Origin of the sequence: Paenibacillus senegalensis JC66 (genome assembly GCF_000285515.1) — a bacterium.
GTDB lineage: Bacteria > Bacillota > Bacilli > Paenibacillales > NBRC-103111 > Paenibacillus_L > Paenibacillus_L senegalensis.
Genome location: NZ_HE610962.1, coordinates 103,766 through 201,029, shown reverse-complemented (window position 1 = coordinate 201,029; position 97,264 = coordinate 103,766). Strand labels below are relative to the sequence as shown.

At 49.4% G+C, this 97,264-nt stretch carries 74 protein-coding genes and 1 pseudogene; 40 read left to right on the top strand and 35 right to left on the bottom strand.

Annotated elements, in window-relative coordinates; translation table 11 throughout:
* Positions 1-182 precede the first annotated feature (182 nt).
* Entirely contained in the window at positions 183-7,952 is a 7,770-nt protein-coding gene (locus PSHG_RS28615) for an S-layer homology domain-containing protein (RefSeq protein ID WP_010277772.1), read from the top strand.
* 304 nt (positions 7,953-8,256) lie between these two features.
* Here the strand turns inward: PSHG_RS28615 and PSHG_RS21850 are convergent, their stop codons facing one another.
* The 3 genes from PSHG_RS21850 to PSHG_RS21840 form a co-directional block, all read right to left on the bottom strand.
* The gene (locus PSHG_RS21850; RefSeq protein WP_052310088.1) at positions 8,257-8,697 is read right to left on the bottom strand and encodes a hypothetical protein; all 441 of its coding nucleotides are present in this window, start codon (positions 8,695-8,697) and stop codon (positions 8,257-8,259) included.
* Positions 8,698-8,802: 105 nt separating this feature from the next.
* Positions 8,803-10,635: an ABC transporter ATP-binding protein gene (locus PSHG_RS21845; protein ID WP_010277767.1), complete on the bottom strand. Its 1,833-nt coding sequence runs from the start codon at positions 10,633-10,635 to the stop codon at positions 8,803-8,805.
* A 60-nt stretch (positions 10,636-10,695) separates the two neighbouring features.
* A complete protein-coding gene (locus PSHG_RS21840; protein WP_010277765.1) occupies positions 10,696-11,223 on the bottom strand; it encodes a hypothetical protein in 528 nt (175 codons plus the stop codon).
* A 181-nt stretch (positions 11,224-11,404) separates the two neighbouring features.
* Here PSHG_RS21840 and PSHG_RS21835 point away from each other — a divergent pair, with 181 nt between their 5' ends.
* Both PSHG_RS21835 and PSHG_RS21830 read left to right on the top strand, forming a co-directional pair.
* The gene (locus PSHG_RS21835; protein WP_010277761.1) at positions 11,405-13,696 is read left to right on the top strand and encodes an ATP-binding protein; all 2,292 of its coding nucleotides are present in this window, start codon (positions 11,405-11,407) and stop codon (positions 13,694-13,696) included.
* A complete protein-coding gene (locus PSHG_RS21830) occupies positions 13,650-14,417 on the top strand; it encodes a response regulator transcription factor (RefSeq protein ID WP_010277759.1) in 768 nt (255 codons plus the stop codon). Before PSHG_RS21835 ends, PSHG_RS21830 begins: the two co-directional genes overlap by 47 nt.
* A gap of 95 nt (positions 14,418-14,512) precedes the next feature.
* Here the strand turns inward: PSHG_RS21830 and PSHG_RS21825 are convergent, their stop codons facing one another.
* Together PSHG_RS21825 and PSHG_RS32030 are read right to left on the bottom strand one after the other, a co-directional pair.
* Complete coding sequence (locus tag PSHG_RS21825; protein ID WP_010277755.1) at positions 14,513-15,415, bottom strand: sugar phosphate isomerase/epimerase family protein; 903 nt, start codon at positions 15,413-15,415, stop codon at positions 14,513-14,515.
* A gap of 110 nt (positions 15,416-15,525) precedes the next feature.
* The gene (locus tag PSHG_RS32030; protein WP_222860751.1) at positions 15,526-15,603 is read right to left on the bottom strand and encodes an OapA N-terminal domain-containing protein; all 78 of its coding nucleotides are present in this window, start codon (positions 15,601-15,603) and stop codon (positions 15,526-15,528) included.
* A 259-nt stretch (positions 15,604-15,862) separates the two neighbouring features.
* On the opposite strand from PSHG_RS32030, the gene PSHG_RS28610 reads away from it, so the two are divergent.
* The 9 genes from PSHG_RS28610 (at position 15,863) to PSHG_RS21775 (ending at position 27,308) form a co-directional block, all read left to right on the top strand.
* Positions 15,863-16,792, top strand: coding sequence for a Gfo/Idh/MocA family protein (locus tag PSHG_RS28610; protein WP_010277751.1), 930 nt, complete (start codon positions 15,863-15,865; stop codon positions 16,790-16,792).
* 153 nt (positions 16,793-16,945) lie between these two features.
* Entirely contained in the window at positions 16,946-17,755 is an 810-nt protein-coding gene (locus PSHG_RS21815; RefSeq protein WP_010277749.1) for a PP2C family serine/threonine-protein phosphatase, read from the top strand.
* A gap of 120 nt (positions 17,756-17,875) precedes the next feature.
* Positions 17,876-18,106 (top strand): hypothetical protein, encoded by a 231-nt coding sequence (locus tag PSHG_RS21810; protein ID WP_010277746.1) that lies wholly within the window; start codon positions 17,876-17,878, stop codon positions 18,104-18,106.
* Complete coding sequence (locus PSHG_RS21805; RefSeq protein ID WP_162137299.1) at positions 18,064-18,399, top strand: hypothetical protein; 336 nt, start codon at positions 18,064-18,066, stop codon at positions 18,397-18,399. The genes PSHG_RS21810 and PSHG_RS21805 overlap by 43 nt, the downstream gene beginning before the upstream one ends.
* A 576-nt stretch (positions 18,400-18,975) precedes the next feature.
* Positions 18,976-21,330, top strand: a complete 2,355-nt coding sequence (locus PSHG_RS21800) for an AraC family transcriptional regulator (RefSeq protein ID WP_157213487.1) — start codon at positions 18,976-18,978, stop codon at positions 21,328-21,330.
* Positions 21,331-21,721: 391 nt separating this feature from the next.
* Positions 21,722-22,696 (top strand): ABC transporter permease, encoded by a 975-nt coding sequence (locus tag PSHG_RS21795; RefSeq protein WP_010277738.1) that lies wholly within the window; start codon positions 21,722-21,724, stop codon positions 22,694-22,696.
* A gap of 14 nt (positions 22,697-22,710) precedes the next feature.
* Entirely contained in the window at positions 22,711-23,595 is an 885-nt protein-coding gene (locus PSHG_RS21790; protein ID WP_010277734.1) for a carbohydrate ABC transporter permease, read from the top strand.
* A gap of 214 nt (positions 23,596-23,809) precedes the next feature.
* Positions 23,810-25,330 (top strand): ABC transporter substrate-binding protein, encoded by a 1,521-nt coding sequence (locus tag PSHG_RS21785; RefSeq protein ID WP_010277730.1) that lies wholly within the window; start codon positions 23,810-23,812, stop codon positions 25,328-25,330.
* Positions 25,331-26,513: 1,183 nt separating this feature from the next.
* Positions 26,514-27,308, top strand: coding sequence for a MerR family transcriptional regulator (locus PSHG_RS21775; protein WP_010277724.1), 795 nt, complete (start codon positions 26,514-26,516; stop codon positions 27,306-27,308).
* 427 nt (positions 27,309-27,735) lie between these two features.
* Here the strand turns inward: PSHG_RS21775 and PSHG_RS21770 are convergent, their stop codons facing one another.
* Both PSHG_RS21770 and PSHG_RS21765 read right to left on the bottom strand, forming a co-directional pair.
* Positions 27,736-29,751 (bottom strand): ABC transporter ATP-binding protein, encoded by a 2,016-nt coding sequence (locus PSHG_RS21770; RefSeq protein WP_010277722.1) that lies wholly within the window; start codon positions 29,749-29,751, stop codon positions 27,736-27,738.
* Positions 29,748-31,547, bottom strand: a complete 1,800-nt coding sequence (locus PSHG_RS21765) for an ABC transporter ATP-binding protein (protein ID WP_010277719.1) — start codon at positions 31,545-31,547, stop codon at positions 29,748-29,750. The genes PSHG_RS21770 and PSHG_RS21765 overlap by 4 nt, the downstream gene beginning before the upstream one ends.
* A 312-nt stretch (positions 31,548-31,859) precedes the next feature.
* On the opposite strand from PSHG_RS21765, the gene PSHG_RS21760 reads away from it, so the two are divergent.
* Positions 31,860-32,390 carry a hypothetical protein gene (locus PSHG_RS21760; RefSeq protein ID WP_010277718.1) on the top strand — a complete coding sequence of 177 codons (531 nt, stop codon included), beginning with the start codon at positions 31,860-31,862 and terminating at the stop codon, positions 32,388-32,390.
* A 365-nt stretch (positions 32,391-32,755) separates the two neighbouring features.
* Here PSHG_RS21760 and PSHG_RS21755 read toward each other — a convergent pair whose 3' ends face one another.
* The 13 genes from PSHG_RS21755 to PSHG_RS21700 form a co-directional block, all read right to left on the bottom strand.
* Entirely contained in the window at positions 32,756-33,097 is a 342-nt protein-coding gene (locus PSHG_RS21755) for a hypothetical protein (protein WP_010277717.1), read from the bottom strand.
* Between the two features lie 146 nt (positions 33,098-33,243).
* Positions 33,244-34,212 (bottom strand): nitroreductase family protein, encoded by a 969-nt coding sequence (locus PSHG_RS21750; RefSeq protein ID WP_010277714.1) that lies wholly within the window; start codon positions 34,210-34,212, stop codon positions 33,244-33,246.
* Positions 34,213-34,794, bottom strand: a complete 582-nt coding sequence (locus tag PSHG_RS21745; RefSeq protein WP_010277710.1) for a GNAT family N-acetyltransferase — start codon at positions 34,792-34,794, stop codon at positions 34,213-34,215.
* Positions 34,787-35,824 carry a M14 family metallopeptidase gene (locus PSHG_RS21740; protein ID WP_010277706.1) on the bottom strand — a complete coding sequence of 346 codons (1,038 nt, stop codon included), beginning with the start codon at positions 35,822-35,824 and terminating at the stop codon, positions 34,787-34,789. The genes PSHG_RS21745 and PSHG_RS21740 overlap by 8 nt, the downstream gene beginning before the upstream one ends.
* 5 nt (positions 35,825-35,829) lie before the next feature.
* Complete coding sequence (gene purB, locus PSHG_RS21735) at positions 35,830-37,209, bottom strand: adenylosuccinate lyase (protein WP_010277703.1); 1,380 nt, start codon at positions 37,207-37,209, stop codon at positions 35,830-35,832.
* A gap of 114 nt (positions 37,210-37,323) precedes the next feature.
* On the bottom strand, positions 37,324-38,499 hold the full coding sequence (locus PSHG_RS21730) for an amidohydrolase (RefSeq protein ID WP_010277698.1): 1,176 nt from the start codon (positions 38,497-38,499) through the stop codon (positions 37,324-37,326).
* A 199-nt stretch (positions 38,500-38,698) separates the two neighbouring features.
* The gene (locus PSHG_RS21725; RefSeq protein WP_010277695.1) at positions 38,699-39,031 is read right to left on the bottom strand and encodes a 2Fe-2S iron-sulfur cluster-binding protein; all 333 of its coding nucleotides are present in this window, start codon (positions 39,029-39,031) and stop codon (positions 38,699-38,701) included.
* On the bottom strand, positions 39,028-41,031 hold the full coding sequence (locus PSHG_RS21720) for an L-aspartate oxidase (protein ID WP_010277691.1): 2,004 nt from the start codon (positions 41,029-41,031) through the stop codon (positions 39,028-39,030). The genes PSHG_RS21725 and PSHG_RS21720 overlap by 4 nt, the downstream gene beginning before the upstream one ends.
* A 62-nt stretch (positions 41,032-41,093) precedes the next feature.
* Entirely contained in the window at positions 41,094-42,596 is a 1,503-nt protein-coding gene (locus PSHG_RS21715; protein WP_010277689.1) for a tripartite tricarboxylate transporter permease, read from the bottom strand.
* 51 nt (positions 42,597-42,647) lie between these two features.
* Complete coding sequence (locus PSHG_RS21710; protein WP_010277686.1) at positions 42,648-43,202, bottom strand: tripartite tricarboxylate transporter TctB family protein; 555 nt, start codon at positions 43,200-43,202, stop codon at positions 42,648-42,650.
* 5 nt (positions 43,203-43,207) lie between these two features.
* Positions 43,208-44,263 (bottom strand): tripartite tricarboxylate transporter substrate binding protein, encoded by a 1,056-nt coding sequence (locus PSHG_RS21705; RefSeq protein WP_010277683.1) that lies wholly within the window; start codon positions 44,261-44,263, stop codon positions 43,208-43,210.
* 173 nt (positions 44,264-44,436) lie between these two features.
* Positions 44,437-44,571 (bottom strand): hypothetical protein, encoded by a 135-nt coding sequence (locus PSHG_RS31775; protein ID WP_262362390.1) that lies wholly within the window; start codon positions 44,569-44,571, stop codon positions 44,437-44,439.
* 174 nt (positions 44,572-44,745) lie between these two features.
* On the bottom strand, positions 44,746-45,438 hold the full coding sequence (locus PSHG_RS21700) for a DUF1361 domain-containing protein (RefSeq protein ID WP_010277680.1): 693 nt from the start codon (positions 45,436-45,438) through the stop codon (positions 44,746-44,748).
* Positions 45,439-45,773: 335 nt separating this feature from the next.
* Between PSHG_RS21700 and PSHG_RS32025 the strand changes: the two are divergent.
* The 5 genes and pseudogenes from PSHG_RS32025 to PSHG_RS21680 all read left to right on the top strand — a co-directional run.
* A pseudogene (locus PSHG_RS32025) lies at positions 45,774-45,950 on the top strand (pentapeptide repeat-containing protein); the annotation flags it as partial.
* Between the two features lie 147 nt (positions 45,951-46,097).
* Complete coding sequence (locus PSHG_RS21695; RefSeq protein WP_148497827.1) at positions 46,098-47,201, top strand: DUF5643 domain-containing protein; 1,104 nt, start codon at positions 46,098-46,100, stop codon at positions 47,199-47,201.
* A 188-nt stretch (positions 47,202-47,389) separates the two neighbouring features.
* On the top strand, positions 47,390-47,560 hold the full coding sequence (locus PSHG_RS21690; RefSeq protein ID WP_157213486.1) for a hypothetical protein: 171 nt from the start codon (positions 47,390-47,392) through the stop codon (positions 47,558-47,560).
* A 152-nt stretch (positions 47,561-47,712) separates the two neighbouring features.
* Complete coding sequence (locus tag PSHG_RS21685) at positions 47,713-48,693, top strand: Gfo/Idh/MocA family protein (protein WP_010277675.1); 981 nt, start codon at positions 47,713-47,715, stop codon at positions 48,691-48,693.
* A gap of 322 nt (positions 48,694-49,015) precedes the next feature.
* Positions 49,016-49,744 (top strand): NAD-dependent protein deacylase, encoded by a 729-nt coding sequence (locus PSHG_RS21680; RefSeq protein WP_010277673.1) that lies wholly within the window; start codon positions 49,016-49,018, stop codon positions 49,742-49,744.
* 784 nt (positions 49,745-50,528) lie between these two features.
* Here PSHG_RS21680 and PSHG_RS21675 read toward each other — a convergent pair.
* Both PSHG_RS21675 and PSHG_RS21670 read right to left on the bottom strand, forming a co-directional pair.
* On the bottom strand, positions 50,529-52,145 hold the full coding sequence (locus PSHG_RS21675; protein ID WP_010277672.1) for a hypothetical protein: 1,617 nt from the start codon (positions 52,143-52,145) through the stop codon (positions 50,529-50,531).
* Positions 52,138-52,848: an ABC transporter ATP-binding protein gene (locus tag PSHG_RS21670; RefSeq protein WP_010277669.1), complete on the bottom strand. Its 711-nt coding sequence runs from the start codon at positions 52,846-52,848 to the stop codon at positions 52,138-52,140. The genes PSHG_RS21675 and PSHG_RS21670 overlap by 8 nt, the downstream gene beginning before the upstream one ends.
* Before the next feature lie 288 nt (positions 52,849-53,136).
* Between PSHG_RS21670 and PSHG_RS21665 the strand changes: the two genes are divergently transcribed.
* Complete coding sequence (locus PSHG_RS21665; protein ID WP_010277665.1) at positions 53,137-54,012, top strand: radical SAM/SPASM domain-containing protein; 876 nt, start codon at positions 53,137-53,139, stop codon at positions 54,010-54,012.
* 196 nt (positions 54,013-54,208) lie between these two features.
* Here the strand turns inward: PSHG_RS21665 and PSHG_RS21660 are convergent, their stop codons facing one another.
* Positions 54,209-55,006, bottom strand: coding sequence for a sugar phosphate isomerase/epimerase family protein (locus PSHG_RS21660; RefSeq protein ID WP_010277662.1), 798 nt, complete (start codon positions 55,004-55,006; stop codon positions 54,209-54,211).
* A 518-nt stretch (positions 55,007-55,524) separates the two neighbouring features.
* On the opposite strand from PSHG_RS21660, the gene PSHG_RS21655 reads away from it, so the two are divergent.
* The 4 genes from PSHG_RS21655 (at position 55,525) to PSHG_RS21640 (ending at position 58,861) form a co-directional block, all read left to right on the top strand.
* Complete coding sequence (locus PSHG_RS21655; protein ID WP_010277658.1) at positions 55,525-56,889, top strand: MFS transporter; 1,365 nt, start codon at positions 55,525-55,527, stop codon at positions 56,887-56,889.
* Positions 56,890-57,050: 161 nt separating this feature from the next.
* Positions 57,051-57,374, top strand: coding sequence for an MGMT family protein (locus tag PSHG_RS21650; protein WP_010277654.1), 324 nt, complete (start codon positions 57,051-57,053; stop codon positions 57,372-57,374).
* A gap of 42 nt (positions 57,375-57,416) precedes the next feature.
* Positions 57,417-57,854, top strand: coding sequence for an RrF2 family transcriptional regulator (locus tag PSHG_RS21645; RefSeq protein WP_010277650.1), 438 nt, complete (start codon positions 57,417-57,419; stop codon positions 57,852-57,854).
* Between the two features lie 353 nt (positions 57,855-58,207).
* Positions 58,208-58,861 (top strand): nitroreductase family protein, encoded by a 654-nt coding sequence (locus PSHG_RS21640; protein WP_010277645.1) that lies wholly within the window; start codon positions 58,208-58,210, stop codon positions 58,859-58,861.
* Positions 58,862-58,967: 106 nt separating this feature from the next.
* Here PSHG_RS21640 and PSHG_RS21635 read toward each other — a convergent pair whose 3' ends face one another.
* From PSHG_RS21635 to PSHG_RS21610, 6 genes are all read right to left on the bottom strand, one after another.
* On the bottom strand, positions 58,968-59,834 hold the full coding sequence (locus PSHG_RS21635; RefSeq protein WP_010277642.1) for a 1,4-dihydroxy-6-naphthoate synthase: 867 nt from the start codon (positions 59,832-59,834) through the stop codon (positions 58,968-58,970).
* Positions 59,834-60,601, bottom strand: a complete 768-nt coding sequence (locus tag PSHG_RS21630; protein WP_010277638.1) for a futalosine hydrolase — start codon at positions 60,599-60,601, stop codon at positions 59,834-59,836. The genes PSHG_RS21635 and PSHG_RS21630 overlap by 1 nt, the downstream gene beginning before the upstream one ends.
* Positions 60,602-60,819: 218 nt before the next feature.
* The gene (locus tag PSHG_RS28605) at positions 60,820-61,515 is read right to left on the bottom strand and encodes a class I SAM-dependent methyltransferase (protein ID WP_010277635.1); all 696 of its coding nucleotides are present in this window, start codon (positions 61,513-61,515) and stop codon (positions 60,820-60,822) included.
* Between the two features lie 183 nt (positions 61,516-61,698).
* Entirely contained in the window at positions 61,699-62,073 is a 375-nt protein-coding gene (locus tag PSHG_RS21620) for a VOC family protein (protein WP_010277632.1), read from the bottom strand.
* A 95-nt stretch (positions 62,074-62,168) separates the two neighbouring features.
* Positions 62,169-62,741 carry a hypothetical protein gene (locus PSHG_RS21615; protein WP_010277629.1) on the bottom strand — a complete coding sequence of 191 codons (573 nt, stop codon included), beginning with the start codon at positions 62,739-62,741 and terminating at the stop codon, positions 62,169-62,171.
* A gap of 483 nt (positions 62,742-63,224) precedes the next feature.
* Positions 63,225-63,995: an AraC family transcriptional regulator gene (locus tag PSHG_RS21610; protein WP_010277625.1), complete on the bottom strand. Its 771-nt coding sequence runs from the start codon at positions 63,993-63,995 to the stop codon at positions 63,225-63,227.
* 381 nt (positions 63,996-64,376) lie between these two features.
* On the opposite strand from PSHG_RS21610, the gene PSHG_RS21605 reads away from it, so the two are divergent.
* The 7 genes from PSHG_RS21605 (at position 64,377) to PSHG_RS21575 (ending at position 76,216) form a co-directional block, all read left to right on the top strand.
* Positions 64,377-66,638, top strand: a complete 2,262-nt coding sequence (locus PSHG_RS21605; RefSeq protein ID WP_328285603.1) for an FAD-dependent oxidoreductase — start codon at positions 64,377-64,379, stop codon at positions 66,636-66,638.
* 672 nt (positions 66,639-67,310) lie between these two features.
* Positions 67,311-67,856 carry an NADPH-dependent FMN reductase gene (gene ssuE, locus PSHG_RS21600; RefSeq protein ID WP_026021538.1) on the top strand — a complete coding sequence of 182 codons (546 nt, stop codon included), beginning with the start codon at positions 67,311-67,313 and terminating at the stop codon, positions 67,854-67,856.
* A gap of 407 nt (positions 67,857-68,263) precedes the next feature.
* The gene (locus PSHG_RS21595) at positions 68,264-70,552 is read left to right on the top strand and encodes a helix-turn-helix domain-containing protein (protein WP_010277613.1); all 2,289 of its coding nucleotides are present in this window, start codon (positions 68,264-68,266) and stop codon (positions 70,550-70,552) included.
* A 379-nt stretch (positions 70,553-70,931) separates the two neighbouring features.
* Positions 70,932-71,894: an ABC transporter permease gene (locus tag PSHG_RS21590; protein WP_010277610.1), complete on the top strand. Its 963-nt coding sequence runs from the start codon at positions 70,932-70,934 to the stop codon at positions 71,892-71,894.
* Positions 71,895-71,906: 12 nt separating this feature from the next.
* Positions 71,907-72,776, top strand: a complete 870-nt coding sequence (locus PSHG_RS21585; RefSeq protein ID WP_010277606.1) for a carbohydrate ABC transporter permease — start codon at positions 71,907-71,909, stop codon at positions 72,774-72,776.
* Between the two features lie 111 nt (positions 72,777-72,887).
* Positions 72,888-74,501, top strand: coding sequence for an extracellular solute-binding protein (locus PSHG_RS21580; protein ID WP_026021537.1), 1,614 nt, complete (start codon positions 72,888-72,890; stop codon positions 74,499-74,501).
* A 17-nt stretch (positions 74,502-74,518) separates the two neighbouring features.
* The gene (locus PSHG_RS21575; RefSeq protein WP_157213485.1) at positions 74,519-76,216 is read left to right on the top strand and encodes a DUF4855 domain-containing protein; all 1,698 of its coding nucleotides are present in this window, start codon (positions 74,519-74,521) and stop codon (positions 76,214-76,216) included.
* 273 nt (positions 76,217-76,489) lie between these two features.
* On the opposite strand, the gene PSHG_RS28600 is transcribed toward PSHG_RS21575, so the two are convergent.
* Both PSHG_RS28600 and PSHG_RS21560 read right to left on the bottom strand, forming a co-directional pair.
* Positions 76,490-77,893, bottom strand: a complete 1,404-nt coding sequence (locus PSHG_RS28600; protein ID WP_010277595.1) for a M56 family metallopeptidase — start codon at positions 77,891-77,893, stop codon at positions 76,490-76,492.
* Positions 77,877-78,269, bottom strand: a complete 393-nt coding sequence (locus tag PSHG_RS21560; protein ID WP_010277591.1) for a BlaI/MecI/CopY family transcriptional regulator — start codon at positions 78,267-78,269, stop codon at positions 77,877-77,879. Before PSHG_RS21560 ends, PSHG_RS28600 begins: the two co-directional genes overlap by 17 nt.
* 858 nt (positions 78,270-79,127) lie before the next feature.
* Here PSHG_RS21560 and PSHG_RS21550 point away from each other — a divergent pair.
* The 9 genes from PSHG_RS21550 (at position 79,128) to gtfA (ending at position 88,565) form a co-directional block, all read left to right on the top strand.
* Positions 79,128-80,105 carry a LacI family DNA-binding transcriptional regulator gene (locus PSHG_RS21550; RefSeq protein WP_010277587.1) on the top strand — a complete coding sequence of 326 codons (978 nt, stop codon included), beginning with the start codon at positions 79,128-79,130 and terminating at the stop codon, positions 80,103-80,105.
* A gap of 64 nt (positions 80,106-80,169) precedes the next feature.
* On the top strand, positions 80,170-80,874 hold the full coding sequence (locus tag PSHG_RS21545; protein WP_010277582.1) for a tyrosine-protein phosphatase: 705 nt from the start codon (positions 80,170-80,172) through the stop codon (positions 80,872-80,874).
* Positions 80,875-81,221: 347 nt separating this feature from the next.
* Positions 81,222-82,532, top strand: coding sequence for an ABC transporter substrate-binding protein (locus PSHG_RS21540; protein ID WP_010277577.1), 1,311 nt, complete (start codon positions 81,222-81,224; stop codon positions 82,530-82,532).
* A gap of 89 nt (positions 82,533-82,621) precedes the next feature.
* Entirely contained in the window at positions 82,622-83,521 is a 900-nt protein-coding gene (locus PSHG_RS21535) for a carbohydrate ABC transporter permease (protein ID WP_010277575.1), read from the top strand.
* Positions 83,522-83,525: 4 nt separating this feature from the next.
* A complete protein-coding gene (locus tag PSHG_RS21530) occupies positions 83,526-84,380 on the top strand; it encodes a carbohydrate ABC transporter permease (RefSeq protein ID WP_010277571.1) in 855 nt (284 codons plus the stop codon).
* A gap of 53 nt (positions 84,381-84,433) precedes the next feature.
* Positions 84,434-85,270: an MBL fold metallo-hydrolase gene (locus tag PSHG_RS21525; RefSeq protein ID WP_010277567.1), complete on the top strand. Its 837-nt coding sequence runs from the start codon at positions 84,434-84,436 to the stop codon at positions 85,268-85,270.
* A gap of 21 nt (positions 85,271-85,291) precedes the next feature.
* Positions 85,292-86,005 (top strand): metallophosphoesterase family protein, encoded by a 714-nt coding sequence (locus tag PSHG_RS21520; RefSeq protein ID WP_010277563.1) that lies wholly within the window; start codon positions 85,292-85,294, stop codon positions 86,003-86,005.
* Positions 86,006-86,126: 121 nt separating this feature from the next.
* Positions 86,127-87,083, top strand: a complete 957-nt coding sequence (locus tag PSHG_RS21515) for a carbohydrate kinase family protein (protein ID WP_010277559.1) — start codon at positions 86,127-86,129, stop codon at positions 87,081-87,083.
* A 12-nt stretch (positions 87,084-87,095) separates the two neighbouring features.
* The gene (gene gtfA, locus PSHG_RS21510) at positions 87,096-88,565 is read left to right on the top strand and encodes a sucrose phosphorylase (protein ID WP_010277556.1); all 1,470 of its coding nucleotides are present in this window, start codon (positions 87,096-87,098) and stop codon (positions 88,563-88,565) included.
* Between the two features lie 96 nt (positions 88,566-88,661).
* On the opposite strand, the gene PSHG_RS29610 is transcribed toward gtfA, so the two are convergent.
* The 4 genes from PSHG_RS29610 to PSHG_RS21490 form a co-directional block, all read right to left on the bottom strand.
* The gene (locus PSHG_RS29610) at positions 88,662-89,915 is read right to left on the bottom strand and encodes a copper amine oxidase N-terminal domain-containing protein (RefSeq protein WP_010277554.1); all 1,254 of its coding nucleotides are present in this window, start codon (positions 89,913-89,915) and stop codon (positions 88,662-88,664) included.
* Positions 89,916-90,205: 290 nt separating this feature from the next.
* Positions 90,206-91,174 (bottom strand): cation diffusion facilitator family transporter, encoded by a 969-nt coding sequence (locus tag PSHG_RS21500; RefSeq protein WP_010277552.1) that lies wholly within the window; start codon positions 91,172-91,174, stop codon positions 90,206-90,208.
* 723 nt (positions 91,175-91,897) lie between these two features.
* Positions 91,898-92,911 (bottom strand): SGNH/GDSL hydrolase family protein, encoded by a 1,014-nt coding sequence (locus PSHG_RS21495; RefSeq protein ID WP_010277550.1) that lies wholly within the window; start codon positions 92,909-92,911, stop codon positions 91,898-91,900.
* 662 nt (positions 92,912-93,573) lie between these two features.
* Positions 93,574-95,040 carry a catalase gene (locus PSHG_RS21490; RefSeq protein ID WP_010277546.1) on the bottom strand — a complete coding sequence of 489 codons (1,467 nt, stop codon included), beginning with the start codon at positions 95,038-95,040 and terminating at the stop codon, positions 93,574-93,576.
* 987 nt (positions 95,041-96,027) lie between these two features.
* On the opposite strand from PSHG_RS21490, the gene PSHG_RS21485 reads away from it, so the two are divergent.
* Positions 96,028-97,155, top strand: coding sequence for a DUF4236 domain-containing protein (locus PSHG_RS21485; RefSeq protein ID WP_081505223.1), 1,128 nt, complete (start codon positions 96,028-96,030; stop codon positions 97,153-97,155).
* Positions 97,156-97,264 lie beyond the last annotated feature (109 nt).

Genomic DNA, 97,264 nt, shown 5'->3' with positions numbered 1-97,264 from the left:
ATGGGGACCATGTTGTCCCATTTGCACCAAGCTAATTTATAATTATTGGTAAATTAGAACATAAGTCCCAGAAAAGGTTGAACCTTCTGAAGCTTATGAAGCTGTACGCTTTCCGGTACAATTATTAAATTGGAAAAAGTTACATCGATTTATATCATTAAAAGAGTGGAGGGAATTAGGTTTTGCTGAAAAAAGCATGCATTCTTTTACTGTCTCTGCTGTTAATGCTTCCCACCTTTTTGGGCGAGGGAATGACGGCTGCGCTTGCGGCTGCCGGACAAGATCAGGATGAAAAGGCTATGCCGTTTAGAGATGAGATTCCAGGATGGGCGGTGGAAGAGGTTGTTGCATTATGGGAGCAGGGGATCATTCAAGGGTACCCCGATGATACGTTCGGCGCCAATCGTGACGTGACTCGTGCTGAATGGTTGGTGTGGCTAAACCGTATCGTTTCATCAGCTTCCATAGATGAGAGTGGGAACGAGCCCGTTTTTAGTGATGTACATAATCAGTGGTTTGCTAGAGAGGTTTATTGGGGGGTAAGGCAAGGGCTCGTTTCCGGCTATGAAGATGGGACTTTTCGTCCTGATCAGCCAATTACCCGACAAGAAGCAGCCGCTATGCTAAATCGGATGCTTGCTTATGACTTTAAGGGAGAATCCCGTTACGTTGATCATCTACAGCTGCCAGATTGGGCGGTTGATCATATTTACAGTTTATTTGAAGCCGGAATCATGAATGGCTATCCTGATGGCACGTTTGCCGGCGAACGTTTATTGACCCGCGCAGAATCCGCAGTTATGCTGCACCGGTCAGTGAAGAAAACGAACGGACTTATTCATTTTTACTCTTTTAATTCCGAAAATTTACCGCTCCCGGATGCTGTTGTATGGATCTATCCAAAAGGGAAAAAAGCTCCGGTATCTATAGGTAAAACCGATGCTAAAGGCTTGTGGCCGGTATCGCTGCCTGCGGGCGAATATGATGTCATTTTAAGCAAGGACAACCAGGTGGGGTATGAGAGAATTAAAATTGACTCCGTTCCACCTGCATTTCAGCAAATCCGAATTCAGTCAGCAGAAGCAGGTACCGTTTCTGGACAAGTTTTATATGAAGAAGATGATAAGCCGGCTTCTGGCGTCATTGTATCTTTGCAGAGCAATCCGGCTTTTTTGACTCGTACTGATGAGGAGGGAAAATGGCGGATACCCCTACTTCCAGATCGGGATTATCAAATGTCACTGCTGGAGCATGATTCATTTCAGTCAGTATTCTATCGTTCCACGTTGTCCGTTGCAGATCTATTGTTGAAAGATTGGAGCCAGCTTCAAACTCTTGCTCTACTGGATGAGGAAAGTCGGCAGGAATGCGACTGCAGATTGACAACGCTTGAGGAAAGCTACGTCTCGCCAGCAGCAGGAAAGCATAACAACCTTGGAATTCAATACCTGTCTAAAAAAGAGGACGGAACCAGACCGGTCAACCCTGGCTCCGGTTATTCCGGTGGGGGCAATGGTGGAGGACCGTCGCAGCCTGGCAATCCTGGAGAACCTGGAGAGCCTGGAGAACCTGGAGAACCCGGAGAACCCGGAGAGCCTGGAGAACCCGGAGAGCCTGGAGAACCTGGAGAACCCGGAGAGCCCGGAGAACCTGGAGAGCCTGGAGAACCCGGAGAACCTGGAGAACCTGGAGAACCCGGAGAACCCGGAGAGCCCGGGGAGCCCGGAGACCGTGAGCCGCCAGCAGTCCCGACAGGGCTGACCGCTGTTCCTGGAGATAGCGAAATCGCTTTAACCTGGACGGCCAATACGGAAGCGGATCTTGAAGGTTACTATATATATCTGTCAGAGGATGAGGGGGGGGCCTGGACACAAATAACGCTTGTTGGCGGGAGCACGTCTTATACTATTCACAACTTGGTTAATGGTATCCCTTACCGAATAGCGCTTTCCGCCTATGATCGCACAGGAAATGAATCGGCGCGCTCCAATGTGGTGCAGGCTGCCCCCGTGCCGATTTCCGAAATACCGCTGCCACCGGATCCTGCTGCCGTTGCACCCGAACTTCCTGTAACGGGAACTCCGCCATTCGTTGACTCTATAGATTTTATCTATAGGGGAGAGAATCCAATTCAGCAGGATGTGGACTTAGAATTTATTCGCAAAGACTATGCTGCTGTCGTACGCGGAAAAGTAATGGATCGGGAAGGACGGCCGATGTCTGGTGTGACCATCAGTGTATTGGACGAGGAGCGGTATGGCTATACGCTCAGCCGGAGAGATGGATTTTTTGATATGGTCATCAACGGGCAGGGGACTGTTACTCTCCAATACGAGAAAGAGAATCATCTTCCTGTGCAAAGGAAAGTAAATGTTCTTCCCAAAGAATTTATTAATGCCCCGGATGTTGCTTTAATTACATTGGATGATCGAGTGACTAAGATTGATCTGGATAACAGCAGTGATTGGCAGGTAGCTCAGGGCAGTGTTGTGACGGATGCGGACGGCTCCCGCCAGGCTACAGTTATCATACCGGGCAACACCACTGCAGAGATGATTATGTCCGATGGCAGCAGGCAGCCGCTGCCGGAGATGAATTTCCGCGCAACCGAGTATACGGTGGGAGAAAACGGCTATGAGGCTATGCCGGGGGAGCTGCCCTCGCTGGTTGGCTACACGTATGCGGTAGAGCTTTCAGCGGATGAAGCTTTGCAGGCAAATGCGGCTGAGGTCAGATTTAATCAGCCTTTATATCTGTACGTAGACAACTTTATTAATTTCCCTGTAGGTGAAATAGTACCTATTGGTTATTATGACAGGCAGCAGGCAGCCTGGATACCATCGGACAACGGTGTCGTTATAGGCATCGTGGATATCGTAAACGGCCAGGCGGCAGTGGATACGGATGGAGACGGTCTTGCCGATTCGCCGGAACGACTGTTGGAACTGGGCTTTGATAACGAAGAATTGGCGCGTCTGGCTGAGCTGTATGAGCCTGGAACCTCACTGTGGCGTTCACCGATAGAGCATTTTACACCGTGGGACTGCAACTGGCCGTATGGACCACCGGAAGGCGCTCAACCACCGCCTGATAAGGGGCCGGAGGACCAGCGTCCCGATGCAGAGGACTCCTGTAATCAGCAGGGCTCGATCATTGGCTGTCAGGATCAAAGTCTCAGCCAAGTAATCGGACTGCCGGGAATGGGCGGTTTAAGCCTTCATTATTCAAGCAAACGCGCTCCGGGCTATAAGGACCCCAGCATATTGGACATCCCGGTTACGGATGCTGATGTCCCTGAGCTGGTACAAGAAGTGGTTCTAACCGTCGAAATTGCCGGACAAAAGCATGTGCAAACGTTCGACCCTGCTCCTAATTTAAGTTATGCCTTTGAATGGGACGGCCTGGATGTTTACGGGCGTGCGGTTAACGGTAAGGCACTTTATAAAATTACGATCGGTTACAAGTATCCGATGCAATACTATTCTTCACCGGAAGGTTTTGCGCGAAGTTTTGGTCAGTTTAGCAGACAGCGTGGGGTAGCGGTTGGCGCGATCCGCAACATACCGGATGTCACAATTAATCGCACCTGGACAGGATATTTGCAAAGTCAGCAAAATGTTTATTCCGAACTGGGGGTCGCCGGTTGGAGTCTGAATCTGCATCATACTCTGGATCAAATGACACAGGATGTTTATACGGGAGACGGCAGGGAATTAAAGTCTTTCAGCAATGAATATGATCTGGAGATTTTCTCCCCGCGTGAAGGGTTTCCTCATGGCGTAGTGAGTGTGGATGTACACCAAAATGGCTATCTATACTTTTCTGGTGGAATAACCATAAACAACCGGATGGAGCAAAGAATATTTACGATGAGCCCTGAAGGAAATATAGAAGTATTGGCCGAAATGCCTTTTTACAATTTCAACACTTCGCTTTCAGAACTTAAAGTTGGTCCGGATGGATCGGTTTATGTAGCCATTACCAGGGCAGCCCGTACACAGATTTACCGATTGCCTTCAGGATCTGATCAATGGGAGCATATCGCCGGAGCAGCCAGCGATGGGGTCCCTCGGGAAGATGGCGCACTCGCAGTGGACATTAGTATCGGTTACATTGGTGACATGGATATTGCGGGAGATGGAACAGTCTATTTTCTTGTTTATCAAACCTTATACAGAATTGGAAGAGACGGCCGGCTGGGGAATCTAGGCGGGGGGCTGGCCATCCCGGGTGTTGCAGAAGGCGAGGCCACCCCGACAAATATAGGAAGGGTCGATAATTTTAGGATTGCTCCGGATGGCAGTTTATACCTCTATACTTATGGCACATGGCTGCGAAAGCTGACTCCGGAAGGCAGATTGGAACTGGTTTTCCGATTTAATTTTCAAGATCAACGCTATCCTGCGCTCTCAAATGGCATGCATGTTAACGAAAATCCGCGATTTAGTTCCGTAGTTTTTGAAATGGACGATTATGGTAATTTCTACCTAGTTAACCGAAGTGTGACTCCAAACGAATTATATATGCTCACACCAAGAGGAATTTTTTATAATATATCGGAAAAACATTTGACGGACTATCGATTTAATGAGAATAATTTTCGTGCAGTATCCAGCACAGGTACAATTTATGTTCAGGATTTTGGTACATCAACACCAATTAACCCAGAGGAATATATTCTCTTGAGTTTGAACCCTCATACGAATCTCGGACAATCCCGTTATGGAAATCTGATTCCTGACAATCAGGAGCAATTACTATATGAATTCGAGAGCAGCAGAGGATTGCATCAAGCGACTTACCATTCCGTCACAGGAGATTTGCTATACTCCTTCGATTATGACGATGTGGGAAGATGGATTCATCTTGAGGACAGATTCGGCCATGAGGTCAATCTTGAAAGAGATGAACATGGAGTGCCTCAAGCAATCGTATCCTCGAATGGTACCCGCATAGGCTTGACGGTTAATGAGCATGGCGAATTAATCGAGCTCTTCCAGCCGGACGGTGGAAAGTACATTATGGAATACGGGGAGAACGGATTGCTGACCAGAATGACTGGCCCGGGAGGCTACGACAGCATCTATGAATATAATGACCGGGGCCTGCTGATTGCAGCTGAGAATTCCAGCGGGCTAAAACAAACGTTAGATCGGCAGTGGCTGGATAACGGCTATGAGGTTACCCATACTTTGTTCGATACGGGAGCCTATACTTACCGGGTGACCCGTGATGGGCAAGGGCTTCTTTACAAGAGAAATACAGATCCGAACGGGGCTGTGATCGAGTCGTGGACACGCAGAGATGGCAGCCAGACGATTGAATATCCGGATGGTTCGACACTGGTTAAAGAGTTCGGAGAAGATCCCAGATTCGGCATGCCCGCCCCGGTATTAAGCCGCTTCAGTCATACGACGGCTGAAGGCAATGTGACAGAGGTGCGAGAGGTGCGGGAAGCAGTCATGCCTGACTCTTCCGATCCTCTGCATCTTTCGCAATATACGGTAACCTATACGGTTAATGGTGCTGTTACCACAGTCCAATATGATAAAGATTCAAGAACTTATACCGAAACGAGCGGGGAAGGCCAGGTGACCACTTATCGCCTGGATGAGAAAAGCAGAGTTATAGAACAGCAGGAAACAGGGCTTGCTCCCTTGCGTTTCAGCTATGATGAACAGGGCCGTTTAAGCCAGTTGGCTCAAGGGGATCAGGAGCTCAATTATGTTTACGACGACAGGACGGGCACGCTTTCTGTGGCGGATGCTGCCGGCTTCAGCAAACAATTCACTTACGATCAAACTGGAAGATTTACATCCATCGTGCAGCCGGAAGGCAGCACCTACCACAAGCAATTCAATGGATCCGGCCAAATGACAGGTCTGATTATGCCAGACGGCAGCGAGTATAAGATCGAACAGGATGCTTACGGCCGAATGACGCGTTTTGCGCCTGCTGGGAGTTTAGAGGCCGTAGTTAGGAACTTCTCGCCAGATGGCAACTTAAGCAGGGTAACATTGCCTGGTTCCCGAATGATAAACTGGGATTATGATGAGGGTGGCAGATTAACGGCTATGAACGACACTTTTATCCAGCGTCATTTTGAGTATGGGGATAGCACGGAAAGGATCAGCCGGGCTATTAGCATTCATGATCAAAAGGTGCAGAACCTTGATTTCACTTATCATGGAGGCAACCTTGCTTCTATGATTTGGAGCGGAGAAGTCAATGGAGAGGCTTTCTATGAATACGATTCAGCGTCTAACCTGGAATCTATTCATATGGTAGCTCCCGCGCTTCCTTCTTCCGGAAATCCTGAAGAGAGAGGAAGGGCGGAAGGGTATAGAGGTGAGTCTGTAACGGAGTCCGTATATGCAGATCGCTGGCACCATGGAACAGGGCAAAATGGGGTCGAAGCCGTGACCGGCTCCGTGCATGACAGCGTATACGTCGGGAATGTTCAGCTGCACTCAAGCGAATTAACCTATCAAATTGATCTGCAATGGAATAAAGATAGGCAAATGGTGCAATTCGGTCCGTTCATCTATGACCGAAGCGCCCCTGGCGGGAGAGCAGCTTCAATAGGAGATGGCCAATGGGAAGCCGATATCACCTATGATGAGATAGGACGCCGTGAAAAAGTGGTGTATTCATTGCAGGGTGATCCTATGTATACAGAAACATATCAATATAATGCAAGAGGATTGCTCGAACAAATTACAAGAGCTGCTCCTGAAGAAACTTCCCTTATCACCTATCGATATGATGGCAACGGACAGATTGAGGAAGTTAGCTATTACAACAACTCGAATTTGGAGCGGACGGAGATTTATAGCTACGACCAGAATCGTAACCGTACAAGTAAGAAGATCAACCAGGATGCACCAATAATAGCTCAGTATGGTGCTAATGACCGGCTTGAAATGCTGGGAGGCGCTGTATATCAATTTGATGCGGCTGGCTATTTGACTCAGCGGGATTCCTCGACGTTTGTGTATGGTGATCACGGGGAACTGCTGCAGGCACAAGTGGATGGGGGAGAAATCACCTTTGGGTATGATGCATTAGGACGCAGAATATTAAGAGAAGATAACGCGGTGCAGGCACAGTACATGTATAGTAATCCATTAATGCCTTTGCTGCCTACAGTAGAGATGTTGTCTACAGGCGAATCCACCGTGTATCTGTACGATGACAATGGATTGCTGTTGGCCCTGGAACGTAATGGCAAACGCTATTATGTCATTACAGATGGGACGGGGACCCCGCAGCGGGTGGTGGATGAAACGGGCAAAGTCGTTAAACAGATGCAGTATGATGCGTACGGTGTGAAGCTCTATGACTCCAACCCGGAATTCCATTTATTAATAGGCTTTGCCGGAGGAATGGAGGATCAGGCCACGGGTTTAATCCGCTTCGGACTCAGGGACTATGATCCGCAATCCGGGCGCTGGACAGCTATAGATCCAATGCTTTATGACAGCAATCAAGGGAACCTCTACACTTATGTGAATAACAATCCGGTTCAATTCCGCGATCCTTGCGGTTTAATGTGCGTAGGAGCCAGCGCTTATGCAGGAGCGGGTGGAGGGGTCCAATTATGCTTTACCTCCGATGGCATGTCGGTTTGTGGGGAACTGGGGTTTGGTGCGGGTGCCGGCTTGGAAGTGAATCCGTTTCAAGATTTGGCGGATAATGGTTTTGCCGTGCAAGCCAGTGTGGAAGCAGGAATCGGTCCCGCATCGATAGAGTGGGGATACGAGCTGGCCAATATTAATGACTGCTTCTCGCCAAGCAAGATTGGGGGAGCTAATCTCGGACCTCTATCATTTGATTTTACCGATCCTGCTAATACGGGCCTTCAGACATTTGAGGCCGATCAGCTTGTGAATCCAAAGGCCGGTGCGCAAGCCAAACTGGCAGGAAGGGTTTGCGGACAATGGAACTGGTGATGATCAATCGTCGTTGCCTCTAGCAATACAAAGTAAAACAAGCAAGGACAGGACCGCTAGGGTTCTGTTCTTGCTTGTTTAATGTTATTTCAAAACGACAAAACAGCCGAGAGAAAGTCCCGACTGTTTTACCTGATCATGCCAATCATGAGTCCTGAAGTTTTAGTTGGCCTTAGCCGGAATGATGACGCGGCTGGCTTCGCTCTCCTTAAGCTTTTGCAAGAAGGAAATTTTAGTGCCGTTTTTTTTATCAAATGAAGGTCTAGCTGGATACATGGATATTCACCTCCTTTCATGTGTTCGTCTATATACGCAAATATTTCATCAGCTGTCCAATATCTTGAATGTATCGATTTTCTTCTATATTTCGTTGGCTGCTCTGTCTGACACCGGAACGCTTGGCAAATTTGCTGTACAATCGGTTAAGGTAACGGTGATCGGCCAGGGCATAGAATTGGACCTGCTTGACCTCTGGGTTTTCCTCCAGGATATGTTGGAGGATGCTTCGAAATCCTTCATAAAATACTCTTGATTTCCGGTAGTCTGAAGCCAGGATAGCAGTCTCAATCGTGAGCAGCATCTCGCCTGAATCCGGCTGCTTGCCGTATTGGTATTGGATAAAGGCAATTAGTTCTCCCAAGTCATTCTCAACCAGCATAATTAGCGTGTCCGGCAGTGTCTGGATAAGATGCAGCAGGGCTTCATCCAGCATGTAATCCTCATTAAGCTCTTTGCTGTTGTTCAAATAAAATCTCGTGAACCGCGCGTAATCAGCATCTTGTATACAGCGCCTGACCTGTATCCGAGCTATAACGGCCACCTCCTTTAGAGTAAGCTGCCTCTCTCAGGCTCAGCGTACTGCTTTACTCGCATTTGCTTGTTCCATTTGCTGGCTCCACATGGAAGCGTACAGCCCGTTATTCTTAAGCAATTCCAAATGGCTTCCGCTCTCGGAGATTCGTCCGGCCTTTAATACAAAAATTTGGTCGGCCCCGGCAATGGTAGACAACCGGTGGGATACGATGATGATCGTATGCCGTCCTGTTAACTTCCGGATGGTACTGGTGACTGCAGCTTCCGATATTGGATCGAGCGATGCGGTGATTTCATCGAGCAGCAGCAGGGGCGGCTTCCTCAACAAGGCACGTGCTAACGCGATCCTCTGTTTTTGGCCGCCGGATAAATTGCTGCCAGCCTCTTCTACTAACGTTTCATAGCCTTGCGGGAGCCGGGTGATGAACTCGTGAATATCGGCTTGCTGCGCCGCTTCTATTACTTCGTCGAGGGTTGCTTCCGGCTTGCCGAGCTTCAAATTGTACAGCAGTGTGCCGCGGAAGAGATAGCTCTCTTGAAACACAACGCCGACGCTCTGCCGCATCGCTTCCCCATCGATCCGGCTGAACTCTACCTGGTCCAGAGTAAGACTTCCGCTTTGCTGCTGGAGCAGGCCGAGCAGCATATGCAGAATCGTGCTTTTGCCGGAGCCGCTCGGACCGACAAAGGCAGCCATTGTACCGGCCGGAATGGTGAAGGTGAGGCCATCCAGCACAGGCTCACCGGGATGATAGCTGAACCGAAGCTTATCTGCCTTAAGAAAAGGCGGCTGAGTAAGTACGACTGCCTGGCCGGCTCTATTGTTTGCTGTTTCAGTAACATTTTCCACAAACCCCTCCCGGTTGAGTTCGCCAACTGTGACCGGTATGGCATCCTCTGTTTTTCCGAGTACAGACTGTTTATCATCCAACAGCTTAGACAACCGCTCCAAGCTTACCTGGGCATTTGCAAAGGAGGGCAGGATAGCGGTCAAATTGTACACCGAATTCCCCATAGAAGTGTAAATCGTAAAAAATGCGACTAATGCTCCAAGAGTGATGCTGCCGTTAAGCGCAAGATAAGAGCCAAAGCCAATGATTGTAAAGTTGACGGCCAATAAGCTGACGATAGGCAGGCGGTCGAACGCTGCGGACACTTTATTTTTACGGTACTGGCTGATAAAAAGCGAGGACAGTCTTTCCTCGAATCTGGATATGAAAGATTTTTGCAGACTGAACCCCTGAATGACATTGCGCCCCTCCAGGCTTTCCTGCACATCTCCTGCCATCTTATCCAAGCCATTGCGGTAATCGGCAAAAGCGGCACGTGCCCGGCTGCCAAGCAGATAAGGCGCCAGATAGATGATGCTGGCTCCCGCCATTATAACGAGTGCCATGCCCCACTGCAGAGTGAACAATACAGCAGTGCTGATCACGATGATAACCAAAGATTGCAGCCCTATGGTCAGAATAGAGATCATGGCTGCATCAACAGCAGGCAAATCAACCGTAAAACGGGTCACGATTTCGTTATTGGCGCCGGAAGCACTAGAGCGGGTATCCAGCCGCTGGATTCGTTTAAATAATTGGAGGCGAATCTTCTGCTGCGCCATAGCGCTTATTTTTGCCAAGATCCGGTCGCTAAGCCAGCCACAGCTCACACCTAAAGTTCCGGCAATGCCGAGAACTGCCAGTATGAGCCAAAAAGCATGGATATTATTCGGTTCAATGGCTTCGTCAATCATAAATTTAAAGCTTAGCGGAGCTAGGGCTAGAACGATAATTTCAATCAGGGCGGAGAGAAGAAAGGCAGTAAACCGCCAGCCGCTTGGACGGAGGAAGCCGGCAAATTGACGAATAACACCCCACATGGTGACACCTTCCTTGCTGTCTTCAAACTAACAGGTTTTCGTCGTTAAAGCCCATCCACTCTAGAAAAAGGGGCGTTTCTTGAACCTGTCCAGATAAGTCTTTAACTCATCTAAAGAGACACGATATTCATCAATACGGGATAATGATCCAGCTGAGTTATCTACAATCCGAGTCGCAAATTTAGAAAACAGTTTACGGTAATCCTGCCGGTCTGGAGCCCAAAACCGGAGTTCTTCTACAGCTGTTTCCTGCACAGCCAAGTGTTCCAGCAAAAACTGCAGGCCCTGAACGAACAAGCCTGTACGGCGATGGGCTTTGGTAATATAAACGGATTGAATTTGGATGATTTGTTCATCTTCGTAGTCTCGCTCACCAGTCCCATGAATGTAACCGAACGCCCCTGCCAATTGATCGTCTTCATCAAAAGCCAAAATGGCCTCTTTGCCCATCAGCATAGGGCTGGCTATATAGCTGAGAGCTTCAGGAAATGGATAGGGCAGTCCCAAATCGGTATAGTGCTCAAGTATAAAATCCATATAGGTATTATGGTACATATAAGTTGAACAGACAGAAAAATAATAGTTCATGCGGTCTAGTCTCCTCAACATTCCCGGTAGTCACTTTCCAGCTTTAATCTTATCAAGCCTAGTTTAAGTTTTGTTTAAGTTTGCAAAATTAACTTAGGTAATCTTACCTAGGTTAGCCATGGGTCTGTTATAATGAACGAAAGGTAACGGGTAGACGGGCTTAGGAGGCGGATGGAAGGCTTTGTTGATAAATTCTAAAAATCCTGTAGAGCAGCGGACATCCGGGTTTGGAAAATGGGCGCTGTATGCTCTGCTTTTTATAATAATTGTGGTATGGGTTCCCCTGCCTGCTTTTGCTGCACGTTTAGGGGATGATAAGTCGCCGCTTTTACGTGATGAGGCCTCACCGGAAAACGAAGCAGCATGGTTAGATAAAGCGAATCAAGGCGAGCTGGATCTGTCAACGTGGCTGCATGAAGGCAAACAGACAGCAGCTGCTTTAGACGGAGAATGGGAGTTTTATTGGAACAAATTGTTGGAGCCTGAAGACTTCCAGAATTCAAGGCTCCACGATTCAGGGAATATTCTTCCCGAGCCGCAGATGGTTCCTGTGCCTAGTCCTTGGACGGATTATATAGCCAAAGAATCTGGAGAAGCGCTGCCGAACGAAGGCTATGCCACTTTTCGTCTTCGTGTGTACCTTTCGGAGACGCTCACCCAAAACCTGCAGACGCTGGGAATCTACCCGAAAAGCATCGCATCCAGCTACCGGATATGGATTAATGGAAGCGATAAGGGCGGCAACGGCATAGTAGGTCAAGATCGTGCCAGTGAGGAACCGGGGAGTTACCCCAAGACGATCTATTTCGAGCCGCAGGCGGGATGGAATGAGATTATTATCCAGGTGTCCAACTTCTCTCAGAGAAATGCGGGTATCTGGCAATCCGTAGAGTTTGGCACGGCCGAGGCGATTTCATGGCTTCGTGTCGCGCGAGTTTCCGCGCAGGTTTTTATTGTAGGTATTTTTTTCGTAATGGGTCTGTATTACTTATTGGTTTATTTTAATCGGAGGCAGGAGCTATCCGCCTTATTTTTCGGTTTGCTTTGTCTTTCTGTAGGCATCCGCACAATTGTGCTAGGGGAATCGACAGCGCTGTTCCTGCTGCCCGGATTGCCCTGGGAGTGGGTGGTAAAGACCGAGTATCTTTCAATTAGCATGACAGCACTGACGTTGCTTTTGTTTGTACATCGGGAGTACCCGCAGGAGTCTTTTAGTTTGGCTCCACGCGTAGGAGTGACGGTTATTCTGGGGTGCATGAGCCTCATCTTGGCTCTTCCGGCCTATGTATACACTTATTATTTAACTAGTTTCATATGGGGCGTACTGCTTCCTGTGCTTCTGTACTGCACTTACATCTATGGGCTATCGGCGCTTCGGCGGCGCAAGGGTTCGTTCACCAATGCGATCGGATTTTTGTTTTTCACGGTGTTCGCTTTAAATGATATGTTGTTTTACAGCGGGTTCTTGTCTACGGATGATTTGCTCTCGATCGGTTTGTTTGCGTTTTTGTTAACGCAAGCTCTCAACTTATCGGCACGTTTTTCACGGGCAATGCTGGAAACAGAGAGGCTGACAGCCGAGCTGCAGGAGAGCAACCGCTCATTGGAGTGTACTGTGGAGGAGCGCACCTCTTCACTAAGGGAAAGCAATGAGAAGCTGCAAAAAGCGTACGAACGTATGGAAGACATGGAGCAATTCCGGCTTCGCCTTCTATCCAACATTTCGCATGAGTTAAAAACACCGATCACATCGATCAAAGGCTTTGCCAAGGCATTACGGGATGCGATTATTACTTCCGAAGCCCCTAAATATGCGAATCGAATCTATGAGCGGAGCCTGCTCCTGGAGCGGCTTATTCATGATTTGATAGAGCTGACCAAACTTGAAACCAAGCAAGCGCAATTTCATATGATGGAGGCTCGGCCGAAGGCTTTTTTCAAAGATTTGTTTGTCAAGTATGAGTGGGAGCTGCAGGAAATAGGGATACACAGTGAGCTGGTGCTGCCGCAAGAAGAGAATACCGATAAAAAATATATAGTCCTTATAGATAGAATTCGCATCGAGCAGGTGCTGGCTAATCTGGTGTCGAATGCCATACGGCATACTCCGTCCGGAGGAAAAATCAGTCTAATTTTACGGTTGGAGGAGCCAGGGGAAACTGCCGTCAACAGTGGCCGGGCGATCATTACGGTTAGAGATACGGGAACAGGAATTGAACCTCAAATGCATAAGATTATTTTTGAACGGTTTGGCCAGGCCATCCAGCCTCTAGGGACAGATCACCAAGGAACGGGCCTCGGTCTTGCCATTTGCAAGGAAATTGTCCATTATCACAACGGTGAAATTTGGGTGAACAGTGAACCGGGTGCAGGCAGCGAATTCAGCTTTTATCTCCCGATGGATAGAAAAGGAAGTGATGACACCGATGTTTTCCCAAGCGCTCAAACAAAACCAGGACATCCTGATTATTGAAGATGATGAGGATATTGCTGATTTAATCTCCATTTATTTGCGCAGTCAAACCTATTCAACGAGAACAGCCCCGACTCTGATGGCGGCTTCCCAAATGTGGGCAGAAAGCAAGCCTGATTTAATTATTTGCGACATTATGCTGCCTGATGGCCAAGGAACAGAGTGGGTTCAGGCGATCCGGCAAGAAAGTATGGTTCCCATCATTTTTCTGAGCAGTCTTAGCGAGAGAGAGGACATTATTCGGGGGTTGGAGCTGGGTGGTGATGATTACATTACTAAGCCATTCGACCCGGATATTATGGTGGCCCGGGTTAAGGCCCGGCTGCGTAATACCCAGTCTCCGTCTCAAAGGCAGCAGCAGGCTCAACCCGGAGCTAGGCGAGGAGCTCCAACAGGTAAAAAAAGCGGAGTATGGAGCGACGGTCGTCTTGAGCTTTCCTTTGAGGGCTGGGAGGTTATGTTGGGTGGACAGGCGGTGACTTTATCTACAAAGGAACGACAGCTGTTGTTCTTCTTGGCTTCGCACCCGGGGCAGGTGTTCAGTGTAGAACAACTCTATGAACAAATTTGGGGCATGGATGGCTGGAGCGACCAGCGAACGGTGATGGTCCACATTAGCAACCTGAGACGGAAAATTGAGGATGCAAGCGGCTCACATCGTTATATTGCCACAGTCCGTGGGATCGGCTACAAATTCCAGCCTTCTACGAAAGTTCTTTAAGAAGGAAGCTGCCCGACCCGGTTGAATCGGGGAACGGACAGCTTCCTGGATTAAAGCTTGGCTAAAAGGGCGGAACCAGTTATAAAGTGAACCGATTATAAAGTGCCTTTTGCGTGTTCCCCACGGACAATAGACAGACAGTAGTTGCCGATCTCCACGCCTGTTTTGGCTACGGTATCTCTAAGCTGATCCGGAAGGAAGGTGAACTCTTTGTGAGCCTCATAAGTAAAATCCCCTTCATAACCGATCTCAGCCAGCACCGGCAGCACCTTATGCCAATCGACGGTTCCGTGGAAAGGATACATATGATAATCATCACTTCCGTCATTGTCATTGACATGGGTAGCCTTCAGACGTTTGCCGAGAGTTCGCAGGGCTACCGTTTGGTCTTTGTAGAGGAAGTTGCCATGGCCGAAATCCCAGCACGCTCCCACTTTAGAATCCTGGTAATCATCGATCAGCGCGACGAGCTCGCCGGCATGAGCGGAGAAGCGTCTTTTCGTACGGGGCCCTTCAATCATATTTTCAAAAGCGATTCCGACATTGTGCTTAATTGCAAGCTCGACCACCCAATCATGCATTTCATGGTTGGCCTTCAAGTTGGCCTCAACATCAAACAAAGTCGCTTCCTTTTCCTCAATTGGATGCAGGACTGCCCATTTTACGCCAAGAATGGAGCTCGCGATAATGGAGCGCCTCATCATTTCACGATAATTGTCCTGCATTTCCGGCTTCAGCTCCGAGTCCTTGGTTCCGATAAAAACGGGGTGGGACTGGGTGAACTCCACTCCCAGCTTTTCCGCTTGTTCCCGGACACCCTCAATGAGTTCCTGCCAATTATCTTTAGCGAGATCGGTTCTTCCCCCCAAAGCTTGGCAAAAATGAATATCCAGCACGCGGTAACCGGCGTCGAAGCATCTTTGCACCGATTCCTTGTATGGGATATAGCCTCCTTCCGGGATTACTCCAAAAATATGAGTCGTTGTCGATAAACGCATCTTATTCATCCTCCCGCAAAATCATTTGTCCAGCATTCCATTCTCCTAAAATTATCGAAACCATTGTCAATACTGGAATAAAATCAGTGCCAAAAGTCAACAAAACAAAGTCACGTTAATGGTACACCTAACCCCAGCATGTGTCTATGAGCCGGAGGCAGTTTTTGAAAAAACGTCTGCTTTACCATAAAGGAGGAGCCATCTGTTGTAATTTTGGCGAATCCAATCTATAGGCAATTACCAGGGAATTGTTGTAAAGTAATAGTATAGGATGTTAGAGGGAGTTCTAGAATTTGGTAAAGGATTCATAGAAAATATTGAAATACTAGGGGTATTTTAGGTGAATACCAGAGTGAAAATGGCGGGACAGGGAAAACAGGGATAGAGAAAAGTTTTCGGAAGCAGCAGACCATCCTGAAATCGTGTATAGAAAGGGGAAGATCAGCTATGAATTTTGCTTTAATCGGCTGCGGTAATATGGCGGACATTTATGCTAAGAAGATTTTCAGCTCCGACACGATGCGGCTGGCCGCCGTTTTTCACAGAGAGCAGGAGAAAGCGGAACGGTTTGCCCGGCCCTATGAAGCTAAAGCGTATTCGAACTACCAGGAAATGCTTGGAAATCCTGAGGTTGAGGCTGTAATTGTAACCGTTCCCACTTTTCTTCATAAAGAATTCGTATTGGAAGCTGCACGCCATAAAAAGCACGTGCTCTGTGAAAAGCCGCTGGCCTTGAATTCATCGGATGCCAGGGAGATGAGTCGAGCCTGTGAGGAAAATGGGGTTCGCTTATATGTGGCCCAGGTTGTCCGCTTTTTTCCGGAATATGCAGCTATCCGCCAGGCCGTGAGCAAAGGACAAGTCGGACAGCCCAGATACGTTCGGGCTAAGCGTCTGACGCATAACCCGTCTGTGGGAAGCTGGTACGCAGATACGACCAAAAGCGGCGGTGTCGTGCTCGACCTGATGATTCATGATCTCGATTTTCTCCAGTGGACCTTCGGTCCGGCAAAGCTGAGAGAGGCACGGCAAACCAAAAACGATAAGCTGCACCATGTTGTAGTGGAGCTGGAGCTCCGGAATGGGCTGCGGGCAGAAGTGGAAAGCATGTGGGGCTATACGGGACCTTTTACTACGTCTATTGTCGTTTCCGGGGCTAAGGGGGAGCTTCGCCATGACAGCACCTCGGGCTCAGAAGGAGAGGAAGGCGTAGAGGTGCCTGAATTCCATGAAGGGGAAGACCCTTACCTCCAGCAGATTGAGCACTTCAAGCAGGGCGTGGAACAGCAGCAGCCGTTTATTGTCGATCCAGAGGAAGTTATCCAAACGATGGAGCTTGTCGAGCGTGTAACTACTTTTTTGCAGACTCGCTCGTAAAACGTTTATAGGCAAAATACTGCTGTAAAGAGCAACCGCAAGGCAAGAGCATAACTAAAACCGCGTAGAAAATCTCGTGCTTGACCAGAGGCGGTTTATATTAAAACCACCAGGATAAGCTGTTTTCAGCAGAGAGGGGGAAGTCGAAGTCGCATGAAGCTCGATGTTGTCTCTTTTAGAAGCCCTAATAAATCGAAAATTGAAGACGCTTACGCTATTAACTCTAACTACAAAGTGATGGCTGTCTTTGATGGAGTTACCCCGCTACCAACAGCCCCGCCGCCTGATAGTAATGGGGACAATGGAGCAAGGAAAGCCTCCCGGCTGTTTAAAGCACATTTTGAGCTGGACCTTGTCTCTATCGATTTGGTCGCTGAGCTTACAACAGCCAATGAGCAGCTGAGGCAATTAATGCTGGCGGAAAAAATAGACTTGACGCACAAGCAGCATCTGTACTCCACCTGCGCTGCCGTAGTGTGCATAGAGCAGCAGCTTCTCCGCTATGCGCAGCTAGGCGACTGCATGATTCTTACGCTAAACCGGCAGGACGAAGTGCGCGTATTGACCCGCAATCAGGTGAAGGGAATCAACCAGCGGGCCGTAGAGAAGAGGGAGCGTGATCGGAATCAGGGCCTTTCAGTAGCTGAAGAAACGTTTTATGCTGATTCCATCGAAACGGCTTCCTACTGTCGTCATATGGCTAACACGCCAGAAGGCTATGGAGTAGCTAACGGTCAGCCTGAAATGACTGCGTATATCGAATCAGGCGAGATTCCCTTAACTGGAATCAAGGCTGTGCTGCTAATCACGGATGGCTTGTTCCACCCTGATTTAGAATTGGAGGATGTCATTCGTCGGGTTGAGCGCCGGGGTCTTGCTGCTTATGCTGACGAATTGGATCAATTGGAAGCTGAGCGTGGACTGCATCGGGATGACCGGACGGGCATTTTTATCCGTTTTTAATTTTGGTGGACGGTAGCAATCAAAACTGTTGCCAAGCTCAAATAAAAAGCGCTGGTTCCGGGCCAATATGCCAGGGACATGCGCTTTTTAGCAAATATGGCATTAGGTGCGGCCTTTTACATGGCGCATCCATTTGATCAGACGTATACGTTTTTGACCCCGTACCAGTGGAGGGGCTTTACTGGAATTGAGGTCTGGAACGGGACCTGGCATGGCCTGGATCAGGGAGTAAACGAGCAGGGCTTCCGTTTCTGGGATGAAATTAATATCCGTGGCGGGCCCAGCCGGGAAGCTCAGGTACGGGGCCTTTGGCAGGCAGCGGATTTGCTTTCTCCAATCCGATATGGGTAGAAATGGATGCTAACGAGGAGTCCAATGCTGCTGCTGTAGAGCAGCTGGAATATGGCAATGGCAGCATGGGCCAGGTAGTTTCGGCCTTTGGTATTCCTATATTGGAGATAAACAGTGAACAATTTGATCTTAACGGGCTAACGGTTCAAGTAAGCGATGGAGCCAGCGTGACGGATATGCAATGGACTGAGTTGTTTCCAGGCGATCCAACCAAAGGACTGCTGCAGATTACGGTAACAGCGGAGAATGGCTTGGAGAGAACTTACACCTGCCGGACCCGGCTAGTTTTTTAGAAGAATTTAGAGGAATTTGGAAGAATAAACGGCTCCAGTCCGGCTCAGTCTTCCTCAATCTTTCCAATGCAGAGGTTAATCCATACGTGCTATGCAGAGATTAAGCGATAAGTTGCTATAATGAAGGGGTTGTCCAGTAATTCAGTGAAAACTGATGCTTGGACAACCTTTTGTTGCAGATGGCTGTAAGTTAGGAGGAGCCTATTCATTCACCTTATACCTATTTCAGCATTTTGCATAAATCCCAGCGGAGCTTCAATCAAACAAGATATAGATCAAAACGGTTTTACTTTGTCTATATCTTGTTACCGCATGTGGATGAAATCGAATTATGCAAAATGCTCATTTAGTAGTTTACGCAGTTAAAATATCTTCCCGGTAATGTCAGGAATATGGTACACTGCATTAAGAAATCCTGCTCAAAGCATGGCAGGAGCCCTTAAATTATGTCTGCGCGCTTGAGAGATTCAAAAATGTCGCTTGAGAGATTCAAAAAGCGTTGTACTGGCGCCTAATTGTTCAGGGGAGACAATCTCCCTGAGATGCCCAATGAAAACCACCGCGGAGGGAATGACCGTGAACTTCATTCGTATGTACAAGTCCCGCAAGTACTTGCGCCGGATATTAATAGCTGTACTCACGTTTCCTTTTGTGCTTGTGACCATATTCTCTCTAACTTTATATATGAAATCCCGGGATACGGCGCTGAACATCCAGTCCGAAGCCGACAGGAAGATTATGGCACAAATCAATTACAATATTAAATCCATGAATGAAATGGTAGAGACACTGGCCAAATCCGTTTATTTGGATACGGATATGGTCTCTTTATTGTACGGACAGGATGAAAATATTTTCGAGCTGCCTTCCAAAATGCTGAGACTGGAAAAGCTGGTTTCATCCACTTCCTTTATGCACTCGATTATTATCTACAATGCGAATACTGGTAAATACTATTCAACTGATTCTCTGTTTCAGCAAAATGCTAACGGAGAGAGAGAACGGCTGGATCAGTTCCTGCATACCCGTGATTCGGTGCGGCGTCTCCAGCTTATCCCGATCAGCTATGAGGATTCGGGGATAGACGGGGAAAAGGCCAGCATTGATTTGTTCGGTTACTTAATGTATGGCTCCGAGCAGTCTCCAGCCGAACATTCCTCCAGTATGGTTATCCTGGCTGTAAAGCCGGAGTGGTTGTTTGACAATTTGCAGATGCTGAACGAGCTTAGCGGCTACGGAGAGAGCAGCATTGTCATTGTCAATGACGAAGGGGAATTTTATACCCGTCACGAGCTTCTTCCTGCCATTGATCCGGATGAGCTGGGGGAGGCGTTGTTTGCCGATCCGGCCCCCGGCTTCGGACAATTCGTTTACACGGTTAAGGACAGTCCCCACCTCGTCAATTACATGAAAACCGACTTATATGGCTGGTCCATTGTCAGCATACGCCCTTATGAGGCTGTGCTGGGCAGCATCTATCAAATGCGTGGGCATTTTGTGCTGATCACCGTTCTGTTTTTGCTGTTATCTCTTGTCGCGGCATTCCCGGTATCGCGCAGGCTCTATGGACCTTTGGAAAATATTTTGAAGCAGTTAAAGCAGGTTCCATCGTCTGCCTTAGCCGGAATGCGTACGGGAGACCAGGACGAAATGAAGTATTTATCCCAGCTCCATACTCATGTTTTCCGCAAAATGGATGAGTATGAACGGGACAGAGACGCCAAGCGCTCTATAGTAATCAACTATCAACTGAGAAAGCTGATCCTGGACAGCACAGCTGAGAACGAGCAAACCTTTCGCCAATGGATAGAGGATGGGCAGCTTAGAATTGCCGACACAGGGCCTTACCTGATTATCGTCCTGAAAATCGATGACTATCAGCAATTTTTGCAGCTGTCCCCGACGGATAAAAGGCTGCTGTCCTTTGCGACGGGCAATATATCTGAAGAGTTGCTGCTCCAGCTTGTTCCGGTTGAGTTCGTAGATATGAAGAATGACCAGTTCACTTTGATAGTGAGCGGGGCTGGGCTGGAGTCTGAATTAATGGATAAGCTTATTCCGGTACTGCACAATATTCAAGGAACCTTGAACCAATTATATGGTTTATCCTTGACTGTGGCTGTAAGCCAGCCTGCGGCTGATTATAGGGAATGGACGTCACGATATGGCGAAGCCCTTCGCAGCCTTGCATACCGGATGGTTTTTGGCAAGCGGGCGATCATTACTCCAGAGCGGATCAAGGAGAAGGAAAGAAACGATACCTTCCCGAATACGGTTGAACTGGAGAAGAGGTTGAAGGAAAATCTGAAATCGATGCAAATGCAAGCTCTTGCAGCGGATTTGGACGAGCTTGTTGGCCAGGCATCCAGCTCGAATATGGATAATATCCAGCACTGGATTCTTCATCTGCTTGTAGTTATCCGGGGCACGGTTATGGAAATCAACCATAACCGGCTGCTGCCTGTCGATCTCGATTGGCAGGACAGCTACCGGCGGGTGCTTGAGGCAGAGACGCTGGAGGAGGTGCGGGAGCAGTTCATGGACATGTTCACCAAGCTTGGAGAACAGCGGAATTGTTCAGGTGAAGAAAAGAAGGACGCGCTCGTAGAGACGATCCGTGAATTGATTGATGCCCATTATATGGACATGGACCTCAGCCTGCAAAGCATCTCCGCCATGCTCAAGATGTCATCCGCTTATGTCGGGAGGCTGTTTAAAGCCAATACATCAATTACCGTTACGGAGTATATCCATAACGTCCGGCTTGATAAGGCGCTGGAGCTGCTGGAGGAGAAGGACTACAGCATTAATGAAGTGATGGAGAAGGTTGGCTACCGGACACAAAGTCATTTTTTCAAGCTGTTCAAAAACAAGCACGGAACCACACCGCGCGAATACCGGTTGAAGAAGAGCCTATTGGCTCAAGAGTAAAGCTGCGAGTCCAGAGTAAAGCCGGCGACTCCAGAATATTAGAGGAATAACGAGAGGGCCTTTCGGAATATACCGGATGGCCTTTCTTTGTTACGTGTATTGCGTTTATGTGGTGTCCGAACGCCGTTATGCTGTCGAACCTGGCGCCGGGAGCGGCATGCGAAAAAAAACTTGAAATACCAGGCTTCAGACCCAATAATGTAGCGTTTCAGCAGTAAAGTACAAAATGAGGAGTCGCCATCTGAACAGAAGTACAATCTTTACAGTTTCGCTTTTTTCAGCACCCCCCTATAGTTGCCTTGAAGAGCGGTGTATCCCGGACGACAATAGTTTTCCTCGCCGCCTTCTTAAAGAGAAACCGAAAAACTGCAATAGGACTTGGGGTGACATTATGGACAAATCATCAGGCGGAACGCCGCAAGCGGTCCCGTCGCTTTCCCGGCCCCGCGGCAAGCTGGCTCGCGAATGGGAGCAGTTCAAAAGAAACAAAGAACTGTTTTTTCTATCCCTGCCGGGAATTTTGATTAAGCTTGTGATCAACTATTTGCCGCTTATCGGCCTGATCGTTGCTTTTAAAAACTATCGTTTTGATCTCGGGATTTTTGGCAGCGAATGGAACGGCCTGACCAATTTCAAATTTTTCTTCTCCTCGGAGGCAGCCTTTACCATTACTCGAAATACCGTGCTTTATAATCTCGGCTTCATCATTCTTACCACCACGGCTGCGTTGATTCTCGCTGTGCTGATGAACGAGGTGTCCGGCCGGTTTGTGAAGGTTTACCAGACAGCGTTGTTCTTTCCTTATTTCTTATCCTGGGTCGTTGTCGGTTACGTTACTCTGGCTTTTCTGGAGCATGAAAAAGGGTTCCTGTACCACCTCTTCTTAGCATTCGGATGGGATCCGGTTAATTGGTACATGGAAGCTGACAAGTGGCCGTTTATTCTGAATGGAGTTCAATTATGGAAGGCAGTGGGCTTCTCCGCTCTGATCTATTATGCGGGCATTGTCGGTATTAATCCCAGCTACTATGAGGCAGCGAAAATCGATGGAGCTTCCAAGCTTCAGATGGTTTTGCGCATCACTTTGCCGCTTCTAACGCCGCTTATCATCATTTTATTTATCATTGCGGTTGGCGGGATGTTCCGGGCGGATTTCGGATTGTTCTATTTCATACCGAACAATTCCAGTTTCCTGTATACGACAACGGACGTAATTGATACTTATGTTTACCGTTCGCTGCGTGATTTGGGCAATGTCGGAATGAGCGCTGCCGTCGGTCTGTACCAGTCCATCGTCGGATTTATTCTCGTGCTGACAACCAACTATATTATTAAAAAAATCAACAGTGAAAATGCATTGTGGTAGAGGGGGGCTCATGAATGTCAAATGACAACCCGAAATGGGCACAAGGGGTCATTCATTCCTTTTTTATAATGGTTACCTTGTGTATGGTCGTGCCGCTCCTGCTCGTTATTTCTATTTCCTTCTCGGACGAGGAAACGCTGATACGCGGAGGCTACAAGCTGTTTCCCGAGCAGTTCAGCTTAACGGCCTATGAAACGGTTTTTCAATATCCGGGTCAGCTTCTGAGAGCTTACGGAGTGACGATTTTCGTCACCGTGGCAGGGACGATTACCGGTTTGCTGCTCACCGCGATGATCGGTTATACGATTTCCCGCCGGGATTATCGCTACCGTAAAATTACAACCTTCTACATTTTCTTTACGATGCTGTTTAGCGGCGGCCTGGTTCCGTTCTATATTATGATGACCAAATATTTGCAGCTGAAGGATACGATATGGGTGCTGATCATACCGTATTTGCTCAACCCGTTCTATGTCATGATTATGAAGGGTTTTATGGACAAGATGCCGCTTGAAGTTATTGAATCGGCTAAAATTGACGGGGCGAACGAGTGGAAAATCTTCTTCCGTATCATTCTCCCTCTGGCTACTCCGGCGCTGGCTACCGTAGGACTTTTTATCGGCTTTACCTATTGGAACGACTGGTGGCTTGGGCTATTGTTTATTGATAACGAAAAGCTGGTGCCGCTGCAGCTGCTGCTGTATCGAACCATGAATTCCATTGAGTTTTTTGCGATGAATGCCCAGTATATTAGCGGCAATATTGATCTTTCCCAGTTCCCGAGCTTGTCCACCCGGATGGCGTTGGCGATTCTGGGAGCCGGTCCGATGCTGTTTGTGTTCCCGTTCTGTCAAAAATATTTCGTCAAAGGGATGACCGTCGGATCGCTGAAAGAGTAGCTTTATGAGATCTGGTTCCTGAACCGTGCGGAATTTGTGCAAAATGGAGTGGAATCCGAGTTAAGGAGGTGATGGCCGGTAGCGGATTTCGCTGGCAAGCTTTATTGTTCCGAACGGTGAAAAGGATATACCTTAAAGCATCTCGCATAGTCCCTTCCTTGTGGAAGCGCGGATTATGTAAACCACTCACCTATTAAAAAGGAGGCCATAAACAATGTCTAAGAGAAATAAATGGACATCAGGGTTAACCTTGCTTCTTTCCTCGGCTCTCGTGTTGAGCGCATGCGGTGGAGGCAAGCAGGAGGGAGGAACTTCCGGAGCGGGTTCCGAATCGTCGGACGATGAATTGAAACCGGTTGAATTGAGCTGGTATTATCCCCAATGGAGCACCCAGCCTGATTTGCAGTCCGTAGAGGATGCCGTGAATAAAATCACCAAGGAAAAAATCAATGCGACCATCAAAATGAACCCTATCGATGGCGGGAGCTATTCGCAAAAGCTGAACACCATGGTAGCTTCGAATGAAAAATTCGATATCGCCTGGACATCGTTCTGGAGCTTTGACTACGCGCAGAACGCCCGCAAGGGAGCTTTTGCTGAGCTGGATGATGCTATGCTGGACAAGTATGCGCCGAATTTAAGAGAGATTCTGCCTGATGTAGTATGGCAAGCCTTGAAGGTGGATGGCAAAACTTACGGCATACTTAACTATCAGACGATAACGAACCGGGAAGGATTTTTGATTCAAAAGAAATATGTCGACAAGTACGGCATTGATCCGGAAGCTATTAAAGAAGTGAAGGACATGGAGCCGTTTTACGAGAAAATCAAAGCAGACGAGCCGGATACGATTCCATTCTCGATGACTCGCGGCGGCAAATTTACCGGAATGAAGATCTCCTTTAATAACATGGAGCTTATTTCCAATCACGCCCTCATTGGCATATATCGTGACGATGCCGAGCTTCGGGTGGTGGATGTTGCGACTACTCCGGAGTATAAAGAATACCTTGACCTGATGCACAGCTGGTATAAAAAAGGCCTGATCAATCAGGATGCCCCGATGCTGAAGAGCGATAAAGAAAACTTGAAGGTTGGCAAAGTTGCTTCCTTCTTCCATAACGTATTGAAGCCGGGAAGAGAGCAGGAGGAGAAAACCTCCTTCGGCGGCAACGATGTAGTGGCCATTCCTATAACGGATCCGTTCGTTGGCACGGATACGATTATCCAGTCCATGCAGGCAATCAGCAAAACTTCAGAGAACCCGGAAAGAGCTCTCATGTTCCTCGATCTGTTGAATTCGGATCCGGAGCTGCTGAACCTTGTTGCATTTGGAATCGAGGATAAACATTATACGAAAATAGGCGACAATACGGTTAGAACAATCCCGGACGGCGGCTATGATCCTAACCAAACTTGGGTTTTTGGCAACGGGTTTATTTCATACCTGAGAGAGGGGCAGGAGCAGGAGATTCGCGACCAAACCCTGGAGGAAAATGAATCCGCCGACTCGTCCCCGATTCTCGGATTCGCCTTCGACCCTGAGCTGGTATTAACGGAGATCGCTAATATTCAAGCTGTGGGCGATCAATACGGGCCGCCTCTAAACACGGGAGCAGTCGATCCGGATGAAAAGCTGGAGGAATTCATTACGAAGCGCAAAACCGCCGGCATTGACAAAATCGTAGAGGAAGCCCAACGGCAACTCGACGAATGGATAAAGCTTAAACAGTAGGGAGCCAGCCGCTGTGGTGCAGGTTGTGCAAACCTGGTGCAGCGAGGAGCGTAGCTGTGGTGCAGGTTGTGCAATCCCGGTGCAGCGAGGAGTGTGGCTGTGGTGCAGGTTGAGCAATCCCGGTGCAGCGAGGAGCGTAGCTGTGGTGCAGGTTGAGCAATCCCGGTGCAGCGATGAGAGTAGCTGTGGTGCGGGTTGTGCAATCCCGGAGCAGCGAGGAGCGAAGCTGTGCTGCAGGTTGTGCAAACCTGGTGCAGCGAGGAGTGTAGCTGTGGTGCAGGTTGTGCAATCCCGGTGCAGCGAGGAGTGTGGCTGTGGTGCATATCCTCGGCGCAGCTTCAAGGTTTATTTGTTTAACCGCAGATGGTCTTCTGGGCATCTGCGGTTTTTTCTGTTTCTGTTCATTCATACCAGAACGCCAACCCCAAAATCCCGCCCCCAAACCTCTCGCAGGGTGTGCGGAGGCGAAATGTATGCGGAAACAGTCATGCCATTGAATTCTCAGGCACAACTCCCGAGATTTGTACGAAAACAGTCATGTCTTCTCCAGTTCTGGCACAACTCCGGCATGAAAATAGCCAAGGCTGGCAAGGTTCGCGGGCTGCGAGGGCTTGTTGCCTGCATTTTGTACGAAATGTCGTACAATTACATGGGGTTGAAGGGCGATTACCGGAGATTTGTATGAAACGTCATACAAATACAGGGGACTGAAGGGCAATTACCCAAGATTTGTATGACAAATCGTACAAATACAGGGGATTGAAGTGTGATTACCCAGGATTTGTATGACAAATCGTACAAATGCAAGGGCTTTAAGCTATTAAGCAGCTCCAGCCAGTGTTTCAGACGAAATTTCGTAGCAAGTTATGTGATTAAGGCTGATTACCCCCGATTACCCAAGATTCATCATGCGGGGCGGGGCGTGGCAGCGAGTGCCGAGGCGAAATGAGTGCAGAAACCCGCATAGAAACACCGCCGCAGCGAGTGCCGAGGCGAAATGAATGCGGAAACCCGCATAGAAACGCCGCCGCAGCGAGTGCCGAGGCGAAATGTATGCGGAAACCCGCATAGAAATGCCCACGCATGAAAGCCAGCGGCATAAAATCTTCCTGCAAATTCCGGCTTGAACCCTCCGTTACGTCCTATGCTACACTCGATTTATCAGCAGATGGAGGGATGAAATATGAAGCAGGAACCTACCTTTACTATTGGTGAATTTGGGCGGAAAGCACGGATTACGGTAAGAACTCTCCGTTTTTACGAAGAAATTGGTTTGTTGAAGGCAAGCAAGCAAAACGAATCCGGGCATCGATTGTACGGAATGTCGGAGTTAGCGAAGCTGCAGCAGATTCAAGCTTTAAAATTTTTAGGTTACCCCTTGCAGGAAATCAAAAGCTTGCTGGATGATGAAGAAGACTCTTTAACTCAATTAGAAAAATCACTGCCATGGCAGCAAAAGCTGCTGGAAGAGAAAAAGGAGCAGATCAACCGGGCGATTGAGGCAATCGAGCGTGTCCAGCGTTTAATGAAAGAAGGTCAACCAGTCACTTGGACCGTGCTAAGCTCGCTGCTTTTTCAAATGGAGCATGAAGAGGATCAGAAAGAATGGATACAGGAATATTTTTCTGAAGAGATAGCAGAGCAATTCTTTGCCTTATCCAAGGAGCAGCGGGAGCAGATGGATTTGGAGATGCTGGAGATACTGTCTAATGTAAAAGAGCTGATGAAGCGGGGAGTATCACCGGACACTCCGGAAGCTTTTAAAGTATTGGAAAGGTTGACGGAGCTGAGCGTTAGAAATGTAGAAAATAAAGAAGAGTTTGCGGACCAGTTAGAGAAAATGATGGAATCCGAGGACGTGGATCTCTCCGGTTTTCAGTTTCCTACTTTATTCACTTCGGAGGAGGAAAAGTATCTGCTGGATATTGGAGAAGCGATGGAGGCTCATTACCAAGAATATGAGGGTGAGGAAGACTGAGCGGGAGCTTCTTGGGTTGGTGGCAGCTCTGTGCCTAACCATATTGTGTAAAAGGTAGCTCAAGATGTGTTTGCCACCGTCCCGCGCCCTGCGGTATCTCCCAGCATGGTGCACAAGCGTAGGAACATTGCAATAAAAAACCCGAATACAATTCGTCTGAAATGAGTAGTACATGGCGGACTGTATTCGGGTTTAAACGTACATAAATTCCAATATTAAGCCCAAAACGAGGGTAGAGGTGAAAATGTAAACAATTTACGAAATTTCGTCAACGATGCACTAAACCCCAACGATGCACTAAACCCCAACGATGCACTAAACCCCAACGATGCACTAAACCCCAACGATGCACTAAACCCCAACATGTACTAAACTCCAACGATGTACTAACTTCAATCATGTACTGCCTGGGTGAGTACTACTAGTACTAACTCACTGCATACCATTGGGCTTGTGCTTTGAACATAGCGGCATATGTGCCTTTTCGGGCGATCAATTCATCGTGACTGCCGCTTTCCACGATTCGTCCCTGATCCATGACGATGATCCGGTCAGCCATCTTGGCGGAGCCTAGGCGATGGGTAACAAGTATCGCTGTCTGGCCTTTGGCGATTTCCGCAAACTGCTGATAGATGCGGTATTCCTCGAGCGGGTCAATCGCTGCCGTCGGCTCATCGAGAACGATCAGGCTGTGATTGCGGTATAATCCGCGTGCTATTGCTACACGCTGCCATTGGCCGCCGGACAGGTCGATCCCGTCAAATTCGCGAGAAAGCATTGTATCAAGCCCTTGAGGAAATGGCCCTTTCTCCAAGGTCAGCTCCGCTTGAGCCGCCGCTTGACGAAGCCTCGCCTCGCCGTCTTCGCCGCCCGCTGCTGCAACTTCGTTAGCGCCGTGGCCGTTGCTCGCCGTTGCACCGCTCGCTTTGCCGGCGCCGTCTTCGCCGCCCGCTGCTGCAACTTCGTTAGCGCCGCGGCTGTTGCTCACCGTTGCACCGCTCGCCTCGCCTGCGCCGTCTTCGCCGCCCGCTGCCGCAACTTCGCTGGCCCCGCTGCTGTTGCTCGCCGTTGAGCCGCTCGGCTTGCCGGCGCCGTCTTCGCCGCTGCCGCTGATGCGGATATTATCCGCCAGCGTCATCTGATAACGCTGGTAGTCTTGAAAGACGGCGGACATGCCGCGGTAGATGGAGGATGGCGAAATCTCCTTTGTACTCACGCCATCGAGAGCGACGTCTCCTTCGGTTGGCAGATACAAGCCGGTCAACACCTGTACCAGTGTCGATTTGCCGGCCCCGTTCTCTCCGACAATCGCAATCGTTTCCCCCTTGCGGATAGTCAGAGAGATGTCGGACAATGCATTCCGCTCCGCACCGGGATAGCGGAAGGAGACTTGGTCAGCAACGATTCCGCGCCCTGGATCAATCTCGCGGTCTTCTCCGCCACGCTCCGGAAGATCAAAGAAGCGGATAAAATTGCGAATGCTGCCGATATTGCGGGACAAGCTGCCGAAATGCTGAGAGACAATTTCCTGCATAACCGTGAACATAACGCCAATCGAGGCCAGCACCGCAGCGAACGCTCCAATCGTAATCACTCCACCCATCAGGGAGGTAAAGAGCAGGTACAGAACACCCATGTAGCCTGCTAAAGTGATCAGTTTCATCGCCAGCTCCATCATACCGGTGCGGAATTCGGCCTCCCATTTTTTCTTGCCAAACAAGGACAGGGCGCTCAGATATAAATCCTTGAAAAAATGAACCGCGCCGAGAAGCCGTGTCTCCTTGAAGTAAATCCGGTCCCCAATGCAGGATTCATAATACTCAAATTCACGGCGCAGGGGCGCGGAATGATCCTCCAATCTGGTAAACACCCGGCTCCGTAAATATTGATTAAACACTACCGGAACGAAGATAAGGACCAGGGAAAACGCAAGAACAGGCTCCAGCGTATACAAGTAAATTCCCAGGAACAAAAAATACGGCGTATAAAAGCACAGCAGACCAACGGACACAGAGATCAGAATAAAGCTGTTGTTCATCCCTTCCTTTGCTTTATTAATCTGATCAAGCAGCTCGGTGCTCTCGTAAGCGACAGGATCGATGCGGGAAGCTTTATTATGAATGCGGGCAGAGAGCGAGCCGGTGGCCTTATCTATAAATACCTTTGCCAAAAAATTAAACGTTCCGTTCAGTACTTCGGTGCCGATAAAAACAGCCCCCAGCAGCGCACCCATCCACAAGGCGGAAGTAATCGCCCCGGCCCCGATGCTTACGGCCAGATTCATTTCATCAAAAAACAATTGAAAAGCCCACGTCTGGGCGGCCATGCTTACCCCGAACAGGATGCCTAAGCCAATCATGACTAGTAAAAGCGCCGGAGAGGCTGAATACATCATAGGAAACAAAACGGTGAGCAGCCGAAAAGGCCCTGCTTGCTGCTTCATTGGTACCAACTCCTTTGCTTTTCATACATTTGTGCGTATACTCCGCCGAGTTCCATTAATTCCTTATGGGTGCCTTGCTCCAGCAAGCGTCCTTCACCGATAACGAGGATTTCATCCGCGAGCTTGGTGGAGCCGAGACGGTGGCTGATCATGAGCGAGGTCGTGCCTTGGCTTACGGCTTCAAATTCCTCATATAAGCGGCTTTCGCTAATAGGATCAAGGGCCGCTGTCGGCTCATCAAGAATGCGCACTGGAGCTGGGTTAAACACCGCACGGGCCATGGCGACCCGCTGCCATTCACCGCCGGATAAATCGGAGCTGTTCGATTTGATTTTGCCCAGCGCCGTATCTATTCCGCTAGCCAAACGCTCCGCGACGGCGGATAATCCGGTTTGCTCCACAGCAGCCTGTAAGCGAGTGGCGAATGCGGGCTCCATTTTATCAGCAGTTAAATCGCCCAAAGCAATGTTTTCCTTGAGTGTGATAGAATATTTGGCGAAATCCTGGTAGACCATGGAATAAAACGCTTTTAGCTCGCTGTAGCCGTATTCGGATAATTCCCGTCCGTTTAACAGGATTTCTCCTTCATAGCTGGAATAAAGACCGGTCATCAGCTTTGTTATCGTTGTTTTTCCGGCGCCGTTAATCCCTACTACAGCATAATGCTTACCCGCTTCCAAGCGAAAAGATAAACCTTGCAAAGTGGGCTGATCAGCCCCTGGATATGTAAAGTGAACATTGCGAAATTCCAGTGACTCAAAGACCGGCCGGTCGGCAGCCGGCTCATGATCTGCCCCTCGCGTTTCGTCCATCTTGGAGAACTGTGTCAAATCAACCATATACTCCGCATCACGAGCCATTTCATCGGCTAACCTTGTCAAGCCCCAAGACATAATCGAGACCAGATTAAAAATCGAGCTTGATAGTGAAATAAACATCCCGATACTCAAGCTTCCGGATACAGCGGGCGGGATGAGAAGGAAGACAATGATGGTGGAGAGTAAGGCGGTAATGATGCTTCCGCTCTTCATTTTCATGTACCATTTCATCTCTGTGCGAAGCTGAATTTTTCGCGCCGTTTCATACTGCTCATGCCACACCTGGTTAATGGCGCCGCTGTATTGAAAGATCGCGCGCTCGTTGACGGCGTCTCGTCCCATAAGCACTTTGGACAGATATTCGTGCCGGCGCTGGTACTTGGACGCTTCACGCGAAGCTTGGTAGTTGGCTTTTCCGCTCTTCATTGCGAGGTAGAACAGCGGCACCGAGATGGTCGTAATGACGAGTGCGGCCCACCACACCTGAGCAACCAGAATGGCGAGGATCCCGACTATGCGAAGAATCAAAGAAGCCGCATTGAGCACTCTGCTGAAAGCCAGCATGAGCTGATTTTCCGGATTTTTAGATACCCGGGAAATCATATCCCAGGACCCGGAATTTTCAATGTGCTGGTAAGCCAGCTTGGAGCGCTTGCTCAAAATAGCGGTACGGAATTGTTCACGCAGCGCCGTTTCCAGCCTTACCTTGACGAATTGGATGAGCTGCCCGGATACCCAAGAAAGAGCAATGAGCCCAGCAATCGCCCCGATAGGCCAATAGATTTCCCGGATAACAGCTTGGCCTTGAAATACAGCGACAGCCGTATCAATAAAGTAAGCGGTTGCGATGATTTGCAAGCTGGGCACGAGCCCGGCAAGCACCTTTTCCAGAACCATTAAAAAAGTCAGCCAGGGGGCGCATTGAAACGAGAGCTTAACGGAATCGAGAAGCTTGTAGGTTTTGGCTTCCAATTTCACGGGCAATTCTCCTTTTATCTATTAGATGTTATTCAAGCTAATACTGATCAGATAGAGATTCAAGCACATATTGATAACCGTGTTTTACTTTGCAAGGTTTACTTGCAGATGGTGAAGCGATAAGTTATTAATGCTTTTACATCAGTATTTTGCATAAATCCCAGCCGCTTATTTAATCAAACAAGATATGGATTAAAACCATAATACGGTAAGGGTCATGTGTTGGTTTCACCGCAAATTGGTACTATAGAACTAGTTTATCTAAAAAAAGGAAAATGAGAAAGTCGATTTTATGTCCATTAATTTTTTACAATGGCTGCTTTAGGGCTGCCTGTCGTGCTGATGCTCGTGGAGCTGAAAGGAATAGGAATGCACTCGGTTCATCTGCGTTATGAGGACCTGTATCGCTCATCCGGGGGAAGCATCGTCTTCGGGCTTTGTTTGGCAGGGTTTTCTCTCTGGTTTGTAAAAAATGTGTATGCGGGATATTGGGGAAGCAAAAGCATCTTTACTTATTTGACCCTCCCGGTCAGACGCGAAGCGTATTTTTTCGCCAAGCTATCGGCGTTTATGCTCAGTGTGCTGCTGCTCATCACCGCCCAGCTTGCGGGGGCCTGGTTGGGGTATTACCTGGTCGCCGGACACATAGAAAGAGTAAGCGGGGAAGAGTTTGTCGTGGCCAACGGACTTTTTCTGGCATTTATCCGTTCTGAGTTTTTTCGCTTATTGCTGCCTGTGAGCGATGGCGGGCTGCTGTTTTCTGCAAGCCTGTGGCTGGGGCTGGTTACGGGAATCTATTATTCGCTGCTTTGTGAACGAAGCCGCAACAGCGTTAAACAGTGAGAAGAAGGCAGCGGCGACAAAGCTGGCTGCTAGGACAGCAAAGGGACAAAGCGGGGCGGGGCGTTTGCTAGGTGCAAGGCGATACAGGTTGTTGGCCATTGCAGTCCGCCACAGGCCTTGTGGGCTGTTCGCTTTCACGCGTCGCGAATTTGCAGCTGTCCTTGCTAGCTGTCCTTGCCAGCTGTCCGCAGCTCAGCCTCGTTCCGCTGCCGATTCTAGCGCTCGCCATCCTCTTCAAGCCGTCATTCGCAGCCCTATTTCACTGCTATTTCGTGACCCGGCTGGGGAATATTGAGGCTAAGTTTGGACCAATAGCGGAGAATATGAGGCTGAATTGGACCGATAATGTTAACTATTTAGAGCTGTCAGCTAATGCGTTCACGGCGAAACCGGAGCAATACAGAAGTAAGGGAAAAGAATAAAAAGCTAATCCCTACCGCTAGCCATACTTTTTCACGGGTAAGGATACAGATGCTTGCTATAGCAGTAATTCCTGCACCATTAAAAATAATAAGCCTCAGCGCAATGCTGCGTACAAACCGCCCAAGCCCGTAAAGCAGCAGGCTTATCGCCAGATTTAAAAGATACATTGGAGGGGCGAGAGCCGCCAGAAAAACCGTTAGCAACAAAGACAGGACGGTAGCGTTAAAGACTATTTCTTTTTTCAACGAATTGGAGCTTAACTGGTCGGTCGTCGCTCTTTCCATAAAAACTTCCTTTAAATCTAACAACCGGATTGGTTTCCGGCTGTATGTGATTTTGTCGGCGAAAAATCTGTAACGCTAAAGCAATAAACTCTATCGTTATCGTTTAACATACTGCTGCCCCGAGCGAACTCACCGGAGCAAAGATTTTACTCGAGAACAAAGCCTATCTCCTTTAAAAATACAGCCAGATCCCGGCGCATATCATTCCCCCGGGCCATCCTTCTAGCAGTATGCTCTGACCAGCCGTATGGCGCAGTATCCTGTTCAGGATCCGGAGTCAGGCCTGGAATGTGAATTTTTCTGCCCTTATAAATATCCGTCTTCTGCATGACAGCATCATAAGCAGCGATACCTTCAGCTCGAGTTGTAGTGCTATATTTTTCCTCGTGTACAACGACGGATTGAGGCAACCTTGGCTTTACCTCGTTTTTGCTGGACGGGTAGCCTACAGCCAAGCCTATTGTGGCGAACACGCCGTCGGGAAGCTCAAGGAACTTGGCCACATCTCTGGCATGATTGCGGATCGCACCGACCATACAGCAGCCAAGTCCCATGCTTTCTGCGGCAAGGGCTGCGTTTTGACAAGCTAACGCGCTGTCGATAACGGAGATAAGCAGCAGCTCCAAGTAATTCGAACCGAAGGGATAGCCTTTTTGTTCCGTTACCCATTTATGCCGGGAGCTATCAGCACAAAAAGCGATAAACAAGGGAGCCTGTCCGATAAATCGCTGATTGTCACACAGCTCCTGCATTTTTTGCTTGCGCTCCGGGTCGCGGATGATTACTGCGCTCCACGATTGAAAGTTGGACGAGGTGGAGGCGCTTTGCGCAGCAGCCATCATCATTTCAACGGTGCCTTCGGGAAGCTGGCGCTCCGAGTCGAAGGAGCGGACGGACACATGGCGCGTGATTTGATCAATGACCGGTGTCCGCAAAGCTTCAAAAACTCGAAGACCGTCTACGGAGAAACGGTCTTTAACGGTTGTTTCCGTTTGGTCATTTGTCTGTGCCTGGTCACTCACCTGTGCTACGTCATTCGCCTGGGCTTGGGCATTTGCCTCTGATTTGGAAGGGGCCGGCCGATTGTCCAGCTGTTGGTCAAGTTCGCGCGGCATTTAGTTTTCCTCCTCTGACGGTCCGGTATGGAGCAGATCTTTTTTCATATATACGGTCGTATGCCCGCGGCCCAAGTCCTTGGTGCCCATAATCTTATAGCCGCGGCGCTCATACATTTGCACAAGCCAGGGGTGGGACTCTGCCGTCCCTAGAGAGACAGACGGACATTTCAAAGTGTCCCTTACGAAAACTTCCTCGCACCAGCTCATCGTCTCACGTCCAATGCCCTTCCGTCCGATATCCGGATCTGTGGCGAACCACCAAAGATGAGGCACACCGAAAGGACCTGGCTGCGGTCCCCATGGCATGCGTGCGGTAATTGTGGCAATAACCCGGCCGTTCTCTTCGCGGATCAGACAGATGTGATCGCGAATGTTTTTTTCCACCAGAGCCAGGTCAGCGTTAGCGGCAGCAAAATTAATGCCGAGTTCGCGAATCGGCTGATAAGCCCGCAGCGTCAGATCCAGTACGGCTGGCGCGTCTGCTGCTGTAGCTTGGCGGTATTCGCCCAGCTGAATAGCAGTGCGGTTCAGGGATGGGGTATTTCCTGGATTAGTAGTTCCGGAGCTTTCGTTATTCATCGATGTCTTCCTCCTGTTCCCAAGCCAATCCGACAAAAGCTACCCGATCTCCTGTATCGACAGGCGGGTTCTGACGGCTGGCAATGATGTACATATCTTCATCAGCAATAATTTCCTGGACGGTGCCGAACATATCGACGATGCGGCATACCCGTTCGCCGGCGCGCACCACGGTGCCCGGGGCCGCTCCATCGATGCACAGACCGCCGTGGTCTGTATAGAGAAAGCGGCGCCGGGTGATCGTTCTCGGCGCTGTATACGGTGCGGGGTCAGGGGCTTCCGGCCACATCTCTAGATCGTGCAGAACGGCAAGGAAGCCGCGCTCGCTGAAGGAGACAATTTCCGGCTGCAGAACGCCTCCCCAACCGAGCTCAGCCATAAATGCCGGAATGCCGTGAATCTGACACTGCACATCTAGAAAGCCGGACACATTGCCGGGCAGTTCATTCAAGGAGCCGCCCAGATCAACGCGGCAGTGAGCGGTAGCGCCGAATGCCCGGGCCATTCGTTCCGCCTGATCGCTGATTTCGCTACTGGCGGCGGGAATCCTTTTGAACACCGTATAAGGCAGAGCCTGAAAGTGAGTGCCTAACGTATGGCAATCAATCAGGTGGGTAGCCATTTCCTTAATGCGCTCGAATAGAAGATGCGCCAACCGCTGGGACAAGGTCCCGTTGGGATCGCCGGGAAACTGCATATCGAGATCCAGGCTGTCCTGCGGCGTATTTTTTTGCCGTGCTTGGAAAGCCAGCGGATTGGATATCGGAGTAGCGATAATCGCACCGGACAGCTTCTCCGGCTCGAGCGCCGGCAATAGATTGCGGATAGCCATCGGTCCGTTCAGCTCATCCCCGTGCACGGCGCCATTCAGCCACAGGCGGGGGCCGGGCTTGGCTCCGTTAACGATTAGCACCGGCATCAGCACAGGGCCGCGGTGGGATAGCTCGGCCACTTTTACCATACCCGTCACAAATTGACCCGGTTCTGCCTTTAACTCGCCCCATACGAGGGTCCGATTGTCGTAAGTCATTACGTTTATTCCTCCTCGTCCCGTTCAAGCCAGCCGGAGGCGTGGGCTGCTTCCAGCACCCGATCGACAGTTTCCGGTGCGCTGCCCAGATAAGTAGCCGGATTCATCAAATCCTCGAGCTCCTGTTCAGTTACCTTTTCCCGAACACGCTCATCATTCAGCAGCACCTCACGGAAAGGTATGTTTTGCTCAGTGGCCTGCATCGACAATTCATAAACGACTTCATGCGCGGTTTGTTTGCCGAGCTTTTTCGCCAGTGAGAACATCACTCTTTCCGATAAAAGCAGGCCTCCCAGCAGATTAAGATTGCGCATCATTTTGTCGGGCTTGACGATCAAGCCTTTTAAGATCGCCTGGGCGGAAGCGAGCTGTGAGGAGAGATAGATACAGCTTTCCGGCAGCGCAATCCATTCTCCGCGCCAGGACATGGCATCACGCTCATGCTCCACGATCATCGCCTCCTGGGCAAGAGAGGCGTTATAGCGGATCGGCTTGTTCAAGCTGGCGAGCCCTTCCAAAGCAGCGGGATTACGCTTGTGCGGCATGGTGGTCGAACCGATCTTGCCCGCGGTGAATGGCTCCTCCACCTCGTCGATCTCGGTACGCATCAAATTGTAAAATTCATTTGCCATTTTGGCTAATGTAGAGCTGATCATCCCAAGCAGGCCTGCGTATTCAGCAGATCGATCTCGTGAGGAATGCCAGCAAATATTAGGGCTGTTAAGGCCCAGGCGCTGCATGGTCCGGCGCTCCACCTCGGGACCAAGCGGCCCGAATGAGGCATGGGTTCCTACCCCGCCCCCCAACACACCGGTAAACACACGGGCTTCCGCTTCGCGCAGGCGGTCAAGATGACGGATGACTTCATCCAAAATAACGGCAATCTTGAAGCCAAAGGTTGTCGGCAGCCCCTGCATGCCGTGGGAACGACCGGCCATCGGGGTGTCCCGATGCTCCCGGGCGAGGCGTGCCAGCTCCCGGGCGACACCGCGCAGACCGCGAACAATGAGGCTGTGAGCTTCTTTAAGCTGCAGCATCATACCCGTGTCTACAATATCCTGGGTGGTGGCTCCGAAGTGAACCCATTCGCCGTGCTCCGGGCCGCTAAGCTTTTGCAAGGCTTTCAGGGTAGGCATTAACGAATGCTTGACTACGAGTACCTCGTCGGCGATAGCCTGCACGTCTAACAGCTCAACCTTGGCATGGCTGGCGATAGCTTCCGCCGCTTCTTTCGGAATTAAACCGACTTCCGCTTCGGCTAGTGCAAGGGCCGCTTCCACATCCAGATGTTTTTGCAGGCGGTTTTCATCCGACCAGATTTCTCTCATTTCAGCGGTTCCGAACAAATTTTTTAGCATAATCATATCGATTACGTGTGAAGGCATGGCAATGCTTCCCCCTTAAGTGCAAGTAATTATAAAAAGTAACGCGGCATACAGCAGACGCGGTTACCCAGGCAATAGGTAAATGCGTGCAGCCTCGAGCCGGATTCCAGCTTATTACTTCATTTGTACAGAAGCGAGAGCAAGCACAGCTGCTTCTGCGAACAGTGCGGCGCTGACAGCCAGTGCGTCCTCGTGCAGGGTGAATTTCGGATGGTGCCACTCTTCCGTACCCGATGTTCCCATCCAGATAAAGCATCCGGGGACTTTTTCTTGGTACAGCGAAAAGTCTTCTCCGCCCATCGTCGGCGCGGCTTCGACTACATTCAGCCCTTGGGCTAAAGCGGCCGATCTCATGATTTCCGTCATCTCGGAATGATTATTCACGGCAGGAATGCACGGAATCCATTTGAGCTCCGCTGCTGCGCCATAGCCCTGGGCAACGCCTTCCGCGATTCTTTGCATGAGTGCAGGAATTCGTTCTCTCGTCTCTGGCTGGAAGGTGCGCACGGTTCCTTCAAGTATGGCGCTGTCCGGTATAACATTCCAGGTGGATCCGGCTTCCAGTCTGCAGACGCTCACTACAGCGGAGTCGAGCGGACTGACATTGCGGCTGACCAGGGACTGCAGCGCGGTAACAATGGCAGAGCTTACGACAACAGGGTCAATGGCGCTGTCAGGAATGGCGGCATGCCCGCCTTTGCCGCTTACGCTGATTTCGAAGCGGTCAACACTTGCCATTAAAGGACCGCTGCGCAGCCCGATGGTGCCTACGGGAAGCTCGGGTTTATTATGCATGCCCAGCACGGCATCGACACCGTTTAGGGCTCCGGCGGCAATCAGCTCTGCTGCGCCAACCGCTCTTTCTTCAGCCGGCTGGAACAGCAGGCGGATTTTGCCCTTGAGCTGCGGCGCCTGTTTTTGCAGCAGCGCAGCGGCGCCGATGATCGAAGCCGTATGAAAATCATGACCGCACGCATGCATCTTGCCGGGGATAGTGGAGGAAAAGGGGAGCCCGGTTTCCTCTTTGACCGGGAGGGCGTCGATATCGGCGCGCAGAGCAATGGTCGGTCCAGGCATAGCCCCCTCGATCTCGGCGACTACACCGGTTTTAAGCCCGAGCTCCAGAATGCGTATACCGTCGATTTCTTCCAGCCACCCGCGAATGCGGCGGGTAGTTTCGAATTCCTCCTGGGATAGCTCAGGATGCTGATGCAGCTCGCGGCGAATCTCCACAAGCTTTGGCTGTAATCGGCCGGCTTCTTCTCGAAAAGTGGACGCAGTGATCGTCATGGTACCATTCTCCTTTATCTGTTGAAATCGGGATGACCGGTGGGTGGTGATAATCAACGGCCAAATGTCAAGCAGCGTCTGCTCGTTACAACCTCTTTAATGAACTAACTGAGCTGTAAAGGACAAAGCCTGAAAATGAGATTGTTTATATGGAAAACTCAAAAACTGAAATGGAATTACCAAAAATAAAAAACAGGAGCTACGCGGGATCCTCCGGCCAAAAGTCCTTGGTCGTCGGCATCGCCGGCTCGAGCACAAGCACGTTATCGTCCCCGGGGACAAGCGTGCGGCAGGACAAGCTGTTGCGTCCGTTCAGCTTCACTAGGCAGCTTCCGCAAAATCCGCGCTTGCAGGCATGATCATAAAAGGCAAACGAGCCGTCTATTTCATCCGCTACCGTTCTCATCAGATCGAGGACGGTCATTCCTTCGCGGTATTTCACTTCATAAGTTTGCATGTGATAGTCAGTCTTATCTGGCTCTTTGCGGGCCAGCTGGCAAGTAATGATGCGCGGTGCCTTTTCCTGGCTCATGACGGGGAACCGCCCTCCTTCCCGTGGCGCAGCCCTCGGATGCGGATCGCGCTGTCAAGCTGCGCAAGCTCCGCGAGCTCCACGATCTCCGCAAGCTCAGACCCCCCCGCAACTTCCGCAAGCTCCGAAACCTTGGCAATTTCCGCAAGTTCGGCAACCTCCGCTAGAGCACGCTTCTTCCCGACTGGGGAAGCGCCGTCTGGCGCCGCTGCAGGCGCTGCGTCAATAACCGGCTCCGGACAGGCACCCGGGCAGTCAGGCGCTTCTTCCTGCGCCTTATCCTGGGCCTTATAGGCAAGCGCATGGGCGGCTGCTTCGTGCGCCATTAGCCGCCGCGTGCTTCCCCGCCCGGAAGCTTCGAGGCGGACGGTCAGGCTGCACGCCCACGCCTCGCTCCGCTCCGGGAAGTCGAGCCGCACATGCGCGCCTCGCGTCTCGCGACGAGCCAGCGCAGCATTAGCGACACACCAAGCGGTGTCGATCATGTTGCGCAGCTCCAGCGCCTTGGCGAGATCGCGGTTGTATGCGAGCGCCGTATCGCGCGCCGCGAAGCGCTCGCGAGCCTCTGCGCGCAGCTCGCCGAGCCGCTTCACCGCAAGCGAGAGACCCGCGGCGGTGCGCGTCGCGCCTACATGCTGCTGCATCAGCGACTGGACCTCGGCCCAACCCGCTTGCGGCGGGTCGCCTTGTCCAGAGCGTTCCAGCAGCTTGCGCGCCGGCTCGAGCGCGGCTTCCTCGGCGGCGCGAGCTTGCCCGGCTGCCGGCTGCAGCGGGTGCGCCAGGGCGTAGGCGGCGGCGCGGCTGCCGGCGATCGCTCCGAACACTTGGTTTTCGGAGAGGGCATTGCCGGCCAGCCGGTTGGCGCCGTGGATGCCGCCCGCACATTCACCCGCGGCAAACAAGCCGGGCAGGGTTGTCGCGGTATCGGGAGAGATGCGCAAACCGCCCATGAAATAATGGGCGCCTGGCGCTACTTCCCGCTCCTGCGCGTCGGCCGGCAGGCCGGTGTCCTGCAGCAAGCGCTGCTGCATTTGCGGGAAATCATCCGGGTTCATGCCGCGCGTGCTGATCCACAACCCGCCGTTATCCGTTCCGTTGCCGGCGGCGATTTCCTGTGACATGATGTTGGACAGCACATCGCGGGTGGCTTCCCGCAGAGGACCAACTCCATACCGGTCCCAAAAATCCTCGCCGTGCCGGTTCAGCAGTCTGGCCCCCTTAGGGATCAGGATACCGGAATTAAACATCAGGCCCCTTGCTCCCGGGGGGGAAACCAGGACAGAAGGATAGTGCTGGACGAATTCCATGTCGACCAGCTCTGCTCCTGCTCTAAGAGCAATAGCGTAGCCGTCGCCGGTAGCCTCGAACGGGTTGGTGTTTAATTCATAAATTTGACTTCCTCCGCCTGTGGCCATAATGACGGAAGGAGCTTCGTAAATTCGCAATTCGCCTGTTGGCAGATGCAGGGCGCAGGCACCCCGCACCTGGCCCTGAGCGACAATCAGATCCGTGACGAGTGTGAAGGAATGGATAGGGATGGAGGCCTGTTTTACCGCTTTAAGCAGTGCCCGGATGATTTCCCTTCCGACCACATTTTTGACGTGAACGGCCCGAGAATACGTATGGCCGGCCAGCCAACCAAGGTGAGGCTTGGGGCTGCCGGCTTCATCAGGATCAAAATTCACTCCGAGCTTTTGGGCATAGGCTACCGCATGTCCGGCTTGTTCAGCGAGGACCCGGACAAGCCGTGGGTCGCTGATTCCTTCGCCGGATCGCATAATATCCTCGGCAAACACCTGCGGGCTGTCACCGGGAACGGGATCTGGCAGCACGGCGCAGAAGGAGTAGTGTGCGGATAACGTTCCGCCAGAGCGATGCGCTTCTCCCTTGGACAGCACAACAGGCCTGGCGCCTTGCTCGGCAGCTGCGAGGGCGGCTCTCAGGCCGGCTCCTCCGCTGCCAATAATAATAACGTCATACCTTTCCCTCGTAATGTTCACGAGAAAATCAGCCCCTTTTTCTCGTAGTCATAGTGATTTAAGTTATTAGACATTCTTGCAGCTTAAGCAGTCTTCCTGCCCATAATAGCCCGCTGCGCCTTTCTAAGAAGCGGCCAGAAGGTAACCAGCAAGCCTATGGCCAGCAGCGTTCCCGAAATAGGACGTGTAAAAAAGGATAGCATATTGCCCTGAAACATCAAGGCCGACTGGTTAAGCGTGTTTTCCAGGATAGGTCCGAGAATGATGCCGAGAATAAGCGGGGACGGCTCCATTTTTGCTTTGCGCAGCATGTACCCGATAACTCCGAATACCATAAGGACAACGACATCAAACATATTGTTATTAACCGAATAAGCGCCAATAATACAAAACATCATAACCAAAGGCATCAACACATTTACGGACATATGTGTGACCTTCGCCCACATGCCAACTAGCGGCAGGTTAAGAACTAGCAGCATAACATTACCAATATACATGCTGGCAATAACCGCCCAGAACAAGGTCGGATGCTCGTTCATCATCAAAGGCCCGGGAGTAACGCCGTGAATCATAAAGGCACTGAGCAAAATGGCGGGCAGCGGAGAGAAAGGAACGCCAAGCGAAAGCAGGGGAACCAATGTCCCTGTGCTTGCACCGTTGTTGGCAGCTTCCGGGGCAGCCACTCCTTCTATCGCCCCTTTACCGAATTCTTCAGGGCGTTTGGAGAGGCTTTTCTCCATTTTATAGGCAGCATACGTGCTGATAATAGACGAAGGTCCGGGAATAAGACCCATCAAGAAACCAAGAAAGCCTCCGCGCATAACAGCGGGGGTGCTGCGTTTAATGTCTTCCTTGGTTGGCATCAGATTGCGCAGCCGCAAATCGGCTTTTATCGGTTTTTTATAGCTTGCTTCCATTGCATTCAACACTTCAGACATCCCATACAACCCCATAATGATTGGAATAAAGTCAAGTCCATCGATCAGATGGGGGGAATTGAAGGTCAATCTGAGCGTACCGCTTGCCTGGTCAATCCCGATCAAGGATAGGACGACTCCCACGGAAATCATCAAATAGCTGCGGACGATCGAGGTGTCCGACATCCGTGAAAGCACGAGCAGGCCAACGAGGACAATGGCAAAATATTCGGGCGGACCGAAACGAATAGCCGCACCAGCCAAAGTAGGCGCCAGAAAAGTAAGTAAAATGATGCCGATCGTGCCGGCTACAAATGAAGCAAGAGCCGCTATGGCCAAAGCAGGGCCGGCACGGCCTTTCTGCGCAAGCTTGTATCCGTCTATACAGGTGACTACCGATGAGGCTTCACCGGGAATGTTCACAAGAATGGACGTTGTCGATCCACCGTACATTCCTCCGAAATATATACCGGCTATCAAAATCAAACCGGCTGTAGGTTCCATCATCAGGGTGACGGGCAATAGCATGGAGATGGCACCGACCGGACCTAGTCCGGGGAGAACGCCGACAAGCGTCCCGAGAGCGACCCCCAGCAAACATATCAATAAATTGCCTATAGAAAAGGCGGAGGCCACTCCAGCCAGTATATCTTCAAAACCGCTCATTTCAACAGCTAACCTCCTATTCCTTCCCAGTAGTTAATTAAGTAGAGCCGTTCAGAACCAGAGGCCGTCTGGCAAGGGGATACCCATCCATTTTTCGAAGACTAGCCAGGTCACCAGAGCGGTGCCTATACCTAACCACAATATTTTCCACCTGCGCAATCCCAGCAGAAAACCGGCAGCAGCCACACAAACCGCTGAAGCCAATGTGTATCCTAACAAATAAGTCAAAACGACAAAAAGCGCAAACACGCCAGTCATAGCAGCAACACCCTTAAGGTTAAAGGTGTCGTCATCATTCTCAGCTTCTTCAGCAGCTTTGACGGCTTCGGCGGCGTTGAGATTATCTATAGATTCGGCAGACGTTACCGTTTTGGCGGGAGGGGTCTGCTCCAAATTCTTATTTTTAAAGCGTTCCCAAAACAACGAGATAAGCAAAATCAAGCTGAGCAAAGTTAACAGGCTGCCAAAAATAATCGGGAAAAAACCCGGGCGGAGATTACTGATCGAGCCAAAGGGTAAGCCTCGGGACTGCCACAGAGTGAGCAGTCCCAAGATTAAGGTCAGTGTACCCGTAATCATCCGCGTGCGGAAAACTAATGGGGTCATCTTCATTATTCCACCATACCTAGCCGCTTATAGAGCTCGCCGGTCACTTCGTACCAGGCGTCTACTTCTTCACGGGCCTCGGCTCCGTTCTTGTAGCTGAGCTGGTAACCGGCTTGCTCCATTAACTGCTTGAAGCGGTCGCTTTCGTATACTTCTTTAGTTAGTTCATCAATTCTCGCTACAATTTCCTCAGGTGTGTCATTAGGGACGATAATAAAGTGACTGGCTCCTCCGGTCGTGATTGGAACTCCCATCTCTTCCGGGGTAGGGACATCGGGAAGGGCGTCGATACGCTCATCCGTCATTACAGCCAGGGCTCTAAGGTCACCGGACTTCAATTGGCCCTGCACCTCGGGGAGGTTCATCAAAGCCGACTCCACATGGCCGCCTAACACGGCCGGAAGCAGTGGACCGCTGCCTTGGAAAGGGACGTGATTCAGCTCGATTTCTCCGCCTTCCTCCAGGATATGGGCCGTTAATGCAACAACGGTACCTTCACCGGGATTGCCAATAGTCAGCTCTCCCGGTCTGGATTTGGCTGCTTCAACGAAATCCGTCAGCGTCTCAAGCGGAGAGCTGCTTGGAACAACAAGTACAGTCGTCATTTCACCGACTTTGTTAACGATCGTGAAGTCATCCTTGGTGTATTGAGCCGGGGTAATATGAAGCGATGAGGACATATGCCCCGTTGCCGCCCACAGCCAAGTGTATCCGTCAGGCTTGGATTTGACGAGATCATAGTTGCCGATCGTACCTGAACCGCCGCCTTTATTCACCACAGTAATCCGCTCATCAATAATCTCTTCTTGCGCGGCAGCATCCACAAAAGCGCGGGCCAAAATATCCGATACACCGCCGGCATTAAATGGTACAATCATTTGGATAGGCTTCGTTGGAAAGTCAGGAGCAGGGCTGGAGGCTTCATTACCGCCAGAGCCGCCGTTTCCGCCCGAATTATTTCCACCGCCAGCCTGTCCGCCGCCATTATTCGCACAGGCTGCTAAAAGCCCGATAATCAGCATAAAGACAAAGATTTTGGATAAATGCTTAATGTTTTTCATGATTGCATGTTCCCCCTGTACAAGATTGACTGTCCGCAAGTCCTGTCTTTCAATTCATACATCTCTGATCGGATTTATCCGAATGATATTAATAGTATTGCAATTCCAGGAGACTGTCAATATCCATCCATGATCTTTTTAGACAAAAATCGACTTTTTCCGCTTTGCCTGTTTTAATCGATCGTTTTGTAGTTATTATGGCAAAATGCGGCTTGCTGATACATAATCTCTCGCCACGCGCCGGGTGTTTGCTGCATGACCGTTTTCACACCGCGCGCAGCTCCCGGCACGCCGGTGTTTCGCCACATGACGCCGGTCGCTTGACTACATGACGCAGCGGTCGCTGACCACATGACCGGCGATCGCTTGTCCACATGACGCGGATGGTCGCTCGACCACATGACGCAGAGGTCGCTTGTCCACATAACGCGGCGGTCGCTCGATCAGATGATCGATTGAGCCAGGTGCAGTCTTATCCGCTTTCACCTGTTTTGTTTTGGCGGATCGTGACTATCTGTTGCTGTAAGACCTTGAATAAGAAAATAACTCATGGCGATAAAGATGCCAAACACGAGAGATAGCTTCAAATGCTGAAAAGTTACTGATAGCAGCATTTCCTGCAGTACCTGAAGAGGCTCATGCAGTACGTCCCAGCTGTTCCAGCGTTGGATTCGTCCGAGATATACGCCAAACCCGCTCAGCATTGAGATGAAGACAATAAATAAAGCAGGGTAGCGGCCTATCAAGCTCTGACTATATATTCGCAACACCTGGTGGATGGAGGCATAGCCCAATGCAATGCCGCAAAGCGCAAATTGAAAAAGCATAAACAGATCGTACCAGTAGGTCATGCTGGCTCTGCCCTGCACCAAATAGATGTAGGGATGGAATAGAAGATGGACGAGATCAGTAACCAAATACCACGTATTGGGTAAAAACAGCAGCCAGACGACAAGCACAGGCCAGGCTGCGATTGGATGCAGGCGCCGGGCGTAATATACAACCCAGGTCAGCGCAAAGGGAATCCAGGCCAGCCATAAATTCCAGGCTAAAAAACGGTGCATGGAGCTATCTAGAAACAGCGGCCTTGCCACCAGGAGAACGAGACAGAACAGAGCGTAGCCGGTTACGAACAAAAATCGTTTAGTAAAAGGAAACTTCGAGAAATGAGGCATTAAATCCCTCCGTGTCAACGTCAGAAACTTATATAACCGTTTAAAACAGATTGCAAAAAGAACTGCTACAATGGAACCTGTAAAGATAACTTAGATTTCGAATGGCTTGTATACCCAGTTTACCATATTCCCTGCTTTGTAAGCTTGACAACTCATGTTAAGTAGTTCATTTTTCCTTTAGTTCGCAATAAGATTGCGTGGAAAGGTACGGTTTTGAAGATTGACCCGAGCCTGGGCAGCAAAGAAAGGCGCTTTTTACATAAATCAGGCAAGCCATCTTATTATTAAATCAGGCTTAGCCAACTTATATAGTAAGGAGGGAATTTGCGGAGACGATGTTTAAATTTATTAAAAAGAAGCAGACAAACTCAAACCAGAAAAATCCAGAACAAGCAAATTCAAACCAGACAAACTTACAACAAGGCCCGATGCGGACAGACTCAAGCCAGACAAACCTAGACCATACAGACCTAGACCATACAGACCTAGACCATACAGACCTAGACCATACAGACTTAAACGAGCCTTCCTTAAATAGGAAGCCGTATAATGTCAGGGGCGGAAATCATCCAGAAAAGGATAGCGCATTTTGGACCAACAGAACGAAGCTGATTCTGGCAAGCTATGCGGGACTGATTATTATTCTAGTGGCCGTGCTTATGCTCAGAACGCTGCCTGCCAAGGAGCCTTCAGCAGAAAGGACCTACTTCCTGCACAATGAATTCGAGAACGTACATGAGGCTGCGCTGAATAGTTCATTATACCAAGCAGTGGGCCAATCAATCGAAGAGCTGCCTTTTCCCTTGACCATTGAAGGGTTTGCTGCTGACGACCAGAGGCTGCTGGTATACTACAGCATGGGTGGAGACTCACAAATATACGGAATGCAGCTCTTGGATGAGCAGGGCGAGGTAGTGCCCGCCATGTCAAGCTACTCTAATGTGCATTTGCAGCAAAAACAATCTGATATAGATGTAGCGGATTTCCATTTGTCGTCTAACGAGACGATGCCAGAGCAAGTGCTGCTTCGCATCGATCTTCCGGAGCTAGCCGAGCCGTTTGATATCAGGCTGAAGATTGATCCGCAGCCTTTTCAAGGAACAAGGGAGGAGCTTGCAGTCAATCAGGCTGTGGAGACCGATGGTCAAACCATCCTGGTAAGCAAAGCTATCATCACACCGCTGCAAACGACGCTGGTCACCGAGTACGCAGCAGACAATTCCAAAGAAATTAATGGGTTAATCGATTTAAAGCTTACGGATGGACAGGGCAGAGAACACTACTCCTTTGGATCTGTAGGTTCTTTAACGGGTGTTATGGAGCACTTTTTTCAAGGTTATTTCACGAGTCATTTGGAAAAGCTCAGTGTCAGCTGGGCAGGAATTCAAGCAACAGAAAAAAATCAGCATATTGTTGTCGATCTGAAGCGGCAGCGGCTGCTGCAAGCGCCGGACGAACGGCTCGCGCTTCATGACGTTCGCACCATCGGAGATGAGTGGAAGCTTTCCTTCCGATTATCGGAGCTCAACGAAAGGGAGCGGCAGCGGACCTATACATTGATTGGAAGCAACTTTCGGGACGGGGCAGGAGAGGAATACTCTTTGTCTGAACAGGCAGGGGTCTCGAGCACTTTTAACAATGGCCGCAATGAGCTGGTGGTCCAATTCACACTCCCCAACGAGGAATACGAGCAGCCTTTAACCTTCCAGGTTCAAGATTACCCTGGGTTTGTGACGGACCCGGTAGAGCTGGAGCTAAAGTAAAATCTGTTAGATTCGATTCATCGTGAATGCCAGTATGCAGCGGGTGGTGGGTCGTTTGCAGGCGGATAGGAGGTGGGTTAGAGTCAAGAACTGGTGACCAGCAGCGGAGCTGAGGGCAGAAAGGCTAGAGGCTGGAAGCCGGAGTGCCCGTGCAGGGAGTCGGGGCCCGTGCTAGGAGCCGGGAGCTCGTGCTGGAAGTCGGATACCCGTGCGGGTACCGCAAATATGAGGCTAAGGGCGACCCCGGGCTTCCGATAGACAGGACGGGGAAGGGGCAGCTGAATTTTCATCAAAATGGCAGTCTTATTGAAGCAACGGCACATGGAACAAGAGCTTCGGGGATGGCTGAGGAGGATTGACAGAGGGTGGCGGGAGACTTACGATAAAGGCGGGAATTGCTTTTCATTTTTGACAAGCGTTTTGCCTTAGTTCGATCCCGTTCGGGATTGAATGCCATGCAGGAAATGTATGCGCTTTATCACTATAACATTTTAAAACGGGGGATACAGAAATGGCATACCGGGTCGCTATTGCAGGGGGAGGAAAGATCGCTAAGAAGCATGTGGAGGCAGTAGGCAAATTGCAGGAATATGAGCTGGCGGCCGTGGCTGATTTGCAGCTGGAAAGAGCGGCAAGCCTGGTCGAAGGGTTAGGAGCGAAGGCATACATAGACTATAAAGAGATGATTGCCGAGGAAAAACCGGATGTAGTGATTATTACGCTTCCTCATTTTCTTCACAAGGAATCGCTCATCTACGCTGTGGAACAAGGCTGCCATTGCTTGCTGGAAAAACCGATGGCGCTCAATGCCGCGGAATGTGATGAGATGATTGCCGCGGTTGAGCGAAGCAGGACCAAGGTGCTGGTCGGCCATACCCAGCATTATTTGGCGGAAAATCTTGTTGTCAAAGCGATTGTGGACGAAGGTGAGCTTGGTCAGCTTATTATGATTAATGATAAGCGGCATGGATATTTTTTTGCCCCGGAGCGTCCGGACTGGTTTTTGAAGAAATCCTTAGCCGGTGGCGGTCTTGTGATGAACCTTGGCTCCCATTCTATAGACCGGATACAATGGCTGAGCGGCTCTCGCATAAGCAAGGTACGGGCGGTTATGACCCATTTCGGCGATCGCGGTGATGTAGAGGGAAGCGGACTGCTTTATATGGAAAATGAGCAGGGGGTGCCCGTAACCTTGGCCCAATCCGGATATAAGGTGCCTTACCAGAATGAATTCGAGATGCTCTTTACCGGAGGAGCGATTCGCACGGTGGTCGGCAAAGGGGTATGGATAAGCCGGGGTGAAGCTTATGAACAAATTGAGGTGCCGCCGGTGGAGGAACCGTTTATTTTACAATTGCGTGATTTGCTGCAGTACATCGAGTCCGGGATCGAGCCGGAAAGCTCCTTGGCCTATGCCCGGAGTGTTATTGCTGTTATCGAGCAGGCTTATCTATCCCACGAAACGCAGACGGAACGCAGCTGTTTGGTGTAATCGGCCGGCGCACGGTGTATATGGAATGAACGATGCGGGGCAGAGTGAACAGTTGATATGGAGTAGACGGTGCGGGGCGTAGTGGACAGTTAGTATGGAGTAAATGATGCAGGCAGAGTAAACAAACAGTTGATATGTAGTAGACAATGCGGGGCATTGCAAATAATTGGTATGGAAAAGACATACGGGACAAACCGATTATCATCTTGTGGTACGTAACATGCTAGACGTATTGGACCGTGTACAGGCAATGACATCAGGGAATTAGAATGCTGCTCAACCGAGCAAGTAAGGACAGTGGGAAAGGAATTTTTGTATTCTTATGGAAGCAATAAAAAAAGTAATCAAGAAAAGCCGGAATATTGTGTTTTTCGGCGGGGCGGGGACATCAACCGAGAGTGGTATCCCGGACTTTCGCTCGGCGCAAGGCTTGTACAATCGGGCGGACGGTACGACCTATCCACCTGAGCAGATTTTGAGCCGCTCCTTCTTCGATCGTTATCCGGAGGATTTTTTCGTCTTTTACCGCAAATATATGCTTTATCCCGATGCCCAGCCTAATCCTGCTCATACTGCGCTAGCCCAGTTGGAGAAGCTCGGAAAGCTGCAGGCTGTGATCACACAAAACATTGATGGACTGCATCAGCGGGCAGGCAGCCAAAAGGTACTGGAGCTTCATGGTTCGGTCGAGCGCAATTATTGTATGGATTGCGGGAGCTTTTACTCACTTTCGCATGTGCTGAAATCGGTAGAGATTGTGCCCCGCTGTCTGTCCTGCGGAGGTATGGTTAAGCCTGACGTGGTTCTTTATGAGGAAAGTCTCCACCTTCCTTTGCTCGAATCAGCCATCGATTACATCGCCCAAGCGGAGGTGTTAATCGTGGCCGGAACATCACTTACCGTTCATCCGGCGGCGGGCTTAATCCGTTACTACCAGGGAGATTGCCTGGTGCTGATTAACCGCAGTGAGACTCCTTTTGATTCGGTAGCGCGATATGTGCTTAACGACAGCGTAGCCGAGGTGCTTCCGCAATGGGTGGATGCTCATTAACAAACCTGATAATGGCAAGAGCGTATGATGTATCAAGCCGCATAGTACAAAATAATTCCACCACGTGTGAAGGCTAAGACGAAATGCATACGGTTTTCCGCATACAATTTGCCTCGGGACCCGCTGCAGTGGCGATTGTATGCGGTTTTTCGCATGCAATTCGCCTCGGGCCCGCTGCAGTGGCGATTGTATGCGGTTTTTCTGTGAAAATAAAACTCCCCGCATGATGAGCATTCTCGGGTAATCGTACCTTAATCACATGATATGGAGCTTGTACGACATTTCGTCTGAAACACTGGCTGGAGCTCCTTAATAGCTTAAAGCCTTGCATTCGTTTGTACGATTTGTCATACAAATCTCGGGTAATTACCCTTCAATCCCCTGCATTTGTACGATTTGTCATACAAATCTTGGGTAATTGCCCTCAATCCCCTGTATTTGTACGACGTTTCATACAAATCTCCGGTAATCGCCCTTCAGCCCCCTGCATTTGTACGACATTTCGTACAAATGCAGGCAGCAAGCCCGCTAACCCTGGATATTTCATGCTGGAGTTGTGCCTGAGAATTCAATGGCATGACGGTTTTCGCAAACAATTTCGCATACACTTTTGCCTATGCATATTTTTGCATACACTTTTGCTTTTGCATACACTTTCGCAAACAATTTCGCATACAATTCACCTCGGGGCCAGTGGCCTCGGGTCCGCTGTTTAGGGTTTTCTTTTTCCTGCTTATGCGCGATTTTAGTTAACGGGCTGAACGGCCGCTTTTCGGACAGTCCCTTATTTATGTTTGAAGGTATGGGCGCTGTAACGAGGAATGAGTACAGCGGCAGCGGCTAGATAAAGCGCTGCAAGGATAAGCGAGACACCGGCGATTAATTCTGGCAGCGGGCGGAAAAATAAGGTTAACCAGCTTAGTGAGCCTAAGGCAAGATGCAGGATATTGAATAGCGGGTTCTTGGCGTCCATTTCGTCTGTGTAGGGCTGGAGCAAATAGTAAAGCAGCAAATGGTGAACCGAGAACAGCAGCGCCAGCGATAAACTGATCAGCCACAGCGGAAGCAGCTGCGCCGAACCGAGCGGCCATCCGGCAACGGCTGCTATAACAGTCAGAACAGCAGCAAGCGCGGCTCCGACAAGCAGGTTCATGCCGCTGAGACGAAGCAGGCGAATAAAGAAATGCTGTTGTGCTCCTTGGCGGTAAAAGCTGTAGCGCATTAAAGGCCGGTCGCAATTATAGAACAGCACCCTGCAAAACTTCTCTCCAAGCGCCAGTGTATAGAGCGCGAATGGGAGAAAGGGAACGAGACTGCTGAGCGTTAAGCCGGAGGGCGGCCCTTTTACAGCCAGCACGGCGCAGGCCGCTGCACCTACTCCGCCAATAATGGCGAGCCGCTGAAGAAGAGGCTTGCGGACAAGCCGGCGGTGCCGCCTGAAAAACAGCGCATCCAGCCGCGCATAGCCTTTCCTTCGCAAAGCTGTGCCGCCAGGCGCTCCGGGTGACGATTCACTCTCAAGGGCCGCGTAATCCTTGGCTTTCGTTGACACATCGGCTTTCTTGGCGTCCGTAATCATCTGACCGAGATGGAGCAGCGGATCATCCCGTTTTACTGTGGCATCGACCGCCTCCGCATACCTCGGGTAGCGGGCAAGCTTCATGGCCGACCATGCACCGAGAGCCGCTGTAACAAGAACGAAGGGAACCTGCAGCAGGATACTGCCGTAAGTGAGCTTCCATCCCAGCAGCAGCGGGGCATAGGCCAAGGCTGTTCCGATTATAAGCACCAGCCAGACAAGTACGTTATTTTTAATGAGGATAACACCGGTGCGTTCAAACAGCAGTAAGTGCATATATTCGGCAAACCCTCTCCATGCGGTCAGGGCAAGCGCGGCGAATAATCCATCGAGCAGTGTTCCTCCTGCCATCGGGATAAAGACCATAAAGGCAATTAGAAATGATAGGAAGAATAAAACATACCGCTCGCTCAGGGTCGTTTTCATATAGATAGTTGAAGGTATTCTTATAAGCTTGACCGCAACATATTTGCTTCTTTTCGTTTCCATCACCCTGGCGTTCCAAAACGGTGCGGAGACAAAGCTTAGCACAAGCAGAATGCTCAGAAATAGCGGCAATGTCTCCGACCCGGCTTGCTGACTGCTTGCTGCAGCGGCAGGCCAATAGACAAGCAGGCCGACGTAGGCAAGCTGCTTCCCAATATTCCAGACCAGTCCCAGTATCATGACAAGAAGGGAAGCTTTCCTTTTCAAGCCGATACGGGAATATAGTGATTCCGGAATCCGCCGTCCGATGAGCGGCAGGCGGCGGAGAAAGTAGACAAAGAGGTTAAGGAAGGACGATACGGTGATAGCCAGCAAAAGACGATATTTGTTAAGCATGGGTGGGGTCATCCTTTAAGAGCTCGACTACAGACTGCTCGAATTCCGGACTGTGCAGCAGCTCGGATGGAACCGGAGCCAGCTCTCCTTTATTCAGTACGACCAATTCATCACACAGATCGCTTGCAAGCTGCAGGATATGGGTGGAAAAAATAAGAATATGATCCTGCTTCATCTCCCGCAGCATCGCTTTCATTTCCAAGGCAACAATCACATCGAACGAAGTCAGCGGCTCGTCCAGCAGGATGACCGGGGGCTTGGCAATCATAAATAGCAGCATCTGCAGCTTGTTTTTCATTCCATGGGAGTAACCCTTGATGAGCTTATGCCGATCCTGGCTATTGATCCTCATCCGGTCAAACCAGCTGTCAATGTCGGTGTCCTGCTGGAGCTTCCCGGGATTGGCCTCGAGATAAAACTGCACAAATTCATATCCTGTCAAAAAATCCGGCAAAATCGGCAGAGAATATACGTAACCTACCTCTGTATCTTTAAGCGCTGTCTTTTGCCCGTCTCTTTCCAATTCCACACTGCCTTCATCCATGCTCAATTCCCGGCTGAGACAGTTGAAGAGTGTCGTTTTACCCGCTCCGTTGCGCCCGAGCAAACCGTAGATTTTACCTTGCTCAAAAGTGAAGTTGGCGCCTTTAAGCACCTTTTTATCATCGAATGTTTTTACGATGTTCTCCAGAATCAGCTTCATGACTCGTGCCTCCGATTATACATCCAGAATCTGCGTTCTACTGGATAGTTTGACGTTTAACGAAAAATATATAACTATAACCTACGCAGCAAAGTCGTTGTGGTTTCGATGGCCAGGCAGACTTGCGCTGCTAAACTAAGCTAATTGAGGAGCCGCTGGTTTTGCGCTGTACAGTAAGCATAAGAGGGAGCCACATGATTTTGCGCTGTAAAGCCGCTGGTTTTCCTCTGCAAAGTAAGCTAAGATGAAAGCAGTCGGTATTACTGAAGACAGGCGGAGAAATGAACGATGAGAAGATTTAAGAAATTTTATATAGAGCTGACGAGTGTCTGCAACCTGGCGTGCACCTTTTGCCCGCCAACCGAAAGAAAAGCAAGCTTTATGAAGGTGGAAGCCTTCACACAAATTTTGGAGGACATCCGTCCTCATACGGAGCATATTTATTTCCATGTAAAAGGCGAGCCGCTGCTGCATCCTAAGCTGGATCAGCTGCTGGATATCAGCTATGAGAAAGGCTTCAAGGTCAACATTACGAGCAACGGGACGCTGCTGCCGAAAGTGAAGGACAAGCTGCTCGGTAAGCCCGCAATCCGGCAGATGAATTTTTCCCTGCACAGCTTTGACGGCCATCCCGGGTCCAAGGATAAGGAAGCGTACGTCTCAACAGTACTCAATTTTGCCAAAGAAGCAACGGCCAAGACGGACATGATTATCTCCCTCAGACTGTGGAACTTAAGCGAAGATAATGCAACGAATGAGCAAATAGACCGCAACCGGGAAATTCTCGGCATGATTGAAAGGGCGTTCGATTTGGATTACCAAATCCAGTCGCGGTTTGTGCGCGGTCAGGGCTTGAAGCTGGCAGAGCGGATCTATTTGCACCAGGAGCATGAATTCAAATGGCCGGATCTTAAGGAAGAGGAAGATTTAAGCAAAGGGTTCTGCCATGGATTGCGCACTCAGGCCGGAGTCCTGGTCGATGGTACAGTTATCCCCTGCTGTCTGGATGGGGAAGGGGTTATCAACCTGGGCAATATTCATGAAAAGCCGTTCGCGGAAATAATCGAAGGGGAGCGAGCGATGAATTTATATAACGGGTTTTCCCGCAGAGAGGTGGTAGAGGAGCTTTGCCGCAAATGCGGGTACCGCAAGCGCTTTGGCTAAGCTTCTTTGAAAGGGGAACGGGAACCAGCGTTGCCGCATGATGGCGGCCAGGCAGCATGCAACCGGTGGAAATGCCAGGACCGTACCCCTTGTCCGGATAGGATGAAAGCAAGGGCTGCGGTCCGTTGGCTTATTGTGCTAGGTGATGGCCGGGCTTAACTAGCAAGCCAGATATCTTTTACCAACAAAATGAAGCTTAAGAACGCGACGAAAGCAGGCGTTTCCAGCATTGCACAAGTTCACGCGGATCGGGATTGCGCACTTCAAAGAGGAATGGGCCGTCATAGCCTTGTCCGGCCAGGGAATCCAGCACCTGGTCCCAGTCAATAATTCCTTCGCCAGGCAGCCAGTGCCTCTCATCCTTGCCATCATAATCGGACATATGTACGGTTCCTATTCTTGCGCCTGTTTTCTGTATAAATAGGGTCTGAGTTTCCTGCAGCAGATGATTCACGTCACAGCAAACGATCAGCTCAGGGGTAGGCTCAACCAGATAAAGGATTTCATCGCTTGTATTTCCAAGACAAGTGCGCGGCAAGCATTCGACAGCAAGGCGGACCTTAACGTTGCGGTTGCGCTGAATAAGAGCATGCAGTCCTTCCTGGCACAGCGTCAGGCGGTCGGTACGATCTTCCGGAGGGACCGGCTCGTAGCTGGGGTGCAGAATCGCTCTGCCAACCTTCCAGCTGTCAATCAGTTGGAGCAAGGAAGAGAGAGTGGATAATGCCTGCTCTCGTTTGGTTGAATCGAGAGATGATACATCCCAGTCGTCCCCGTATGGCAGATGGATGGACCAGATCTCCAGCCCGAGCTCTGCCGCCTCTTGGACCAGCTGTGTAAAATATGCAGACCAATGCTCGAATTCCCGGTGCCAGTCCTTTCCATGAATGACAAGCTCAATACAGTCCAGTCCGGCTTCTTTGACATCCTTCAAGCTCGCTTCTTGGTTTGGGTGATAAGACATGCCTACTTTCCATTGCAGGGGGTTACTCACAGCTTAGCCTCCTCCATTTAGATAGTCTATCCAGTTCAGTGACTAATGAATTTGTAAGCGGATTCGTTTCGTTTTACAGCGAGTTAGCCTGAGGGAAGACCCGATAGAATGCTCAAAAATTGAGAAGTCATCGGGAAGAAAGAGTCTTCGGCAGCCTGCGCTCATCATGTTCAGCCTAAAAATTTAGGATTTAAGCCCGAAGGACAAGGATATATTCTATTATAAAGGATTTTCCATTTTATAGGGAGTAGTTGCAAGAAGTTTTGAATCGACCCATGCTAACCAAGATGACCATCACGGTTTCCGCCCAATCGTTAATCGGGCTAAAAGGCAAGGACATAGAATGGTCAGCTATCTTTGATCTGGTATGCTATTATAAACTATAGCGGTTGAGGCAGGCACGAAAATGTTCCTATTGTTTTGCTGCTGCCGTCTGGAAATGAAGCTGCGTTAAAAGGAGTGAGTATGTGTCGTCTCAGAGTAGTAAGACCGAGGCTGGAAAAGAGAGCGCGTCTAGTATGAAGCTTGTTTACGCCTTATGTTTTGTGCTTTTTTTCTCCGTAATGAACGGGACGATGTTTAATGTTTCGCTCCCATATATTGCTGCTGAATTTGAGCTTTCCACCTCTGCAGCCAGCTGGACGATTACCGGTTACACTGTGCTGTATGCGCTGGGCTCGCTTTTATTTGGCAAACTGGCGGATAAATATCCTCTCAAAAGGTTAATTACATTCGGGCTGCTGCTGTTTGCGGCCGCATCGGCCCTCGGATTTCTAGCCCAATCCTTCTCCATGGTGCTGATTGCACGTTTGCTGCAGGCTGCTGGTGCTTCCTGCATTCCTGCTCTGGTCATGCTGATCCCGGTTCGCTACTTTCCCTCGCACCAACGGGGCAAGGTGATGGGGATAATCGCTTCCACCATGGCTTTTTCATCGGGAATTGGCCCGATTGCCGGAGGGTTCATTACCGGTCAATTTCATTGGACAGGCTTGTTTTTGTTCTCGCTGGCTGCTCCGGTAGCTCTGCCCTTCATCCGCAGATCGCTGCCCGAGGAGAAGGTGAGGGCCGGGGAAAAGGTCGACTTTATAGGGGCCGGTGTTCTCGGACTCGGCGTCTCCGCCATCATGCTCTCCGTGACCCAGTTTAGCTTTTGGTGGCTGGTGCTCGGAATTGCCGCAATGGTGATATTTATCGCACGGATGAGGAAAGTGGCCAATCCGTTTATCCGCCTGACCCTGCTGCGTATTCCCGGCTTTGCTTCGGGCCTGCTGATCAGCTTTATAGGGCTGTTTATTGTGTTCGGAATTTTCATCATTACGCCGGTTATGCTGAAAAACGTGTTCGCGCTTGATGCGCAGCATATCGGGTATATTCTATTTCCTGCAGCTATGCTCGCTGCTTTGCTCGGCCGGTTCGGCGGAAAAATGGTAGACAGCCGGGGCAGTCTCTTTACGCTGTATGTTTCTTTTGTGGCGCTCGGTGTTGGCTTGCTCGGCTTATCGGTATTTAGCGGAGTATCACCATGGTGGATTTTGCTCTGTCTTCCGCTTATTAATGTTCCATTCACGTTCGTTCAGGCAGCCATGGCCAAAATCATTTCCTCGATTTTGCCGAACAATGAAATGGGTGTCGGCATGGGGATCTATAATCTGGTTAACTTCCTGGCAGGCTCCATCAGCGGTGCAGTGCTGAGCAAAGCGATTGAATTTGACTGGAGCTGGGCGAATGTCACAGCCGTCGGCACACCTTTAACCTATGGAGCGGTATATATGGTGCTCAGCATTATGGCGCTTCTCAATATCGGCGGAGTGTATGGGGGACTAGCAAAATTGACCCAGCCGCGCGATAAAATGGCAGGCCCGGCAAACGAATCATCATCGTAACTTAGTCTGAATTTATGCTTTGATGAAACGGCTGGATACAGTTTGACGTACAATAAGAGAAAGCTTACGTTCTGTGGAATCATTTTAGAAGCCAATGGAATAGATTTAAAAGCTTATGGAATAAATCCGATGAAAAGAATTTGGGAAATGGGGGGCTGCCCATGACTCCTTTTACCGAGCGGGTTATCGCTTTGATTCGAGCTATTCCTTCCGGCAGGGTGATGACGTACGGCCAGCTGGCGGCTTGTGCGGGAAGCCCCCGCGGGGCCAGACAAGTAGTCCGTATTCTTCACTCGATGAGCCGGAAGTATGGCTTGCCTTGGCATCGGGTCATTAATGCCCGGGGGGAAATTGCTATTCAGGATGATAGCGGACGTTTTTTTCAGCGGGAGCTTTTGGAAGCGGAAGGTGTGGAGTTTACTGCGGATGGCCGGATCGATCTGAAGCAGTGTGGTTATGATCCGGGAGAGGGAAGCTATATATAAATAATGATTTAAACAAGCTTCAGAACATTAGGAGGTGGCATCATGCGTAAAGAGCGAAACACAAGCTCACTGCAATTTAAATCTTTTGGCCTGGCCCTGCAAGCACTTGTTGTCCTGGCCCGAACCGGGGGGATTTGTCCCAGCTGTGATATAGCTCAATGTCTGCATTCCGAGCCAACCTTGTTAAGACGCATTCTGGTGAAGCTGGTGCGGGGGCGCATTCTGGAAACCCGGGAAGGACGGGATGGAGGTTATTCCCTGAATAAACCTGCCGATCAGCTGACCCTGGCAGAGGTTTACCTCGCTTTGGAAGTGGGTGAGGCACAGACTCGGGCTGTCCTCGATACAACATGCTCCAATGCATTCGGTTTGCAAATGCAGGAAAGATTAGCGGGAGTGATGGGTGAAATCGACCGCTCTGTTTTGGAGCGCCTGAATAAGTATACGCTTGCAGATTTGGCGGTTGAAAATGATGATTGACAGTGCTTTTTGATTGTTTTATACTGTGCTTGTTAAGTAACAGTTTGCTTATTAAGCTGTGGGTTGCGTAAGGAGGCGAACGTCTTTTGTCTCGATCATAGGCGTACAGGAAGGCAGCCGGCAGGTTTTCAGGCTTAACGAGCTGTCCAGAGATCCCTGAGGGGTCTTTTTAGTACATGGCAGGTTCGCTTATTTTTTGGTTATACTGTGGTATTATTTGCTCAGTTCAGCTGAAGCTTAGACGCAAGCGGGTTTACTCGGCTTATCATTGTTTTTCCCGATTGGCGCAGTTCTTAAATAAAGGCTCTACTTTGTAGGGCACTATCCATTTTATTTGACTAGGAGGAATCTATATGGCTACAAAAACCGAACTGGCAGGACAGCAGGATTTTTTCACTGTAATTAAAGAAAGGCATTCGGTTCGCAAGTATGATCCTGCTTATGAGATGACTGAGGAAGAGATTCAGCTGATTCTCAACGATGCGATCAAGGCCCCGTCTTCGTCAAACTTGCAGCCATGGAGATTTATTGTTGTTCAAGCTCCGGAATTGAAGCAGAAGCTGCTGCCCATCGCCAACAATCAGGCACAGGTGGTTGAAGCCTCTGCGGTCATTGTCGTGCTGGGAGATATCGAGGCTTACCGGAATGCGGACAAAATTTATTCCTTGGCTGCGGAGAAGGGCTATATGAGCGAGGAAATTAAAGAGCGCATGGTGGCTAATACTTTGCGTTACTATCCGCAAGCACCGGACCAAAAGCGCAAGGAAATCGCCTTGATCGATGGAGGGCTTGTATCCATGCAGCTTATGCTAGCGGCCAAAGCCCGCGGTTATGATACCGTTCCAATGGGCGGATATGATCCTGTGAAGCTGCGTGAATTGTTCGATATCCCGCCAAGATATACCGATGTTATGCTGATTGCGCTTGGCAAGGCGGCGATCGATGCCCATGGTACAGTGCGTTTGCCGCTGCAGGACATTACTTACTGGAATGAATTCAAAGGGTAATGATATAGGGCCGGTGTGTTCCGGCAAGCAGAAAAAGCAGGAGAGAGGAGGAATGTCCTTCCGTCTCCTGCTTTTTTCTATTCCTTTATTATGGAAGCGGTAAGCCTTATGAACGCAGCAAGGCCAAATCGAACTCGGGCACGAGCCCTTTCTCCGAGGCTCGTCCGAGCAGCGAAGCAACAGCGGCAAAGCCGTCCTCGCCCAGATTAGCGGTAAACTCATTGACATATAGGTCAATGTGGGACTGCGCAACGGCGGCGTCCATTTCTTGGGCGTGCCGCATGACGTACTCGCGAGAGGCTTGCGGATGAGCCCAGGCGTATTCAACCGAGGAGCGGGTCCACCCGGCAAGCGCCCCGGGATCAAGATGGCGGCGGGCAATAATCGCTCCGAGCGGAATGGGCAGGCCGGTGTCCTGCTCCCACCACTGCCCTAAATCGGTCATCAGCCGCAGTCCATAGGTCGGATAGGTGAACCGGGCCTCGTGGATCACGAGGCCAGCATCGACTTGACCGTCGCGAACTGCGGGCATGATCTGGTGGAAGGGCATGACGACAATCTTGCCAACGCCGCCGGGCACCTGCTGAGCCGCCCATAAGCGGAAGAGCAGATAAGCGGTGGAGCGCTCGCTTGGTACCGCTACGGTGCGGCCGCTTAAGCGTGCAGGATCCTCGGCTGCGGGCGATGAAGATTGGTTGCCGCTCGCCGCATCTCCTGCAGTCAGCACGAGAGGGCCGCAGCCTCTGCCCAATGCCCCGCCACACGGCAGGAGGGCATAATCGGACAAGACCCAGGGCAGCGCGGCATAGGAAATTTTCAGCACTTCCGGACCTTCACGCCGCGCCGCCAGATGGTTGGTTATATCGATATCCGCATAGGTAACCGTAAGCTCCGGCGCATCAGGAATGAGGCCGTGAACCCAGGCATGAAACACAAAAGTATCGTTCGGGCAGGGGGAAAATGCAATGTTCATCAAAAAACCTCCTCGAATAAGGCACTGGCTTGCTCTAGGGCGGCTAACGCTTCTTTGATTTTCCAGGAAGCGCGGTCGCGGGGACCGACAGCGTTGGAGATTGCTCGCAGCTCGACAAAGGGCACCCCCCGCAGCTTGGCGGCGGTAGCTGCTCCGAAGCCTTCCATCGCTTCAGCGGCCGCTCCCGGATGGCGCCTGCTCCACTGCTCCGCTTTCTCCGCCGTACCGGTTACCGTAGAGGCCGTTAGCACCGGCCCGACCACAACCGGCAGCGAAGCTTGGCGCAGTGCCTCGGCTAAGCGCGAGCTCCAGGGCTCGGCAGCGGCGATTTGCGCGCTGCCGAAGCCGAGCTCATCGACGCTGAGGAAGCCCTCGGCGGATTCGGCGCCGAGATCGGCCGCGATTGCGCTAGACGCGACGACGAGAGAGCCGGGCGGTGCTTGTCCGCTGAAGCCGCCGGCGATGCCGGCGCTAAGGACCAGGCCGTACGGCCGGCTCTCGGCTTCCGCGGCAGCGAGCGCAAAAGCAGTGCTCGCCGCAGCCGAAGCGGGGCCGACGCCGCCGGCGAGCACGTCGAAGCGGTCCGCGCTGCGGCCGCCGGCTTGCAGGCCGCGCTGTACCGCGGCTTGCTCCGCTTCCACGGCGGTGACGACCAGCACGCGGGGCTGCTGCTGGGCCTCGGCGGGAGGGCGGCCGGTGTGCTGTGAGCTGGAAGGGGAGGCAGAAGAAGCAGAAGAAGCAGAAACAGAAAAAGAAGAATTGGTCATATCGGCACTTCCTTAAGCAGAGAAATTCGTCGCCGATTTTCGCAACCGGCTGGTTAAGTGAAGTTTATCACATAACAGGGGAGGAAAACAGCCATCGCTGACTGATGCGACAGCCATTTATCCGCTTTAAATTGCGCCCCAGTAGAGCTCAGTTTCATAATCGAAGGAGATTTGACCGTCTACCTTTGTTTCTTCGAAGAGCTTCCTGAGCTGTACGATCATAGTTTCATAGTCGGGATGGCCTGGGACGGAGCATAGGAGGAAGAGCTTAACCGGCCGCGCAGCCCATCATAGTCAAACAGCTGGCGGTAGGTAAAAGTGATTTTGGTGTAAGTACCGTTCTTGAAAAACTTGTGCAAGGTTTCGTCAGTTACATTTTTATAGTCGACTTTTGTGTAATCCGTACCGTAGTCTTGCAGGAGCTGCTCGTAGCCCTCGAGAAAAAGAGAGCCGCTGGTCAACCGCTTATTCCAGATCAAAACAGCTTTCCCGCCGGGCCTGATGATGCGCTGAAACTCCTGCTTGGTGGCCGCGTGATCAAACCAATGAAAGGCTTGCGCGCTAACGATGAAATCGGCACAATGATCCGGCAGTTCCGTTTGCTCGGCTGAGCCGGTGGAGAAGGTCAGCCGCGGGTGCTTGCCCAAGCTTGTGATCGCGGCCGTACGCATTTCGGCATTCGGCTCTACAGCGATGACCCGGCTTCCGCGCTCCAGCAGCAGGGCAGTAAAAATACCGGTCCCGGCCCCGACATCCGCAATCACCGCCTTCGCATTAAACCCAACTGTGGTATACAAATATTCGATGGCCTCACCAGGATAACTGGGACGGTAGCGGACATAGTCCCCGACCCGGTTGGAAAAGCGCTTCTTGCTGTCCTGCATCGTATTGTCTTTGTTCATTCTATCATCCATACAGCTACACTCCTTAGGGATTTTGACACGAATTAGCGCATTCGTGAATTAGCGAATAGTGAAAAGCGCAATTAGCGAATAACGCATTAGTCAATAGCGTAACAGGGAGAAGAGCACCGGCATTAGCGAATCAGGGATTATTATGGAGGTGACCTCATTTCGCTAGAAAACAGGGAAGGGAACCTACAATGTCTCCATAAACTCCAAGCGGTTGCCAAAAGGGTCTTGTGAAAAAAAGCGGCGAATTCCCTCATCCTCACGGATTTCATCGTCTTTGACAGGTATTTGGTGGAGCAGCAGGCGGGCTTTTAGAGCGGGTAAATTTTTTACCAGGAAAGCAGGGTGGGCTTTAAGGGCAGGGGCAAAATCATTCTGCACTCCGATGTGCACCTGCTGCGGCCCGCATACGAACCAAACGCCGCCGCGCTGCTGCAAAGCCTTCGGCTTCTGCAGTTCCTGCCATCCCAGCACATCAACAAAAAAATGGCGGGCTTCATCCTCGCAGCCCGGGGGAGCAGCTAATTGAACATGGTCGATTCCAGTAAAAGAAAATTCCATTCCAGCTTCACCTCAACTTTAAAATTTATAAGCAAAAGCGTAGACATCATACATGTGTTCTGTGGGTGGTCTTACTCTAACGCTCGCCCTCGCTCTTATTTGTGACACTTTGATTGACCAGATTTCCGGTCACGTTTTGCAGCAGAATTTTGGAAGTTTGAATCCAGTTGTAGAGTATCTCCTTCCGGGTACCATGTCGCTATAACCCCGTGACTACCGTCCTCACGTGGTCCGACCACGTCCCAGCGCGGCCCTCCGCTATCTTCCCTATCTGTCAAGGAGTAGATCCAGTATGTATCCTGTCCGCTAGCCGTGCGATAACGAAAACGGACAGAGATGCCTTCGGCAAATAACCGGGGATCGGGTATAGTTAATTCTTGAGTCAGTTTCCGTCGCATATCTTCACTCAATATGTAGTCCTGTGTCGATATAAATATACTATCCCTTTGACTTGCACTTAGTGGACGAGTTAATGAATATTCAACAGCCAGATATAGACGATCGGTTGTTTTCATTTCGACTTTGCTGATTTGATCCGTGCTTTCCGCAAGCATTCTCAATCCATCCATAATCTCCGTGTTTCTAATTCTATTAACCGAGTAATCTGGAACAAGGGCGATCAGCAAAAAGAGGATGGCAGAGCAAACCAGCAGCAGTTTCCTTTCCATTAACTCTCCCTCCAGTCTGCAAATAGGGGAATTAGAGCTAACTATGGATACGAACCAAACACGGAGCATTTTGCATAAATATGAACCAAACACGGAGCATTTTGCATAATTAGATTCTACTTACTGGGTAACGGGATTAGCCAAGATATCGTGTTTGATTGAAAGCCCCGTCCTGGCTAATTGAGTTTGTACAGTCATCAGTCATGTAAACGGGTAGTTTCCTATTTCCTAGAAATAATTGTCCTACTATAGTATTACGTCAGAAGAAGAGAAGCTGAATCTGCCATTTTCCAATTAATCAGGAGTTGATTAGGATTTTTTTACTTCAGTTTTGTGTGGTTGGCTTCAAAGGTATACTTAAAGATTTTGCTCGTTATAGTCTTCAGCAGATTCAGCAATCTCGAAAAATGTAACTTAAAGCGACTGCTCGACCCAGCTTGGATAGCTGGCGGGAGCGGAATGAAGAATTGCTGCTGCGGCATATTATACCCGGAATTGCCGACGGTATGACGAGGGAGTGGTTCCCGCTGCCTGCTTGAATACGCGGCTGAAATAGTAACCGTTCTCGTAGCCGCAGCGGCCGGCAATCTGCTCCAGCGTATCATCGGTTTCGGTAAGCAGCTTCTTCGCCAATTGAATCCGGCATTCCGTCAAATAACGAATCGGGGTCAGCGGGAAGGCTGCCTGGAACCTTCGCGAGAACTGTACCGGAGTCAGCCCGATAGCCCTTGCGGCTGCTCCCACGTTGAATTTGACGTCGGCCGCCTGCTCTCGAATCAGCGCAACCGCTTCATTCATTAGAGGATCGGAAGAAAGCAGTCGCACGGCATCAAGTGACCCTTGCTCCTCAAGACAGAACATCAATATATCGCGCACAAGATGCTTCCGAATCGGTTCAGGGTGAAGATGGAGAGCATCGTCCAGTTCGCTCAGGAGAGTCAGGTTGTGTCTAAGCCGATCCGGATGTTTTATCGCTAATAATCCGGCGTGAAAGCCAGCAGGAGGGGACCCGGAACCAGCGAAGCCCAAACGGATGAAGTGAAAGGTGAGCGGCTCCAGTGTTTCCCGCCCAAATGGCACCCAAGGTGGACAGCAAACGATATCTCCGGGCCGGCCAATCCCCTCCGCCAGTCCAATGCTGAAGCGGAAGCTTCCATCCTGAACAGCGATCCACACCCATGTGTCATAGGTATCCTCCGCCAACAAAAACTGCTTTTTTTGCCTCCAAAAAACACAGTCCAAGCGCTGCAGCATCTATCAATATCTCCTCCGGCTATTTTTGAGAAATCAGATCATATTCCTTTCTGTTTTTAGTGTTCTTAAAAGTCTTAGTCTTTAATGATTTCGCTTTTTCTCTCTGAAAGCCTCCTGTTAAATACTTGGAAGAATTGAAAAAAAGTATAAATAGATGTTAAATTACTGCATTTATCCTTTCATATGATCGAGATATGATGAAAAAGAAGACAAATGCAGATTGAGAAGATTGATCGGGATATAAGGAAAATGCGAGGATTGCGCGAGATATATGGAAATTCAGATTGACCGGGATATATGGGAAACCGAGGATTAGGCGAGGTTTGATGAAAAGAAGGAGATCAGAAGGAGACTAGAAGGATAGAAGGAGATCAAGAGGAGATCAGAAGGAGGGTGCAGGGATTGAGGAAGGAAACAGTGCGAACGGATATAACGGTAGTTGGAGGAGGGCTGGCAGGAGTATGTGCTGCTGTGGCGGCAGCCCGGCTTGGCTGCAAGGTGGCTCTGGTCCAGAATCGGCCGGTGCTTGGCGGCAATTCCAGCAGCGAGGTCAGAGTATGGGTATGCGGAGCTACCGCTCACGGTATTCACCGTTTCGCGAGAGAGACGGGAATTATGGGAGAGCTGTTTGTGGAGAACCAATACACCAATCCGGAAGGCAATCCATATTATTGGGATTTGGTCGTGTTGGAACAAGTAAAGGCGGAACCTAACATCCAATTGTTTTTGAATACGGATGTCCACGAGCTGGAGGCCGATGGGCCGGAGGAGCAGCGCACAATCCGCTCTGTTACGGGATGGATGATGGGCTCGGAACGCCGCATCGAGTTTCGCAGCTCTTACTATCTGGATTGCACGGGCGACGGCTTAATCGGATATTTAGCGGGAGCGAAATACCGGATCGGACGGGAAGCGAGGAACGAGTACAACGAAGACTGGGCGCCTGACACGGCGGACAGCATTACGCTCGGCAGCACGCTCCTGTTTTATACGAAGGATCATGGCGCTCCGGTCAAGTTTGTTCCCCCTTCCTTCGCCCTGAATATAGCCGATACGTCGATTCCTCTGCAGCGGGTTATTAAAAGCGGTGATAACGGCTGCGCTTACTGGTGGATAGAGTGGGGAGGAGAGCTTGATATTGTAGACCAGAACGAGCGAATTCGCGATGAGTTATGGTCGGTCATTTACGGCATTTGGGACTATATTAAAAATTCCGGACAATTCGATGCCGATACGATGACGCTGGAATGGGTGGGCTCGATCCCGGGGAAAAGAGAGTACCGCCGTTTCGTTGGGGATTATGAGCTTAATCAAAATGACCTGCTGGCGCAAAAGCCTTTTCACGATCGCGTTGCCTTTGGCGGCTGGTCGATCGATCTGCATCCGCCCCAAGGGGTATATGCCAAGGAGCGTGGCTCGAATCACTTGCATTTGGACGGGATCTACCATATCCCGTTTCGCTCGCTTTACTCTATCAATGTAAGCAATATGCTGATGGCGGGGAGGAATATCAGCGCTTCCCATGTCGCGTTCGGGACGACGAGAGTGATGGCTACTTGTGCGGTCATCGGGGAAGCGGCAGGCACGGGAGCGGCTCTGGCGGCGCACAAAGGGATAAGCCCGAGAGAGCTCGGCGAGCGTCATATCGAGGAGTTGCAGCAGCTTTTGCTTCACCAGGACGCTTCGGTGATCGGCCTGGCTCATCACGATCCGGCCAACCTGGCGCGGCAAGCGCGAGTACGCGCGTCCAGCCGCTGCCGGCACATCGCTATCGAGGAGCCGGTGTGCGCTTACCCGCTGACTGCGGATACCGGCCTGCTGTTTCCGGTCGATCCCCGGGTTGCGGGCGTGGAGCTGCTGCTCGATGCGGCGGACGATACCGTGCTGGAGGTCGAGCTTTGCGGCACAGGCAGGGCAGAGAATTACGTGCCTGCCGAATCGGTTGACTCCTGTCTTGTCAAGGTTGCCCGCGGCGAACAGCAGTGGGTGGCGCTTGAGCTGAATTGGGAGCCGCAAACGGCGCAAAATGCTTTTCTGATCATCCGCAGCAACCCGGCTATTACGCTGTATCAGTCTGAGGGGCTGTTTAGCGGTGTGCTGATGTTTGCGAGGCGCCCGCTGGCTGGGCGCCAGCTGGAAGCAGGGCATCCGCAGCCTGCCGTAGAATGGGACATGCGGAGACAGTCGCGCTTTCCTCTATGCTTCCGGATGCGGGCTGAAACGAAAGCTTATAATGAAGGCTGCGTGACCGATGGCATTCTGAGGCCTTACGGCGGGCCTCACAGCTGGATGTCGGCTGTCATGAAGGAGGATCGCCAGCCATGGCTGGAACTATCCTGGCCGGAAGCTGTCGTCATCCGCGAGCTGCACTGTATTTTTAACGATGACGTGAATGAGGATCTAATTAACCTCCATCATCACCGCACACCATTCGACGTCATCCCCGAGCTGGTCAGAGATTATAGGTGGGAAGGGCTTAGCGGCGGGGAGTGGCAGGAGATTGCACGGATGAAAGGCAACCGGAAGCGCAAGCAAATTCACAAGCTTGGGCGGGGAATTCCAGTTGAGGCCGTAAGGCTGGTCGTTGAGGCTACGAACGGATCGCCACGGGCTGAGGTCATAGAAATTCGCGCATATGGGTAGATCCTTCAGCGAATCCTCAAAGTTCAAATGATACCTTGGGATTTGGTTGGCAGTGGCATGAGCTCCAACCAGTGGTTATGCTGCCGCGCCGGCTCATTGGGTGAAATTTTGTTTTAACCCGGAGGGAGAGCCTCAATCAAGGACGATCATTTTCCCCGGCGGATTTGGCTAAGGGGGTCGATGATGAGTTTATTCCCGATGTGTTGGAATGTCTCCAACTTGCCTAAGCACGGAAAGCACGCACGGACTCCGGATTTTAGATCCACAAGGCAGGCGCAAACTTGATTATTGGAGTTGACAGTTATAAGCTACAATAGAAGCAATCCTATTTTTAGTTGGTTTATTGGCTCACTCTAATAATTAGCGGTTGACAGTATAAGATAGCAGAAGCGGAGGGGAAGAGGGAGTCCAAGCTTTCCGAAGGAAAGCAGCTTCGGGAGCGTGGAAGCGTCCGCCTTTGCCACCGGATTTTAACCGCTGAGGCGGCTATGATTAAGAAATCTGGGGTCAACGCTTTCTGGAAGAAAGCGTACTTCGGGAGCATATGCCAACAGCGATCGGAGGTCCCCTCATTCCCCGTAGTGATTTCCTCCTTTGTTGTCAACCGCTAGTTTAAGTTTTGAGCCGGTTTATTACCACATAATCCAATGATAACGAAAAGGAATGATTGCCGTGGCTAAAATTGTTGTTATTTCTGGAAGTCCTACACCTAACTCCCGCCTGAATGGCCTGTTGGACGTTGTCCGTCAACATGTAGAAAACCGCAAATGGGAGTACAACGAAATTGAAGTGCGCTCGCTGCCAGCGGAAGATCTTCTGCATGTCAAGTTTGATAGTCCGGCCATTGTCGAGGCGAACCGTCTCATCGCTGAAGCGGATGGAGTTGTCGTCGCTACCCCGATCTATAAAGCTTCCTATACGGGGGTATTGAAGGCGTTTCTCGACCTGATTCCGCAGAAAGGCCTGGACAACAAAACAATTCTGCCGCTGGCCATTGGCGGAACGATTGCCCATCTGCTTGCTATCGACTATGCGCTTAAGCCTGTGCTGTCCGTACTGGGGGCATCCAATATTGTCGGCGGTGTATATGCGTTGGATGCCCAGGTCACCCGCCTCGAAGAAGGCGGATTCGATCTCGTAGACGAGCTGCAAGACCGTTTGCAGAATAAAATTAACGCCTGGATTCAGCAGGTCGACAGCTCCACTGCTCTTTCCTGATAGTTGCCAGCAACTAACGGATGGCTGCATCAAGCACTGCCAATCTGTGCAGCTGTCGTTTTGCACATTGCTTTACGGGGGAAACTTGCTTGCATCTAGTCTCTCTCTGGCAATGAAACTGGAACGTAACCTGACGGGCCGCTGCCTGTCAACTATTTGTTACGCCGTGCGGCTTTTTGCGTGCGGTCCGAAGCGCCGTTCCGGCTCGTCCGGGCGGCGCTTTTGCTGTATTTGGAATATCCAAAAAATACCATATCCAATTGCTGATTATCGCAAATTTCTTGATTTATTTAGCTTAAAACAAAGCTCCTGCTTTTAATATTAATATAAGCGACAGGGTTTAGAGGCGGCGCGTCGAACCTTTTATAACAATCGATTCTTGAGATTAAATAGAAAGGGGGAATCTCATGAAAAGACTGCTGCTATCCATGCGCGAGCCGTCTTATAAGCGCAAATTGTTCTTGTATTTCCTGCTGCTTAGCATTACACCCGTGATCCTCCTCGGTTCGGTTTCTTCTCATATCGCTTCACGAAGCATCCAAGACGAAGTCAATTTGCGGCATAAAACGGTGCTGAACCAAATCCAGCATGAAATGAATCTTTTTCTGAGAAGTATTACAAAAAGCTCTATGCTCATCTCGTCCAACCCGACGATCGAGAGCACGTTCGAGGTAGGGCCTTCCATGCGGCATCTGGATTTGAGCCTCAGCATGATCCAGCAGCTTGGCGAGTACAAGGTAACATCCGATGTCGATTTCGAGGTGTCTCTCGTCTATAACCGGTTCGGCACTGTTTACTCGACCCGTTATGGACTTATCCCGGTTGAGCAGTTTCCTTTTATGGAAGCGCTTAAAAGGATTGATCTGAACTTCAACAGCTTCGAAGTAATCCCGCCTGGACAATATGCGAACCAGAACGATCTTCTGCTTGTTCGCGGAGTACCGCTGACTGCGGAAGCGTTTACAGGCAGGGTGGTGCTGCATGTTGAAACGAAGCAGCTGACCGATTTCCTCAACAGGCTGAATGCGGACAGCTCAAAAAAGACGATCATTATCGATGAGCAGGAACGGATCGTATTAAGCAGTGACCCTGGCGAGATCGGTTCAACGATTTCCGGGCTTAACGCGATAAAGAATCTGCTTCATTCCGATATTTATCAAGGTGCGTTTACGCTGCACGGCGAACAGCACCGTATGTCCGCAGTCAAATCGATGTTCAACGGCTGGACCTATGTCACCTTCACACCAATGTCGGAGCTGACAGAAAAGTCCGACCAAATCCGGGTTATCACCTGGACGATCGCTTCTGTTATGCTCCTGCTGTGGCTTGGTCTTTCATTCGTTGCTTCTAACCGCATGTATTTTCCAATCAAGCGGCTGCTGTCTAATGTTCCGGGTTACAAGAATCCAAGGCCGGGGCATGGGCGGGACGGACTGAACGTGCTCGATGAATTTATGGATCAAATGGTAAGGGCCAATCGGGAGCTGCAAGACAAGCTGAAGCATCAGACACCGCTCATGATTGAGAATCTCTGTCAAAAGCTGCTGCTCGGTGAGATCCGCCCTCAGGAATTGGAAACCGGAGCTTTGGCGCATGCGCTGCGGGGCCCAGCGTTTTGTGTCTGCGTGGCAGAGATCGACCGTTACTACAAGCTTGCCAAAACGTGTTCGAGAATGGAGCTTTCGAATTATTTCCACACCTTGCGCAAAATGCTGGAGCATACGGGCAAAGATCACGGGTTGACCGTTATCGTGGTTCCGCTCATGAGGCAGATCGTAATGATTGTCGATGCCGGAGACAGCCCCGATCGCGCAGCTCCTCTTTTATTGGGAGCTATGGCGCAGTACCGGAAGGAGGCAGCAAACAGCCTGAACTTTTCGGTTACGGTTGCGGTAAGTCCTTTTCGCGACGGGGTCGCGTCTATCACCGAATGCTACCAGGAAGCGGTAGGACTGATGAGCTATCGATTGTACTTAGGGCACGATACGACGATCCGCAAGGAGCAGATTCGTCCCTCGCTTAAGCATTCCGGGCTGAACCTGGTGAAGCTGCAAAAGGATATTGCGTCCGCTGTTGTACAGGAGGACGAGGAATTGGCCCGCCGCAAGCTGTCCGAGATGATCGGGGCTTTACCGGAATTGGCGTACGATTCGGAGACGGTATACGGCCTGTTTGTCTATATTATCGGGGAGGTGACCTCTCTCGTCCAGGAGCTGGGGCATGATCCGCAGCAGGTGATAGGTGACAGCATCTACAAGCAGCTGTACGAATTCGAAACGCTGACGGAGATGGAGCAGTGGTTTTCCCGAACGGTGTTCTCCACGATTATCGAGAAGCTGCGCGAGGAGCACGTCTCGAAGCAAAAAAAAGTAGTGCAGCGGGTGCGGCAGTATGTTCGCGAGCATTACGATGCAGGACTATCGATGAAGGACATCGCGGATGAGGTTGGGGTGTCACAGTCACAGCTCAGCCGGATGTTCAAGGAGGAAATGCAGCTATCGTACAGCGATTACGTGATGAACTATCGCATGGAAAAAGCGAAGGAATGGCTGACGATGACCGATATGCCGATCAAAGAGATTGCGGCCAAGCTTTCCTATGCATCCGTTCAGAACTTTACCCGCACCTTCCGGCAAATGAACGGCGTTCCTCCGGCAAAATACCGGGAAAATGCCCGCAGCGATGACTCCTCATAAGAGCTATCAAGGATTATCTAAGGAGAGTTTAAGGCGAGCGTGTCCGGGGCCGTCCAAGGTAAGCGTTGTTGTTAGCTGCACTGCAACATAAAAGAAAATTTGAATGAAAGAAAGAATGTCGTCAGGATGACATAAAATCGCAAGTTCTAGGACTTATTCACCTTAGAACTTGTGATTTTTGTTTCAGGGCTCCTTGCTCAGAGTCGCCTATCAAGAGCCGCTTGAGCGGGCATAAGACGCCGTTGTTCATTTGTTGCGATTCTTGATCATTTCATGCAAGCCCCGGAAACATATGAAAATTGCGGAATAATTACAGCGGCCCGTATAATTTCGAGCTATAGACCAAGGCCGGAGCGGGCCGGCGAGAAAGGAGAATTCAATGAAACAGCTCCCCGACACTGCAGTTTCCATTCCAGCTAACTTCAAGAAAAGCCGATTCCGATCCTTCCTTTCCCGGATCAACCGTGACAAGTACCTGCTTCTCTTAATGCTGCCGGGCCTATTGTATTTCCTTATTTACAAGTATTTGCCCTTGCTCGGTTCGGTGATCGCTTTTCAGGATTACAGCCCTTTCCTCGGGATTTTCAACAGCCCCTGGGCCGGTATGAAGCACTTTGCCGCGATTTTCGATGACAGCGAGATCGTGAGGGTATTGTGGAATACGCTTAACATTTCTTTCCTGCAAATTTTGTTTGCGTTTCCGGCTCCGATCGTCCTTGCGCTGATGCTGAATGAGGTCAGGCACGAATTGTTCAAGCGCGTTATCCAGTCAATTGTGTACCTGCCGCATTTCCTGTCCTGGGTTATCATAGCCGGGATCACGGTCATCTTTCTGCGCAGCGGAGGGCTGGTCAACACCTTCCTGGATCAGGTGCTGGGCGCCAGCAAAATCCCCTTCCTGACCGATCCGGCTTTCTTTAAGCCGCTTGTCGTGCTCCAGGTCATATGGAAGGAAGCTGGCTGGGGAACCGTCATATTCCTAGCGGCGCTGGCCGGCATCAACCCGTCTCTGTATGAAGCGGCGGTGATGGACGGAGCTAGCCGCTGGCGGCGAATCTGGCACATTACCCTGCCCGGCTTGAGAAGCACCATTGTTATATTGCTGATACTTCGGTTAGGCAACGTATTGGATAGCGGATTCGAACAAATTTTCCTAATGTTGAATCCGTTTACAATGGAAACGGGCAATGTTTTGGACACTTATGTGTATTTCAAGGGTATTATCGATACCAACTTCAGTTTTGCGACAGCCGTCGGGCTGTTCAAGGGCGCCGTCGGCCTGATCCTGGTCGTTGCGGCGAACAGAATCGCCAAACGATTCGGCGAAGAAGGCTTGTACTAAGGGTGGGTGACTATGTTCTATAAAAGTTGGAGCGAACGACTGTTTTCCTGGGTCAACGGAACGTTCCTGATTGGCATCGCTTGCGTCATGCTGTTCCCCTTTTTATATTTGTTCGCGATTTCGTTCTCCAGTTACAAGGAATACATTACAAACGATTTTATGCTGTGGCCGAAAGACTGGGTGACCGATGCGTACGCCTACGTGCTTGGGTCCAACGAATTTATGCGCTCGATCTATTTCACGATCGCGATTACCCTCATCGGCACGGCGGCGAACCTGGCCGTCACCTCCGCTATGGGGTATTCATTGTCGCGGCCTGTCTTGTTTCGGAAAGGGGTGCTGTTCCTTGTGTTGTTCAGCCTTTTGTTTCCTGCGGGGCTGATTCCAACCTATCTGGTGGTCAAAGAAACCGGCCTGATAAACTCGATTTGGGCGCTGATCATTCCGGTGCTCGTCAATCCGTTCAATCTGATCGTGATGCGGCAGTTTTTTGTGAACATTCCGCACGAAGTGATCGAATCCGCAGTTGTGGACGGGGCGAACGACCTGAAAATTTTTTCAAACATCGTCATTCCGTTGTCGAAGCCGGCATTGGCCGCCTTCGGACTGTTCTATGCCGTTATTCACTGGAACAGCTACTTTCCCGGACTGCTGTATATTAACAATCCGGACAAATGGCCGGTTCAGGTCGTCTTGCGGCAGCTGATCGTCGTCAGTGATCCGGATACATTGAGCGTGCGACAGGATCTGGTGAACCTGCCGCCGCCGGAAACGGTGCAGATGGCCGCGCTGCTGCTGGCCACCGTTCCGATTCTTGTGCTCTATCCGTTTCTGCAAAAGCACTTTGCCAAGGGGGTGATGCTGGGGGCGGTGAAAGGATAAGACAATGCCTTCGGTTGGATTTTTCAGATTAGGATTTTTCAGACTTGCATGTTCAGATTGGTGACCAAGCAGATTCAAAGGGTGGAAGATGAGATGAAAGGAGCTGTACGTATGCAACATTGGAAGCGCGGGTCAGCCTTGTCGGCAATGGTAGCGCTTACGGTCGCTTTGGCGGCATGCACCGGTGGAACCGGAACACCGTCTGAGCCAGAACCGCAGCAGCCGTCGCCGCAGACAGAAAGTCCCTCTCCGGAGGGAACCGACGAGGAGACCTATACGGTAACGATACTCGATTACCGTTACGGGGCGCTGCCTCCCCGCGATGGAGAAGGCTTGAAAATGATTGAAGAGAGGTTCAATATCAAGTATGAACCTACTTATGTAGGCGTGGATGACTACAAGCAGAGGGTTTCGGTTACAGTAGCGGGCGGAAGCATGCCGGATATTCTTGTGCTGGAAAATCCGCAAGACCCGCTCTACTACCAATGGGCGAAGCAGGGGGCGTTTTTGCCGCTGAATGAATTTCTGGATGACCCGCAATACGGGAATCTGCAGCTGATTCCCGACCATGCGAAGAGAGCGCTGGAGGTGGACGGCGTCATTTATGGCATTCCGGGCTACACGACCTCGACCTATTCGATCACCCCGATGATTCGTGTGGACTGGCTGGAAAACCTGGGATTGGAGATGCCCACCAACTATGATGAATTAAGAGAAGTCGCGCTGGCATTCACTCATAATGATCCTAACCGCAGCAATAAAAACGATACTTATGGGATGGCGATGGCCGAAAACATTAACCCGCAGTATCATTTGGGCGCTTACTGGGATTTTCTGGCCTGGTACCATAGAGATGCTCAAGGCAACTTGATTCCAGGCATTATTTCGGACGTGCGCCGCGACCACATCGCCTGGTTGAAGGACTTGTATGAGCAAGGCGCGATCACGACGGACTTTGCATTGATGAACTGGGGGCAAGCCTACAACGAGTTTTTCAGCGGCAAAGCCGGTATGTTTATTACAACCCCGAGAGGGCTTGGCGAACAGCACTTCCAGGCATTGGCGGAGATTGATCCGGATGCGAAGCTGGCGCCGATTCCTCCATTCGAGGCGCCGGACGGCTCCCGCGGCTTCAGCGCTACCTCAGGCACGCTTCGCTTGATTATGTTGAACGCCAACTTGAAGGATGAACCGGGCAAAGTCAAACGCATTATCGAAATGATCGACTACGGTCGCACCTTCGTCGAAGACAACAAAGGTCCGGACAACCCGGATTACGACTGGCTCTATGGCCGTGAAGGAAGCGGCTACAACGTAGTGGACGGCAATGTAGTGGTGGAACCTGGAGAGAAGGGGCTGAAACCTCGTGATTACTTGCCGGATCTGCAATCATGGGCGCCAAACGATGCCGCCGGCGATTTCCCTTCCAACTGGAGGCATGTTCCAAAGCAATATGAGCTGGCTTTAGCCTCGGCGGAGATGCACGATACGACAGAGCACTACTACTCACCGGTGCTGTCGATTTACTCGCCTGCCAGAAGCCAGAATGAGCTGCAGCTGTTCTTCGACATGTACGCGATTCAAACAAGGATGATTACCGGGCAAACCCCGTTAGAGGAATGGGACAGCATGGTGGAAACCTATATGAACAGCGGTGGAGAAGAGATGATCGCAGAAGTCAATCGACTGATCCAGGAAGCTGGAGTCGAGCCCTACTGGGAGTAATCGTTGAAGGAGGATGGATGGCAATGTACAAGCGCTTGAAAAAATATGTTCTGCTTGCCGGGTTAACCGGATTGTTAAGCGGCTTGCTGCCGGCTGCGGCAGGTGGAGCTGAACCAGCCGAGACTGGGGAAGCCCGGGCTTTGGTCAATCTGGCCGAAGGAAGATCGTATCAAGTTGAAAGCACTATAACGGATTCTTCGTTCCACCGTCTGGAAACGGCTTCCTATCCCGATGACGGCACCAAGCTGACCGACGGAGTGATCGGTCCGAACAGCTGGACGACGCATGGTCCTTGGGTGGGTTATCTGCGCCAGGATGACCGCCAGATCGTCATTGATTTGGGCGATTTGCAGACGGTTCGCGAGCTGTCCGCCTGGTTCTTGCAGGACAAAGGTTCAGGCATCTATTTCCCGCAGGAAGTAAAATTTGAACTCTCGCGAAACGGGCGGGCTTGGATGAAAGCGGATTCAGTACCTACGCGAATCCCTAACAGCGTCCCCGGCCTGCATGTGCAGGATTACCGGGTCGATGGACTGAACCATCTGGCACGCTATGTGCGGGTGACCTTTCACGCGGATGTTTACGTGTTCGTCAGCGAGCTGGAAGCGTGGGGACTGCCCGGCAAGCAGCCTGGGGTAAAGCCGGTCGTGCCATCGCCTCCGGACAATCCGCGCCCGCCTCGCATGCCGCGCGCCGGCTCTGAGCAGGCTGGAGGCAAAAAGCAGCAGGTGCTGATCTATAGCGGTTATCACAGCAATACTTCTCTGCCCCAGATGAACAAGCAGGATCTGCTGCCCTACACGGCGTATGTCGATCAAGACGGACAGATCCGCGACCTGATGTTCGATAGCTTCAATTTCCTGCCGTTTGGCACGACGGAGTCCGGCCGCAGCTTCACCCGAGATGCGGTAAAATCCGAATGGATGTCGTTTGCCGATCAATTGTTCACTCCGGATTTCCGTCTGGATGCGCTGGATCAGGCCGTTGCGGAGACGAAGCAGACATTAAGAAGACCTAACTATAAAGCAAAAGTAACCATTGCCATCCCTTATCCAGGCATTAACAGCGATTGGGGAGACGGATTGGATTTCAATCCGGAGAACGTCGGAGAAGAACAAGCGCTGGCCAACCGGACAGCAGCCATTCAATGGTATGTCGATTATATTTTGTCGCGTTGGCAGCAGGCCGGGTATGAGCACCTGGAGCTGAATGGCTTCTACTGGTACCAAGAAAGCGTAGGCTACTCGGTATCTGCCCATGATGAGCAGCTGCTCATTAATACCAGTCAGATTGTGCACGGGGCCGGGCCGTATAAATTCGAATGGATTCCGGCAGGCCAGAATCCGGGCTTCAACAACTGGGCCAAGTATGGATTCGATACGGCCTTGATGCAGCCTAATCTCGCCTTCGATTCCTCGCTTCCGCCGGACCGGCTGGAGAACAACGCGTACTTAGCCCACAAATATGGGCTGGGCGTCGAAATGGAGATCCATTGGTCAGCGGTAAGAGAAGATAGCGTTGGCGAGACTTACCGGAAGGTCTACTATGATTATTTGGACGCAGCTTACCTGTATAAATACCAGAATACCTTCCTTGCCTGGTATCAAAGCACGGATACCTTCCTGGTCAGCTCCCGCAGCTCGAATCCGGAAGTTCGAGAGATTTACGATCAGACCTACTTGTTCCTGAAAGGTAAATACCGTCCAAGTAAGTGATTGGCGAGGGAAAAGATGTTGCTGTCCTGCGCCATCTAAGAGAGCTTATAAGCGTTTGATTGCAGGGCTAAAGTTTAAGTGACTCGGGAACCGGATGACCTCCAGGGGGCTGTCCAGTAAGTCCGTTTTCGGGTAAATTGCACAGAAAATTAAAAACCCCAGGAATGTTGCTGCAGCATTCTTGGGGTTTGCTTTTTTTGTTATCAGGCTGAACGGCCGCTTTTAGGACAGGCTCTTTTTGCAGATCAACGCAATTACGCGACCGGCCTTGTATTATTTTAACCGGAAGCTTGCTGCAATGTCTAAAGCGGTTTGCCGATCGACCCCAGCATTGAAGTACAGGTCATAGGCTATCTTTCGATCCCTAACAATAAAGTAAATATGCACCGTTTCTTTAACAGCCGTATCGCCCGATGCGGCAGGCGGAGTTTGCTGCTGTATTTCAAACAGGACATCCGTAAAATATCCCTCTAACGGGCTGGATTCAACGACATGTGTATGGTTATTTCGCAATTGCGATATTGGTTGATCGGGATAATATTCGAGCGGATTAAGCCCGCCTACTCCCGCTCCGTTCTTTTTGAAGGATAAGGAAGACCCGGGAAGTTGTTCAATGGACCAGTCTTTGGGAACCGAAAGCCGGTAAGATTCTGCAAGCTCTGCTGGCCCCGCACTGGTTGTACCAGGACTTGCCCCGAGCAATACAGCACCAAATACAACAGCCGCCAAAAGACCAACAGACAGCAGTGTCACCCACCATGATTTAGGGTTAAAGTTCATGATCGCTACCAGCCTTTCTTTTAAATGCATCTTTTCCTCAACCATCATTGCTTGTGGGAGGCCTCCGCCATAGCGATGCGCGGCAGCGATCGATAACAGTGTGTCGGCGTAGTCCCGTTTCTCGCCAGGGTCAAGCTGATTAATGACTTTTTCATCGCAAGCCAATTCACAGGTAAAGTTGACCTCCCGCCTGACCAAATAAATAAGCGGATTAAACCAATGGACGGATACGGCGATCATCGTCAGCCACTTGATGGCAATGTCTAGGCGTTTAAGGTGGACGATTTCATGAAGAAGCATATGCCGAAGCTGCTTTTCATTAAAGCGGTGATCCGGGATGATAATATGCGGGTTTACTATCCCGATTAGCATCGGTGAGGAAATGAAGCGGTTCCTCGAAAGCCGCACGCGGCTTTTTCCGTTTAATAGAATGGTGATTAGCTTCTGGTCCTCTAAAGCTGCTGCACTGCTGGTTCGCATAATCAGTTTTTTAAAACGGGCATAACCGATCACCTGCACGGTCAGGGATACAAGGGCGCCAAGCAACCATATGTAAGAGAGAATATCCCGAAACAGCTTGTAGGGAAGGGCGGCCTGGTTAACAGCGTTCACATCTAGCTGCCGGGTACTCGGCGAAATGTTAGGATCCGTGACGTCTCGGACCGGCTCGTGAGCATCAGTTCCTGCCTGGAGTGTGAGTGTGTGAAACACGTCGTTCATAATGCTGCCTTCAAAAGAAAACGGGAAAACGAAACGCAGAAGAACAACAAGCCACATGCAATATAATATCGATTTGGCCACTCTATGCTTGATGAATAGCGTTACGGCCAGCAGTATGACAGCCAGTATGCTGCCGGAGATTGAGAGCGATAGCACAAGCTCAGTTGTTTTGTTCATTTTTGTCACCTGTATTTAAAAGAGAGCGCAATTCTTTAATATCTTCTTCACTAAGTTTATTGCTGTCCAGCAGTGAAGCTACTAAATTTTTGGTGCTGCCGGCATAGAGGCGGTCAATTAAATGCTGTGTATTGTATTCGTTATATTCTTCTTCACTGACTAGCGATCTGTAGTAGTAGACCTCTTTTTTAATTGCGTGAACAACCCCTTTTTCACAAAGTCTGCGGAGCAGGGTTTTGATCGTGGAGTTTTCCCATTTGCTTGTCTGCTCAAGTTTTTTGCGAATGTCGGCGTAAGGAATTTCGGTTTTTGCATTCCATAATACACGCAAAATTTCGGTCTCTGAATCAGCAATTTTGGCAACCAGGTCGTTCATAAAATCATAGCACCACCTTGAGAGAGTTAGGGTTTTAGCCTATTGATAGAAGTTGTGATAAAGTACTCTAATGCAAGGATTACAATTGTAGCGAGTCAAAGGATGAAAGGGTTACAATTGTAGCCAGTCAGGAAACAAAAGGGTTATAGCAGAAGTATGGTAGGAAAAATTGTAGTCTAATACAGGTTACAACAGTAACCTGAAAAAAGCAATATTATTTTATTGCGGGAGCAAGACAAGTTCACTCGAATCCATTGTATTAACAAATGCTCTTTTTGATCTCTAGCACAGATCGACATATCTCTCCAAAGCTTCCTTTTCATATGCCAAAACAATCGAAGAGAAAGGTCCTTTCTTAAACTTTCAACTGCTGTAGAGTCTAAAGGTCTTCTCTTATCCAATTCTTCCTTTAAACGTGTAACTTCCCTAAGCAGCAAAAGCAATTCGTTATCCAATAATTCATGCATATATCACCTCCACGCACTCATGCAGGGTGCGATATGAAAAATTACCTAATAATTTGACGGCTGGTAAGCACTTGTTTCCATCCAGGCACTCACATGGAGTGCGCTAGCGATCTGCTGCAGGATATCGTTGCGCGACTAAACTACACATTGAGCGCCTTCAGCTAAATGGAAATTATGATCGTTCTATCACAGCTGATCTCATTGAATATAACAGACAAGCACTGCCAAAACCTTAGGTAAAGGCATCAGCACTAACTATATGGGCATTAGCCCGACTGCAGGATCCGCAGTCAGGACCCGCCGGGTCAGCCCGCTTACTTTCCCATGGGAAGATAATTATAGTAATATGATATAGGGATACGATATTTTGGATGAAAGGAGAGTGCTAACTGTGGCAACGATTAAAGACATTGCCAATAAGGTCGGGGTTAATGTCTCTACAGTTTCAAGAGTTTTAAACAATCGGGGCTATATCAGCGATAGCTTGCGTGAAAATATTTTAAAAGCCATGGAAGAGTTGAACTATCAGCCTAATGAGGTAGCCCGGACGTTGTTTCGTAAAAAAAGCAATATGATCGGCCTGATCATTCCGACCGTAGATCACCCGTTTTTCTCTGAACTGTGCAACCATATCGAAAATTATGCCTACCAGCATCAGTTCAAGGTTCTGCTCTGCAACTCACAGCATGATAAAGAAAAAGAACTTATGTATTTGAACTTTTTGAAAGCTCAGCAGGTTGAAGGAATCATCATGGGAAGTCACACCATCGATGTGGAAGAATTCTCCAAAATCGATCTCCCCCTGGTCACATTCGAAAGAGCCATCAGCGATAAAATTCCTTTTGTCAGTTCGGACAATTATGCCGGAGGACGTTTGGCTACCGAGCATCTGCTGGCAAAAGGCTGTAAAAAAATTGCCATGATCACAGGTAGTCTGGGCCTTCCGATGCTTTCCAATGAACGGCATTCTGCATTCAAGGATGTTGCCCAAAAACATGGGGTATGGCATACCGTACTGGAGACAGATATCTTTGGATTCAATCCGGAGAACTATGAAGGCGTTATTAGACAGCTGTTCGACTTGTATCCCGATATAGATGGAATATTTGCCAGCAGTGATGTCATTGCAGCCCACATCTTGAAAACCTGTTATATGATGAACAAATCAGTGCCGGATGATGTTAAGGTGGTTGGTTACGACGGCATTTCTTTCTCCAAAGTGCTTGTCCCGCCTTTGACAACGGTCGTACAACCGATCAAGCAAATGGCCGAACTCGCTTTGGACTTATTGATGAAGCAGATCAATAAGGAACCGGTCCAATACACCAATATTCTTCCAAATGAATTAATAGTACGACAAACAACTTAATTATTTTGTTAATTGTTAAGTCAATTTATTTTAGTTAATATATTTTACAGAATGGAGATTTCTAATGACTAGCAAAAACTTCAGACGACTGCCTTTCACTAATGTTGCAAATGCCCGTGATTTAGGAGGATATCCTACGAAGAAAGGAGGAATGACCCGCTATGGCGTTTTTTATCGTTCAGGTAACCTCCATAAGGCAAGCTCTCAGGATGTTGAACTGATTAGGGAGTTGGGAATCAGCACAATTATAGATCTGAGATATCAAGACGAATGTACCCACATGCCCAACGTGGATTTGGGAGACAGCGTAACAACCCATAATATTTCACTGTTCGCTGATCTGTCTCCGGAACGACTTGCTGTCAAGCATGGTGAGGCGGATACTCAGACGCTTATTCATATGTATCTTCAGGTTATCAATGAATGCAGTAACAAATTAAAGGAAGTCTTTGAAGTGTTAGCCAGTGTGGAAGAAGGGGCCAGCCTAATTCACTGTGCCGTAGGCAAAGATCGCACAGGGATCATAGTGATGTTCCTCTTGTCTCTTGCCGGGGTGGAAGATGTGGATATCGTGGCAGACTACGAAGTTAGCCGTACTTATATTGCTTCATTTTCGGATGATTTGTCAGGATCCCACTACAGTAATATGAGCCGTTTATTGACTTATATTCACGAAAAATATGGATCTCCGGAAGGGTACCTGGAATCGATTGGGATAGATAGGGATAAGCTGGAAAGGATTCGCAAACGGATTTTGTTGACGGACTAATTTTTTTTATGCTTGGTATACCAAGCGGTTGACATATCGCAAAATATGATTTATAACTAACATGAATGTGTCAATCGCTTGTCATATGCAAACCGCTTTACATATCCATAGCGTACAAGCTGTTTGACCCAAATGCAAATCGTTTAGCTTATATGCAAACCGTTTGACATAGCCTGCGAATCTTTTGGCCTTTATGCAAACCGTTTGACATAACAGGCAAACCGCTTTGCATATCGCTGTACCTTTCAAAGAAAAGAGGATCATGGTAAAACGAACCAACATAAGGGAAGGAGGATTCTTCGCGGCGGTTTACCTATTTTTATTGCAATCAAGAAAGGGGTATAAACATGAAAGCTGGAAAAATGAATGCAAAACTTATGCTGCCTTGCACGCTGGCTGCGGCTTTGGCTATCGCCGGGTGTTCCTCCACTCCTTCAGCCAATAATGACAGCGATTCCTCACAGCCGGTCACAATCAAGCTATGGGGACTTGAAGGAGCAGAAACAGAGGTTTATAACCAAATTCTTCCGGAAATTGATGAGAAATATCCTGAATTCACTATCGATTATTCCTTTTACCCGAATGAAGAGTTTTATAACAAACTTAAGATGTCCCCTGCAGTTGGCGACACTCCCGATATCGTAATCATGGATGCTACGGAGCTATCCTACTATGTGGAAGCACAGCTTCTGGTTCCATTGGATGAGTATATGACGGACGATATTCTAGCAGACATGCTTCCTTCGGTTATTGACGAAAGCACTTACAAGGGTAATATTTACGCCACTGCGCAGTTCGATTCAGGCATGAGTTTGTGGGGCAATAAAACGATGCTGGAAGAAGCCGGTATCCGCATTCCTGCAAGCTATACCGAAGCATGGGACCGCGCTGAGTTTGAGGATGCCTTGGAGAAATTAAAGCAGAGCGGTGTACCGTATCCTATCTACTTGAGACAAAATTCTCCTAGAACTCTTTATTATACGTATACTCCCATTGTAAAAAGCTTCGGCGGTGATATGATGAACCGCGAAACGATGCTGACAGACGGGGCATTGAACAGCGAGGAAACCATTGCGGCCTATGATTACATTAGCTGGCTGATTGAAAAAGAATATATGAATCCGGTCGCCGACTACGAGGATGCTTTCTACGGCCGTCAAGAGAGTGCGCTTGCACTGATCGGACACTGGAAAAGTAAAGAGCACTTTGAGTTTTTAGGCGATGATGCGATTCTCATTCCGATCCCAGACTTCGGAAATGGCGTGTATACGGGCAGCGGATCAGTTATTTGGGCGATTACCGCGGCAGCCGAGAAAAATGGCATTGTTGACGAAAGCTGGAGCGTGCTTAAGGAAGCGATTTCTGAAGAGTACATTAAGAGGATGACAGATGTAAACGGTGGCATTCCGGCTAGAGTTTCCGTATTGGACGAGAAAGAGGAGTACAAAGAGGGAGGCAGGCTGTACCTTTACCGCGAACAGCTTGAAGCCGGTATCGGCTACTTGAGGCCGCAAACTCCTGCTCATAATGAAATGTATAATATGATGCGTTCCATTGTAGCTAATCTTCTGTTAGGAAGCGATGCGCGTGAGGAGCTGAACAAAGCCTCCAAGGAATTGGATGAAGTCATTATGGAAAATGGCTGGAACAACAAGTAGGTTCATTAAATCCGGGTCAAGTGGCTTGAATGCTTGACCCGGATTTTATACACCGTGCTGCTAGAATATATACAAGGTAGGTAACAAACATGAAGAATAAACGCTCGAACCGTATAGCTGACGGACAGGCAACGGCAGCCTGGCTGTTGAGCGCCCCGTCCTTGATCATTATCATCATTTTTATGATCATCCCTTTTGCAATGTCCATAGTGTATTCGTTTACGAATAAAATGCTTGTGGCTAATCCCAATAACCCGCTTCAGTTTGTCGGTCTTAGCAACTATATTCGGGTATTTACGAATGAAACTGCTGTTCAGGCTTTTGCTAATACAGCTTTTTTTGCGCTTCTTTTTGTCCCCTTCACCGTCGTGATATCCACGATCCTGGCCGTATTTGTAAACCGGTCTATTAAAGGAATTGGAATCATCCGCCTGATCTATTTCAGTCCGCAAATTGTATCCCTAACTGTTGTCGCCGTCATTTGGGCGTTTATTTTTTCGCCGAGTGCGGATGGATTGCTTAATTCCATACTGCAATCCTTCGGTATAGAAAGTCAATTGTGGCTCAAAGATCCGAAGCAGGCCATGTACAGTATTGCTGTCATGTCCATATGGCAAGCGGTTGGCATGCAAATGATCATTATACTTGGAGGACTTCAGTACATTCCTGAAGAGATATATGAAGCGGCCAAAGTGGACGGGGCTAAAAAGTGGCAGTCCTTTCTGCTTATCACTGTGCCCATGCTCAGAAATACCTTGAATTTCGTCATTATTACGAATACGATCGCAGCGTTAAAGCTGTTCACCCAAGTATTGATGTTAACCGAAGGCGGTCCGCAGAACAGTACGAATACGGTTGTTTATTTTATGTATAATGTAGGATTTTCCAGAAACCAGATTGGGTACTCATCCGCTATGGCAGTTGTATTTTTTGTAATCGTGCTTATCATTTCCTTGATTCAGAACAAAGTCATTACGAAAGGAGAATAACCAGGTGCATTCAACAGCTTCGAGTTTTGGCAAAGGTACAAGAACCTTTCTAATGTATGCCTTATATTTTGCGATTGCCATTATCTTTGTAGGACCGATGATCTATTTGTTCGTGGCCTCACTTAAGCCGGATAATCAGATTGTCGCCGACATGTCTTCAATTAAAGGATTTATTCCATATGGAGACCTGAGCCTTCAAAATTATATCAACGTGTTCAAGAAAATGGACTTTATGAAATATTTTATGAATTCCTTAATCTCTTCTTTACTGGTTGTGCTGTTGGGCACATTGGTAAATTCCATGATTGGATACTCTCTGGGCCTGCTGCAGTTTAAAGGCAAAAATCTGGTCGTAGCCATGATTATCGCTTTGATGATCATTCCTTCCGAAGCGGTTATTATCAACCGGATGCTTGTAGCTACAGAGCTGAATATGCTGAATACGATGTCGGTTCTCGTCATTCCCGCTTTAGCTTATCCGGTATATGTATTTTTGTTCTACAATCATTTCAAAGGAATTCCGAAAGAGCTGCTGCAGGCGGCTGTTATCGACGGATCAGGGTATATCAGAAGCTTTTGGACGATCATGCTGCCATTGTCCAAGCCGATTTTGGCCACAGTCGGAATCATGACCTTCATCAGACGCTGGGGAGATTTGATCTGGCCTACGTTGGTAACTAGAGATGATACCTATCGTACCCTGCCCCAAGCGATGAGATCCTTATATTCGGATGCTTATACGTACTGGGGTGAAATCTTTGCTTTTGGCTCCATGGTGACTATTCCGACGTTAATTATTTTCCTGGTTTTCCAGAAGCAATTTATCCAATCGTTAGCCTCATCAGGTATAAAAGGATAACATTAAAGGACAGCACATAGAAGATTTAGATGATTTGAATAAGGAGTACTCGAATGAAATTACAATATTTAGGTACAGGGGCTTCCGAAGCGTTCCCTGCATTGTTTTGTGAGTGCGATGTATGTGTAAGGGCGCTGAAGGCTGGCGGAAAAAATATTAAAAGACGCTCTTCCATGCTAATTAATGACAAGGTGTTGATAGATGTCTCGCCGGATTTATATATGCAGAAACTGGAGTATCAATTGAATTTGGCCAAGGTGGAAAGCATCGTAGTTACGCATGCAGATGAGGACCACTTTGATGTGTTCTCTCTAATGCTGCGGGGCAAGCCGAATTACTGCCAGATCAACTATGCAGAAGGCGGAGTAGAGCAAGTTCAGGTCTATGGCAATGAGACGGTGGAAGCCCTCTATAAGAAAGGTGTAAATAAGAAACTAAAAGGCTACCAGGAACAGCTGGCCTATCACCGGGTCAACCCCTTTCAACCATTCACGGCTTCCAACATGGTGTTTACTCCCTTGCTGGCCAATCATCGATTAGATGAACAGTGTTACATTTACATGATCGAATGCGAAGGCAAGCGAATCCTGTATGCCAATGATACGGATGCGATCGATGAAATCAATTATGAAACAATAAAAGGCAAACGTTTCGACCTCGTCAGCATGGACTGTGCCCGGGGAATATTGCCTGGAGACGGCCATATGGGACTTGGTGAAAATAGGGACATGAAACGCAAGCTGCAGCAATATCAATGCGTTGGCCCGCAAACCCGTTACTTACTGACCCATATCTCACATATGTGCGGAATGACGCATGATGAGTTGCAAATGGAGGCGGCCAAATATGAATTCGAAGTGGCCTACGATGGTTTGACTATTGAAATTTAGGATAGAGGGTGAAGGATTTATATGAAAGCCTTAATTATTTCAGATATTCATAGTAATGTATATTCCCTTGAAGCCATTATCAAACAGGAACCGGATTATGATGTTATTTATTGCGCCGGAGATCTGGTGGATTATGGTCCGTTTCCGGGAGAGGTTATTGAATGGATTCAGAAACATAATGTCCATTGTGTGAGAGGGAATCATGACGACATCATCATTGACGTATACCGTAATGGTCATAATCTGCATACGATTCCTGAAGAACAATCCAAATGGGCGCATCATAATGCACGGCTTTTGGGGGAGGAAGAAATTTCATTTTTGGAAAGCATCCCGGAATTTATCACTTTCGAAATGGATGGCTGCCACTATAGCATGAAGCATTTGTACAAGGATTATTTGACAATAGACAGCTTGCCTAAATTCAACGATTTGTGGAGCATCTGCAATCCTTCTATGGAGAGTGGGGAAACTGCACAAAGAAGGTTCATATTTGGTCACACGCATCGCCGCTGTATCCATTATTTGAGCGATAACACCCTATGGTTGAATCCGGGGAGCGTCTCTTACCGCCGGCCTGATGATCCTACTAAGACAGCACATTACTGTACGATTACAGATGGAAACATAGCTTTGAAAAGCGTTTCCTATGATCGAACCCCTTTATTGGAAGCAACCCGCAAATTGAAGCTAAGGGAAGATGAAATGAAAGTAGCCTATGTTTTTTTCGGGTAAAAGCTCTTAATGTGAGCCGTTGCCGCTCGGATGATGCTTAAAGTTCAGGTAGGTAGTCGTGGAGAAAACGATGCTGCATATGCAGAAAGCCTTCCTTCGATAATGGATAGGTGGGAATAAAATGATCAATTTTGATAAAAAAATAGAGCTTGCAGAAAAAAGCATAGATATTTTCGCGATAGGAGATCTGCTCATCGATATGATTTCCTCTGAATATGATGATCTTGCCGGATGCGATACGTATAATCGATTTTTCGGCGGATCTCCATCTAATATTGCGATGAATGCCCATAAACTTGGTGTTCGTTCCCTCGTTGCTTCCGCAGTCGGGAAAGACGGGTTAGGGAAATTTTTGATTAATCATTTGCAAACGACCGGAATTGACACAAGCTGCATACAGCAGGTGGAGCATTCAACCAGTATGGTTGTAGTGACGAAAAGCAAAACGACTCCTATTCCAATTTTTTATAGAGGAGCCGATTATCATCTGCAATATAATGACAACCTTCGTGAAGCTTTGCTGAACTCCAGAATGGTTCATTTCTCATGCTGGCCGATTTCCAGAATGCCCGCGCGCAGGACGATAGAAAGAGTGCTGGCTGAGGCCCGGACTCATCATATTCTGATTGGTTTCGATCCCAACTATCATCCTATGATCTGGCAAAGCGGGGAGGATGGCGTTGATTACGTCAAATCTATCATTAAGCAAACGGATATTGTCAAGCCTTCCGAGGATGATGCAGAAAGGCTGTTCGGCAAAGACACTCATGAAAATCAGATAGAGAAGTTTCTGGAGTTAGGTGCGAAGCTTGTGATTATGACATTGGGAGCAGAAGGGGCTATCGCATCAAATGGCAAGGAGTCAATCACTTTCCGTTCCTACGCCGATGAGGTTGTCGATACGACTGGAGCCGGAGATGCTTTCTGGGCAGGATTTTATTCGGCCTTAGTAAAGAGATTCAGTGTTCGGGAAGCGATTGAATTGGGCTTTGCCGTGAGTGCTTACAAGCTGAAATATACGGGAGCCGTCGTGGATTTGCCTAAGCTTGAGCAAATTAAAGAGATGTATGGATTGTAGGGGGAATGTGAGATGACAGTAAAAAATCAGGTGCAGCTGATTACCTATCCTGATTCCATGGGCGGCAATCTGAAGGTGTTGAATGAGGTGTTAACCGAGCATTTCTCGGATGTCTTTAAGGGCGGCGTACATATTCTGCCGCCGTTCCCTTCCTCAGGGGACAGGGGGTTCGCTCCGTTAACCTATCTGGAAATTGAGCCTCAGTTTGGGGAATGGCAAGATATCCGGGCGATAGGGGAACGGTTTGATGTGCTGGTGGATCTGATGGTTAATCATATTTCAGCGCAGTCTGTCTATTTTCAGGATTTTCTCCAAAAGGGCCGCCGGTCACCCTATGCCGATCTGTTTATTACTTTAGACAAGCTTTGGGAAGACGGGAAACCGGTACAATCCGATATTGAAAAAATGTTTTTACGTAGGCCTTTGCCCTATTCTGCTTTTGAGATTAGGGAAGACGGAAGCCAGGAAACCGTATGGACCACGTTTGGGAAAACGGACCCCTCCGAGCAGATTGACCTGGATATCCGATCGGAGCAAACCAAGCAGCTGTTTATCGATTTTTTTGCCAATTTTAAGAGAAACCATGTCAAGATTGTCAGGCTGGATGCCGTTGGCTATGTAATAAAAAAATTGGGGACCAGCTGTTTCTTCGTTGAACCGGACATCTATGAATTTTTGGATTGGATCGCAGGTATAGCCGCTCAATTGGATATCGAGCTTCTTCCGGAGGTCCACTCTCATTACTCGGTTCAATACAAATTAGCGGAGCGCGGTTTCTGGATTTATGACTTTATTTTGCCTTATCGCATTCTGGAGACGCTCATCAATAAATCCTCTGTTGAGCTTTGCCATTACTTAAAGACGCGTCCCGCCAAACAGTTTACGATGCTGGATTGCCACGACGGTGTTCCGGTGAAGCCTGATCTGGATGGATTAATAGATACGAAAGAAGCAAGGAAGCTGGTCGAGGTTTGTGTTGAAAGAGGATCTAATCTTAGCCTGATATTGTCGGAAGAGCATAAATCAGAGGATGGGTTTGACGTTCATCAGATCCGCTGCTCCTATTATTCCGTGCTGAATGAGGATGATGATGCTTATATAGCGGCGCGAGCTATCCAGTTTTTCACTCCCGGAATTCCACAGGTTTATTACGTAGGGCTGCTCGCTGGAAAAAATGACATGGAGCGTGTACGGGAGACCGGGGAAGGCCGCGAGATCAACCGGCATAATTATACTCTCGAAGAAATCGAGCAATCCCTCCAGCAGGAAGTGGTGCAGCGGCTGATCCAATTAATTCGCTTCCGCAATGAGTATGACGCATTCAACGGGCAGTTCGACGTCTTGGATTCGGCCGATGATGAAGTTCGGCTATCGTGGCAAAAGGAAGATAAACACTGTGAGTTGTTCATCGATCTGAATACAAATCAGTCCACGATCAAATATTCCGATGATCAAGGCAAGACGGTTTATTATAAACTTTAAAAAATATAATGAAGCGTCACGCTACGCGCTGACTTAGAGCCTTGAAAGAGCAAAAAGCGGAAAGGAGCTTCTTCCTTTCCGCTTTTTGCTTAGACATTATCGAACAATCAGCACCGTTTGTGAATTGTTATCCCAGAACACTTGTGAACCCATAGCTTCACTTACGAATCGGACAGGCACCATCGTGTTATTGTTGATGAGCTGAGCCGGAACGTTAAGCTGATGCGCCTGGCCATCGATATAAGCGATGTCGGAGCCGATCTGCAGCTTGATTTCCTTGCTTCCTCTAGTGGCGGTTACCGTCATCGTTTCCTGTTCCCACTCGATGCTTGCTCCCAGAGCTTCAAAAATAGCCCTCATCGGGACTACCACATTCCCCTCCAAATTAACGGGCGGCTGCTCAGTAGCCAAGCCTTTGCCGTCTATGGTGACTAATGTTCCTCTTTTAACGATCTCTTGCTTGCCAGTTTCATCATAGAATTGAACGGCTACTTGACTTGCATGGGTATCTTTGATCTGCATCTTGAGATTGTACAGACGATGATCCATCGTATAATTGGAACTGGTTTGAATGGCCAATTCCTTGCCATCCCCTGTATAAGGGGTGACTCTGGCGTTTATCCTTTGGGATTCGCCTCCATTTTTAACAACGGAAGTCAGCACAAGCTTTCCATCTTCAATATAGGTTCCACTTTCGACCAGGTAGGTTTGATCGTCGGTCAGCACGGTAAATTTAACGTTATGAATTTCGTTAACGGCATCCAGCTTAATTTTGAAAATCGAGGTGCGTTTGTCCATAACGAAATTATTGCTTCCTCTTACTTCTACAACTCTGCCGTTACTATTCGTAGCCGTAGCAACAACATTGATCACTTGCGATTTGCTGCCGTTTTTAACCGCTATAATGCCTTCCACATGGTCACTGTGAGCAACCGTTGTTTCCTTCAAAACCTTGTAAGGCTCATTGATCGGCTCAAGGGCTTCAATATCGACCTTTGCCAGCTCTTCGCCATGATCCATGGTCAATTGCAAAACTCTAGTATGTCCGCCCATAATAAATTCATCTTTTCTATTGATTTCAATGATTTCACCGAATTGATTATACCCGGTAACTAGCAGCGTGACGACTTCGCTGGATTCAACTCTTACGTCCGCGGTTACTCTCATTTTCCCGTCACTGATTTTGTGCTCAGAGCGCAGCAGCTCGATATTTGAGTCCGAGCTTGCAGTCGCCTCGATATTTGGGTCCGAGCTTGCAGTCACCGCCGGGACAGGGGCCGCCAGGCTGGCCAAGATTACTAACGCAACAAACCATCCGCTAATCGAACGCAATCTTCTTGATAAAAACATTCCTCTGTAATCCTCCTCTTGTTCCAATCACTTACCTTTTAAAGATACAACCCATTCAGTATACGTACATTCGAACTATAACTTAACGCAAAACTTTAGGGTGTGTAAATAGAAAAGAAGGCCCAAAAAAGAAGAGAACGCTCCCCATTATAATTAGCGAATTCAACTTCATTTTCAACAGCAGGTGGAAGAAAAAGGGTTTTTGTTGAAGAGTGTAGTTCCTATTGCCTATTACAGTGAAACAGCGGGAAATTAGACATGGGTGAAAGGGCTTATTAAAATGCATTCCATCAGTGATGGTGGTGAAGATGGTGATTTCCAGATGATGCAGCTTTCGCTTTACACAAAATCGAATCATCATGCAGATGGGCGGACGTTTCTAATTGAATCGTTATGTGGTGAATGTTTTTATGTTCAAGTTCATGTTCGATTCGACGCAGCATTTTCTCACTCTCGGCAATGGACATTTGATCATCTACAACGGCATGGCAGGAAAGTGTATTTAAGCCGCTTGTAATGGACCAAATATGCAAATCATGAACGCCTTGAATACCGTTTGTATTTTTGATGATTTGCACCACGTCCTCTACATTTACATTTTGCGGTGTGCCTTCCATCAAGACATGGAGCCCAGATTTCGTAACATTGTAGCCACTGCGTAAAACGAGTGCGGCTACAATGACACTGGCGAGCGGATCTGCCCAACCCCAGCCGAAAAATATGATGAGCAGTGCAGCAATAATGGCACCAATGGAACCAAGCATATCGCTAATCACATGCATATATGCTCCACGCATATTCAAGTTCTCCTCTACATCTCCACTACGCATCATTATCCACGCAACAAATATATTAACTAGTAAGCCAATAGAAGCAATGATTAACATTCCGGTTGAAGCAACTTCTGGCGGATTTTGAAAGCGCTGAATTGCTTCATAAAAAATATAAATCGCAATTAATACGAGTGTTACCCCGTTAAATACAGCTGCTAATATTTCAAAACGTTTATAGCCATATGTTTTGCTATAATTAGCGGCTTTTTCCCCGAGCGTAAAGGCCAATAAGGCAACCCCCAGCGAAATGGCGTCACTTAACATATGTCCTGCATCAGATAATAACGCAAGGCTATTGGTAACGAATCCTCCGATCGCTTCAATAATCATATATCCTGCAATAATAATAAAACTTATCATTAATGTCTTTTTATTTGCACCATGAGTATGGTTGTGTCCATGGTGATGTTCATGATTGTGTCCCATTTAAGTTCCTCCTGAATAGATGTTATGAAGCAAGTTCAATGGAATGCTTCAGGAAATTCATGTGAACGCTCGTCTTCCGAATTATACAGAGTTTGCCCTTCTCTTCTGTATTTGACTAATCTTCTAGATTTTCAAGAATCGCAATGGGTGTGAAATACGTGATTGTCCTAAGTTAGTCCCCGGAATATCATTGGGTCGCTTATATTTTTACCCCTTTATAATGGATTATATAATCTTATATTAATACATGAATATATATTCATGTATAGGTTATTATAATTTTCACTGGAAGTCAATTAAAAATCATTTTCGTTTACAAGTGCCAGCTTTGTGGCTTATTTACTTAGAGCAAGATTAAGAAGGAATGAGGCTTGAGCGGGTGGAGGGTTAGCAATAATAATGATGTACGTTTGATAGTTGGCCGTGTCAACTGTGCTGTTAATAGGAACTTGGTTAAATGGGGAAGTATGTGTAAATAGAAAAAATGTGGTCGACCGTCCGCCGTTCATGCAGCGAAACACCGCGCGCTGGGAGCTGCGCACGGTGCGAAAAAAGCCGATATTAGGGCTGTCTTTTATTACTTTTGATCCACGTACTCAAGTAGAGTGCTGCAATGCCCAAAATAAGGCCGTATCGTGCCTTGTCTTGCGAGCGCATTAGTGCTAACCCAAAATGGAAGCCCGTATCTATTTTTTTACACTTGTAATATAGTAGAGCATTTGTTTAACGACTGCCAATCCTGTACTGCTTGAGTAGTGGCTCCATTACAAGGCTGGAGTAGTTATCCCCCATGGTAACGTATCCAGGTCCGTTCGGATGAAGATCGTCCGGCAGATTATAGGCTTGCGTCTCATCAAAAATAGTCAGGCCGTGTACATAGTGTAAATGCTGATCTCCTAACGCCACCATGCTGTTCACTGCCTCTTGAATTTCCTGGCGCATTTCCATGAGCGTAAAACCGGCAGCGTTTTTATTTTCTTCTCTGGCAGGTGAGAAAATGGGCGACATCAAAGCAATTGGAGTGCCTGGGTGTTTCTCGCGGATGATTTGCACGAGGCCGATGACGGCTGCACGGAATGTGCGCGGGCTAAGCGTCGCCCCGCCGTACACGTTGATTCCGAGACACAGTGAAATGATATCGGCAGGCAGGTCTCGTATCATCCGTGCAACCATCGGTTCCAGATGGCAGTTGCCGGAATAGCCGAGGCAAGTCAAGTTCAGCCCATGGCGGCGCGCCACAAGGGCAGGCCATGTTTGAGCGGGGCTGAATGCATCGTTGCACTGCGTAATAGAGCTCCCGTAGGCAACCCATCTCGGACGGTTGTCCTGCTCTGGAATATACCAGCTGGCGCTGTCATCGATCGAAAGGGATTTCACAATTGTCGGGGCCTTTTGCGGTAAATAGATGTCGATGGTCTTGCTGCCATCCGCTAAATTCTCAAAAACGAAATAGGTTTCACCCGGACTCAACGGATGAGTTGCAATCAGTTCGTCTCCGATAACAAGATCGGCCTGTACGAGCACATCTGCTGGAGCCACTTCAACCTTGATCGAAGTCGTATCGCTGGCGAAACGAAGCCGCACACCGGCGGACATTTCCGCTTTGCCGTTGATTCCATCAGGCGGAAATAGCGAGAATTGAGTGTACGGTATACGCCAAGGCTTATATCCGCCATCAACCTTCTCTACCGAAATAGCGCCCTGAAACAACGATTCCGCAATGGATATCTGCTGCATGATTCGTTTCCCTCCTAAATGAATGGATGAGTAATACAATTTTCTGTGAAAATAAAACGCCCCGCATGATGAGCAATCTCGGGTATCGCGCCTCAATCCCATAACTTGCTACGAAATATCGTCTGAAACACTGGCCGCAGATGGCTGCAGGCCCTTAATAGCTTAAAGACTTTGCATTTGTACGACATCTCGTACAAAATGCAGGAAACAAGCCCGCGCAATCCTCGAACCCCGCCAACCTTGGCTATTACATGCTGGAGTTGTGGATGAGAATTCAATGGCATGACTGTTTTCGTATGTAAGCAGGCATTTATTGAACGAACGTAACGTCCATCTCCTAGTAGGGAAGGAAAAGAGCATACATTTATTATACTACCAAATGGCTTTAATAAAAGAATTCACTAGATAGAATTGCCTCCGTTAGTCAAGTCGAATGCACCAAGCGAGGCCGGATGCCGCAAAGAAAGTCAAGCGCACCGAGGCCCGTACTGCCGCAAGCCAAATGCAAACGCGCTAAAGAGAACGTGACGATACCTTATACTGCAAGCCGAGTCAAACAGACCAGGAGAGTCGGTATGCCGCTGCAGGCTGCAGCACAAAAAGCAAAAGCCAAGCGCCGAGAGGCCGTGGCCTTCGCACTTGGCTTTTTAGTGCCGTTTATGCTATTGCTGCTCCAGATGAGCGACATACTCGGAGATGTCTACTTTAAGGCTTTCAGCCAAGCGCTCCCCAAACTCACGGTCGGCACGATAGAAGTTGCATATAGCCAGCAGCTTGGTCCTTTCATGAACCTGGGATAGGTCAGCTGTCAGGTTGGCAATCAGATTGTTTTGTTCCTCCTGCGTAAAGCTGCGGTACGTGTCGCCGGCTTGGGCAAAATCATTGGTTTTGGCGATTTTTTGGCGGCCCGCGCTTCCTTTTAGCGGCATCGTGCTGTCTTTATATTCCGGCGCTTCTGATGGAGTCCCTTGATGGCGGTTAGGCTCATAGTTGATCGAAGAAATTTGCTGCCTGGTTTGCATCGCGCCGTCCCGCTGATTGTTGCGAACCGCTGCATACGGGCAATTCACCGGTATTTGCAAATAATTAGCTCCCAAGCGGTAGCGCTGGGTGTCCGGGTAAGAGAACAGACGGCCCTGCAGCAGCTTGTCTTCGGAAGCTTCAATTCCGTTGACTAGCGCGCTCGGAGAAAAAGCGGCCTGCTCCACCTCAGCGAAGAAGTTGTCCGGATTGCGGTTCAGCGTCATGGTTCCCACTTTTTGCAACGGCAGCAGATCTTCCGGCCAAACTTTGGTCGGATCTAGCGGATCAAAGTCATACGAATCAAGGTCTTCCGGAGAGAGGAGCTGCACGTATAGATCCCACTTTGGAAACTTGCCGGCTGCAATATGGTCATACAAATCACGTGTCGCATGATTAAAATCTTTTCCCTGTACCTCGGTCAATTCCTGGCTGTTAAAATTGCGAACGCCTTGCTGCGGCTTCCAATGATATTTAACGTATACCCAGTTGCCAGCCGAATTGATCCATTTAAAGGCATGGACACCAAAACCGTTCATTTGCCGATAATTGGCCGGTGTTCCGTAGTCTGACAGCAGCCAAGTCATCATGTGGGTAGACTCAGGGGTTAACGTCATGAAATCCCAATATCGGTCAGGAGATTGGATATTCGTATCTGGTGCTGGTTTGAGCGAGTGGACCATATCCGGAAATTTCAGTGCATCCCGAATGAAGAAGACGGGTAAATGATTGCCGACTATATCATAATTTCCTTCCTCTGTGTAAAATTTTACAGCGAATCCGCGGGGGTCACGCGCCGTTTCCGGAGAGCCCTGTCCGTGGATAACTGTAGAAAAACGGACGAATGCAGGTGTTTCCTTACCAACCTCGTTTAAAAAAGCGGCTTTTGTATAACGGTTCATAGCGTTCTCAACTACAAAAGTGCCGTGTGCTCCCGCTCCGCGTGCATGGACAACACGTTCAGGAATGCGTTCTCTATCGAAGTGGGCGAGCTTCTCAAGCAAATGATAGTCCTCGAGCAGAGTAGGGCCGTTTTGACCAGCCGTTCTGGAATTTTGATTGTCTCCAACCGGTGCCCCTTGATTCGTAGTTAATCTCTCGTTTCCCATGTAATAGATCACCTCATTAGATTAGTTTTTCAAAAATAAGCTGTCGATTATCTTGTGAATAACAGATTGGCAGCGGACAAATAGACGTTTGTGCACACCGTTTGAGTTCTGTTCAGATTCTAACGCTCGCAGTGGTCCTTATTTAGGCAAAAACAGGGGGAAAAAATAACGCTCGCCACCGTCCTTATCATGCTTTAAATCGCTGTTTTCCTGCCTCTTTGTCACAAATAAGAGCGAGGAGGAGCGTTAGAATTAAAAACCTGGCCTTTTCCGCCGAATAAGAGCAAGGGCGAGCGTTAGCGCAGTCCGTCTCGCGGAGCACCTTCCGGAGCACATGCGAAGCAGCACACAGCAGAGTCACGTGCAGAGCACCACTATAAGTACACGCTCAATTTCGCAGGATATTCGTCTGCGATGGTAATCACAATAATCGACAGTCTTACAAACTGAACTAAATTAGAACAGTTTCTAAATTAAAATAATTATAATTTAGTAGTAAATATAATATAACTTAATTAACCTTGTCAATCCAACAATTTTTTCCCGCTTTAATACAAGGCTTGACGGGATTATACATTATGCTGAAATATATAACCTTCAGCGAACTAATATGTGTTTTTTCAAAGATAGCTTTGTTCATCATTCGATCACATTACCAACCGCACCACCAGCAACCGCATAACCAACCGCCACCGCACCAGCAACCGCACCAGCAACCGCACCACCAGCAACACCCGTTCTCAGCAGCCTAAGCAAGACTGCCGGGCTAATTTGCAAGTGTAGCTGAAGGGTTGGAATTTTCCTATACCCTGCAACGAATCCTAAATTCTAGATACAAATCCAGAATTTTGGGAGGAAATTGCTTGATTTTGTAGAATTAGTACTTATTAACTATGGTTTCGCACGGAGATTGCGGGCAGGCCAGTTTTGCCCGGCCCTTGTGTAGCGGAACATAGGTATTTAAGACTAGCTTCGCCATGGAGGGAAATGATGAGAAAGGTTGGCAAACGAATAAAGCTTGCGCCGGGGATCCGGCTCAATTTGAATAAGAAGAGCGTAGGAGCCAGCATTGGCGGAGTGAAATTCCGCTATACCTATAATTCACGCACAGGCTCCAAATGGTCCGGTCAATTCCTGGGTAAGAACTGGTCGATACATTGGCCGGGGCTTCGCCTTGGCGGGAATGAGTCACAAGCGAGCCGCAAGCAGCGTGAGCTGAATAAGCGTGCGCTTGAGATTGGCAAGCTGGAAGAGAAGGAACAGGCGAGACTCGAAGTGGACATGTATGAGCTTGAGGTGGAGCGCCTGACTTCATTTCACCGGGAGAGCCACCCGGAAGTGCAGTGGAGTAACCTCGCAGACAGCGATCCTCCCTTTGAGAGGGATGAGCCGGGTCCTTTGGAGCGCGAGGCTCAACTAGCTTTGGATAGCTATAAGCCAGGATTTTGGCGGAGATGGTTTAGAGGCAAGGATCAAGCCTTGCAGCAGCTGAGGGATGGGCTGGCCAAGGCTCGCCAGGAAGATGAAAATAACTACAACAGCTGGCTGCAGGGGAAGCGGATAGCACAAGGTGTGATGGCTGGCCAGCTGCCCATATTTAAAGAGGTGATTCTACATGCCCTGGAGCCGAAGGAACTGACCGGGTCTACCGGGCATATGGAGTTTTTCCTAAAGAGTCACGAAGTGATCGAAGTGGTATGGGAAAGCTTGTCTGAGCGTGTGATTCCTACGGAAACCAAGACGTTGACCAAAACAGGAAAGGTTTCGGTGAAGAGCATGAGCAAGACGCAATTCTATTCCCTTTATCAGGATTACGTCTGCAGTGCGGTTTTACGCATGGCTTTGGATCTGTTTGCAATACTTCCCTTGGCGGTTGTGTACGTTCATGTCTATGAAGAGCGGGTGGCAACAGCAACGGGACATCGCTTTCAAGCCCCGGTACTTTCTGTTCAATTCGACCGGACCACTTTATTATCCTTGAATAAGGATGAGCTGGATCCCTCGGATGCCCTGAGTCAATTCGCACACAGGATGAGCTTTCAGCGGACGAGCGGGTTTCAGCCCATCGATATTTTAACGGCTTCTTCCGAAGCTTCCGGCACTTCTGCAGGCTAGTCGGTTTCTCGGCAAATGTACCCATTCACCTCTTCAGAGCTTCTTGAAGAGGTTTTTTTGTTTAGAGCTTGCAACAAAATGATTTCTTTTACGTAATGGTTTTTTAAAT

What these genes read in the sequence shown, in the direction of transcription:
- PSHG_RS21535 (WP_010277575.1), top strand. Translation starts at nt 82,622, where the DNA reads ATGAAGAATAAACGCTCGAACCGTATAGCTGACGGACAGGCAACGGCA.
- PSHG_RS21725 (WP_010277695.1), bottom strand. Translation starts at nt 39,031, where the DNA reads ATGAGCCAGGAAAAGGCACCGCGCATCATTACTTGCCAGCTGGCCCGC.
- PSHG_RS21745 (WP_010277710.1), bottom strand. Translation starts at nt 34,794, where the DNA reads ATGAATAACGAAAGCTCCGGAACTACTAATCCAGGAAATACCCCATCC.
- PSHG_RS31775 (WP_262362390.1), bottom strand. Translation starts at nt 44,571, where the DNA reads ATGTGGCGAAACACCGGCGTGCCGGGAGCTGCGCGCGGTGTGAAAACG.
- PSHG_RS21610 (WP_010277625.1), bottom strand. Translation starts at nt 63,995, where the DNA reads ATGCTGCAGCGCTTGGACTGTGTTTTTTGGAGGCAAAAAAAGCAGTTT.
- PSHG_RS21575 (WP_157213485.1), top strand. Translation starts at nt 74,519, where the DNA reads ATGGCAATGTACAAGCGCTTGAAAAAATATGTTCTGCTTGCCGGGTTA.
- PSHG_RS21655 (WP_010277658.1), top strand. Translation starts at nt 55,525, where the DNA reads ATGAAGCTTGTTTACGCCTTATGTTTTGTGCTTTTTTTCTCCGTAATG.
- PSHG_RS21525 (WP_010277567.1), top strand. Translation starts at nt 84,434, where the DNA reads ATGAAATTACAATATTTAGGTACAGGGGCTTCCGAAGCGTTCCCTGCA.
- PSHG_RS21630 (WP_010277638.1), bottom strand. Translation starts at nt 60,601, where the DNA reads ATGACCAATTCTTCTTTTTCTGTTTCTGCTTCTTCTGCTTCTTCTGCC.
- PSHG_RS21755 (WP_010277717.1), bottom strand. Translation starts at nt 33,097, where the DNA reads ATGGAAAGAGCGACGACCGACCAGTTAAGCTCCAATTCGTTGAAAAAA.
- gtfA (WP_010277556.1), top strand. Translation starts at nt 87,096, where the DNA reads ATGACAGTAAAAAATCAGGTGCAGCTGATTACCTATCCTGATTCCATG.
- PSHG_RS21840 (WP_010277765.1), bottom strand. Translation starts at nt 11,223, where the DNA reads ATGAACTATTATTTTTCTGTCTGTTCAACTTATATGTACCATAATACC.
- PSHG_RS32030 (WP_222860751.1), bottom strand. Translation starts at nt 15,603, where the DNA reads ATGGTAAAGCAGACGTTTTTTCAAAAACTGCCTCCGGCTCATAGACAC.
- PSHG_RS29610 (WP_010277554.1), bottom strand. Translation starts at nt 89,915, where the DNA reads ATGTTTTTATCAAGAAGATTGCGTTCGATTAGCGGATGGTTTGTTGCG.
- PSHG_RS21640 (WP_010277645.1), top strand. Translation starts at nt 58,208, where the DNA reads ATGGCTACAAAAACCGAACTGGCAGGACAGCAGGATTTTTTCACTGTA.
- PSHG_RS21665 (WP_010277665.1), top strand. Translation starts at nt 53,137, where the DNA reads ATGAGAAGATTTAAGAAATTTTATATAGAGCTGACGAGTGTCTGCAAC.
- PSHG_RS21740 (WP_010277706.1), bottom strand. Translation starts at nt 35,824, where the DNA reads ATGACTTACGACAATCGGACCCTCGTATGGGGCGAGTTAAAGGCAGAA.
- PSHG_RS21545 (WP_010277582.1), top strand. Translation starts at nt 80,170, where the DNA reads ATGACTAGCAAAAACTTCAGACGACTGCCTTTCACTAATGTTGCAAAT.
- PSHG_RS21810 (WP_010277746.1), top strand. Translation starts at nt 17,876, where the DNA reads ATGGCGCATCCATTTGATCAGACGTATACGTTTTTGACCCCGTACCAG.
- PSHG_RS21760 (WP_010277718.1), top strand. Translation starts at nt 31,860, where the DNA reads ATGGCTGCTTTAGGGCTGCCTGTCGTGCTGATGCTCGTGGAGCTGAAA.
- PSHG_RS21670 (WP_010277669.1), bottom strand. Translation starts at nt 52,848, where the DNA reads ATGAAGCTGATTCTGGAGAACATCGTAAAAACATTCGATGATAAAAAG.
- PSHG_RS21490 (WP_010277546.1), bottom strand. Translation starts at nt 95,040, where the DNA reads ATGGGAAACGAGAGATTAACTACGAATCAAGGGGCACCGGTTGGAGAC.
- PSHG_RS21795 (WP_010277738.1), top strand. Translation starts at nt 21,722, where the DNA reads ATGGACAAATCATCAGGCGGAACGCCGCAAGCGGTCCCGTCGCTTTCC.
- PSHG_RS21590 (WP_010277610.1), top strand. Translation starts at nt 70,932, where the DNA reads ATGAAACAGCTCCCCGACACTGCAGTTTCCATTCCAGCTAACTTCAAG.
- PSHG_RS21695 (WP_148497827.1), top strand. Translation starts at nt 46,098, where the DNA reads ATGCTCAGAACGCTGCCTGCCAAGGAGCCTTCAGCAGAAAGGACCTAC.
- PSHG_RS21785 (WP_010277730.1), top strand. Translation starts at nt 23,810, where the DNA reads ATGTCTAAGAGAAATAAATGGACATCAGGGTTAACCTTGCTTCTTTCC.
- PSHG_RS21500 (WP_010277552.1), bottom strand. Translation starts at nt 91,174, where the DNA reads ATGGGACACAATCATGAACATCACCATGGACACAACCATACTCATGGT.
- PSHG_RS21815 (WP_010277749.1), top strand. Translation starts at nt 16,946, where the DNA reads ATGAAGCTCGATGTTGTCTCTTTTAGAAGCCCTAATAAATCGAAAATT.
- PSHG_RS21790 (WP_010277734.1), top strand. Translation starts at nt 22,711, where the DNA reads ATGTCAAATGACAACCCGAAATGGGCACAAGGGGTCATTCATTCCTTT.
- PSHG_RS21710 (WP_010277686.1), bottom strand. Translation starts at nt 43,202, where the DNA reads ATGACCCCATTAGTTTTCCGCACGCGGATGATTACGGGTACACTGACC.
- PSHG_RS21675 (WP_010277672.1), bottom strand. Translation starts at nt 52,145, where the DNA reads ATGCTTAACAAATATCGTCTTTTGCTGGCTATCACCGTATCGTCCTTC.
- PSHG_RS21585 (WP_010277606.1), top strand. Translation starts at nt 71,907, where the DNA reads ATGTTCTATAAAAGTTGGAGCGAACGACTGTTTTCCTGGGTCAACGGA.
- PSHG_RS21775 (WP_010277724.1), top strand. Translation starts at nt 26,514, where the DNA reads ATGAAGCAGGAACCTACCTTTACTATTGGTGAATTTGGGCGGAAAGCA.
- PSHG_RS21485 (WP_081505223.1), top strand. Translation starts at nt 96,028, where the DNA reads ATGATGAGAAAGGTTGGCAAACGAATAAAGCTTGCGCCGGGGATCCGG.
- PSHG_RS21595 (WP_010277613.1), top strand. Translation starts at nt 68,264, where the DNA reads ATGAAAAGACTGCTGCTATCCATGCGCGAGCCGTCTTATAAGCGCAAA.
- PSHG_RS21770 (WP_010277722.1), bottom strand. Translation starts at nt 29,751, where the DNA reads ATGAAGCAGCAAGCAGGGCCTTTTCGGCTGCTCACCGTTTTGTTTCCT.
- PSHG_RS21830 (WP_010277759.1), top strand. Translation starts at nt 13,650, where the DNA reads ATGTTTTCCCAAGCGCTCAAACAAAACCAGGACATCCTGATTATTGAA.
- PSHG_RS21650 (WP_010277654.1), top strand. Translation starts at nt 57,051, where the DNA reads ATGACTCCTTTTACCGAGCGGGTTATCGCTTTGATTCGAGCTATTCCT.
- PSHG_RS21750 (WP_010277714.1), bottom strand. Translation starts at nt 34,212, where the DNA reads ATGCCGCGCGAACTTGACCAACAGCTGGACAATCGGCCGGCCCCTTCC.
- PSHG_RS28605 (WP_010277635.1), bottom strand. Translation starts at nt 61,515, where the DNA reads ATGGATGATAGAATGAACAAAGACAATACGATGCAGGACAGCAAGAAG.
- PSHG_RS21680 (WP_010277673.1), top strand. Translation starts at nt 49,016, where the DNA reads ATGGAAGCAATAAAAAAAGTAATCAAGAAAAGCCGGAATATTGTGTTT.
- PSHG_RS21520 (WP_010277563.1), top strand. Translation starts at nt 85,292, where the DNA reads ATGAAAGCCTTAATTATTTCAGATATTCATAGTAATGTATATTCCCTT.
- PSHG_RS28610 (WP_010277751.1), top strand. Translation starts at nt 15,863, where the DNA reads ATGAATTTTGCTTTAATCGGCTGCGGTAATATGGCGGACATTTATGCT.
- PSHG_RS21685 (WP_010277675.1), top strand. Translation starts at nt 47,713, where the DNA reads ATGGCATACCGGGTCGCTATTGCAGGGGGAGGAAAGATCGCTAAGAAG.
- PSHG_RS21645 (WP_010277650.1), top strand. Translation starts at nt 57,417, where the DNA reads ATGCGTAAAGAGCGAAACACAAGCTCACTGCAATTTAAATCTTTTGGC.
- PSHG_RS21620 (WP_010277632.1), bottom strand. Translation starts at nt 62,073, where the DNA reads ATGGAATTTTCTTTTACTGGAATCGACCATGTTCAATTAGCTGCTCCC.
- PSHG_RS28600 (WP_010277595.1), bottom strand. Translation starts at nt 77,893, where the DNA reads ATGAACAAAACAACTGAGCTTGTGCTATCGCTCTCAATCTCCGGCAGC.
- PSHG_RS21845 (WP_010277767.1), bottom strand. Translation starts at nt 10,635, where the DNA reads ATGTGGGGTGTTATTCGTCAATTTGCCGGCTTCCTCCGTCCAAGCGGC.
- PSHG_RS21495 (WP_010277550.1), bottom strand. Translation starts at nt 92,911, where the DNA reads ATGCAGCAGATATCCATTGCGGAATCGTTGTTTCAGGGCGCTATTTCG.
- PSHG_RS21825 (WP_010277755.1), bottom strand. Translation starts at nt 15,415, where the DNA reads ATGCGTTTATCGACAACGACTCATATTTTTGGAGTAATCCCGGAAGGA.
- purB (WP_010277703.1), bottom strand. Translation starts at nt 37,209, where the DNA reads ATGCCTTCACACGTAATCGATATGATTATGCTAAAAAATTTGTTCGGA.
- PSHG_RS21615 (WP_010277629.1), bottom strand. Translation starts at nt 62,741, where the DNA reads ATGGAAAGGAAACTGCTGCTGGTTTGCTCTGCCATCCTCTTTTTGCTG.
- PSHG_RS21515 (WP_010277559.1), top strand. Translation starts at nt 86,127, where the DNA reads ATGATCAATTTTGATAAAAAAATAGAGCTTGCAGAAAAAAGCATAGAT.
- PSHG_RS21580 (WP_026021537.1), top strand. Translation starts at nt 72,888, where the DNA reads ATGCAACATTGGAAGCGCGGGTCAGCCTTGTCGGCAATGGTAGCGCTT.
- PSHG_RS21715 (WP_010277689.1), bottom strand. Translation starts at nt 42,596, where the DNA reads ATGAGCGGTTTTGAAGATATACTGGCTGGAGTGGCCTCCGCCTTTTCT.
- PSHG_RS21635 (WP_010277642.1), bottom strand. Translation starts at nt 59,834, where the DNA reads ATGAACATTGCATTTTCCCCCTGCCCGAACGATACTTTTGTGTTTCAT.
- PSHG_RS21560 (WP_010277591.1), bottom strand. Translation starts at nt 78,269, where the DNA reads ATGAACGACCTGGTTGCCAAAATTGCTGATTCAGAGACCGAAATTTTG.
- PSHG_RS21730 (WP_010277698.1), bottom strand. Translation starts at nt 38,499, where the DNA reads ATGACGATCACTGCGTCCACTTTTCGAGAAGAAGCCGGCCGATTACAG.
- PSHG_RS21540 (WP_010277577.1), top strand. Translation starts at nt 81,222, where the DNA reads ATGAAAGCTGGAAAAATGAATGCAAAACTTATGCTGCCTTGCACGCTG.
- PSHG_RS21700 (WP_010277680.1), bottom strand. Translation starts at nt 45,438, where the DNA reads ATGCCTCATTTCTCGAAGTTTCCTTTTACTAAACGATTTTTGTTCGTA.
- PSHG_RS21705 (WP_010277683.1), bottom strand. Translation starts at nt 44,263, where the DNA reads ATGAAAAACATTAAGCATTTATCCAAAATCTTTGTCTTTATGCTGATT.